At 72.2% G+C, this 115,343-nt stretch carries 104 protein-coding genes and 1 pseudogene (1 of these 105 running past the window's edge); 56 read left to right on the top strand and 49 right to left on the bottom strand.

The features are described 5' to 3' along the window. Positions 1-861: the 5' portion of a LacI family DNA-binding transcriptional regulator gene (locus tag B0E54_RS07510; protein ID WP_234582533.1), read on the bottom strand. 213 nt of this gene lie to the left of the window's left edge; only the first 861 of its 1,074 coding nucleotides appear in the window; its start codon is at positions 859-861; its stop codon lies beyond the left edge, outside the window. 93 nt (positions 862-954) lie between these two features. Here B0E54_RS07510 and B0E54_RS07505 point away from each other — a divergent pair, with 93 nt between their 5' ends. From B0E54_RS07505 to B0E54_RS07460, 10 genes are all read left to right on the top strand, one after another. Further along, positions 955-1,671 carry a cupin domain-containing protein gene (locus B0E54_RS07505; protein ID WP_234582532.1) on the top strand — a complete coding sequence of 239 codons (717 nt, stop codon included), beginning with the start codon at positions 955-957 and terminating at the stop codon, positions 1,669-1,671. A gap of 241 nt (positions 1,672-1,912) precedes the next feature. After that, positions 1,913-2,875 (top strand): ABC transporter permease, encoded by a 963-nt coding sequence (locus B0E54_RS07500; protein ID WP_234582531.1) that lies wholly within the window; start codon positions 1,913-1,915, stop codon positions 2,873-2,875. Between the two features lie 23 nt (positions 2,876-2,898). After that, entirely contained in the window at positions 2,899-3,903 is a 1,005-nt protein-coding gene (locus B0E54_RS07495) for an ABC transporter substrate-binding protein (RefSeq protein ID WP_234582530.1), read from the top strand. Positions 3,904-3,946: 43 nt separating this feature from the next. Further along, on the top strand, positions 3,947-4,702 hold the full coding sequence (locus B0E54_RS07490; RefSeq protein ID WP_255786628.1) for an ABC transporter ATP-binding protein: 756 nt from the start codon (positions 3,947-3,949) through the stop codon (positions 4,700-4,702). Between the two features lie 39 nt (positions 4,703-4,741). Then, entirely contained in the window at positions 4,742-5,893 is a 1,152-nt protein-coding gene (locus B0E54_RS07485; RefSeq protein WP_234582528.1) for a Gfo/Idh/MocA family protein, read from the top strand. Beyond that, entirely contained in the window at positions 5,890-7,044 is a 1,155-nt protein-coding gene (locus tag B0E54_RS07480; protein WP_234582527.1) for a dihydrodipicolinate synthase family protein, read from the top strand. The genes B0E54_RS07485 and B0E54_RS07480 overlap by 4 nt, the downstream gene beginning before the upstream one ends. Positions 7,045-7,160: 116 nt before the next feature. After that, entirely contained in the window at positions 7,161-7,964 is an 804-nt protein-coding gene (locus tag B0E54_RS07475; protein WP_234582526.1) for a sugar phosphate isomerase/epimerase, read from the top strand. Next, positions 7,957-9,162 carry a hypothetical protein gene (locus tag B0E54_RS07470; RefSeq protein ID WP_234582525.1) on the top strand — a complete coding sequence of 402 codons (1,206 nt, stop codon included), beginning with the start codon at positions 7,957-7,959 and terminating at the stop codon, positions 9,160-9,162. The genes B0E54_RS07475 and B0E54_RS07470 overlap by 8 nt, the downstream gene beginning before the upstream one ends. Before the next feature lie 56 nt (positions 9,163-9,218). After that, positions 9,219-10,163, top strand: coding sequence for an acyltransferase domain-containing protein (locus tag B0E54_RS07465; RefSeq protein ID WP_234582524.1), 945 nt, complete (start codon positions 9,219-9,221; stop codon positions 10,161-10,163). Between the two features lie 360 nt (positions 10,164-10,523). Then, on the top strand, positions 10,524-13,526 hold the full coding sequence (locus tag B0E54_RS07460) for a S8 family serine peptidase (RefSeq protein WP_234582523.1): 3,003 nt from the start codon (positions 10,524-10,526) through the stop codon (positions 13,524-13,526). 48 nt (positions 13,527-13,574) lie between these two features. On the opposite strand, the gene B0E54_RS07455 is transcribed toward B0E54_RS07460, so the two are convergent. The 4 genes from B0E54_RS07455 to B0E54_RS07440 all read right to left on the bottom strand — a co-directional run bounded on the left by B0E54_RS07455 (position 13,575) and on the right by B0E54_RS07440 (position 18,963). After that, entirely contained in the window at positions 13,575-14,330 is a 756-nt protein-coding gene (locus B0E54_RS07455) for a hypothetical protein (RefSeq protein ID WP_234582522.1), read from the bottom strand. Positions 14,331-14,385: 55 nt separating this feature from the next. Beyond that, a complete protein-coding gene (gene coaD, locus B0E54_RS07450) occupies positions 14,386-14,805 on the bottom strand; it encodes a pantetheine-phosphate adenylyltransferase (protein WP_234582521.1) in 420 nt (139 codons plus the stop codon). Then, on the bottom strand, positions 14,802-15,335 hold the full coding sequence (locus tag B0E54_RS07445; RefSeq protein WP_234582520.1) for a DUF6817 domain-containing protein: 534 nt from the start codon (positions 15,333-15,335) through the stop codon (positions 14,802-14,804). The genes coaD and B0E54_RS07445 overlap by 4 nt, the downstream gene beginning before the upstream one ends. A 163-nt stretch (positions 15,336-15,498) precedes the next feature. Next, positions 15,499-18,963 (bottom strand): ThuA domain-containing protein, encoded by a 3,465-nt coding sequence (locus B0E54_RS07440; protein ID WP_234582519.1) that lies wholly within the window; start codon positions 18,961-18,963, stop codon positions 15,499-15,501. A gap of 220 nt (positions 18,964-19,183) precedes the next feature. Here B0E54_RS07440 and B0E54_RS07435 point away from each other — a divergent pair, with 220 nt between their 5' ends. The 3 genes from B0E54_RS07435 to B0E54_RS07425 are packed head-to-tail and all read left to right on the top strand — an operon-like array spanning position 19,184 to position 20,840. Further along, positions 19,184-19,351, top strand: a complete 168-nt coding sequence (locus B0E54_RS07435; RefSeq protein ID WP_234582518.1) for a hypothetical protein — start codon at positions 19,184-19,186, stop codon at positions 19,349-19,351. Beyond that, complete coding sequence (locus tag B0E54_RS07430) at positions 19,348-20,442, top strand: hypothetical protein (protein ID WP_234582517.1); 1,095 nt, start codon at positions 19,348-19,350, stop codon at positions 20,440-20,442. The genes B0E54_RS07435 and B0E54_RS07430 overlap by 4 nt, the downstream gene beginning before the upstream one ends. Before the next feature lie 50 nt (positions 20,443-20,492). After that, positions 20,493-20,840, top strand: coding sequence for a DUF6193 family natural product biosynthesis protein (locus tag B0E54_RS07425; protein WP_234582516.1), 348 nt, complete (start codon positions 20,493-20,495; stop codon positions 20,838-20,840). A gap of 42 nt (positions 20,841-20,882) precedes the next feature. On the opposite strand, the gene B0E54_RS07420 is transcribed toward B0E54_RS07425, so the two are convergent. Beyond that, entirely contained in the window at positions 20,883-21,524 is a 642-nt protein-coding gene (locus tag B0E54_RS07420) for a hypothetical protein (protein WP_234582515.1), read from the bottom strand. Between the two features lie 170 nt (positions 21,525-21,694). On the opposite strand from B0E54_RS07420, the gene B0E54_RS07415 reads away from it, so the two are divergent. Beyond that, on the top strand, positions 21,695-22,042 hold the full coding sequence (locus B0E54_RS07415) for a hypothetical protein (protein WP_234582514.1): 348 nt from the start codon (positions 21,695-21,697) through the stop codon (positions 22,040-22,042). A gap of 30 nt (positions 22,043-22,072) precedes the next feature. On the opposite strand, the gene B0E54_RS07410 is transcribed toward B0E54_RS07415, so the two are convergent. Then, the gene (locus tag B0E54_RS07410; protein WP_234582513.1) at positions 22,073-22,993 is read right to left on the bottom strand and encodes a maleylpyruvate isomerase N-terminal domain-containing protein; all 921 of its coding nucleotides are present in this window, start codon (positions 22,991-22,993) and stop codon (positions 22,073-22,075) included. Then, on the bottom strand, positions 22,986-23,393 hold the full coding sequence (locus B0E54_RS07405) for a helix-turn-helix domain-containing protein (protein WP_234582512.1): 408 nt from the start codon (positions 23,391-23,393) through the stop codon (positions 22,986-22,988). The genes B0E54_RS07410 and B0E54_RS07405 overlap by 8 nt, the downstream gene beginning before the upstream one ends. A 71-nt stretch (positions 23,394-23,464) precedes the next feature. Here B0E54_RS07405 and B0E54_RS07400 point away from each other — a divergent pair, with 71 nt between their 5' ends. Both B0E54_RS07400 and B0E54_RS07395 read left to right on the top strand, forming a co-directional pair. Further along, on the top strand, positions 23,465-24,229 hold the full coding sequence (locus B0E54_RS07400) for a group II truncated hemoglobin (protein WP_234582511.1): 765 nt from the start codon (positions 23,465-23,467) through the stop codon (positions 24,227-24,229). Positions 24,230-24,256: 27 nt separating this feature from the next. Further along, entirely contained in the window at positions 24,257-24,739 is a 483-nt protein-coding gene (locus B0E54_RS07395) for a hypothetical protein (protein ID WP_234582510.1), read from the top strand. Positions 24,740-24,799: 60 nt separating this feature from the next. On the opposite strand, the gene B0E54_RS07390 is transcribed toward B0E54_RS07395, so the two are convergent. From B0E54_RS07390 to B0E54_RS07375, 4 genes are all read right to left on the bottom strand, one after another. Next, positions 24,800-25,333 carry a GNAT family N-acetyltransferase gene (locus B0E54_RS07390; protein WP_234582509.1) on the bottom strand — a complete coding sequence of 178 codons (534 nt, stop codon included), beginning with the start codon at positions 25,331-25,333 and terminating at the stop codon, positions 24,800-24,802. Between the two features lie 95 nt (positions 25,334-25,428). Further along, positions 25,429-26,679 (bottom strand): cellulose binding domain-containing protein, encoded by a 1,251-nt coding sequence (locus B0E54_RS07385; RefSeq protein ID WP_234582508.1) that lies wholly within the window; start codon positions 26,677-26,679, stop codon positions 25,429-25,431. Between the two features lie 194 nt (positions 26,680-26,873). Further along, positions 26,874-28,145 carry an RNA polymerase sigma factor gene (locus B0E54_RS07380; RefSeq protein ID WP_234582507.1) on the bottom strand — a complete coding sequence of 424 codons (1,272 nt, stop codon included), beginning with the start codon at positions 28,143-28,145 and terminating at the stop codon, positions 26,874-26,876. Then, the gene (locus B0E54_RS07375; protein ID WP_234582506.1) at positions 28,145-28,531 is read right to left on the bottom strand and encodes a YciI family protein; all 387 of its coding nucleotides are present in this window, start codon (positions 28,529-28,531) and stop codon (positions 28,145-28,147) included. Before B0E54_RS07375 ends, B0E54_RS07380 begins: the two co-directional genes overlap by 1 nt. 417 nt (positions 28,532-28,948) lie before the next feature. On the opposite strand from B0E54_RS07375, the gene B0E54_RS07370 reads away from it, so the two are divergent. Beyond that, positions 28,949-29,389, top strand: a complete 441-nt coding sequence (locus tag B0E54_RS07370; RefSeq protein ID WP_234582505.1) for a DUF5980 family protein — start codon at positions 28,949-28,951, stop codon at positions 29,387-29,389. Positions 29,390-29,432: 43 nt separating this feature from the next. Here B0E54_RS07370 and B0E54_RS07365 read toward each other — a convergent pair whose 3' ends face one another. Then, the gene (locus B0E54_RS07365) at positions 29,433-30,398 is read right to left on the bottom strand and encodes a LysR family transcriptional regulator (RefSeq protein WP_234582504.1); all 966 of its coding nucleotides are present in this window, start codon (positions 30,396-30,398) and stop codon (positions 29,433-29,435) included. A 123-nt stretch (positions 30,399-30,521) separates the two neighbouring features. Between B0E54_RS07365 and B0E54_RS07360 the strand changes: the two genes are divergently transcribed. From B0E54_RS07360 to B0E54_RS32610, 4 genes are all read left to right on the top strand, one after another. Next, the gene (locus B0E54_RS07360) at positions 30,522-31,769 is read left to right on the top strand and encodes an MFS transporter (RefSeq protein ID WP_234582503.1); all 1,248 of its coding nucleotides are present in this window, start codon (positions 30,522-30,524) and stop codon (positions 31,767-31,769) included. Between the two features lie 155 nt (positions 31,770-31,924). After that, positions 31,925-32,956, top strand: a complete 1,032-nt coding sequence (locus B0E54_RS07355) for a pectinesterase family protein (RefSeq protein WP_234582502.1) — start codon at positions 31,925-31,927, stop codon at positions 32,954-32,956. Next, positions 32,953-34,386, top strand: coding sequence for a cellulose binding domain-containing protein (locus B0E54_RS07350; RefSeq protein WP_234582501.1), 1,434 nt, complete (start codon positions 32,953-32,955; stop codon positions 34,384-34,386). Before B0E54_RS07355 ends, B0E54_RS07350 begins: the two co-directional genes overlap by 4 nt. Positions 34,387-34,421: 35 nt before the next feature. Continuing rightward, positions 34,422-35,657 carry a cellulose binding domain-containing protein gene (locus B0E54_RS32610; RefSeq protein ID WP_305076121.1) on the top strand — a complete coding sequence of 412 codons (1,236 nt, stop codon included), beginning with the start codon at positions 34,422-34,424 and terminating at the stop codon, positions 35,655-35,657. 80 nt (positions 35,658-35,737) lie between these two features. Here B0E54_RS32610 and B0E54_RS07330 read toward each other — a convergent pair whose 3' ends face one another. Next, the gene (locus tag B0E54_RS07330; protein ID WP_234582500.1) at positions 35,738-36,418 is read right to left on the bottom strand and encodes a hypothetical protein; all 681 of its coding nucleotides are present in this window, start codon (positions 36,416-36,418) and stop codon (positions 35,738-35,740) included. Positions 36,419-36,535: 117 nt separating this feature from the next. Here B0E54_RS07330 and B0E54_RS07325 point away from each other — a divergent pair, with 117 nt between their 5' ends. Further along, a complete protein-coding gene (locus B0E54_RS07325; RefSeq protein WP_234582499.1) occupies positions 36,536-36,946 on the top strand; it encodes a hypothetical protein in 411 nt (136 codons plus the stop codon). 51 nt (positions 36,947-36,997) lie between these two features. Here the strand turns inward: B0E54_RS07325 and B0E54_RS07320 are convergent, their stop codons facing one another. Beyond that, a complete protein-coding gene (locus tag B0E54_RS07320; RefSeq protein ID WP_234582498.1) occupies positions 36,998-37,951 on the bottom strand; it encodes a hypothetical protein in 954 nt (317 codons plus the stop codon). A gap of 259 nt (positions 37,952-38,210) precedes the next feature. Here B0E54_RS07320 and B0E54_RS07315 point away from each other — a divergent pair, with 259 nt between their 5' ends. Then, entirely contained in the window at positions 38,211-38,636 is a 426-nt protein-coding gene (locus B0E54_RS07315; RefSeq protein WP_234582497.1) for a hypothetical protein, read from the top strand. A gap of 31 nt (positions 38,637-38,667) precedes the next feature. Here B0E54_RS07315 and B0E54_RS07310 read toward each other — a convergent pair whose 3' ends face one another. Then, the gene (locus tag B0E54_RS07310) at positions 38,668-40,224 is read right to left on the bottom strand and encodes an NAD(P)/FAD-dependent oxidoreductase (protein WP_234582496.1); all 1,557 of its coding nucleotides are present in this window, start codon (positions 40,222-40,224) and stop codon (positions 38,668-38,670) included. Positions 40,225-40,393: 169 nt separating this feature from the next. Between B0E54_RS07310 and B0E54_RS07305 the strand changes: the two genes are divergently transcribed. From B0E54_RS07305 to B0E54_RS07290, 4 genes are all read left to right on the top strand, one after another. Then, positions 40,394-41,659, top strand: coding sequence for a hypothetical protein (locus tag B0E54_RS07305; protein ID WP_234582495.1), 1,266 nt, complete (start codon positions 40,394-40,396; stop codon positions 41,657-41,659). Between the two features lie 33 nt (positions 41,660-41,692). Continuing rightward, positions 41,693-42,133: an EVE domain-containing protein gene (locus tag B0E54_RS07300; RefSeq protein WP_234582494.1), complete on the top strand. Its 441-nt coding sequence runs from the start codon at positions 41,693-41,695 to the stop codon at positions 42,131-42,133. Positions 42,134-42,211: 78 nt separating this feature from the next. Further along, positions 42,212-42,784 carry a GNAT family N-acetyltransferase gene (locus tag B0E54_RS07295; protein WP_234582493.1) on the top strand — a complete coding sequence of 191 codons (573 nt, stop codon included), beginning with the start codon at positions 42,212-42,214 and terminating at the stop codon, positions 42,782-42,784. A 42-nt stretch (positions 42,785-42,826) separates the two neighbouring features. After that, positions 42,827-43,240 carry a type II toxin-antitoxin system Phd/YefM family antitoxin gene (locus B0E54_RS07290; protein WP_234582492.1) on the top strand — a complete coding sequence of 138 codons (414 nt, stop codon included), beginning with the start codon at positions 42,827-42,829 and terminating at the stop codon, positions 43,238-43,240. A 51-nt stretch (positions 43,241-43,291) separates the two neighbouring features. Here the strand turns inward: B0E54_RS07290 and B0E54_RS07285 are convergent, their stop codons facing one another. The 7 genes from B0E54_RS07285 to B0E54_RS07255 all read right to left on the bottom strand — a co-directional run bounded on the left by B0E54_RS07285 (position 43,292) and on the right by B0E54_RS07255 (position 49,854). Continuing rightward, entirely contained in the window at positions 43,292-44,422 is a 1,131-nt protein-coding gene (locus tag B0E54_RS07285) for an ABC transporter ATP-binding protein (protein WP_234582491.1), read from the bottom strand. An 8-nt stretch (positions 44,423-44,430) separates the two neighbouring features. Further along, positions 44,431-45,246 carry an ABC transporter permease gene (locus tag B0E54_RS07280; RefSeq protein WP_234582490.1) on the bottom strand — a complete coding sequence of 272 codons (816 nt, stop codon included), beginning with the start codon at positions 45,244-45,246 and terminating at the stop codon, positions 44,431-44,433. After that, positions 45,243-46,025, bottom strand: a complete 783-nt coding sequence (gene modA / locus B0E54_RS07275) for a molybdate ABC transporter substrate-binding protein (RefSeq protein WP_374109252.1) — start codon at positions 46,023-46,025, stop codon at positions 45,243-45,245. The genes B0E54_RS07280 and modA overlap by 4 nt, the downstream gene beginning before the upstream one ends. After that, positions 46,022-46,438, bottom strand: coding sequence for a molybdopterin-binding protein (locus B0E54_RS07270; RefSeq protein ID WP_234582489.1), 417 nt, complete (start codon positions 46,436-46,438; stop codon positions 46,022-46,024). Before B0E54_RS07270 ends, modA begins: the two co-directional genes overlap by 4 nt. A gap of 133 nt (positions 46,439-46,571) precedes the next feature. Beyond that, on the bottom strand, positions 46,572-46,964 hold the full coding sequence (locus tag B0E54_RS07265; RefSeq protein WP_234582488.1) for an SCO5389 family protein: 393 nt from the start codon (positions 46,962-46,964) through the stop codon (positions 46,572-46,574). A 117-nt stretch (positions 46,965-47,081) separates the two neighbouring features. After that, positions 47,082-47,573, bottom strand: coding sequence for an SsrA-binding protein SmpB (smpB, locus tag B0E54_RS07260; protein ID WP_234582487.1), 492 nt, complete (start codon positions 47,571-47,573; stop codon positions 47,082-47,084). A 25-nt stretch (positions 47,574-47,598) separates the two neighbouring features. Then, entirely contained in the window at positions 47,599-49,854 is a 2,256-nt protein-coding gene (locus B0E54_RS07255; protein ID WP_234582486.1) for a hypothetical protein, read from the bottom strand. 149 nt (positions 49,855-50,003) lie between these two features. Here B0E54_RS07255 and B0E54_RS07250 point away from each other — a divergent pair, with 149 nt between their 5' ends. From B0E54_RS07250 to B0E54_RS07240, 3 genes are all read left to right on the top strand, one after another. Further along, positions 50,004-51,662 (top strand): FAD-dependent oxidoreductase, encoded by a 1,659-nt coding sequence (locus B0E54_RS07250; RefSeq protein WP_234582485.1) that lies wholly within the window; start codon positions 50,004-50,006, stop codon positions 51,660-51,662. A gap of 55 nt (positions 51,663-51,717) precedes the next feature. After that, a complete protein-coding gene (locus tag B0E54_RS07245; RefSeq protein WP_234582484.1) occupies positions 51,718-53,157 on the top strand; it encodes an ATP-binding protein in 1,440 nt (479 codons plus the stop codon). Between the two features lie 107 nt (positions 53,158-53,264). Then, positions 53,265-55,202, top strand: coding sequence for an ABC transporter ATP-binding protein (locus B0E54_RS07240; protein WP_234582565.1), 1,938 nt, complete (start codon positions 53,265-53,267; stop codon positions 55,200-55,202). A 104-nt stretch (positions 55,203-55,306) separates the two neighbouring features. On the opposite strand, the gene B0E54_RS07235 is transcribed toward B0E54_RS07240, so the two are convergent. From B0E54_RS07235 to B0E54_RS07180, 12 genes are all read right to left on the bottom strand, one after another. Next, entirely contained in the window at positions 55,307-55,810 is a 504-nt protein-coding gene (locus B0E54_RS07235) for an NUDIX domain-containing protein (protein WP_234582483.1), read from the bottom strand. Between the two features lie 49 nt (positions 55,811-55,859). Then, positions 55,860-56,183: a hypothetical protein gene (locus B0E54_RS07230; RefSeq protein WP_234582482.1), complete on the bottom strand. Its 324-nt coding sequence runs from the start codon at positions 56,181-56,183 to the stop codon at positions 55,860-55,862. Continuing rightward, positions 56,176-58,362 (bottom strand): EAL domain-containing protein, encoded by a 2,187-nt coding sequence (locus B0E54_RS07225; RefSeq protein WP_234582481.1) that lies wholly within the window; start codon positions 58,360-58,362, stop codon positions 56,176-56,178. Before B0E54_RS07225 ends, B0E54_RS07230 begins: the two co-directional genes overlap by 8 nt. Before the next feature lie 189 nt (positions 58,363-58,551). Continuing rightward, on the bottom strand, positions 58,552-59,193 hold the full coding sequence (locus B0E54_RS07220) for an SRPBCC family protein (protein ID WP_234582480.1): 642 nt from the start codon (positions 59,191-59,193) through the stop codon (positions 58,552-58,554). Continuing rightward, positions 59,193-59,558: a helix-turn-helix transcriptional regulator gene (locus tag B0E54_RS07215; protein ID WP_234582479.1), complete on the bottom strand. Its 366-nt coding sequence runs from the start codon at positions 59,556-59,558 to the stop codon at positions 59,193-59,195. Before B0E54_RS07215 ends, B0E54_RS07220 begins: the two co-directional genes overlap by 1 nt. A gap of 28 nt (positions 59,559-59,586) precedes the next feature. Next, on the bottom strand, positions 59,587-61,677 hold the full coding sequence (locus tag B0E54_RS07210) for a xanthine dehydrogenase family protein molybdopterin-binding subunit (RefSeq protein WP_234582478.1): 2,091 nt from the start codon (positions 61,675-61,677) through the stop codon (positions 59,587-59,589). Continuing rightward, the gene (locus B0E54_RS07205) at positions 61,674-62,657 is read right to left on the bottom strand and encodes a xanthine dehydrogenase family protein subunit M (RefSeq protein ID WP_234582477.1); all 984 of its coding nucleotides are present in this window, start codon (positions 62,655-62,657) and stop codon (positions 61,674-61,676) included. The genes B0E54_RS07210 and B0E54_RS07205 overlap by 4 nt, the downstream gene beginning before the upstream one ends. After that, a complete protein-coding gene (locus tag B0E54_RS07200) occupies positions 62,654-63,151 on the bottom strand; it encodes a 2Fe-2S iron-sulfur cluster-binding protein (protein WP_234582564.1) in 498 nt (165 codons plus the stop codon). The genes B0E54_RS07205 and B0E54_RS07200 overlap by 4 nt, the downstream gene beginning before the upstream one ends. A gap of 159 nt (positions 63,152-63,310) precedes the next feature. Beyond that, complete coding sequence (locus tag B0E54_RS07195; RefSeq protein ID WP_234582476.1) at positions 63,311-64,687, bottom strand: GH1 family beta-glucosidase; 1,377 nt, start codon at positions 64,685-64,687, stop codon at positions 63,311-63,313. Between the two features lie 29 nt (positions 64,688-64,716). After that, the gene (locus B0E54_RS07190) at positions 64,717-65,556 is read right to left on the bottom strand and encodes a carbohydrate ABC transporter permease (protein ID WP_234582475.1); all 840 of its coding nucleotides are present in this window, start codon (positions 65,554-65,556) and stop codon (positions 64,717-64,719) included. After that, complete coding sequence (locus B0E54_RS07185; protein ID WP_234582474.1) at positions 65,549-66,541, bottom strand: carbohydrate ABC transporter permease; 993 nt, start codon at positions 66,539-66,541, stop codon at positions 65,549-65,551. The genes B0E54_RS07190 and B0E54_RS07185 overlap by 8 nt, the downstream gene beginning before the upstream one ends. Before the next feature lie 70 nt (positions 66,542-66,611). Next, complete coding sequence (locus tag B0E54_RS07180; RefSeq protein WP_234582473.1) at positions 66,612-67,910, bottom strand: sugar ABC transporter substrate-binding protein; 1,299 nt, start codon at positions 67,908-67,910, stop codon at positions 66,612-66,614. Between the two features lie 236 nt (positions 67,911-68,146). On the opposite strand from B0E54_RS07180, the gene B0E54_RS07175 reads away from it, so the two are divergent. Beyond that, entirely contained in the window at positions 68,147-69,349 is a 1,203-nt protein-coding gene (locus tag B0E54_RS07175) for an ROK family transcriptional regulator (RefSeq protein WP_234582472.1), read from the top strand. Between the two features lie 461 nt (positions 69,350-69,810). Further along, positions 69,811-72,450 carry a discoidin domain-containing protein gene (locus B0E54_RS07170; RefSeq protein ID WP_234582471.1) on the top strand — a complete coding sequence of 880 codons (2,640 nt, stop codon included), beginning with the start codon at positions 69,811-69,813 and terminating at the stop codon, positions 72,448-72,450. Here the strand turns inward: B0E54_RS07170 and B0E54_RS07165 are convergent. Further along, a complete protein-coding gene (locus tag B0E54_RS07165) occupies positions 72,441-73,883 on the bottom strand; it encodes an FAD-dependent oxidoreductase (protein WP_234582470.1) in 1,443 nt (480 codons plus the stop codon). The two genes, B0E54_RS07170 and B0E54_RS07165, sit on opposite strands and share 10 nt — an antisense overlap. Positions 73,884-74,017: 134 nt before the next feature. Here B0E54_RS07165 and B0E54_RS07160 point away from each other — a divergent pair, with 134 nt between their 5' ends. Together B0E54_RS07160 and fxsT are read left to right on the top strand one after the other, a co-directional pair. After that, positions 74,018-75,259, top strand: coding sequence for a TIR-like protein FxsC (locus tag B0E54_RS07160; protein WP_234582469.1), 1,242 nt, complete (start codon positions 74,018-74,020; stop codon positions 75,257-75,259). Positions 75,260-75,271: 12 nt separating this feature from the next. Continuing rightward, a pseudogene (gene fxsT, locus B0E54_RS07155) lies at positions 75,272-79,069 on the top strand (FxSxx-COOH system tetratricopeptide repeat protein); the annotation flags it as partial. 470 nt (positions 79,070-79,539) lie between these two features. Here the strand turns inward: fxsT and B0E54_RS32890 are convergent. After that, a complete protein-coding gene (locus tag B0E54_RS32890; RefSeq protein WP_374109253.1) occupies positions 79,540-80,505 on the bottom strand; it encodes an HEXXH motif-containing putative peptide modification protein in 966 nt (321 codons plus the stop codon). On the opposite strand from B0E54_RS32890, the gene B0E54_RS07150 reads away from it, so the two are divergent. After that, positions 80,423-80,629: a hypothetical protein gene (locus B0E54_RS07150; RefSeq protein WP_234582467.1), complete on the top strand. Its 207-nt coding sequence runs from the start codon at positions 80,423-80,425 to the stop codon at positions 80,627-80,629. The genes B0E54_RS32890 and B0E54_RS07150 overlap by 83 nt on opposite strands. Positions 80,630-81,230: 601 nt before the next feature. On the opposite strand, the gene B0E54_RS07145 is transcribed toward B0E54_RS07150, so the two are convergent. From B0E54_RS07145 to B0E54_RS07135, 3 genes are all read right to left on the bottom strand, one after another. Further along, on the bottom strand, positions 81,231-82,415 hold the full coding sequence (locus B0E54_RS07145; RefSeq protein ID WP_234582466.1) for an FxsB family cyclophane-forming radical SAM/SPASM peptide maturase: 1,185 nt from the start codon (positions 82,413-82,415) through the stop codon (positions 81,231-81,233). Positions 82,416-82,462: 47 nt separating this feature from the next. Further along, positions 82,463-82,654: an FxSxx-COOH cyclophane-containing RiPP peptide gene (gene fxsA / locus B0E54_RS07140; RefSeq protein WP_234582465.1), complete on the bottom strand. Its 192-nt coding sequence runs from the start codon at positions 82,652-82,654 to the stop codon at positions 82,463-82,465. Between the two features lie 187 nt (positions 82,655-82,841). Further along, entirely contained in the window at positions 82,842-83,177 is a 336-nt protein-coding gene (locus B0E54_RS07135) for a helix-turn-helix transcriptional regulator (protein ID WP_234582464.1), read from the bottom strand. A gap of 98 nt (positions 83,178-83,275) precedes the next feature. On the opposite strand from B0E54_RS07135, the gene B0E54_RS07130 reads away from it, so the two are divergent. Beyond that, positions 83,276-84,295, top strand: coding sequence for an NADPH:quinone reductase (locus B0E54_RS07130; RefSeq protein ID WP_234582463.1), 1,020 nt, complete (start codon positions 83,276-83,278; stop codon positions 84,293-84,295). A 205-nt stretch (positions 84,296-84,500) separates the two neighbouring features. Next, on the top strand, positions 84,501-85,634 hold the full coding sequence (locus B0E54_RS07125) for a glutamate--cysteine ligase (protein WP_234582462.1): 1,134 nt from the start codon (positions 84,501-84,503) through the stop codon (positions 85,632-85,634). Positions 85,635-85,667: 33 nt separating this feature from the next. Here B0E54_RS07125 and B0E54_RS07120 read toward each other — a convergent pair whose 3' ends face one another. Then, a complete protein-coding gene (locus B0E54_RS07120; RefSeq protein ID WP_234582461.1) occupies positions 85,668-87,452 on the bottom strand; it encodes an N-acetylglutaminylglutamine amidotransferase in 1,785 nt (594 codons plus the stop codon). 118 nt (positions 87,453-87,570) lie between these two features. After that, positions 87,571-87,999, bottom strand: coding sequence for a MarR family winged helix-turn-helix transcriptional regulator (locus B0E54_RS07115; RefSeq protein WP_234582460.1), 429 nt, complete (start codon positions 87,997-87,999; stop codon positions 87,571-87,573). 95 nt (positions 88,000-88,094) lie between these two features. Here B0E54_RS07115 and B0E54_RS07110 point away from each other — a divergent pair, with 95 nt between their 5' ends. The 4 genes from B0E54_RS07110 to B0E54_RS07095 all read left to right on the top strand — a co-directional run bounded on the left by B0E54_RS07110 (position 88,095) and on the right by B0E54_RS07095 (position 92,663). Next, the gene (locus B0E54_RS07110; RefSeq protein ID WP_234582563.1) at positions 88,095-89,873 is read left to right on the top strand and encodes an ABC transporter ATP-binding protein; all 1,779 of its coding nucleotides are present in this window, start codon (positions 88,095-88,097) and stop codon (positions 89,871-89,873) included. Between the two features lie 46 nt (positions 89,874-89,919). Beyond that, positions 89,920-90,471, top strand: coding sequence for a hypothetical protein (locus tag B0E54_RS07105; protein WP_234582459.1), 552 nt, complete (start codon positions 89,920-89,922; stop codon positions 90,469-90,471). Between the two features lie 93 nt (positions 90,472-90,564). After that, entirely contained in the window at positions 90,565-91,059 is a 495-nt protein-coding gene (locus tag B0E54_RS07100; RefSeq protein WP_234582458.1) for a hypothetical protein, read from the top strand. Between the two features lie 59 nt (positions 91,060-91,118). After that, positions 91,119-92,663, top strand: a complete 1,545-nt coding sequence (locus B0E54_RS07095; protein ID WP_234582457.1) for an NAD(P)-binding domain-containing protein — start codon at positions 91,119-91,121, stop codon at positions 92,661-92,663. Here the strand turns inward: B0E54_RS07095 and B0E54_RS07090 are convergent. The 4 genes from B0E54_RS07090 to B0E54_RS07075 all read right to left on the bottom strand — a co-directional run bounded on the left by B0E54_RS07090 (position 92,647) and on the right by B0E54_RS07075 (position 96,398). Next, positions 92,647-93,246: a nitroreductase family protein gene (locus B0E54_RS07090; RefSeq protein ID WP_234582562.1), complete on the bottom strand. Its 600-nt coding sequence runs from the start codon at positions 93,244-93,246 to the stop codon at positions 92,647-92,649. The two genes, B0E54_RS07095 and B0E54_RS07090, sit on opposite strands and share 17 nt — an antisense overlap. A 134-nt stretch (positions 93,247-93,380) precedes the next feature. After that, positions 93,381-94,532 (bottom strand): glutamate--cysteine ligase, encoded by a 1,152-nt coding sequence (locus B0E54_RS07085; protein ID WP_234582456.1) that lies wholly within the window; start codon positions 94,530-94,532, stop codon positions 93,381-93,383. Positions 94,533-94,579: 47 nt separating this feature from the next. Continuing rightward, positions 94,580-95,743, bottom strand: a complete 1,164-nt coding sequence (locus tag B0E54_RS07080; protein WP_234582455.1) for a M20/M25/M40 family metallo-hydrolase — start codon at positions 95,741-95,743, stop codon at positions 94,580-94,582. A 91-nt stretch (positions 95,744-95,834) separates the two neighbouring features. Further along, positions 95,835-96,398 carry a carboxymuconolactone decarboxylase family protein gene (locus B0E54_RS07075; RefSeq protein WP_234582454.1) on the bottom strand — a complete coding sequence of 188 codons (564 nt, stop codon included), beginning with the start codon at positions 96,396-96,398 and terminating at the stop codon, positions 95,835-95,837. Between the two features lie 286 nt (positions 96,399-96,684). Here B0E54_RS07075 and B0E54_RS07070 point away from each other — a divergent pair, with 286 nt between their 5' ends. After that, positions 96,685-97,647: a DUF559 domain-containing protein gene (locus tag B0E54_RS07070; RefSeq protein ID WP_234582453.1), complete on the top strand. Its 963-nt coding sequence runs from the start codon at positions 96,685-96,687 to the stop codon at positions 97,645-97,647. A gap of 55 nt (positions 97,648-97,702) precedes the next feature. Here B0E54_RS07070 and B0E54_RS07065 read toward each other — a convergent pair whose 3' ends face one another. From B0E54_RS07065 to B0E54_RS07055, 3 genes are all read right to left on the bottom strand, one after another. After that, on the bottom strand, positions 97,703-98,053 hold the full coding sequence (locus tag B0E54_RS07065; RefSeq protein WP_234582452.1) for a hypothetical protein: 351 nt from the start codon (positions 98,051-98,053) through the stop codon (positions 97,703-97,705). 178 nt (positions 98,054-98,231) lie between these two features. Beyond that, the gene (locus B0E54_RS07060; protein ID WP_234582451.1) at positions 98,232-98,735 is read right to left on the bottom strand and encodes a hypothetical protein; all 504 of its coding nucleotides are present in this window, start codon (positions 98,733-98,735) and stop codon (positions 98,232-98,234) included. A 130-nt stretch (positions 98,736-98,865) separates the two neighbouring features. Further along, positions 98,866-99,555: a hypothetical protein gene (locus B0E54_RS07055; protein ID WP_234582450.1), complete on the bottom strand. Its 690-nt coding sequence runs from the start codon at positions 99,553-99,555 to the stop codon at positions 98,866-98,868. A gap of 339 nt (positions 99,556-99,894) precedes the next feature. Between B0E54_RS07055 and B0E54_RS07050 the strand changes: the two genes are divergently transcribed. The 14 genes from B0E54_RS07050 to B0E54_RS06985 all read left to right on the top strand — a co-directional run. Then, positions 99,895-100,344 (top strand): ribonuclease domain-containing protein, encoded by a 450-nt coding sequence (locus B0E54_RS07050; protein ID WP_234582449.1) that lies wholly within the window; start codon positions 99,895-99,897, stop codon positions 100,342-100,344. 327 nt (positions 100,345-100,671) lie between these two features. Then, positions 100,672-101,613, top strand: coding sequence for a hypothetical protein (locus tag B0E54_RS07045; RefSeq protein WP_234582448.1), 942 nt, complete (start codon positions 100,672-100,674; stop codon positions 101,611-101,613). 37 nt (positions 101,614-101,650) lie between these two features. Continuing rightward, positions 101,651-102,820, top strand: a complete 1,170-nt coding sequence (locus B0E54_RS07040; protein WP_234582447.1) for a hypothetical protein — start codon at positions 101,651-101,653, stop codon at positions 102,818-102,820. Positions 102,821-102,836: 16 nt separating this feature from the next. Next, complete coding sequence (locus tag B0E54_RS07035) at positions 102,837-103,265, top strand: hypothetical protein (RefSeq protein ID WP_234582446.1); 429 nt, start codon at positions 102,837-102,839, stop codon at positions 103,263-103,265. Positions 103,266-103,293: 28 nt separating this feature from the next. Further along, positions 103,294-103,548: a hypothetical protein gene (locus B0E54_RS07030; protein ID WP_088989350.1), complete on the top strand. Its 255-nt coding sequence runs from the start codon at positions 103,294-103,296 to the stop codon at positions 103,546-103,548. Positions 103,549-103,550: 2 nt separating this feature from the next. Beyond that, entirely contained in the window at positions 103,551-106,754 is a 3,204-nt protein-coding gene (locus B0E54_RS07025; protein WP_234582445.1) for a hypothetical protein, read from the top strand. Further along, positions 106,751-108,235: a hypothetical protein gene (locus B0E54_RS07020; protein ID WP_234582444.1), complete on the top strand. Its 1,485-nt coding sequence runs from the start codon at positions 106,751-106,753 to the stop codon at positions 108,233-108,235. The genes B0E54_RS07025 and B0E54_RS07020 overlap by 4 nt, the downstream gene beginning before the upstream one ends. A gap of 2 nt (positions 108,236-108,237) precedes the next feature. Beyond that, complete coding sequence (locus tag B0E54_RS07015) at positions 108,238-108,738, top strand: hypothetical protein (RefSeq protein ID WP_053659787.1); 501 nt, start codon at positions 108,238-108,240, stop codon at positions 108,736-108,738. Beyond that, positions 108,738-109,388: a hypothetical protein gene (locus B0E54_RS07010; protein ID WP_234582443.1), complete on the top strand. Its 651-nt coding sequence runs from the start codon at positions 108,738-108,740 to the stop codon at positions 109,386-109,388. The genes B0E54_RS07015 and B0E54_RS07010 overlap by 1 nt, the downstream gene beginning before the upstream one ends. Then, positions 109,385-111,412, top strand: coding sequence for a hypothetical protein (locus B0E54_RS07005; RefSeq protein ID WP_234582442.1), 2,028 nt, complete (start codon positions 109,385-109,387; stop codon positions 111,410-111,412). The genes B0E54_RS07010 and B0E54_RS07005 overlap by 4 nt, the downstream gene beginning before the upstream one ends. A 10-nt stretch (positions 111,413-111,422) precedes the next feature. Then, entirely contained in the window at positions 111,423-111,746 is a 324-nt protein-coding gene (locus tag B0E54_RS07000) for a hypothetical protein (protein ID WP_234582441.1), read from the top strand. Between the two features lies 1 nt (position 111,747). Continuing rightward, positions 111,748-112,251: a hypothetical protein gene (locus tag B0E54_RS06995; RefSeq protein ID WP_234582440.1), complete on the top strand. Its 504-nt coding sequence runs from the start codon at positions 111,748-111,750 to the stop codon at positions 112,249-112,251. Then, positions 112,244-113,680: a baseplate J/gp47 family protein gene (locus tag B0E54_RS06990; RefSeq protein ID WP_234582439.1), complete on the top strand. Its 1,437-nt coding sequence runs from the start codon at positions 112,244-112,246 to the stop codon at positions 113,678-113,680. The genes B0E54_RS06995 and B0E54_RS06990 overlap by 8 nt, the downstream gene beginning before the upstream one ends. 11 nt (positions 113,681-113,691) lie before the next feature. Beyond that, positions 113,692-115,343, top strand: a 1,652-nt coding sequence (locus B0E54_RS06985) for a hypothetical protein (RefSeq protein WP_234582438.1), incomplete at its 3' end; no start/stop codon positions are given.

Below are 115,343 nucleotides of genomic sequence, written 5' to 3'. Positions count from 1 at the left end.
GTCCCGGGCGATCGGCATGTCGTCGAAGCCGACCACGGAGACCTGCCGCGGCACCGCCAGCGAGCGGGCCCGCAGGGTGGCCAGGGCGCCGATGGCCATCGAGTCGTTGAGGGCCACGATCGCGGTCAGCCCGGGGTCGGCGTCGAGCAGCCGGGCGGTGGCCTCGGCGCCGCCGTCGCGGTCGAACTCGGCGTACCGGATGCGATGCTCGGGCAGCTCGCGGCCCTGCTCGGCGAGGGCCTGCCGGAGCCCGGCCAGCCGATCCGTGGTGGTGGTGAGGATGCGGGGGCCGGCGACCACGCCGATCGCCCGGTGCCCCAGCTCGCACAGTTCGCGACCGGCGAGGTGACCACCGGCCCGGTTGTCCGGCATGACGGCGTCGCCGGAGTGCTCGTGGCGACCGATGACCGCGACCCGCCCGCCGGTCGCCTCGTACGCGGCGAGCTTCTCGTTGAGCTGCCGGGTGAACGCCTCGTCGTGGTAGCCGGAGCCGGCCAGGATCAGCGCCGCCACCTGGTGGCCGCGCAGCAGCTCCACGTACTCCAGTTCGCGGTCCGGGTCGCGGTAGCTGTTGCAGATCATCAGCAGCCGGCCCTGGTCGGTGGCGACCCGTTGCAGCCCTCGGGTGATCTCGGCGAAGTACGGGTCGGAGACGTCGTGCACGATCACGCCTACCGCGCTGCGGTGCGAGCGGGCCAGCAGTTGGGCGTGCGCGTTGGGCACGTACTGCAACTCGGCGACGGCGGCGAGCACCCGCTCGCGCAGCTCGTCGGTGACCGGTTTGCTGCTGCCGTTGATGACGCGGGAGGCGGTGGCGGGTGAGACGCCCGCGCGTCGCGCCACGTCGGACAGGGTCGCCATGGCCCGCCCCCTCGGTCTGTTGACGGCGTTTCGCCGCGCCGGCTAGCGTCACCGTACCGCAGAGAAAGCCCTTTCCCGCAGGGAGGCCCGGCCATGTCCGATCGCTTCGCGGCGCTTCCCGGCGGGATCGGCGTCTCCCGGCTGCGCGTCTACGACACGGGCGCCCCGGACGGCGTCGTCGGTGGCACCCCGCACGTGCACCTGTGCTGCACCGAGGGGTACGTGGTGACCGACGGCGAGGGCGCGGTGCAGACCCTGACCACTGCCGGGTTCCGGGAGACGCCGCTGCGGCCGGGGGTGGTGGTCTGGTTCGAGCCGGGCACCGTGCACCGCCTGGTGAACACCGGTGGGCTGAGCATCGTGGTGCTCATGCAGAACAGCGGCCTGCCCGAGGCCGGCGACGCGGTGCTGACCTTCCCACCCGAGGTGCTGGCCGACCCGGCGGCGTACGCGGCGGCGGCGGCGCTGCCCGACGGGGGAGCGCCGGGCGCGGACGTGCGTGCCGCGTACCGCCGGCGGGATCTGGCGGTGACCGGCTTCTCGGCGCTGCGATCCGGCGGGCCGGCGGCGCTGGCCGCGTTCCACGCCGCCGCGATCGCGCTGTGCCAGCCGAAGCTGGCGCGGTGGCGGCAGCGGTGGGAAGCCGGCGCCGGCCGTGCGGCCGCCGACACCGCCGTGCAGCTCGACGCCCTCGAGCGGGGGGATCCCGGGCACCTGGGCGACGCCGGGGTGTACGCGGTGGCCGAACCGGTCGAGCGGGGTCGGCTCGGCATGTGCGGCCTCCTCGACACCTACCCGGCCGGCGGCTGACGGCGCTCGGCGCGTCGTCCGTCCGGAGTGGATGGTCCCGATCCGCCGCTGTCCCGCTGACGGCGGGGCGTGCGCGGGCCGCCGGTGGCCCGGCGCGTGCGGGGCCGGCCTGATCGACGAATAGATCGAGGAAAGGCCTTGCCCGGCGTGAGGGGGCCGCCTACGCTCCAGGAAAGCGTTTGCCTGATCCGCCGACCGGCCCGCTCCACGAGTGCCGTGCCGGGCCCCGAGGAGGTTCCGCGTGACCGAGAACTCTTTGGACACGGCGGGCCGGTCGGCCGCCGCCGACCAGGTGAGCGGTGCGCGGGCAGCCGCCTCCGCGTCGGGAGAAGTCGGTGCGGCAGTCGTCGACGGTCCGTCCACTGTGGCGCAACCGCCGTCCGGTGGTGGCCGTGCACCACGCCCGACGCTCGGTCGGCGCGCGGCGGCCCTCGCCGACTCGCTGTGGCGACCGGCCCTGGTGCTGGTCGCCTTCTTCGTCGCCTGGTGGTTCGTCGCCGCCCGGGAGTACGTGCCGAACTACCTGGTGCCCACTCCCGGCCAGGTCTGGACCACGATGACCGACCAGTGGTCCGAGCTGGCCCGGCACACCATGGTCACGCTCTACGAGACGGTGCTCGGCTTCGTGCTGGCCGCCGCCCTGGGGCTGGCCACCGCTGTCGCCATCGCCTACTCGCGCACCCTGGACAAGGCGCTCTACCCGATCGTCCTGTTCGCACAGGTCATCCCGAAGATCGCCATCGCGCCGCTGCTCGTGGTCTGGTTCGGTCTCGGCCTCACCCCGAAGATCATCCTGGCCGTGCTCATCGCGTTCTTCCCGGTGGTCATCTCCGGGGTGGCCGGCCTGCGCTCCACCGACCCGGAACTGCTCGACCTCTCCGCCACCATGGGCGCCGGGCCGTGGCGCACCTTCCGCAAGATCCGCTTTCCGAACGCGTTGCCGCACCTGATGGCCGGCCTCAAGGTGGCCGTCACCCTCGCCGTGGTCGGCGCCGTGGTCGGCGAGTTCGTCGGGGCCAGCGAAGGGCTCGGCTACGTCCTGTTGCTGGCCAACGGCAACCTCGACGCCCCGCTGCTGTTCGCCGACCTGATCCTGATGTCCGCCATCGGCATCGTCCTGTTCGTCCTGGTCGAGATCGCCGAGGCACTGCTCATCCCGTGGCACGCCAGCCGCCGTGCCGGCGTGTCCCTCACCACCTCCTGACCGACCCCATCACGGAGGCACCGATGAAACGCACCGCCACCACCATCCTGGCCACCACCGCCCTGTTCCTCGCCGCCACCGGCTGCGGTGCCGACGACTCCACGGGCAAGACCGGCGCCGACGGAAAGAAGCAGGTCACCCTCACCCTCAACTGGGTGCCGTACGGCGAACACGCCCCCTTCTACTACGGCCTGCAGAAGGGCTACTACTCGGCCGAGGGCATCGACCTGAAGATCCTGCCCGGCAACGGCTCCGGCAACACGGTCAAGCAGGTCGCCCAGAAACAGACCGACTTCGGCTGGGCCGACAGCCCGGTGCTGCTCAAGTCCGTGGCCAGCGGGATGCCGGTGCGCAGCCTCGGCGCGTACCTGGAGAAGGGGCCCTCCTCGGTCGAGTTCTTCACCGAGGAGAACATCAAGACCCCGGCGGACCTGAAGGGCAAGACCGTCGGCGGCACGCCCGGCGACGCCCTCTACGCGACCTTCCCGGCCTGGCTGGAGAAGAACGGCGTCAACAAGAACGACGTCAAGGTGGTCAACGTCGACGCGGCCGGCAAGATCGCCGCGCTCGCCGAGGGCAAGGTCGACGCCATCATGGGCTTCTTCCACGACCAGGCCCCGACCATCGAGAGCAAGACCGGCAAGAAGGTCGACGTGCTGCTCTTCGCCGACTACGGGATGAACCTGCTCGGCACCGGCCTGATCGCCAACACGCAGACCCTGCAGAAGGACCCGGAGCTTGCCCGCAAGTTCGTCCGGGCCACCCAGAAGTCCTGGGCCGACGCCGCCCGCGACCCCGCCGGCGCGGTGAGCGCCATGGCGGCCCTCGCCGAGAACGAGCCCGCCCCCGAGGTGCTCACCAAACAGCTCACCCTCAACCTGCCGCTGCTCGGCGGGGACGGCCCGCCCGGAGTCAACACCGAGGCCCAGTGGTCCGAGACCATCGACCTGATGTCGCGCTACGCCGAGCTGAAGGACCCGGGGGCGCCCAACGCGTACTGGGACTCCTCGTACGCGGCGCAGGGGTGACCCGGTGAGCGCCGCGCCGGCAGCGACCGGCACCGCCATCGGAATGTCCGGGGTGACCGTCCGGTTCACCACCCGACGGTCGCAGACCACAGCCCTCGACGACGTGTCCCTCGACATCGAGCCGGGGGAGTTCGTCACCATCGTCGGCCCGTCCGGCTGCGGCAAGTCCACCCTGCTGAAGATCGTCGCCGGGCTGGTCAAGCCCACCAGCGGCGAGGTGTCGTTGCTGGAGCGCCCGGTACGCGGCCCGCAGAAGGAAATCGGCTTCGTCTTCCAGAAGGCCGCGCTGCTCGAGTGGCGCGGCGCGCGGGCCAACATCCTGCTCCAGGCCGAGATGCGCGGCATGGACCGGGCGCAGGCGGCCCGCCGCGCCGACGAGCTGATCGAGATGACCGGCCTGACCGGCTTCGAGAAGGCGCTACCGCACGAGCTGTCCGGCGGCATGCAGCAGCGGGTGGCGCTGTGCCGCGCGCTGCTGCACGCCCCGCCGGTGCTGCTCATGGACGAGCCGTTCGGCGCCCTGGACGCGCTGACCCGGGAGCAGATGAACGCCGAGCTGCACCGCATCTGGCGGGAGACCGGCACCACCGTCGTGCTGGTCACCCACTCCATCGCCGAGGCGGTCTTCCTCGGCACCCGGGTCGTGGTGATGAGCGCCCGGCCCGGCCGGATCATCCGCACCTTCGCGGTCGAACTGCCGGCGCACCGCGACTACGCGCAGGTGATGTCGGACCCCCGCTTCGACCGCCTCGCCACCGAACTACGCGGGTTGCTCGGCAGCGCGGCCGCCAACCACTGAACGCGGATCGGCACCACCCAGCACGACGGAAGGAACACCATGACCCGCAGGTCCATCGGCATCATCGTCAACGGCGTGACCGGACGGATGGGCTACCGCCAGCACCTCGTCCGGTCCCTGCTGGCCATCCGCCAGTCCGGCGGTGTGCCGGTGGCCGACGGCACGACCATCTGGCCGGAACCGGTCCTGGTCGGGCGCAACGAGACGAAGCTCCGCGAGCTCGCCGAACGGCACGGCCTCAGCGACTGGACCACCGACCTGACCTCGGCGCTGGCCCGGGACGACGTCGAGATCTACTTCGACGCCCAGGTCACCCAGCAGCGGGAGAAGGCGATCCGTCAGGCGATCGAGGCCGGCAAGCACATCTACACCGAGAAGCCCCTGGCCGAGGACACCGCCGGCGCGCTCGACCTGGCCCGGGCCGCCGCCGCGGCCGGCATCCGCACCGGCGTCGTGCAGGACAAGCTGTTCCTGCCCGGTCTGCGCAAGCTCAAGCGGCTCATCGACGGCCGCTTCTTCGGCCGGATCCTCTCGGTGCGGGGGGAGTTCGGCTACTGGGTCTTCGAGGGCGACTGGCAGCCGGCCCAGCGCCCGTCCTGGAACTACCGGGCCGAGGACGGCGGCGGGATCACGTCCGACATGTTCCCGCACTGGCACTACGTCCTGGAGGAGCTGTTCGGCCGGGTCAACGCGGTCTCCTGCGTGACAGCCACCCACGTGCCCGAGCGCGTCGACGAGGACGGCCGCACCTACGCGGCCACCGCCGACGACGCCGCGTACGCCATCTTCGAACTCGACGGCGGGATCATCGCGCAGATCAACTCGTCCTGGGGTGTACGGGTGTACCGCGACGAGCTGGTGGAGTTCCAGGTCGACGGCACCGAGGGCAGCGCCGTCGCCGGGTTGCGCAACTGTCGGGTGCAGCACCGGGCGGTCACTCCGAAGCCGGTGTGGAACCCGGACCTGCCGGTCACCGAGGACTTCCGCGCCCAGTGGAGCGAGGTGCCCGACAACGAGGAGTTCGACAACGGCTTCCGGGTGCAGTGGGAGGCGTTCCTGCGGCACGTCGTGGCCGGCGAGCCGTTCCAGTGGGACTTCCTGGCCGGCGCGCGCGGCGTACAGCTCGCCGAGCTGGGGCTGCGCGCGGCCCGCGAGGGGGTCCGCGTCCAGGTCCCGGAGCTGCGCGCGTGAGCGCCGCCGACGTGGTGCTGCCGGACGGGCGGCGACACCGGCTGGCCGGGGGGACCGGCTTCGCCCGCCCGGCCGCCCCGGCGACCGGCCGGATCGCGTACGCCGCCGCGCACGTGGTCGCCGACCCGGGCGCGGAGAACGTGCCGGGGGCCCCGGCGGCCGTGGACTGGGACACCACACTCGCGTTCCGGCGGCACCTGTGGTCGTACGGGCTGGGGGTCGCCGAGGCGATGGACACCGCCCAGCGGGGGATGGGCCTGGACTACCCGGCCACCCGGGAGCTGATCCGGCGCAGCGCCGCCGAGGCCCGTGCCGTGGGCGGCCGGATCGTCGCGGGTGTCGGCACCGACCAGCTGCCGTCCGGCCCGGCCACCCTGTCGGCGGTCGCCGCCGCGTACCGCGAACAGCTCGACGACGTCCGCGCGGCCGGCGCCAGGCCGGTGCTGATGTGCAGCCGGCACCTGGCCGCCGCCGCCCGTGGCCCCGAGGACTACCTCCGGGTGTACGACGAGCTGCTGACCGCCGCCGACGAGCCGGTGGTGCTGCACTGGCTGGGCCCGATGTTCGACCCGGCGTTGGCCGGCTACTGGGGATCCGCCGATCTGGACCTGGCCGCCGACACGGTCGTCGAGCTGATCAAGGCGCATCAGTCTTCAGTGGACGGCATCAAGGTATCGCTGCTGGACGCCGGCCGGGAGATCGCGTTGCGCCGCCGGCTACCGGCGGGCGTACGCCTCTACACCGGCGACGACTTCCACTACCCGGAGCTGATCCGGGGTGACGAGGTGGGCCACTCCGACGCGCTGCTCGGGGTGTTCGCGGCGATCGCGCCGGCCGCCGCCGCCGCGCTGGCGGCCCTCGACCGGGGCGACCTGGCGACGTACGACGAGATCTTCGCGCCGACCGTGCCGCTGGCCCGGCACCTGTTCGCGGCACCGACCTGGCACTACAAGACGGGGATCGTGTTCCTGGCCTGGCTGGCCGGCCACCAGGACCACTTCACCATGGTCGGCGGCGCGCAGTCCGGGCGGTCCCCGGCGCACCTGGCGACCCTGCTCACCCTGGCCGACGCGGCCGGGCTGCTGCCCGACGCCGACCTGGCCGCCGCCCGCGCGCGGGCGTTCTTCACCGTGGCGGGTGTCGTCCAGTGAACGCGAGGAGTGAGCCGGGTTTGCGAGCCCCGCAGTCGCGAACGAAGAACAGCCCAGTGAGCGCGAGGAGTGAGCCGGGTTTGCGAGCCCCGCAGTCGCGAACGAAGAACAGCCCAGTGAGCCTCACGCGCTTCTCGTTCAACCAGGCCACCGCCCAGCACTGGGCGCTGCCCGACGTGGTCGCCGGTTGCGTGGCGGCCGGCGTGCCGGGCATCGGGTTGTGGCGGGAGCCGGTGGCCGGGTACGGGCTGGCCCGCTCGGCGAAACTGGTCCGCGACGCCGGCCTCGTCGTCACGTCCCTGTGCCGGGGTGGCTTCTTCACCGCCGACGACTGGCGTACGGAGAACCTGCGGGCCATCGAGGAGGCCGCCGCGCTGGGCGCACCCGAGCTGGTGCTGGTCTCCGGCGGTCTGCCGTCCGGCAGTCGGGACATCGACGGCGCCCGCCGTCGGGTCGCCGACGCGATCGGCGAGTTGGCCCCGCACGCGGCCGCGGCCGGCGTCCGGTTGGCCATCGAGCCGCTGCACCCGATGTTCGCCGCCGACCGGTGCGTGATCGCCACCCTCGGCCAGGCGCTGGACATCGCCGAGCGGTTCGACCCGGCGGTGGTCGGCGTGGTCGTCGACGCGTATCACGTGTGGTGGGACGACACGGTGTACGCGCAGATCGCGCGGGCCGGCGCGCGGATCGCCGCGTTCCAGGTCTGCGACTGGGTGACCCCGCTGCCCGAGGGGGTGCTGCTCGGCCGGGCGCTGCCCGGCGACGGGTGCATCGAGTTGCGCCGGCTGCGCGAGGCGGTCGACGCGGCCGGCTACCGCGGGCCGATCGAGGTGGAGGTCTTCTCCGCCGAGGTGTGGGCGCGTCCCGGTGCACAGGTGCTGGACGAGGCGATCGCCGGTTACCTGCGCCACGTTGTCTGAGCGACTGTCCGACGGCGGGCCGGCCGGCGCGCGGACGCCGTCCCGGGACGAGCCACCCGGTCGGCGCTGGCCGTCGGCGGCCGGCGCCTGGCTGGGCATCGGCACCGCGCCGGCCACCCTGGTGCTCGGTGCGGCGATGGCCGCCCGGCACGGCGGCGCGGTGCCGGTGACCGGGCTGCTGGTCGGCGGGGCGCTGATGGCAGCGCTGCTCCGGGGGCAGGGCCGGATCGGCCTGCGCCGGCCGCTCGGTGACGGCGGGACGTTGACGGCGGTGCTGCCCGCGTACCTGGGCGACACGTCACGGCTGTTGTTGGCGGCAGTGCTGACCGTGTCGATGATCGGCTGGAACGGGTTCAACGTCGGGCTCGGCGGCGCGTCCCTCGCGGCGTTGGCGCACCTGCCGGGCTGGGCCGGGCCGGCGCTGCTGGAGGTGGCGGTCCTCGCCGTCTCCTGGGCGCCGGCCCGGTACGGCAACCGGGTCGCGGTGCTCACCACGCTCAGCGCGGTGGTGCTGGTCGGCTGGTGCCTGACCGTGCTGCCGCCGCCCGGTGCCCCGGTGCGTCTCGCCGCCGGTGGGCTGGCCGACGGTGCCGCGCTGATCGGCTACGCGGCGGTGTTCGCGTTGCGGGCGCCGGACTTCAGCGTGGGTCTCGCCCGGCGGCGGGACCTGGCCTGGTGCGTGGGGCTGCTGATCGGGCCGGCGTTGCTGGGTGTGCTCGCGGGTGCCGGCCTGTGGCTGCGTACCGGCTCGGCGGACGTGGTCGCGCTCCTCGCCGCCGGGTCGGGGCTGGCCGCGTACGCCAATCTGTTCGTCGCGGTGGCCGTCTTCGCGGCGGCGTTGACCACCACCTACTCCGGGGCGCTGGCGGTGCGCGGCCTGACGCCGCGGGTGCCGGCGCGGCCCGCGATGGTCGCCGTCGCGGTGCTCGGCGGGCTGCTGGCGGTGGCGCGCTTCGACCGTCTCGTGCTGCCCTGGTTGACGCTGCTGGCCGCCGCGCTGCCGGTGCTGGTGGTGCCGATGGCGACCGAGGCGGCGGCCCGCCGCCGCGGCCGGACCGCGCGGAGGGTGCCCGCCTGGTGCTGGATGCCGCCGGCGCTTGTCGCGGTCGCCTGCACGCTCGCCGGGATCGGCGTCGCCCCACTCCTCGGCCTGGGCTTCGCCGCACTGCTCACAGTGCTCTGGAGGCGTCTCGCGTGACGCTGGTGAGAAGATGCCGGCCGCGCGGGAACGCCAGCCGGCGGTAGAGTCGCCCGGTGGACGTGGACGACACCGCCGCCCGGCTCGGAGTGCCCGTCGAGGCGGTCGAGCGTGTGCACCGCCTCGCCGGCGATCGGCCGTCGGCCCCGCTGCCCGCCAAGGCCGACGCGCTCGCGATGCTCGACCGGCTCGCGGTCCGCCCGGACGACGCCGCCGAGATCATGGCCGGCTGGCCCGACCCCGACTCACCACTGTGGACTCCGGAGCTGCGCTGGCTCCTGGATCGCTCGATCGCCCTGGTCCGCGCCGATCTCGGCGGCTACGTCTGGCTGCCGCCGGGCCCGGAGCTGCCGCGCGAGCGGGGCCCGGCGTGGCAACACCTCTACGTGTACGCGTACCTCGCCCTCGTCGGTGTCGTTCGGGACTACCACCGCGACCACGGGGTTCCCGACGCCGTGTCCTGGGCGACCCTCGCGGACCTGGGTCGCAACCTCACCGTCGACCGGCGGATGCACCGCGAGGGTTGGCCGGTCATGCAGAGCTGGTTGACGCTGCACGTGCGTGGCGCCGTCTACGAGCTGGGCCGGTTGCAGCACCACCGTGGTGACGGCGCCATCGGCCTGCACATCCCCGACTCGGGGCCGCTGACCCCGCAAGCGGTCTCGGCGTCGCTCGACGAGGCCCGCGCCTTCTTCCCGCGCCACTTTCCCGACGAGCGTTACACGGCGTTCTCCTGCGGCTCGTGGCTGCTCGACCCGCAGCTGCGGGACTACCTTCCCGAGGATTCCAACATCGTCCGCTTCCAGCGACGATTCGAGCTGGAGCCCTACGAGGAGCCCGACGGGCTGGACGCCGACGTCGAGGTGCGGCGCTTCGTGTTCCGCACCCTGAGCACGCCGCTCGACCAACTGCCGCGCCGCACCGCCCTGCAACGGGCGATCGTCGACCACCTGACGGCCGGCCGTCACTGGCAGTGGCGTCAGGGCCGCTTCGCGATCTGAGCGGGCCGGTAGTTCCGGCTGGTGCCGTGGGTGCTTCTGGTGCGCCACGTTGTGCTGCCCGCGATCGTCATCGCGGGTGTCATCGCCGTGCTGTGGTTCGGGCCGCAGCAGGCGTGACCTGCGACCGGAAAACATGATCTAGGCACGGCTGACGCATCGTGATCTTATGTGCACCAGCGATCCGTAACACCGAGCAAACCCTCGATTAACCGTCGCGGGCTTAGGTGGGGGAGCGCTCCCATGAGCGGGTCGCGATCGATGAGGCAGCTCCACAAGGGAGCGATGGAAAGGAGTCTCGTGTCTTCACGCACGAGCGGGAACAGGCTGCGAAGGCTGGCGATACCGACGCTGGTCGTCGCGATGATCACCGGCACAACCGGTGTAGCGGGATCGGCGTCGGCGGCCCCGGGGGACCGGCCAGCCAGCAGCGGGCCGGGTTACTTCTCCACCGGATCCGACCGGCGCACCACCCTGACCGACGGGGCGGACCGTCGCCCCGGCAACAGTGAGACCAGCCCGAAGGCCGCCGTGGACGCGTCCGGCTCCGGCGTCTACATCGTCGAGCTGGCCGAGGCCCCGCTGACCACGTACGTCGGTGGGACCTCGGGGCTGGCGCGAACCCGCCCGACGCCGGGTGGCCGTCTGGACGTGACGTCCGCGCCGTCGCAGGCGTACCGCCGGCACCTCGACACGCAGCGGGCCGCCGTCGCCGCCGCGGCCGGTGTCCAGGTCAAGGCGGCCTACACCGCCGCCTTCAACGGCTTTTCGGCCAAGCTGACCGCTCAGCAGGCGACCGCGTTGCGGGCGGACAAGCGCGTTCGCGCCGTCACCGCCGCACGCGCGCTCGGCACCCGATCGACGTCGCCACTCGCGACCACCACGACGGCCGCCACCCCGACCGCCGCCTCCCCGGGTGGGGCCGAGCGGTCCGCGGCCGAGCGCACCACCACCAAGCCGGTCAAGCCCGGTCCCGCGACCGGCGCGGGCACGGTGATCGGCGTCCTGGACACCGGCATCTGGCCGGAGAGCGCCTCGTTCGCCAAGAAGATGCCCGCGCCCCCGACCTGGCACGGCACGTGCCAGACCGGCGTGGCCTTCGTGGCCGAGCACTGCAACGGCAAGATCGTGGGTGCCCGGTACTTCGCCGACACGTGGCTCGCGGGCGGCGGCTCGGTGCCCGAGGGTGAGCTGCTCTCTCCCCGCGACATGGAGGGGCACGGCACGCACACCGCCTCGACTGCCGCCGGTCTGCCGATCTCGGACGTCACCATCGACGGTCGGCGCTTCGGCCCGATCTCCGGGGTGGCGCCGGACGCACAGATCGCCGTCTACAAGGTGCTCTGGGCCGGGATGGGCTTCGACGCCGACATCATCGCCGGCATCGACGCGGCCGTCGCCGACGGCGTGCAGGTCCTGAACTTCTCGATCGGCTCGCAGCTCGGCGACTGGGAGGCCAACACCCCCATCGGTGTCGCCTTCCTCAACGCCACCCTCTCCGGGGTCTTCGTGGCGGCGTCGGCCGGAAACACCGGCATCGTGAGCGGCGCCATCAGCAACGCGGCACCCTGGGTGACCACTGTCGGCGCGGCGGTGACCAACCTCGACGAGGCGACGCTCAAGCTGGGCGACGGCACGAAGCTGGTCGGCGGCTCGCTGGACGCGCTGCCCGGTGGCGCCGCGCGGGCGATGGTCTTCGGCGACCAGGCCGGATCGCCGGAGCTGGGCGCCGTCTACTGCGAACCGGGCAGCCTGGACGCGGCCAAGATCAAGGGCAAGGTCGTCGCCTGCGCGCTGTCCGACACGTTCGCCTCCGCCGCCGAGGTCAAGACCAAGGGCGGGGCAGCGATGGTGCTGTTCGACCCGGTCGGCAACTACCGGGTCAACTCGATCTACAACTTCCCGGTGGTGTACCTGCCGACCGAGAAGCAGGCCGGCACGCTGTTCAACTACCTGATGCGTCACCCCACCGACGCGACGGTGTCCCTGCGCACCGGCGGTGACGGCTCCAGCGTTCCGGGCGTCCCCAGCGTCGCGGACTTCTCCTCCACCGGCCCCGACAAGGTGACCTTCGGCGTCTTCAAGCCGGACCTGGTCGCCCCGGGGTCGGACATCATCGCCGCCGTCTCACCGGCGGGCAACTTCGGGCGGGACTTCGACGCGTACTCGGGCACCTCGATGGCGTCGCCGTACGTGGCCGGCGCGGCGGCGGTCCTGCGTGCCACCCACCCGGACTGGACGCCGGGCCGGGTCGCCTCGGCGCTGCGGACCACCGCGACCGACACCGTCGGCACCACCAGCCCGCTGGACCAGGGCAGCGGCTTCATCAACCTGAACCGGGCCACCGACCCGGGCCTGGTCATCGAGCCGACCGCCGCGGAGCTGGTCGCCTTCAGCCAGACGGCCCAGCCCGACGGCAAGGAACTCAACCTGCCGGCCATCTCGCTACGCGAGTACGACGGCACCCACCCGGTGACCGTCACGCGCACGCTGACCAACGTGGGCAAGGCGCGCGAGACCTACCGGTCGTCGGTGTCCGGCCTGCCCGGCATGAAGGTAGCCGTCACCCCGGCGTCGGTGACGCTGGCGCCGGGCAAGTCCGCGACGGTGACCATCACGCTGCGCCGGGGCAACGCCCCCTGGGACCGGTACGTGACCGGGTCGATCACCTGGAAGGGCAAGGGGCACAGCGCCCGCATCCCGGTCGCCGCTCGCCCGTGGGGGATCAGCGCCCGGCCGTACGGTGACGACGGCGAGGAGTTCGGTCGGATGACCAGCGGCTCCTTCGGCTTCGTCCAGCCCGGCTTCACCGGGCCGCTCGCCGGTCGCAGCACCGGTTACACGCCGATGCTGCGCAAGACGTACTCAATGCCGGCCGGCGTCTACGGCGGCGTCTTCGACCCGAGTGCCTCCGGCGTGAAGGCTGTCGACTTCACCGTGCCGGCGAACACCGCGGGCATCATCGTCGAAGCCAACACCGAAGACCCGAACACCAACCTCGACCTGTACCTGTACAAGGGCGACACCCTGGTCTACAGCAGTGACAGGTACTGGACCAGCTTGGAGCAGGCGTACAAGTTCCTGCCCGAGCCGGGGCGCTACACCGCGTACGTGTTCGCGCAGGTGCCCGGTGGCCCGGTCGTCGACTTCGAACTGCGGCACGCCATCATCGGTCGTAACGCCAAGTATTCGCCCGCCACGCTCACGCTGCCGTCGACAACGGAGCGCGGTCAGAGCGTCAACTTCACGTTGAAGCCCAACGGGCCGCTGCCCGAGGGCGACTTCTGGGCGTACACCGAGTACAACACCAACGGCACGATCATCCCCGGCAATCTCGTCTCCACCCAGCAGAGTGCCTGGCAGTAGTTCCTGACGGAGCGTGGGGCGGTGCCGTCGGCGCCGCCCCACCTTCCGTCAGCGCTGCCAGGCGTCGATCGCCCGCACACCGTCGCGCACGGTCCGGTCCAGGATGGTCGGGTTGCCGCTGCTGCCCTCCCAGCCCTGGTCGTGGAACACGGTCACCGCCCCGTCGACCCGGGCCACGGCGATCTGGGCGGAGGACTCGCCCTCGCCGGTACGCTCGCCGCTCAGACTCGTGGTGGCCCACGTGCGGGTCACCAGCAACGCCTCGTCCCCGACGCCGGGCAACGCCTTGCTCGTGACCGTGACGGGGTTGCCGCCCTGGTCGTACGAGGGGCACGCCTGCACCGCGTCGCGCAGGCGTCGCAGGTAGTTCGAAGCGCCGTCACCCTCGAAGGTGAAGATGGTCTGGTGGATCATGCCCTGCGGCGTGTTGCTGTCGGCCTCGCCGGCCTTCTTGTAGGTCACAGTCATCGCCGCGCTCGCGGTGACCTGCCGGCCCCCGGTGCCGAACTCGTTGCCACACAGCGTCGGTAGGGCCTCGGTGACGGGCGTCGTGCGGCGGGGGGACTTTCGCAGCTCGGCGGGCAGCTCGACGAACGCCGACGTGGGGATGGTGACCGGCCCACTGGCGCTCGCGGATGGTTGCCCTGTCGGGCTCGGGGTGGCCGCCGCGCTCGTCGCCGACCCGGTCGACGACGCCGCGTCGGGCGTGTCCCCACCCGTCGTGCAGGCGGTGCTCAGCGCGACGGTGCCCAGCACCGGCAGGATCAGCGCCCGGGCGGTCGGCGACAGTACGTACCGGCTCATCTTTTCCCCTCACCTCTACCCCGAGCAGTTCCCCGCGCCGAGCCGGCGGAAACGGTCAGCGCCCCAGCGTGCGCACCGCTGTCGACGAGACGGCGGCCAGTTCGGGCTGCGCGGGCAGGAACACCGTAGGAACACCCAGCGCCTGGTTCATCGCGGCGAGTTGGTGCTCGTACCGGAGATCGGTGGTGTTGCGCACGCCTCGAACGATCACTCCCACGTCGTGCTGGTGGCAGTACGTGGTGGTCAACCCGTTCCAGGCCACAACGGTGACGGACGTCCACTCGACCGGCAGGACGGCCCGTACGGCGGCCGCCCGCCGCACCTCGTCGGTGCCCGGACGCTTGCTGCTGTTGACCGCGACGAGCACGACCACTTCGTCGAAGAGCTCGCGTGCCCGGTTCACCACGTTCACATGCCCGGGGGTGAAGGGATCGAAGGTGCCGGGGTAGACGGCTCGCACGCGTCCGGGTGTCATGCCCCCAGGACCCGCTGCGCGTCGTCGATGACCGGTGCGGAGGCCGCCGGCGCCCAGGAGGCGAACAGCGCCCGGAAGTAGGCGCCGTGCCGCTCGGCCACCGCGCGATCGTGCTCGATGACGTCCAGTTCGTTGACGATGCTCAGGTCGATGAGCGACCGACGGCGAGCCCCGCCCGTCGTTCTCACCTGACCGACAAACCTGTCGAACACCTGGCCGGTCGTGGCCAGCTCCGGCCAACTGCGTTCCCGGTCGCAGGCGCCGTACAGATAGACCAGTTCCTCGGCGTCCGCGCCGATCAGATCCCGCAGGACCGCACGATCGGCCCGGTCGAGCAGGGTGCGGTCGAACCCGTCGGTTCCGTAGACGGCGTGGGTGAGGCCCGCAACCTGTACGTCGCCGTCGCAGCCGAGCGCGGCGAGTCGTTCGCTGACGCGACAGAGGTGGGCGTACAGATTGCCGCCGGGATGTGCGATCTGCTCAGCGCCCCGGTCGCGGAGCCAGACCCGCACGTCGGTGTCGGTGCTCATGGCCCGACTGTAGGTACCGACTGCCGGAACCCGCTGCCCCCGGACGTGGGCAATAGGTCACAGCGCCTGGGTGGATGTCGCCAAGATATCTGCCGTCAGCGGCTCCGCGCGGCCGTCTCGGCGGTGGCGGACGGGGTGTGGCCCGTCCGCCACCGACCTGTGATCAGCTGACCGTGACGGTCAGGTTGAGCGAGCGGGTCTCCCCGCTGGTGTACGTGATCGTCACCCGGGCGGTGTAGGTGCCCTTGCGCGCGTAGCTGTGACTCGTCGACCGCATTGTCGCGCCGTGCGAGATGGCGCTGTTGTCGCCGAAGTCCCACGCGTAGTCGGTGATGCTCTGCCCGGACGGTGCGGTCGCGGTGGCGGTCAGCGTGGTGGTCAGCGGGGCGGTGCCGCTGGCCGGGTTGGCCGCGAGCGACAGCGTTCCGCCCGGTTCCTGTTTGACGCCGGCGCCGTTGAACCGCAGCCAGTCCAGCGACATCAGGTCCGGCGTGCCGCCGACCTGGGTGGCGTTGACGAACTTCGCGTACAGGACGGTGGTGCCGGCGGGTTTGTTGGTGAGCGTGACGGTCGGCGAGACCAGGTTGTCCCATCCGCCGGTCGAGCCGATGGTGGCCGAGCCGATCAGGGTGCCGGTGGGGGAGCCGGTGCGCAGCTCGATGACGCCGCCGAGCCCGCCGTTGGTCACCCCGAGCGTCACCGAGCCGATGTTGCGCAGGTCCACCGGCCCGTACGCCGCCCAGTCGTTGTGGTCGACGTCGCCGAGCCGCTTGCCGGCGCGGGCGGTGGTCCGGTCGTTCACCACGAGGCCGGACTGGCCGCTGACGTGCTCGGCCTCCTTGCTCTTGGGTTGCAGCTGCGCCCGGGTCGAGCCGGTCAGCGCCGGTACGCCGCCGGCCGCGCCGCCGTCGGTGTACTGCGCGGTCACGACGGTGTAGAGGTTCTGTCCCGGCCCGTGGCCGTCACCCGCGTCCGCCTCGGTGGCGAGCAGTCCCGAGCAGCCGGTGTAGACGTCCAGCGGGTGGGCGTGCGTGTCGTGGCCGAGCTGGGTCTGGACGGTCACCTTGGCGCAGTCGATGGTGGTGTCCTCCGGATCGGTGACCGTCACCGTGTACGGGATCTTGTCGCCGAAGTCGAAGAACCCGCCGTCGGGCACGGTGATGGTCACCGTGGGTCGGGTGTTGCCGACCACCACGTCGGTGACGGCGCTGGCGGTCAGGCCGTTGCCGGTGTTGCGGACGGTCAGCCGGGCGGTGAACCTCCCGGCCGCCGAGTAGGTGAAGCTCGGATTGGCGGCGGTGGAGTCGGTGGTGCCGTCGTTGGTGAAGTCCCAGGCATAGCTGAGCGCCGAGCCGTCACCGGTCGCCGTCCCGGCCGAGGAGAAGCTGACCGCGAGCGGCGTACGTCCGCTGTCCGGAGTGGCGGCGATCTTCGCGGTCGGCGGTCGGCCGTTGGCCACGTAGTCGATCCGGTAGATGCCGGCGCCGGCGTTGCTGCCGCCGCGACCGCTGCCGGTGCCCTCACCGAAGTCGATGACGTAGAGCGAGCCGTCCGGCCCGAACTCCGCCTCGAAGGGCTGGATCCAGCTCATGTTGTCGAAGATTCCGTTGATCGACTGGAGGTCGCCGACGGCGGTGGGACCGAAGCGCGAGGTGGTGAAGGTCTGCGCGGTCCGGTGGATCGAGAGCGTCTTGAACCACTTGCGGGTGAACTCGTAGGTGATCCACTTGCCGTCGAAGTACTCCGGGAACTTCGTGGTGCGGCTGTTGGCCGGGTCGTAGTCGTAGACCGGCCCGCTCATCGGGCCACCGCCCCCGGTGCCGACCTCCGGGAACTGGCTGGAGGCGGAGTACGCGTACCAGACCAGTGCCGGCTTCGCCGCCGGCAGGGCGGTCAGACCGGTGTTGTTGGGGGAGTTGTTCGTCGGTGCGGCGCAGGTGAACTTCGCCCCGGAGGTGCTGGTGGCGAAGTTGTAGTCGGTGAACGGGATGTTGTTGCCCACGCAGTACGGCCAGCCGTAGTTGCCGGCGGCGGTGATGCGGTTGAACTCGACTGTCCCCTCCGGACCGCGGTTGGGGTCGGCGGCGCGGGCGTCCGGGCCGTAGTCGCCGACCAGCACCGCGTTCGTCTGCGGCTCGATGGTGATCCGGAACGGGTTGCGCATGCCCATCGCGTAGATCTCCGGCCGGGTCTTCGCCGTGCCGGCCGGGAAGAGGTTGCCGCTCGGCACGGTGTACGTACCGTCGGCTTGCGGGGTGATGCGCAGGATCTTGCCGCGCAGGTCGTTGGTGTTGCCGGCGGTGCCCTGCGCGTCCCAGGCGGCCCGACCGGCCTGCTCGTCGATAGGGGTGTAACCGCTGGAGGCGAACGGGTCGGTGTTGTCACCGATCGCTGCGTACAGGCGACCGGCCGCGTCCATGGCCAGCGAGCCGCCCATGTGCGAGTTGGCGCGACCCACACCGCGGTACGTCGGAACGGTCAGCAGCCGCTTCTCGGAGGACAGCGCGACGCTGTTGTTCGCTACGGTGAACCGGGACAGGTTGAGCTGTTTGAGGGTCTTGTCCGACCAGAGCAGGTAGACCCAGCCGTTGCTGGCGAAGTTGCGGTCCAGGGTCATCCCGAGCAGCCCGTCGGACTGGTCGGTCATCGCCGAGGTGTAGGCGAAGTCGAGCAGCGTGGTGACCTGGAGCGTGTCCGAGTTGACCACCTTGAGCGCGCCGGTGCGCTGGATGTAGTAGACCTTCCGGTCCGGGGCGACGGCCAGCTCGAAGGGGTCGGCGAGGTTCTCGGTGACCAGGCCCACCCGCTCGAAGTTTCCGGTTCTGGTGGCGGAGCAGTCGCCGGCGACCGCGCCGGCGGCCCACTCGATGCCGTAGCGCAGATGCTCCAGGAACGCCGGCTCGCTGAACCGGGAGCTGGCGTGCCCGCCGGCGGTGAACCAGGACCGGCCGCCGTCGTAGCGCTGACACCAGGAGTACGCGTGGTCGACGCCCTCGTCCAGGCCGCTGATCCCGTCGCGCACCTTGATCTGCGCGAGGGTGTGCACGTTGCCGGTGGGGTTGGTCCGCCAGTTGTACCACTCCTCGCTCTGCTCCCACAGCTCCGGGAGGTTGCGGGTGGAGGGGTGGGCGCGGTCCAGCACCTTGACCCGACCCGGGTACGTGCCGCCGGTGGCCGAGAAGTCGGGGTGGTGGTCGAAGATGGTGCCGACCAGGCCCTCGTACCACGGCCAGTCGCGTTCGCTTGCCGAGGCGGCGTGCAGGCCGGCCCAGCCGCCGCCGTTGCGGATGAACGTCTGCAAAGCCGCGCGCTGGCTGGCGTTGAGCAGGTCACCCGAGGCGGGGGTGGAGTTGGTGTTGTTGAAGACCAGTGCGTCGAAGGTGGCGAGGTTGGCGTCGGTGAAGGCGGCCGCGTCGGTGGTGGCGACGACGTCGAAGTTGTGCGTGGCGCCGAGCTGCTGGATCGCGGCGACGCCGGCCGGGATCGAGTCGTGGTAGTAGTTGGTGATCTTCGAGAAGACCAGCACCCGGAAGCGCGGGGCGGCCTGGGCGGGCAGGGCGGTGGTGGTGCTCAGCACGGTGGCGATGGCGAGCAGGGCGAGGCAGATCGCGCGCAGGTGTTTGGGCATGGGGGCGCTCCCTGTCGGACGGTGAGGGTCGGAAAGCGCTTTCTCGCTGCCCGCATCACGGTACTGAGAGCCAACGATGACCGTCAATAGCCGTCGGGTAAGCGGTTTCCTGCGGTAGTGGCCGCGCCCGCGAACCCTGGTCGGGTCTCGGACAGATCACCCGCGTGCCGTCGGGTCGAGGGGACAGCGGGCGTCCGCCGGTCGATGGCAGGATCGGCCGATGCGCGTTCTCTTCGACGGCCCGGCGCCGGTCGCCTACGGGCAGATTTACGTGACGAGTCGTGAGCTGCCGGACATGAGCGGGGCGTTCGCCGGGCAGGCGAACGGCCTCTGCGGGGCCGGCCAGGCGGGCGCGCTGTTCCTGATGACCGGCACGCACACCGGATGACCGGCACGCACACCGGGCGGGTCCACTTCCGAGTCGAGGTGTACGACGGTGAGCCGTCGGCCGCGGCGCAGGAGTGGGAGGAGGTGGTGGAGGCGTCGTTTCTGCCCAGGGCCCCGGTGGTTGACCTGGTCCCCTGGGGCGACGGGTCACTCGCCCCGTTGCCGCTGACCCCCGAGGGGCAGGACGCCGGCCGGCTGCCGGTCTACCGCGTGCGGTACTGCGCCACGGGCATGGACGAGGGGCGGGACCCGTTCGGCGGGTTCGACCCCGACGAGCTGGACGAGGACGATTACACGTACATGGATCGGCGGCCGGACCGCTACCTGTTGTGCCTGTGGCCGGAGGGCTCGACGGGCGAGGGTTCCCGAGCCGCCGTGCCGCGCGCCGACGCGATCGTGCGCCAGACCAGCCGGGCCGCCGCGTACTGGCACGGCTGGGCGGCCGGGTTGCCACCCCCGCCGACCCTGTGGGAGCAGGTCGAGGCCGAGATGCTCAGGCGGTTGGAGCGGGAGCGCCGCGATCAGGAGTACCGAAGGCGGGATGAGCTGCGGCGCTGGGGCGGTCGTGCGCCAAGTGAACGGCTCCGGCAGGTGCGCGGCAACGTCCACGGCATCGCCTTGCTGGACCGCGACCTGGTCGACGGGGTGGCGGCGGCCGGCGCCGGCATTCAGCGCCAGATCGCGATCTGGGCCGCACGGCGGGCGTTCACCGTCGCCGGCATCGCGGACCTGGACTGGATGACACCGGCGTGGACGGCCCTGGATCGGGGCGAGCCGCTACCCGCCGAGTTCGCCGATCACACGGCACTGTGGACACGGATCCGGGGCGAGCCGCCCGTCATCTTCTCCACCGTCTCGCTGCGCCCGGCGGGTCACGGCCCGGCTGATTCGCTCGGCGCGGTTCTCGACGCCCCGGTGGACCCGGTCCCGATGGCGCTACCGGCACTGATGGCCGCTGGTGAGTCGGACCCGCTGCAGGCCGCGCTGGAGGCGCTGTGGGCGGCGGTCAGCACGTACGCCGCGCGGCGGGACGAGTTCCTGGCGGAGGTGCGGCAGGCCTTTCCGGTCGTCGACGAGCCAGAGCGGCGCTGACCCCGTCAGGTGTCCTGCTCAGCCTGGCCCGGCAGTGGGAGGATGGCTCGGTGAAGGAGAACATCGAAGCCGCCGAGACGTGGCGGGATCTCGTGCACGGCGCACCGAATTGGTGGTCCGGCGATCCGGTGGTGACCGCCGCCTACGAGCACCCGACGCTGCGAACGTTCTTCCCGCTTCCCACGCACGGAACGCTGAAGTTCTTCCGGACCGCCCGGCCACCGTACCCCGCTGTCCGCACCGACGACCTGCCCTTCATCGTGTGTGGCGGCCCTCCGTACCAGGTCTACACCCCGGGCTATGAACGGCTGCTCGGTGAGGCCACGACAGCGGCGGAGGCCGTGGAGCTTGTCGTCGCGAGCCTTCCCGGGTCGACGTCCCCTGACCCGAGGGACTGAACCCACACTCATCGCGGCGGCCGCACCGTCTCGCGGTGAGGGTCACAGGGTCCCGGACTCCGGCCAGTGGGACCAGTGTGTGTTGGGTGGTAGGTCTGGCGCGTACCGACTCGCGTCTCCCGTCGCCAGCACGTCGGCGAGCTGGCGGAAGGTCGTTGAGCGACTGGGAAGGGTGTCCTGGACAAGGTCCGGGTGGTGCCACCGGTCCAATCGCATGATCTCGGGGAGGTCGGCCGGGATCCGCCGCCGCAGTTCGACGTCGTCGGCCAGGAGCAGCTCCCGGTGTTCCGGAACGAGCCGGCGAAACACGTCGAAGAGTTCCTCGCCCGGCTCGGCTGCTACGGCGATCCGCCGGCCTCGTACCTCGATCGGGTTTCCGCAGTAGATCTCGGGCTCGTCGACATCCTCGATCTCGTCCCAGTTGTCGATCCGGCTGAGGAAGTCCTCGTTGCCAAAGCCCGGTTGTCCCGTGGTGAGGCAGTTGCCGAAGACGTGCAGGACGTCGATGAGGTTGCCAGCCCTGGGCGAATATCCCAACGTCTCCACGATGAGCGCCCACCGGTCCGCGTCGCGATAGGCGTGCAGCCGTGCGTCGACCGCAAAGTAGTAACCGTGGCCCAGGTCCGGGAACCGGAAGTCCTCGGCCGCGGCGTCGAGCTGGTCGAGAATCTCGCCCGAGCGCATGGTCGTGCAGTGTAGCCACGGGTTCACCGACACGATCACGCGCGAGTGTCTGCCGCGATGCGTGCCGAAGGGCGTCCCGGATGGATTACGACATCGATATATGTCAGTCTGAGTCTGGACCGAGTCAACTTTTGGTCCGCCCTCTGACCACCGTCCCGAAAGGACCACTCATGCGCGCATCCGCCCGCCGGACCACCGCGAGTCTCGCCGCCGTCCTGATCGCCGCATCGGCCGTGACGCTGCCGGGGTCGCCTGCGGTGGCTGGCGAACCGTTCCAGAGCCCGGACCAGGGCCTGGTCTTCTACTCGAGCTACCCGACCGAGGTGGCCGGCAGGCTGGCCACACCCGACGGCATCTGCCATCAGGTGCCGGCCGACGCGGCCTGGATGCTCACCTGGAGCGGTGGCTTCCGTTCGGTGCCCGGCTACCAGAGCACCGACTGCAGCGGCCCGGCAACCGAACTCAACAACTTCCACAGCTGGACAGAGGGCCGCTACCTCACCTACCGGGCCAGCTGACAGCCGAGCGGCCGTCGCGGCGTACAACGATCAGCCGGCGTCGTCGTTCGGCCTGTCCCGCAGTGGTCGGTCTGCCCTCTGCGTTTCCGCCGGCGCGAGCCGACCGTTGGGCATGTGCACGACCCGCAGGAACGCGGGCAGCCGCCACGGCCGTGGCCCGCCGATGACGACGTCGCGCCGCAGCACCGCCTGCGCGATGCTGATCCGGCCGAACATCATCAGGTTGAACCGGGCGGGCCGGAACGTCACGCGCGCGTCGAACGGGCCGTCGGGCGGCGCGATCCACACCCTGCGGTCGCCCAGCGTCAGCGTCGTGGTCGATGTGAACTCCGACCGGAACTGCACCGACACGTGGTGGCGAGGCATCGGCAGCTCGGTGTTGAGCAGCACGCCGTACGAGTCACGCAGCATGTCGAACATGAAGAGGTCCCAGTAGAGCGCGGCGTGTTCGTCCGGCATCGGCCACGGTCGGCGCAGCGCCCGCGCGACGTCCCAGCCGTGCACGAGCAGCTCGTTGGTGAGATGGGCGAACAGACCGCCGACCGTCACCCGCGCGTTGCCCAGCCAGCTCACCGTCGACAGTGGATCCGCGGTCGTGGCCAGGAGGTGGGCGACCGCGGTGTTCAACCGCGACAGCAGGACTTCCGGATCCCGCTCGGTGAAGTGGGCGAGTACGTGGCTGTTGACGTCGGCGACCGTGTCGACGTTCGTGACGGCGAGCATGTCCTCCAGGCCCGGCACCCGGATGGCGACCTCGGTGCCGTCCAGCCGGGACACGTACAGCGCCGCGATCGACACCACGTGCGCGACGGTGTCGGCGAGGGTCCAGTCGTCGGTGACCATGGCCGTGGGCGACGGCGCGGCGGCCACCAGCTCGGTGAACCGGTCGGCAGCCGAGCGCAGTGCCGTGTTGGCCACATCCCAGCGGCCCGGGCCTGCGGTTTCACTCACGTCGAGCAGTATCGGGCACTCGCTCCGACCGAACTTCTCCGAACGTGCGCTCATTCGCCACGGCAGCGGGTTCCTCGATGGCCGTGCCGGTACGTGCGGCCCGCGCGGCCCCCCAGTCGTAGAGGGCCTGCAGCACCGGTGCGAGGCTGAGCCCCTCCTCGGTGAGTCGGTACTCCACATGCGGGGGTGTGGTCTCCAGGTCGTGGCGCGCGACGAGCCCGTCGGCCTCCAGCTCGCGCAGCCGCTGGGTCAGCATCTTCTCGCTGACGTCGGGCATCCGGCGGCGCAGTTCGCCATAGCGGTGCACGCCCTCCTTGAGGTGGGCCAGGATCACCGGCCGCCACTTCCCGCCGATGACGTCGACGGCGAACTCCACCGGGCAGTGGTAACGCTTGGCCATCGTGGTCTCCTTCGGTACGCACCAAAAGGTGCGTACTTGATCATCGCCGCCGTGGGTGTTGCGCTGTAACCATGGTCATCGAGTACATCAGGTACCGCGTGCCGCCGGCGCGGCTGGAGGGTTTCGAGGCGGCGTACGAGCGGGCCGCCGGCGAGCTGAGGGCGGCGCCGGAGTGCGTGGACTACGAGTTGAGCCGCTGCCTGGACGACGCCAGCTGCCACGTGTTGCGCATCACCTGGACGTCGGTCGACGGGCACCTGAACGGGTTCCGGGGCGGTCCGGTGTTCGGGCGGTTCCTCGCCGCGGTCAGGCCGTACGTCGAGGACATCGACGAGATGCGGCACTACGGCCGAACCTCGGTCGCCGGCCACGGTGGCGCCGCGCCGCCGAGCCTGTACGAGTGGGCCGGCGGCACCGAGGCGTTCACGAAGCTCTGCGACGCCTTCTACCGCCTGGTCCGCTCCGACGACCTCCTCGCGCCGATGTTCGCCCACATGGACCCCGACCACGCCCGGTACGTGGCGCTCTGGCTCGCCGAGGTCTTCGGCGGGCCGGCCGCCTACACCACCCAGCGCGGCGGCTACCGCCACATGGTCGGCCAGCACCTGGGCCTGGCGATCAGCGAGGCGCAGCGTCGACGGTGGGTCAACCTCATGATGGACGCCGCCGACGAGGTCGCCCTTCCCGACGATCCGGAGTTCCGGGCCGCCTTCACGGGCTACCTTGAGTGGGGCACCCGGCTGGCCGTACGCAATTCCCAGCCCGACGCGAACCCGGTCCGGCAGGCACCCGTGCCACGCTGGGGCTGGGGCGTGGCCCCGCCGTATCGACGGTGACGCCCGCGGTGTGGCTATCGTTTCGGCATGGTCCACGACTCGTCACTCGCCGTCGGTGCCGCCTTCCTCGCGGACGGTCCGGCCGATGGCGTCGACCTCAGCCTGTTCGGACAGTTCACGGGTTCCTGGGCACTGGACTGCACCGAGTACGACCCCGACGGGTCCTCGTCCGTCCGGCGGGGCGAGTGGCACTTCGGGTACGCGTTGGGCGGCCGAGCGACCACCGACGTCTGGATCCTGCCCGGCGTCGAGCACGGCGTCAGCGTGCGCTTCCCCGATCCGACGGCAGGGCCGGGCATCTGGCGTTCGACGTGGGTCGGGCCGGGCCGGCATCGGACGCACACCTTCCGGGCCGCCCGCGTCGGCGAGCTGATCGTGCTCGACGGCGGTGATCTGCGGTGGACCTTCTCCGACATCGCCGCCGACGAGTTCCGCTGGCGCAACGAGGCGCGGCAGCCCGACGGCGCGTGGCGGGTGCAGCAGACGTTCCAGGTGTGGCGACAGGGCTGACCGTTCCCCGGCCACGCCCGCCGATGGCACGCCGGACCGCAGTTCGCCGCGACGATCCGGTCAGCCGGCGGTGGTGAAGGTGAGGAAGGTGTCGGGGGGCCGCGTTTCGGCGGCGGGACCGTCGTGGACCTCCCACGCGTCGCCGACGACCTGGTCCGCCACCCGCGACCAGAACGCTTCGACGCCGGGGTTGTACCGCTGGAAGCCGATGCTCCACCTGCCGGGGAACAGCGAGATGACCTGCACGGCGGCGGTACGGCCGACGCCGGTGCGGCGCAGCGCTCGGACAACGAAGAAGGTGGTGACGGACGTGCCGCCGTCCTCGGTCGGCGTGGTCATCACGAACCCCGCCGTACGGCCGGCCGCGGTGATCAGCCAGGCCCGGCGGTGCGGGTCGACGCCGGCGAGAAACCGGTCGAGTGGCCGGTCGTTGAATGTGCCGTCGTCGTTGGGCAGGTGACCGTACGCCTCGGACAGGTCATGGCGGTACAACTGACCCAGATTGCCGAGCACCGCCCGGTGCGACCGGTCGACAGGTGTCAGCGCGACGGGGTGTGCGGGCGGGCGGGGCGGCGTCGCGGCTTCCCAGGGCACCGCGGCAGTCTCGCATGCCGACCGGTGCGCCCTGACGGCGCGCGACAGCTCTGCGGGCCGGTGCCAGCGGCCCCGACCCGCAGAGCTGGCCCACGTCAGCTTCCGGCGCAGGTGGCGGTGGTGCCGCTGCCGTTGCCGGTGCCCTGGAACCCGAAACTGGCGCTCTGGCCCGCCGCCAGTCGTCCGTTGTAGCTCTGGTTGGCCACGGTGATGGTGCCGCTGGTACCGCTGGCGACGCCGTTCCACAGCGAGCTGACCGACGCTCCGCTCGGCAGGGTGAGGGTGACCCGCCAGCCGGTGAGCGCGGCGGTCCCCGCGGTGACGGTAACGGTGGCCACGAATCCGCCGTTCCACTGGTCCTGCACGGCGTAGACCGCGGTGCAGGCCGGGGTGCCGGTGGGCGGCGGCGTGGTCGGCGGGGGCGTCGTGGGCGGAGGTGTGGTGGGCGGAGGCGTGGTGGGTGGCGGCGTGGTGGGTGGCGGCGTGGTGGGTGGCGTGCCGCCGTCGAGCGTCAGGTTCTTCTGCTGGACGGTCCACTGGCTGCGGCACAGGCCGCAGTCGGGGCCGACGAAGTTGGCGCCGGCGGTGGTGTCGTCCTTCAGGCGCCACTTGAGGTAGAGCACCGCGACGCGGCCGAACTCGCCGCCGTTGGCCTGGTCGTAGGTGCCGCCATGACCGACGTTGAGGTTGCCCATGAAGGCGGGGAGCCCGGCGGGCAGCTTGCCCCAGTCGTCCATGGCGTTGGGGTAGGCGATGTCGCTGGGCCCGCCGATGAAGTAGGCGATCGGCTTGGTCAGCCGCCTGAGCTGGTAGTCGTCGGCGTCGTTCAGCAGTCCGCTGCTGAAGATGCCGGTCGTGGTGACGCGCGGGTCGGCCGAGACGGCGTACGCCTCCAGCCCTCCGCAGGAGAAGCCCGCGACGGCGACCTTGGTGGTGTCGAGCTTGTTGAAGTACTTGCTGCCCTGCCGGGAGTTCTCCGCGACGGCCCAGTCGATGGACTGGGTGAGCATCTGGGAGGTGGTCGAGCCCGATCCGTTCGGGGCGCCGTTGGCGATGGCGAGAAAGCCGTGGGAGGCGATCTCGCGCAGGAAGTTGCCCTGGGAGAGGCCATTGGCCGAGCACCCGCCGTTGCCCCAGACGAAGATGGGGAGGCGTTCGGACGGGAGCGTCTGGGGCCGGAAGATGGTGTGGTTGGCCAGGCCGGCCGAGGTCTCGTAGTCGGCGGGATAGGGCCCGGAACCGCCGACGGCGGCGTCGGCCGGCGTCGCGCCGAGCATCACGATCACCGAGGCGACCGGGACGATGACGCTCACCAGCCCCGCGTAGATCTTCGATCTCCTTCTCATGCACCCCTCCAACGGATGTCACGGTGGGCTCCCTGCGGCGGCGGTGGCGGCTGTTCGTTCGCGCTGCGACCACAGCGGTCAGCGCAGGCCACGGGCCAGGTCGAGGCGCGATCGCGTCGACCACCCGGCGGGGTCCCCACAGGCGATCCGATGGGAGCGGTACGCAGTTACTATCACCGTCGTAACGAAAAGTGTCAATCGATGGGGGCGCGCTGCGCCGGTCCTGGGTCCGCTGACTCCGACGCCTTGCGCAGCAGCACCGAGCGTTCCCGCTGGTTGGCGCACAGCCGTGCGGCCAGCTCCAGCTCGGCACGCGCTTCCGCCCGCCGTCCGAGTCGGGCCAGCAGCTCTCCGCGTACGGTCGGGACCAGGTGCGACCCGGGGAGCCGGTTCGCGGCGATCAGCTCGTCCACGATGGCCAGGGCCTGCGCCGGGCCCGAGGCCATGGCCACGGCGACGGCCCGGTTGAGGTCGACCACCGGTGAGGGGGCGACCCGGCCGAGCGCCTCGTAGAGCACGACGATCCGCCCCCAGTCGGTCGCCTCGACAGACGGCGCCGTCGCGTGGGCGGCGGCGATCGCGGCCTGCAACCCGTACGGGCCGAGCCCGCGGGCCGACGCCCTGGCCAGCGCGGCCAGCCCGCGACGGATCGCCGAGACGTTCCACAGCCGTCGGTCCTGGTCCGCCAGCAGGACCGGGGAGCCGTCCGGGCCGGTCCGGGCCGGGAAACGCGCGGCCGTCAGCTCGCACAACGCGAGCAGGCCGTGCACCTCCGGCTCGTCCGGTGCAAGCGCGGCCAGCGTACGGGCCAGCCGGATCGCCTCGTACGCGACGTCGGGGCGCAGCAACCGGTCGCCCGACGTGGCGGTTGAGCCCTCGGTGAAGATCACGTACAGGACGCTGAGCACGCCGCCGAGCCGTTCCCGGCGCTCGGCGGCCGGCGGCAGCTCGAACGGCACCCGGGTCGCCGCGATCGTCTTCTTGGCGCGGGTGATGCGGGCCTGCACGGTCGGCACGGAGACGAGGAACGCGCGGGCGATCTCCTCGCTGGACAGGCCGCCGACCACGCGCAGGGTCAGCGCCACCCGGGCCTCGGGGGAGAGCACCGGATGGCAGCTGACGAACATCAACGCCAGCACGTCGTCGTCGATCCGGTCGGGGTCGATGTCCTCGTCGACCATGAGGCCGGCCGCTGCGTCACCTGCCGAGTCGGCCGCCAGCAGGGCGTACCGTTCCTGGAGCGCATGTCGGCGACGGATCGCGTCGATGGCCCGCCGTCGGGCCGTGGCCATCAGCCAACCGCCCGGATTGGCCGGGGAGGCACGCCGCCACGACACGAGCGCCTCGGCCACCGCCTCCTGGGCGGCGTCCTCGGCCAGCCCGAAGTCGCCGGTGAACCGGGTCAGCGCGGCGACGATCCGCGCCGACTCGATCCGCCAGACGGCCTCGACGTCGGCCGTACCCATCAGAGGTGGCCGCTGCCCGCGCTGTCCGCCGGGACCTCGTCGGCCCCGGCGACCCGCCGGACCTCGATCTTGGATCCCCGCACCGCGGGGAACCTCCTGGCCCACTCCACCGCCTCCTCCTTCGAGGCGACATCGAGCAGGAAGTACCCCCCGAACAGTTCCTTGGTCTCGCCGTACGGCCCGTCCGTGACCACCGGGGCCTCGCCCGCGAAGTCGACCACGACGCCCCGGGCCGGATCGTCCAGCCCTTCGGCCGCGAGGAGGACGCCGGCCCTGACCATCTCCTCGATGAACGTGCGGGTCGCGACCATTGCCTCGTCGATCGAGGTCATCATGGCGGCGTTCGACTCGTCGGTGCCTCGCATGATCAGCATGTACGTCGACATCGCGTTCTCCTCATCCGGCGGGCCGTCCCTCGGCCCTCACCCCACACGTCGAACGGGCGGCCGGTGGATCGACGCGGCGCCGCAAGAATCTCGTCGCAGTCCACCTCGTGGCCTCGCGTCCCGTCCGTCGGACCAGCTCCGAGCGTCGACGGACACGGACGCTCGACAGATCACCCGCGCATTGTCACAGCTCCGCGAAGCGGCGACCTGCAACCGGATCGACAGGGCCGGCATCGACCGAGGGGCCGCCGGCTCGCGGTTGCTTGACAGGCAGACCACCCGGGGGGATTGTTGCATCGACAAACATCTTTCTTATCCGGCGTCGGGTCCAGCGTGTCGACGACCCACCGCCGCTCGGCGGTTGCCGGATCGTCGGTGTTTCCCACCGATGTCGGCCGCAGAGGACAGGAGTCGATGGTGAAGTTCTCCCGCACCGCCGCACGGATCGCCGCCGCCGCGCTGGCGGCAACGCTGCTGGCCCTTGTCGGCGGCACGCCCGGTTCGGCAGCGCCCGCCAGGACGACCACTGGCACCTCGTCGACCTGGACGCTCGTCGACCTGCCACAGCGGCTCTGCGCGACCCCCGACGACCCCCGCACCCTGTACTTCTTCGTCGTGGTCGACGGGACCTGGTCGGCGCAGCTCGCCGTCGGCTACACCGGCATGCCCGACGGCGTCGAGGTGTACAGCCCGCTGACCGTGCCGCCCGGCTCCGGGGACGGCCACCTCGTGCAGAGCCTGGCTGCGTTCCGCGTCAGTGGTGTCACGCCCGGCCGGTACGTCCCGCAACTCCGGGTCACGGACGGCGCCGTGGCGCAGAGCGCTCCGGTCGTCCTCGACATCCGCTCATCCTGCTAGGTCGGGTCCGGTCGGCCGGCGGGGTGGTGCCGGCTCCCGTCCGTCAGCTTCCGGGAATGCTGCCCGGCCCGCCGCCGGCCGGCTGCGCTGCCCAAGACGGGCGCCACGTCGTCGCCGGGGGTGGCGCCAGGCTCGCGACGTGGTCGATGACCGCCTGAAGCCCCGGGTGCGCGTTCACGCGCGGCAGGATGAGCGAGAGCGGGTACGCGAGCGTCGGGCGCGCGATCGGGATGCGGCGCAGGTCGTGGTTCGTCGGCCAGAGATACCTGTCGCGCGTGCCGACGAAGGTCGCCACGTCGGCGGAGTCCGCGAGGATGTCGAGCAGCACCTCGTCGCCGAAGTGCGGGCCGGCGGCGTCGATGCGCAGGTCGAACGCGGTGGCGAGCTGGTCGTAGAAGTCCGACCACTCGCTTTTCGGCGCGATGCCGGGGACCCAGATCCGGTGCCCGCGCAGCTGGGCCGGTGTCAGAGTGCGCGCGGAGGCGAGCGGGTGCCGCGGGCCGACGAGCAGTTCCAGGGGTGAGTCGAACGCGTGGATCATCCGCACGTCGCGCGGCAGCGTGGCCGGGTCGGTGACCGAGCGGAACGAGGCGTCGATGTCGCCCGCTTGGACGGCGGCGACGGCCGCGCGCGGGTCGTTGACCCGCAGGGTCACCACGTCGAGCTTGGTCTCCGGGTGGGACCGCCAGTAGTCGTGCAGCACGACTGCCTGCGCGGACCGCAGGCCGAGAACGTCGATCCGCAGGGCCCGCGAGCCCGGCCTGATCGCGGCGAGGGCGCGGTCCACCCCGGCCACGATGCCCCGGGCGTGCGGGAGGAACGCCTGGCCGTCGAGCGTCAGCTCGACCCCCCGGGGAGTACGCGTGAACAACCGCACGTCGAGGGCGCGCTCAAGGGCGGCGATCCGCTTCGACACGGCCTGCTGCGTCACGCCCAGCTCCTCGGCCGCGTGCTGCAACTGCCCGAACTCGGCCGCTCGGACGAACGACCGCACCGCCTCGGTATCCACCGGAACATCATCCACCCGCACAACAGATGGTTGTGACGCGCCCGGACGTCGGTTGTTTGCGCCGACGTCGGCGGCGCTGGTGTGCTGCCCGGACCCGAACGTCGGTTGTCACGAGGGGGGCGGATGCGCGCGCGGTTGGGGTCCAGTTTCGGTTGGCTGTGGTCGGCGTACGCCGTCAGCACGTACGGCACGTGGATCGCCTTCGGCGCGTTCCCGTTGATCGCGGTGCGCGTCCTGCACTCGCCGGCGTTCGCCGTGTCGATCCTGGCGGCGGTCGGACCGGCAGTCGCGGCGGTCGTGGCGTTCTCGCTCGGGCCGGGGGTCGAGCGCCGGGCGAAGCGTCAGGTGCTGGTCGCCATGGACCTGCTCCGGTTCGTGGCCATGGCGAGCGTCCCGCTCGCGTACGCCTTCGGTCTGCTGTCGTACGGCCAGTTGCTGGTCGTCTCGGTCCTCTCCGGGGCCGCGGGCATCGCCTTCGCCGCGGCGTCCGGGGCGTACCTCAAGCATCTCGTCCGGGGTGATCACCTGGTGGTGGCGAACGGACGGTTCGAGGCCACGAACTGGGCGGCGGTCGCGGTGGGTCCGCCCCTCGGTGGCGCGCTCGTCGGGCTGCTCGGGCCGGTCGTCACCGTCGCCGCCGACGCCGTCAGCTATCTGCTGTCGGCGCTCGCGGTCCTGCGCATCCGCGGCGGCGACGTCGCGTCGCCTCCGGACCGGGCCGGCCGGCTGCGCGGTGCCGATCTTCTGGTCGGCTGGCGGTTCATCCGGCACGACCGCGTCCTGCGAGGGCTGTTCCTCAACTCCATCCTGGTCGGTGGCCTCATCATGGCCACCGCCCCACTCCTGGCTGTCCTCCTGCTGGGTCAGTACCACCTGCCGGCCTGGCAGTATGGCCTCGCCTTCGGCGTCCCGGCGCTCGGCGGCCTGGTGGGCGCCCGCCTGTCGTCCCGCCTCGTGGCCCGCCACGGCCAGCACCGGGTCATGATCGTCTCCGGGTGGCTGCGCTCGGTCTTTCCCCTCGGTCTCGCGTTCGTCCAGCCGGGCATCCCCGGACTCGTCACCGTGATCGTCGTCGAGGGCCTGCTGATCACCTGCATGGGCGTCTTCAACCCGATCTACGCGACCGAGCGACTGCACCGCACCCCACTCGGCCACACCGCCCGCGTCCTCAGCACGTGGAGTGCTGCCAGCAGACTCGTCCAGGCGGCCCTGGTGGTGATCTGGGGAGTCCTCGCGACGCTCACCAGCCCTCTCGCGGCGATCACCATCTCCGGCGTTCTCCTGCTCGCGACCCCGCTCCTGCTGCCCAGGAGGACACCGTCGGTGGCCGCCGAACCCGCCGCGTCCGCGAGGGACGTTCGGGTCGGATGAACGGGTGGTTCACCCTCCGTGCCCGCCACCTTCATATTTCCAATCATCGATGTTAACGTTAACTTAACTCCGTCGTCCGCCGGTCGACATGATCTCCGGCGGAGGCCCGCTGAGATCGGAGAACGCTCATGACCACACCCGGCAGGGTTCTTCGCGTGCGCTCGGTGGCGGTGGTGACCGTGTGCGCTCTCGCGGCCGCGGTCTCGACGGCCTCCGCCGCGTCCGCCTCCGCCTCCATCACCGTGGCCGCCGACGGCAGCGGCAACTACACGACCGTGCAGGCGGCGATCGACAGTGTCGCGGCGAACAACAGCGTTCCGGTCACCATCACCATCAGACCCGGCACCTACCGGGGCGTGGTCACCATTCCCGCCAACAAGCCCTACCTCACCCTGGTCGGCGCGGGCAGCTCCGCCGCCCAGGTGGTGATCGTCGAGGGGCACGCATCCGGCCAGACCAAGCCCGGTGGCGGCACGTACGGCACGTCCGGCAGTGCCTCGGTCTTCGTCAACGCCAACGACACCACGATCAGCAATCTGACCATGTCGAACGACTTCAACGAGGCCGCCAACACCCTCGACGCCGAGCAGGCCGTCGCCGTCAACACCTCCGGCGACCGGGTGCAGTTCGACAACGTCCGCATCCTCGGCAACCAGGACACCCTCCTGGTCAACGCGCCAAGTGTCAGCTCGGTCCGGCGTCTCTACGTCCGTAACTCCTACGTGGAGGGTGACGTCGACTTCATCTTCGGGCGGGGCACCATGGTGTTCCAGAACGGCACCGTGCACTCGCTCACCCGGAACTCGTCGTCGAACAACGGCTACATCACCGCAGCGGCCACCGACATCAACAACAAGTTCGGCTTCCTGTTCTGGGGCACCACCCTGACCAGCAACGCTCCCGCCAGGACCGTCTATCTGGGCCGGCCCTGGCACCCCAGCGGCGACGTCAACGCCCGCGGTCAGGTCCTCTACCGGGGCGTCGCGATGGGCGCACACATCCGCACCGACCCCTGGACCGACATGTCCGGCTTCTCGTGGCGGACCGCCCGGTTCGCCGAGTACAGCAGCACCGGGGCCGGCGCCGGCATCAACGCCAACCGTCCCCAGATGAGCGCCTCCACCGCCACCCAGTACACGCCCACCGCCTACCTGGCGGGTAACGACGGCTGGAACCCCATCCGATGACGAAGATCCGTTCCCTGCGTACCGCGGCCCTCATCGCAGTCGCCGCCGGCGTGCTCGCCGCAGGTCTGCCGGCTCTCAACGCCGAGGCCGCGGTCGGTGACGGCACACCTGCCGACTCGAACATCAGCTTCGTCGGCCGGTGGAACAAGACGAACGCCTCGGCCTACGTGCCGTACTGGGCCGGCGCGTACCTGCGGGTCGGGTTCACCGGTAGGACCGTGAAGCTCCGGCAGCGCAACACCATCCAGCTGTGGGCCAGCATCGACGGTAGGGCGTTCACGTCGTTCACCGGCTCCGGCACGATCAACCTGACGCCGACCGCGCTGGCGGCCGGCAACCACACGTTGATCGTCAGTTACCGGCAGGTGGCCGGCTCCTACACCGGTGACGCGGTCTTCCAGGGGCTGATCCTGGAGTCGGGCGCGGCCACCTTCGCACCACCGGCCCGCCCCAAGCTTGTCGAGTTCGTCGGTGACTCGATCACCGCGGGCGCCACGAGCAGTCAGCTCGCCGTGACGGACTACGGCTTCAAGGTCGGTGAGAGGCTCGGCTACGACCACACCCAGATCGCGATCGGTGGCATGTGTCTGGCCGAGACGACCGACGGGTGCTGGGCGCAGGAGACCCGCTACTGGATGTCGTCCGGTGGCCAGGCCGGCACCGACCCGTGGGACTTCTCCCGCTACACGGCCGACGGCGTGGTGATCAACCTGGGGACCAACGACAAGAGCCATGGCGTGAGCGCCACGGCCTTCCAGGCGACGTACACGACCTTCCTCACGCGGATCCGGGCCCGGTTCCCGAACGCCAAGCTCTTCGCCATGCGGACGTTCATCGGTCGTTATGCCGCCGAGACGGAGGCGGCGGTGCGGGCACGCAACGCCGCTGGTGACGCCAACGTGTTCTACGTGGACACCACCGGCTGGCTGCCGTCCGGCGGTCTGAGCGACTCGGTGCACCCGAACGACGCGGGCCACCAGGCCATCACCGACCGGCTGGCCCCGATCCTCAGCGCACGACTGACCACAACCCCGGACCCCACGACTCCGGCCCCCACGAGCCCGGACCCCACGACTGCGCCGACCACAGCTGCGCCTACCGCACCCGCGGGCGGGGACTGCGCCCTCACCTACCGCAAGACCGGTGACTGGGGTACGGGTGCCCAGTTCGACGTGACGCTCAGCAACACCTCCACCGTGCCGGTCAACGGTTGGACGCTTACCTGGTCCCTGCCCGGCAGCCAGCGGATCACGCAGTCCTGGAATGCCACAGTCACCCAGTCCGGCAGTGCGGCCACCGCGGTGAACGCCGCCTGGAACGCGGTGATCCCGGCCGCCGGTTCGACGAGCTTCGGATTTGTCACCGACAGCCCGCTCGGCGGAGCGACCGGTTTCGCCCTCAACGGCTCCCCGTGCGCCGCCGCCACCTGACGGCGGGCATCTCCGATCGAGGCAGGAGTAACCCGATGAAGGTTGGCCGATCGCGTCTCGTGGTCCTGGCGGCAACGGTCCTGACCGTCGCGGCCGGCGGGCTCGGCATCGCCACCGCCCAGGCCGCCGCCCCGGCGTGCGGTGTCGCCTATCGGGTCACCAGCGAGTGGACCGGCGGATTCGGAGCCGATGTCGTCGTCACCAACCTCGGTGACGCGGTGACCAGTTGGACCCTGGGTTGGAGTCTCGCCCCCGGGCAGGGTGTGACGCAGGCGTGGAACGCCACAGTCACGGTCACCGGCACGGCGGCGACCGCGACCAACGTGAGCTACAACGGTGCCGTCGGTTCCGGCGCATCGGTCAACTTCGGCTTCACCGGCTCGTGGAGCGGCAGCAACCCGGTGCCGTCGTCGTTCTCGTTCAACGGCGTCACCTGCGCCGGCCCACCGGCCGCGACCCCCACCGCACCGACGCCGACGCCGACACAGACGCCGAGGCCAACGCCCTGCCCCGAGCCGAGCACACCGCAGGCGACCCCTTCCACGTCATCGCCACCCGCGCCGATCAGGGTGTGGATGGCCGGCGACTCCACGATGATGAATGCCAGTTCCTGTCCGATCGGCTGGGGCAGTCAGTTCGCGTCCTACCTCACCTCGAACGTCACCGTGCAGAACAGCGCCGTCGGCGGTCGCAGCATCCAGACGTGGCTGTACGAGGGCAACGTGACCTCCACCAAGAACTCGGCCGGCGAGTGCACGCTCAGCTCGACCGCCTACAGCGCGCGGTGGTCGGCGATGCTGGACACCGCCAACGGCTTCAAGACCGGTGACTATCTGATCGTCCAGTTCGGCATCAACGACGGCGACTCGGCCTGCCCGCGACACGTCGGCAGCAACCGCTTCAAGGAACTGCTCGGCGTCATGGCGACTGCCGCCAAAGCCAGAGGGGTGAAGCCGATCTTCGTCACCCCGGTCGCGGCGATCACGTGCAGCGGCGGCACCGCCGTCGGCAATCGCGGTTTCGTCACCGAGACGACTGCCGCGGCCGCGGCCAACGGCGTACCGGTCATCGACCTGCATGCCAGGAGCGTGGCGCTCTACAACACGCTCCGGCTGTGCCCGAACAACGGTGACTACTCGACGGGCGCGGTCGGCGCGTTCTTCTGCAACGACCACACCCACTTCGAGGCCGCCGGCGCCAGACAGATCGCCGGCCTGATCGCCACCGCCCTCCGGGCGCAGAACATCCCGCTCGCCGCCTACCTGAAGTGACGCCACACCTCCCGCAGCGCTAGCCGACGACGGGAGCCAGCCGACTCCAGGTAATCAATTCGTCAATTCGGGGCCTGACGTCACGCTGCCGCGCTCGGATATCCAATCGCGGCGATATCCTCGCGCAGCAGGTCAACTGTCATGTGCGGGTTCAGGGCCTGGACGACGGCGTCGGTGAGTGGACCGTACGTGACGACGTGCTCGACCACCCTCGGATCCACCTCGATCTCGTAGTAGTCCTCGGCGAACTCGACGTACCGGTCGACGATGTCGTCGAGCAGGATCTCGAGCAGGCCGGCGCCGTCCGGGTCGTTGTCGCCATGCGGTCCACGGAGCGGGGGGAACGTGATGCCTTCGCCGGCGTGCCAACGGTCATCACTGGAGAGCCGCCACAGCACAGCGGTGGCGACGAACAGGCCCTCTTCGTCGCCGAACGCCGGCTCCTCGATCAGCGGACGGAACGCGGCCGGGATGCCGTCGAGGAGCCCGGTCCACAGCTCGTGGTGCGGATCGCGGTGGGGACTCATCGCCGACTCGTGGTCGAACACGCGGATGAACGCGCCCGCAGTGGTGAACACGATCGTCCACTCATCGCCGCTACCGTTGTCCATCAGCGCCGCTTCGTCGTCACCCCACCCTTGGGTGTAGGCGTAGTAGGGCTCGCCACCGTCGATGATGCGCTCCAGCACGGCGAGTGCCTTGCAGCGGTCCCGCAGCACCTCGATCGGGGGCAGTGTGGCGGCGATGTCGTACACGGTCACCCGGTGAACCTACGCCCAGTCAACGCCGGCGCTCGTCGGTGGAGTCCGACGCCGCCGCCAACGGAGCGCGACGACTCGGGCAACGCGCCGCAGCGCCGGATGAGAGAGGATGCGCCGGTGCGTCACCAGCATCACGTCTTCCACAACCCGCCGCCATCAACACCGGACGAGGTACGCACCGCGCTCGACCGCGGCGACCTGTCGGCCGCGCTGGACGCCATGGTCGGCACCGCCCTGTGCGGCGACGGGGACTGGCGGGAGCTGCAGGAGCTGCACCTTCGGTTGCTCGAACACGACGATCGCCAGGTCAGTGCGCTCGCCGCGACGTGCCTGGGGCATCTGGCGAGGGTCCACCGTCAACTGGATGAGCGCCGGGTGGTCGCCGCGCTGCGCCGAGCCCGGGCGCTGCCCCACCTCGCCGGTACCGCCGGTAACGCGCTGGAGGACATCGAGGTCTTCCTCCACCCGCGGCGCGCACGGATGCGCGGACGGGTGTGGAGGGCGATCCGCCCCTGGACGTGGCTCTGAGTCGAACGCGGAAGCGCCACCACCGACCCGTGGTGGAACCCCATCGGGCCCTCAACTCTGCTGGTAGTTCACCGCCGCGAACCCGCACGGCTGGTGCAGGTGCAGGTAGTAGGCGCCCTCGCCGTATTCGTCCAGATCGGCGCCGGCGATCAGACCCACGTAGTCCATCGGTTCAGCGCAACCGGGGCAGTCGGCGTGCTCGGCGTCCTGGATCCACTCGGGCCGGCCGCCCAGTGTCGATCCACCCTGGTTCCAGGCGCTGACCTGGTACGGGCTCGCCAGGGCCTGACCGAGGACCGGGGTCAGCGTCGTAGGTTCCTCCGGTTCGTCGGCGTCCGGGAGGTAGCTCGGGCGGGCGTTGCCGGCCCACCAGGTGGTGTCACCGGCCGGAGTGACGTGGCTGTACAACGTCGTGTAGCAGGCGCAGAAGTGGCAGGTCTCGATCACCAACCGCCCGGACCACCCGGTGTGGGCCAGCGCCGCGGCGACGGCGGCATCGGTGGTGTCGAGGTCTGCGGCAACCCACAGCGGCGAGGCGCACCAGGGGCAGCCGGGCTGATCGGGGCCGGGCGCTGTTTCGCGCAGGACCCACCGGTACGCGGTGTCCCCGCACAGGTCCCGTCGCCGGCCGTCCGAGCCGACCGCCCAACCGCCCTCGTGGGCGTAGCTGAGCGTATCGACGTGCAGTTCGCCCGAACCCGCGGGAGGCTGCGCCGTCCAGCGACGCAGTGCACTCTCGGCGTACGGGTGAGCACTGTGCGCCAGGACCATGAGCAGGTGGTTGAGCCGATCGGGCGTGCGGCCGCTGTCGACCTGCTCGACGACCCGACGGACCACGTCGACGTCCGCAGCGCGGTACAACTTCGCCGGGTACAGCACATCGAGGTCGAGCAGGAGACCCAGGTGCGGGGTCAGCCTTCGGGGGTCGGTGTCCGCGATCGCGCACAACTCCTCGATCGCGTCGTCGTCCTCGGCGCCAGCACGTCTGATCAACTCCTCGATCACGACAGGATGGTAGCCACGCCGATCCGTACGCCATCCAACGGATCGATGTCCTGACCGGTGCGGACCACACGCGGTGACCGCGACGGCGCTCCACCGGGACCGAGTGGCGGTAAGGCAGACCGATCCAAGGGAAGTCTGCAGATCAGTGAATGGCCGATGATGAGCCACCGTCCACATCGGCTTCGTTCAGCGACGGTCCGACTGCTACCGTCCAGCACCGGAGTGACGATCATGGTGAATGCCGGGGGAGTTGACGTGGATGCGTAGGAAGCCGAGTACGCGGTTGGCGAGTGCCCTGGTCATGGTGCCGACGACAGTGGCCCTCGTGCTGGTCGGGACCGCCTCGGCGGCGTCGGCGGCCACGGGCACGCCGAGCGGTGCGCCGCCGGCGGCCAACGGTGTCGACGTGTGGTGCGTGTCGACGACCGGCGCCAAGGCGTGCTTCGCCGCGTACGGGGACCGGGTCTGGGTGAAGGACACCAAGGCGAACGGCGCGTCGGCCGCCGGCACGATCCAGGGACCGGACTGGAGTCGGCAGTGCATCAACAGCAGCGGAGCTGACGCCGGCTGGGTCATGTGCAACTTCGACGTGCCGGAGTACGACGAGGGCCTGCTGTGGGCCGTTAACAACCCGTTCATCGGCAACGAGAGCAGCACGAAGATCTACACCAGCGGCCCGATCTGACGCTGGAGTCCGCGTAACGGGCCCCGGTCCGTCAGACCAGGGGCGCCTGCGCGGATCGGCCGCCGTCGTCGGCTGCGCGGACGCCCTCGGGAGCGGCGATCGGGGCGGTGACGATCCGGCGCGGCAGCACCGGCGCGTCGCGGCCGGTGCCCCGCCGACCGTTTCCGGTCGACTGCTCGTGGTAGTCCTGCTCCACGTTGACCGACCAGACGTCGTGCGTGGCGCCGGTGGCGATGTTCTCGACGGTCAGCATCGCGGTGAGCATCGAGTGGTCCTGGTTGTTGTAGCGGTGCATGCCGTTGCGCCCCACCGGGTGCACGTTCGGCACGGCCTCGGCCAGCCAGGCCCGGATCACGTCCACGTTGTGCTGGTAGCGCTCGTCGTACACCGGGTAGGCCTTGGGCATCCGCACCACGTGCCCGGCCTCGACCACCCCCGGGCGGACCAACCCCAACCGTTCCAGCTCTGCGGTGGCCAGGGCCACGAGGTCGGCGTCCGGGGTACGCCACATCTCGTCGTCCTCGAACACGAAGTACTCCAGGCCCAGGCAGGTGCGCCCGTCCTTGACCAGGTAGGGCGACCACGAGCCGAAGTTCTGGATCCGGCCCACCCGCACCGCCGGGTCGTGTACGTAGATCCAGTTGTCCGGGAACGAGAACTCGGCCGGCACCACCAGGGCGACCGTCAGGAAGTCGCGGTAGCGCAGGTCGGCGGCGCAGGCCAGCACCTCCGGGGGCGCCGGCGGACGCAGCGCGGCGACCAGCTCCGAGATCGGCATCGACGAGATCACGTCGTCGGCCGGCTCGGTGCGCTGCCCGCCCGCGCCGTTGAGCGTCACGCTGATCGCCCGTCGTCGTTTCGGGTCGCGGTTCACGGCGGTCACCCAGGTGCCTGTCGACACCTCCCCGCCGCGCCGACGCACCTCCTCGGCGCAGCGCTCCCACATCATCCCCGGCCCGTACTTCGGGTACTGGAACTCCTCGATCAGGCTGGTCACGTCGGTGCGGCGGCGGCGGGGCAGCACCGCGTTGCGGATCGCCGTCGCCAGCGACAGGTTCTTGATCCGCTGCGCGGCCCAGTCGGCCTGCAACCGATCCGCCGGCATGCCCCAGACCTTCTCCGTGTACGTCTTGAAGAAGATCGAGTACAGCCGCCAGCCGAACCGCGCCGACACCCAGCCCTCGAAGTGCGACTGGTCCTTCGGCGGGCGCAGGCGGGCCCGGGCGTACGAGCCCAGGCAGCGCACCGCCTCCGGCAGCCCCAGGTTGCGCAGGGCGTTCGTCGCGCTCAGCGGGTAGTTGAACAGGGCCCCCCGGTAGAAGATCCGGCTCATCCGGGGTCGGGTCAGGAAGTCCTCGTCGGGCAGGATCTCGTGCCAGAACGCCTCCACCCGGGGCACCTTGGTGAAGAACCGGTGCCCGCCGATGTCGAAGCGCCACCCGTCGCGCTCCACGGTCCGGCTGATCCCGCCGACCACCTCGTCGGCCTCGAAGACCCGGACGGACCGCCCGTGTCGAAGCAACTCGTACGCCGCGGTGAGCCCCGCGGGCCCCGCGCCGATGACCACCGTGCCGTGCTGCTCGCTCATGCCGCCGTACTCCCTGCCGATGGTTGAGGCGCGGCGCGTACCCGTTATGCCCGGGATGTCACCTGCCGGTCGTGGTCGTTTCGCTCCGGCGGGGCGCATCGGGGCGTACAACGAAAGGGGCGGCACCCCCACGCGGCGGGTGGGTCGGCGGACCGGGGGAGCGGGGCGGATGCACCGGTGGCGAAACGGCCGGCGGCACGCAGCGATTCTGGCTGCCCGGCCCGCCGGGGTGGCGTGGGCGGCCCGGCTGGCCGGTACGGCCGGGGCGGGCGCGCGGCTGGCCCGGCGCGTGCCGGCGCCCTGGCCGTACCTCATCGGGCTCTTTCTCGGCGCGAAGCTGCTGCTGACCCTGCTCGGCCTGCTGGTCCTGCATGCCTGGGACGGCATCGGAGGTGCGCCGCCGCCGGACGAGGCGATGATGTGGGCGCAGCAGCGGGAGGTCTCCGGCCATCGGTGGATCTCCTTCTGGTTCGCCTGGGACGCGCTGCTCTACCTGCGGCTGAGCGAGCTGCCGCTGACCGGGCGGCCGTGGGGGGACTTCGGCTTCCCGCTGCTCTACCCCTTCCTCGCCCGGCCGGTCGGCGCGCTGCTCGGCGGCGACAACGCGCTGGCCCTGCTGCTGATCAGCAACGTCGCGTTCCTGGGGGCCCTGGTGTACGGCTACCGGCTGGCCGAGCTGCTGCTCGGCGACCCGGACGCGGCCCGTCGGTTCACCCGCTACCTGGTGCTGCTGCCGACGGCCTTTCTGTTCCAGGCCGCGCTGACCGAGTCGCTGTTCGTCTGCCTCGCGCTGGCCGCGTTCTACTACGCCGAGCGACGGCGGTGGCTGCTGGTCGGCGTGCTCGGCTACTTCCTGGCGATGAGCCGGTCCCTCGGGCTGCTCGTCGCGTTGCCGCTGGCGCTGGTGCTGCTGCGCCAGCACGACTGGCGGCTGGGCCCGCGCGCCCTGCTCGGATACCTGCGGATCGGCTGGCCGTTGCTGCTGCTGCCCGCCGGATGGTTCACCTTCATGGCGTTCTGCCGGTGGCGCGGCGGGGACTGGTTCGCCTACCAGCACGCCCAACGGGTCGGCTGGGGGATCACGATGCAGAACCCGGTGCCGGTGGTGGTGGACGCTCTGGCCGGCGAGCCGCGCGACGCCGGACGGGTCCTCTTCGCCCTGGTCGTGCTGGCCGTGCTGGTCGCCGGGTTCCGTCGCCGTGAGCTGCCGTATCTGGTCTACGGCGTGCTCATGATCCTGGTGCCGCTGTCGATGGGCCCGGCGGTCTACAAGAGCCTGCTGCGCTACCTGCTGGCCGTGTTCCCGGTGGCCCTGGTGCTGGCCCGCTGGGCCCGTTCCGCCGGTGTCGACGTGTGGCTGACGGCGGCCCTCGCCGTGGTGCAGGGTGCGCTGTTCGTGCTCTGGCTCACCTACTGGACCCACATGATCATCTGATTGGAGGGCCGCCGGCCGGGGCAGGATGAGGCGATGACCGAGCCACGGGTGCGCCTCGACGATCTCGGCGCCTGGCTGATCAAGGGCAACGCCGACACGGTCGACCTCACCGCCCGGTTCGCCCGCGAACCGCTGGTGACGAGCTGGTGCGTACGCCCCGGCTACCGGGCCCGGCTGATGCGCGCCGGGCAGCCGGTGGTCTTCTGGGCCAGCGGCAGCCGCGCCCGACTGCCGTACGGGGTGTGGGGCGTCGGGCGGGTCACCGGGGTGGCCGAGCCGGGGCCACCGGAGCGACAGTGGTCGGTGCCCCTGGACCTGCCCATCCTCCCCGAGCGCGAGCGGGTGCCCCGGCAGGCGTTGCGCGCCGACGATCGGCTCGCCGCCCTGGAGGTGTTCCGGCAGCCGCAGGCGGCCAACCCCTCGTACCTGACCGTGGCCCAGTTCGCCGCCCTGCGGACGTACCTGCCGGTCTGAGGCCCGGTCGGGGCGAGCCGGCGGACCTGTGCGAGCCTGCTACCCGTCGTCGTGCACCCAACTGTCCCGGGAGGCCCGGTGTTCGCCCTGCCGCTGACCGACGAGGTCGAACTGCGCCCGCTGGAGCCGTGGCGGGCCGAGGAGTTCCTCGCCCACCTGGACCGGGCCCGCGAGCACATCCGCCCCTGGGTATCGCCGACCTTCGTCGCCACCGACCTGCCGTCGGCCCGCGCGGTGCTGCAGCGCTACGCCGACCGCTGGGCCAGCGACAGCGGAGGCATCTGGGGACTGTGGCGGCACGGGACCCTGGTCGGCGGGGTCATGTTCGTGTCGTTCGACGTCACGCTTGGCGTCTGCGAGGTCGGCTGCTGGCTGGAGCCGGACGCGCAGGGGCGGGGTCTGATGGCCCCCGCGATCCACCGCATCGTCGACTGGGCGGTCCGCGAGCGCGGCATCCAGCGGGTCGAGTGGCGCACCGACGCGGCCAACACCCGCAGCATCGCCCTGGCCCGGCGCCTCGGCCTGCGCCACGACGGCACCCTGCGCCAGGTCCACCCGAGCCCACGCGGGCGCATCGACCTGGAAATCTGGTCGGTGCCGGCCGACGAGTGGCTGGCCCGGCCCACACCGGCGCCGCCCACCGTCCACTGACGACTGCGGATTTCTGTCGTACCCGGGCGGCACCATGCATTCATGGCCGTCCCCGCGCTCACCCCCGGATCCGACCCGCCGCGTTCCGTGCCGCTGCGTGAGGCGCGCACCCGGTTCAGCCAGCTCGTCGCGTTGGCCGAGCTGACCGACGCCGTCACCGTCGTCACCCGCGACGGCGACCCCCGCCCGATCGCCGCGATCGTTCCCGCAGCCGCCGCCCGCAGCGGCGCGCAGGCTCGCGCCGACGGCGACCGGCTCGCCGCGGTCACCGCCGGTTGGGCCCGCCGGCTCGACGAGCAGCACCGTCGCAGCAGCCAGCGGCACGCCGCCGAGCTGGGGGCGGTCCGCGCGGCGCTGGCCGAGGTGTGGGCCGAGCTGGACCGCCGCGTCGTCCCGGGCAGCGACCCGGCGCTGTCCCGGCTACGCGCCGCGCACGCCGACCTGCTCACCGACTGACCGCCGCTCGTCGCGGGCCGTCGCCGACCCCGGCAGCATGCAGCGCGGGTGTCAGGTCGTGGCCGGGTAGGCGTGGGTCTCGGTGGCCTTGACCGCGACCCAGACCCGCTGGCCGGGGATCAGCCGCAGGTACGCCGCGGCGGCCGGCGTGACGTCGGCGGCCACGCCGATCGGCCCGTCCACCTGCACGCGCACGTTGTCGCCGTGGCGCTGCACGCCCGCCACGGTGCCCGCCCAGGTGTTGCGGGGGCTGCCGTCGGGCCGGGCCGGGTGCAGGGCCACCGCCGCCGGGCGGAACGCGACGAACGCGTCCCCGTCGAGCCGGTCGGCCACGCTGAGGGTCAGCTCCGGCGTGACACGTACCGCGTGACCCTGTGCCCGGCCCCGGTAGAGGTTCAACCCGACCAGCCGGGCCACGTAGTCGGTGCGCGGGCGGGCGGTGACGCTCGGGCCGTCGCCCTCCTGCACCACGCGCCCACCCTCGACGATGACCAGGCGGTCGGCCAGCGCCAACGCGTCGAGCGGGTCGTGGGTGACCAGCACCGTGGCGCCCGGGTGCGCGGCCAGGTGGCGGTGCAGCTCCGCGCGGGTGTCCAGGCGGGTGCGGGCGTCCAGGGCGGCGAGCGGCTCGTCGAGCAGCAGCAGCGACGGCCCGACGGCCAGTGCGCGGGCCAGCGCCACCCGCTGCGCCTGCCCGCCGGAGAGCTGCCGGGGCCGGCGGTGCGCCTGGCCGGCCAGGCCCACCCGGTCGAGCCAGTCCCGGGCCGTGGCCCGCGCCGTCCGCCGGTCGACGCCGTGCCGGCGCGGCCCGAAGGCCACGTTGTCCAGCGCGTCGAGGTGCGGAAAGAGCAGGTAGTCCTGGAAGACCACGCCGATCGGGCGGCGTTCGGTGGGCACCCAGCCCCGGCTCGCCGGCCGATCCAGGTCGACGCCGCTGAGGGTGACGTGCCCGGCCGTGAGCGGGTGCAACCCGGCCAGCGCGCGCAACGCGGTGGTCTTGCCGGCGCCGTTCGGCCCGAGCAGCGCGACGACCTCGCCCGACGCGACCCGTAACGGCACGTCCAACCGGAAGGAGCCCCGGTCGACGACGAGCCGGGCGTCGAGCAGCGGCGCGGGCCCGGCCTCGTCGTCCCGCGGCGCGGGTCCGGCAGCGTCCAGCGGCGCGGTTCTGGTCTCGTCCATCGGCGCGGTCACGGGCTGGCCAGCCAGCGGTCCCGCAGCGCGGCCAGGATGCCCACCGAGACGATCAGCAGCACCAGACTGAGCACGATCGCGGACTCCAGGTCGGTCTCCAACGCCAGGTAGACGGCCAGCGGCATCGTCTGCGTACGCCCGGGATAGTTGCCGGCGAAGGTGATGGTGGCGCCGAACTCGCCGAGCGCCCGCGCCCAGCACAGCACCGCGCCGGCGGCCAGACCCGGTGCCACCAGGGGCAGCGTGACGTGGGTGAAGGTGGTCCACCGCCCGGCGCCGAGCGTCGCGGCCGCCTCCTCGTAGCGGTGGTCAGCGGCGCGCAGCGCACCCTCGACGGCGATGACGAGGAACGGCATGGCGACGAACGCCTCGGCCAGCACCACACCCGCGGTCGTGAACGGCAGGGTGACGCCGAACGTCGCGTCGAGCCAGCCGCCGAGCAGCCCGCGCCGGCCGAAGACCAGCAGCAGCGCCACGCCGCCGACGACCGGTGGCAGCACCAGTGGCACGGTGACCAGGGCGCGGACCAGCCGGCGGCCGGGAAACTCGACCCGGGCCAGCAGCCAGGCCAGCGGCACCCCGAGCAGCAGGCAGAGCCCGGTGGCCAGGGTCGCGGTCTGCACCGACAGTCGCAGCGCGGTCAGCGCCCCCGGCGCGGTGAGCCGTTGCGGCAGCGTCGTCCACGGCGCCCGGACCACCAGCCCGGCCAGCGGCAGGACGAGGAAGAGCAGGCCCAGCCCCGCCGGGATCAGCAGCGCCGCCGGCACCCGCCCCCGTCGGCGCGGCACGACACGGGCAAGGGCCTGACTCACGGCGCCTGGAACCCGGCCCCGGCGAGGACCGCCTGTGCCGGCGTCGAGCGGACGTACGCGACGAAGGCCCGCGCGCCGGCCGGATTCGGCGCGTCCTTCAGCGCGACGATCGGATAGTCGTTGACCGCCCGCGCCGACTCGGGAAACTCGACTCCGGTCACGTCGGCGCTCGCCGCGCGGGCGTCCGTGCGGTAGACCAGGGCCGCGTCGACCTCGCCGAGCTTCACCTTGGCGAGCGCCCCCTTGACGTCCTGCTCCAACGTGACCGGGGTCAACGCGACGCCGGCCGCGGTCAGGGCGGTTCGTGCCGCCGCGCCGCACGGCACCTGGTCGGCGCAGAGCGCCACCTTCACCCCCGGACGGGCCAGATCCGCCAGCCCGGTCACGCCCCGCGGATTGCCGCCGGGCACCGCGATCACCAACTGGTTGCGGGCGAAGACGCTCGGTGTGCCCTCGGCGTTACCGGCCTCGGTCACCGTCGCCATGTTCTTCTGCGCGGCCGAGGCGAAGACGTCCGCCGGGGCGCCCTGGTTGATCTGATTGGCCAGGGCGGAGCTGCCGGCGAGGTTGAGGGTGACGGTGACGCCCGGGTTGGCGGCCTCGAAGTCGCTGACGATCCGGGTGAACGACTCGGTCAGCGAGGCGGCGGCGAACACGGTCACCGTGCCGGTGACCCGGCCGTCGGCGTCGTCGCCCGCCGGGTCGTCGCCTCCGCCGCAGCCGGTCAGTGCCAGTACGGCGATCGCCGTCAGCGTCGCCAGCACGCTCCGGCCGCTCACCCGCCGACCCTCGCCCGGGTGGGCGTGGCCCGCTCCACCACCACTGTCGTCGACTTGATCACCGCGACGGCCATCGACCCGACCTGGAGGTCGAGATCGTCCACCGCCTCCCGGCTCATCAGCGACACGACCCGGAACGGGCCGGCCTGGATGTCCACCTGAGCCATCACCGTGTCCTTGCGGACGTCGACGACGATGCCGCGCAGCCGGTTGCGGGCGGAGGAGAACTCCGCTCCCGCGTCTGGGTCGGCGGCGTGCGAGCGGGCGAACGCCGCGAGGTCGACGCCGTCGATGACGCGGTGGCCGTGCTCGTCGCGCCCGGCGGGCAACCGCCCGGCGTCCACCCAGCGGCGGATCGTGTCGGCGCTGACGCCGAGCAGGTCGGCGGCCTCGCCGATGCGGAACATCGTCACCGGGCCACCCTAGCCCCCGCAGATGCGGGCAGGAAGCCGGCACTGCGCTCGTTTCTGCGTACGAGAGGGGGCTTCTCGTGCCGCACCTGCGGCGGGACGGGCCGGTCCGGGCCCGTCCCACCGCGGGCGGGGGTCAGCAGTTGCGTAGTCCGGGGGACTGGTTCAGCAGTTGGCCGCGGGTCGACACGAAGCGGCGGTAGCGCTCCCCGTCGACGGCCGACGGTCGGAACGCGGCGACGCGGTGGCAGTTCTGAAAGGCCAGCCGGACACCGAAGTGTCGCTCCAAGCCGGCGCGGATGGCGTCGCTCGCGAGTGCCCGCAACAGCTGACCCCGATCCTCGTCGGTGGGTGGCGGGACGGTGTTGTCGGCCAGGTCGGCGTCGCGGGCGTCGAGGTCGGCCACCACCCGGCTGACGGTGGCCCAGGCGTACGGCAGGGAGTCGCGGACGCAGGCGATGAACTCCTCGTCGTCGACGGGGCCGCGCTCGGCGGCGTGCAGCAGGGCTGGCGGGACAGTGAGCGACATGATTCTCCTCCGCATTCGGAAACGACTACCGTTTTCATTAACGGCGTTGAAGTGAGCACACCACGCCCTGCCGACGTCGTCAACGGTGGCGCGGCGTGCCGCGCGGAGACATGCCGATCAGGGGCGGCGGGGGTGGCCCTTCAGGTGCCGGCCCAGCTCCCTGGCGATCTCGCGGTTGGCGTCCCGCTCGGCGAGGGTCTGGCGCTTGTCGTACGCGCGCTTGCCCTTGGCCAGGGCCAGCTCGACCTTGGCCCAGCCGTTGTCGAAGTACATCGACAACGGCACCAGCGTCACCCCGCCCTCGCGAACCTTCTCCAAAATCCGGCTGATCTCGGAGCGGTGCAGCAGCAGCTTGCGGTTGCGGCGCGGCGCGTGGTTGGTCCACGTGCCGTAGCTGTACTCGGCGATGTGCAGCCCGTACAGCACGATCTCGCCGTCGCGTTCGTGGGCGAACGCGTCGACAAGCGACGCCCGCCCCTCGCGCAGCGACTTCACCTCGGTGCCGACCAGCACGATGCCCGCCTCGTACGTGCGCAGCACGGTGTACTCGTGCCGGGCCTTCTTGTTCGAGGCGATCAGTCGACGCTCGGGCTGCTTGGACGGGCTCACCCGGCGACGATATCCGGCCGCCGCCTCAGTCCGTCGTCCGGCGCTGTGCGCGCAGCCGCCCGGCCAGGTCCCGCACCGCCTGCGTGAACTCCTCCTGTGACTCGCACGGCCAGTGGCCCAGGATCGGCGGCGGCACGCTGTCGCTGGGCGGCGGCATCACGCCCTGCGGGTCGGTCAACCGGCGGTCCACCGCCGTCTCCGGCCCGGTGAGCGTTCCGGTGTCCCCGGGCCGGTGCGGAGCGAACATCCACCCGCCGATCGGGTCGGTGTCGCGCCACAGGTTCACCCAGCGCCAGCCGACGCGCTCGCCGATCTCCCGCAGCGACGACTCGTCGACGTAGGCGGGGAACAGGCGCGAGTACAGCCGGCTCAGCGGCGACCCGTAGGTGAGCAGGGCGACCCGGTCGGTGACCCGCGGCGGCAGTTGCAGCAGCGTGGCCGCGAGCAGCACCGAGCCGTGGCTGTGCCCCGCCAGCAGCACCCCCGCGCCCTGGTCCACGAGGTAGGTGATCCGCTTGGTCAGCTCCGGCACGGCCCGCTCGGCGTAGCAGGGTGGAGCGAAGGGGTGCGCCCCCCGGGGCCAGAAGGTGCCCAGGTCCCACAGAACGCCCACGTACCGGCGGAACCCGGCCGTCCGGTACGCGAAGATGCCGCCGATCACGAGCCCGACCAGGATCGCGGCGATCGTGTAGCTGCCCGCCCCGATGAGGAAGTTGACGAAGCTGTCGGGCACACCGACGTACTGCTCGAACACGTCCCCGGGGTAGATCTGGAGCAGGCCGAGGAAACTGGTGGCCAGTCCTAGCGCGGCGGAGCCGGCGTAGACGACGGTGAGGGGCTCCAGCCGTTCGGTGAACCGGGCCCGCGCCACCGCCTGCTCGACCCGGCGCAGCCGCGCCCCCGCCTCCGGCGGTGCGTCCGGGAAGTCGGCGGCCACGATCGCCCGCGCGGCCCGCCACCGGCTGGGACGGGTCGCCACGGTTGCCACCACGCCCACCAGCAGCGCGGCCAGCACTGCCAGGAAAAACCCGAAGATCGCCCACTTGTACGCCAGTGGCGGGCTGAAGGCTTCCGGCGCGGTGGGCCCGCCGCCGCGGTCCAACACGTCGGCAACCCGGTAGACCAACTCGGCGGAGAACGCCACCGCGAGCCCGGCGGCGATCGTGACGAACACCGGAGAGCCCAGCGCGCGCAGCCGGGAAAGCCGCTTCCCGTCGGCGCGTCGCCTACTGCCGCGCACCCAGATCACCACCGCCGCGAGGATCACCAGCAGGACGGTCTGGCTGACGAACAACCAGGCCACGGTGGCGCTGTAGCCGGGCAGCATCCTGCTCTGCGGCCACGGCTCGCGGCTGGTCAGGGTGTACGCGATCACCAGGATCGTCAGGCCGCAGGCGATCGTGCGCAGCCCGCGCGTGGCCGCCTCCAGCCGGGGCACCGGGCTGGGGCGGTCCATGCCCCGCACCCTCGTCAGCATCACCACGCAGGTGAGCAGAACGGCCCCGGTCGCCACCGCCAGCGTTGCCCGCACCAACGACTCGTTCTCGCTGTCCCAGGCGGCGAGCAGGCTGCCGTCCAGCGTCGCGAACGCGGCCGCGACGTGCACCGAGCGCAGCCGTCCCACCACCGGGGTCCCGTCCCACTGGCCGACCGCGCTCAACTGCTGGACGGAGGTCTCCTGGGTCGCCCCGGTGCGAAAGGCGTCGAACGAGTGGCTCGGGCGCGCGCCGAGCCACCACACGATCCCGATCGCGGCGACCGGTGCCAGGGCGGACACACCCAGCCGTACCCCGGGCGGACGCCCGCCGAGCCAGGACAGCCAGTTCCGTCCGGCCGTGCAGGCCGGCGTGCCCATGCAGCGCCAGGCGATGAGGTCCACCGCCATCCCGACGATGGAGAGCACGTAGAGCATCGTCAGGGTGAGCGCGAGCACCCGACACAGCGCGACGATCACGTGTTTCCCCGGCAGGCTCTCCGGGCGCATCCAGAGCGCCACGTTGCAGAGCATGAACGGCAACAGGAACACCAGCGACAGCGTCCGTACGGCCGTACCGGACGGCAGGTCGCTCCAGCGGTACGCCTCCAGCGTCACCCCGTCCGTACCGGTCGAGTCCGGGTAGCCCGGTCGGGGGCGGAAGAACCCGCCGCTGCGGTCCCCGGCGACCTGGTGCACGTACGGCCGGTTGAGGACCTGGTCGGCGCCCGCCCCGGAGACGCCGTGCACCCGCAGCTCCACGACTCGACCCGACGTCGTCGGTTCGGTCGGCGACGCGTCCGTCATCAGCCCCCCGGAGGTGTGCGACCGCCGGCGGGTCGGCGGTCGCACACCGCCCGCGGCGGTGCCGCTTACCCGTCCCGGACCTTCTCACGCCTGCGTCGGTGCCCACGCGGTGGTGCGACCGGGCCCTGCGGGGTGGTTCTATTGGCGCCATGGCAAACCCGGTGATCCTGACCGTCGACGACGATCCCGCGGTGTCCCGCGCCGTGGCCCGGGACATCCGGCGCCGCTACGGCGACCGTTACCGGGTGCTGCGGGCCGCCTCCGGGCCGGAGGCGCTGGACGCGCTGCGGGAGGTCAAGCTGCGCGGCGAGCAGGTGGCGCTGCTGCTGGCCGACCACCGGATGCCGGAGATGACAGGCGTCGAGTTCCTCGAAGCCGCGATGGACATCTTCCCCGCCGCGCGCCGGGTGCTGCTCACCGCGTACGCCGACACCGACGCGGCGATCGAGGCGATCAACGTGGTCGACCTGGACCACTACCTGCTCAAGCCGTGGCACCCGCCGGAGGAGAAGCTGTACCCGGTGGTCGACGGCCTGCTGGAGGCGTGGTCGGTCACCCCGGACGCGACGAGCGTCGAGATCCGGGTCGTCGGGCACCGCTGGTCGGCGCCGTCGTTCAAGGTCCGCGACTTCCTGGCCCGCAACCTCGTGCCGTACCGCTGGTTGTTGTCCGACGACCCGGAGGGCGCCCGCCTGCTCGACGCGGCCGGGGCCACCGAGGCGGACGTACCCCTGGTGGTGACCGCCGAGGGCAAGGCCCTGGTGGCCCCCAACGAGACCGAGCTGGCCGCGCTGGCCGGGTTGACAGTGGTGCCGGCGTCCGACTTCTACGACCTGGTGGTGATCGGCGGCGGTCCGGCGGGCCTGGGCTCGGCCGTGTACGGCGCGTCGGAGGGGCTGCGCACCGTGCTCGTGGAGCGGCGGGCGACCGGCGGGCAGGCCGGGCAGAGCAGCCGGATCGAGAACTACCTGGGTTTCCCGGACGGCGTCTCCGGCGCGCAGTTGACCGACCGGGCCCGACGGCAGGCGGTGAAGTTCGGCGCCGAGCTGCTCAGCGCCCGGGAGGTGGTCGGCCTGAGCGAGGCCGGCGGGGCCCGGCTGCTGCGTTTCGGCGACGGCAGCGAGATCGCCGCGCACACGGTGGTGCTGGCCACCGGGGTCTCCTACCGGGTGCTCGACGCGCCCGGCCTGGCCGACTTCACCGGCCGGGGGGTGTTCTACGGTGCCGCCGCCACCGAGGCGCCCAGCTGTGTCGACCAGGACGTCTACATCGTGGGTGGGGCCAACTCGGCCGGCCAGGCCGCCGTGCACTTCTCCCGGTACGCCGCCCGCGTCCACCTGCTGATCCGCGGCGCGGACCTCACGGCGTCGATGTCGCGGTACCTGATCGACCAGCTGGAACGCATCGACCGGATCACCGTGCACCCGCACACGGCGGTCGTCGGCGCAGGCGGGCAGGGCCACCTGCAACAGCTCAACCTCTGCGACACCCGCACCGGGCAGGCCCGCACGGTCGACACCTCCTGGCTGTTCATCTTCATCGGCGCCGAGCCCCGCACGGACTGGCTCGACGGCGTGCTCGTCCGCGACGGGCGTGGCTTCATCGTCACCGGCCCGGACCTGTTGAGCGGTGGCCGGCGCCCGGCCGGGTGGTCGCTGTCGCGCGACCCGTACCACCTGGAGACCAGCGTGCCGGGGGTGTTCGCCGCCGGAGACGTCCGTGCCGAGTCGGTCAAGCGGGTCGCCTCGGCCGTCGGCGAGGGCGCGATGGCCGTCTCGCTCGTGCACCGTTACCTGGAGGCCCAGTGAGCGCGAGGAGTGAGCCGGTTCTGCGAGCCCCGCAGTCGCGAACGAAGGAGACCCGATGACCATCCCGTCGGAGCGGGCGACGCCCGCGCAGCTGCGTGCCCTGTTCCTGTTCGAGGCGCTCGACGACGAACAGCTCGACTGGCTGGTCGAGCACGGCCGGGTGGAGCAGCGGGCCGGCGGCACCCTCGTGTACGGCGAGGGGGAGGCCGCCACCTGCTTCTTCGTGCTGCTGCGCGGCGCGGTGGCGTTGAGCCGTCAGGTCCGTGGCGACGACGTCGAGGTCAGCCGGACCGACCAGCCCGGGGTGTACGGCGGCGCCACCCAGGCGTACCTGGGTGACCAGGTCGAGCAGACCTACCGCAACAGTCTGCGGGCGGTGGTCGACTCGGACTTCTTCGTGCTGCCGGCGGAGGACTTCGCGTACGCCCTGCGGTCCTGGTTCCCGATGCCGATGCACCTGCTGGAGGGGCTGTTCTTCGGCATGCGGGACAGCCAGACCATCGTCGGCGAGCGGGAGCGGCTGCTGGCGCTCGGCTCGCTCTCGGCGGGGCTGACCCACGAGCTGAACAATCCGGCCGCGGCGGCGGTGCGGGCCACGTCGGTGCTGCGCGACCGGGTCGCGGGGATGCGGCACAAGCTCGCGATGATCGCCGACGGTCGGCTCGACGGCCGGGCGCTGCACGGGCTTGTCGCGTTGCAGGAGGAGGCGGTGGCCCGGGTGGCGACCGCGCCGAAGTTGAGCCCGGTGGCCACCGCCGACGCCGAGGACGTCCTCACCGACTGGCTGGAGGAGCACGGGGTGGGCGGCGCCTGGGACCTGGCGCCCATCCTGGTCGGCGGGGGTCTCGACGCGGCCTGGCTCGCTCAGGTGAAGGCGGCCGTCGGCCCGGCGGACCTGGAGGCCGCGGTGCGGTGGCTGTCCTACACCGTCGACACCGAGCTGCTGATGCGGGAGATCGGCGACGCGGTGACCCGGATCTCGGGTCTGGTGGGCGCCGCCAAGCAGTACTCCCAGTTGGACCGCGCCCCGCACCGGGTGGTGGACGTGCACGACCTGCTCGACGCCACGCTTGTCATGTTCAAGGGCAAGGTCCCCGCCGAGGTCAAGCTCGTCCGGGAGTACGACAGGTCGCTCCCGCCGATCCCGGCGTACGCGGCCGAGCTGAACCAGGTGTGGACGAACCTGATCGACAACGCGTTGGGCGCGATGGGGGAGAAGGGCGTGCTGACCGTCCGCACCGGCCGGGTCGGCGAGCTGCTGGCGGTGGAGATCACGGACACCGGTCCCGGTATCCCGCCCGAGGTGCGTCCGCGCATCTTCGAGCCGTTCTTCACCACCAAGCCGGTCGGCGCCGGCACGGGTCTGGGGCTGGACATCTCGTACCGGATCGTGGTCAAGAAGCACCACGGCGACATCCGCGTGGAGACCGAGCCCGGGAACACCACGTTCCGGGTGCTGCTGCCGATCACCGAGGACGTCGCGCCGACTGTGTGAAACACCCGTACGACGCGCCGACTACCTAAAGACATCAGGCGGTCGCTGGCAGTAGTCTCGGGCGGCGTTCGTGCTTCCCGCCCCCCCGAGGAGCGTCCGTGGACTCGATGGCCCGCCCGCGCACCGCGCCCCACGACGACGACCAGCCGATCGACCCGCCCACTGACGGCTCCATGCTTCCCGAGCTGGAGGACGCCGCCTGGATGCACCACGCGAACACGTTCGCGCACACCAGTTTCTGGGCGGTGGCCCGCCGCCTGCCGAGGTTGGTGCGGGAGGCGGTGGCGCTGGCCTGGGCCACCAACCGCATGGACGCGGTCGCCTCCATCGGCCTGAACGTCGCCGCCGGCGTGATGACCACCTTCGGCCTGCTCGCCACGACAAGCGTGCTGCGGGAACTCTTCGCCGCCGGTCCCACCCCGGACCGGGTGCGCTCCGCCCTGCCGGCGCTGATCGTGGCCGCGGCGGCGGTCTCGGCGCGCGGCGGCCTGACGATCGCGGCCGGTTGGGCCCAGGCGCGACTCACCCCGCAGATCAACTACCAGGTGGAGCTGCGGCTGTTCGAGGCCACCACAGCCGTGGATCTGGCCGCGTTCGACGACGCCGGGTTCGCCGAGGAGATGGACCGGGTCCGCGACCGGGGGATGGGCGAGGCGGCGTGGATCGTCGACCACACCGTCAACCTGGTCACCGGCGTCGTCGGGATGCTCGCCACCGCCGTGGCGGTCACCGTCATCCAGCCGCTGCTGCTGCCGTGCCTGCTGCTCGCGGCCGTGCCCCAGGCGATCACGGCGGTGCGGATGGCCCGCCGGGAGTACCTGGCGATGCTGGCCCGGATCACCCGCCGCCGGCGGATGTGGATGCTCGCCCACCTGATGGCCAACCGGCACACCGCCGCCGAGGTGCGCGCCTACCAGATGCGCGACTTCCTGCTCGCCGAGTACCGCGCTGTGATGGCCGTCGAGACCCGCGCCCAACTGCGGCTGGTGCGCTCGCAGGCCGGCACCCGCGTGGCCGGCGCCAGCGTGGCGGGGCTGGCCACCTTCGGGGTGTACGCCGTGCTCGGCGGCCTGCTGCTGGCCGGCATGGTCGCCCTCGCCGCCGCGGCCACCGCCCTGCTCGCCCTGCAGTCCGCCCGGACCAGCCTGGGGGTCGCGGTCGTCGCCACCAACTCGCTGTACGAGGACGCCCTCTACTACCAGGACTACCGGGATTTTCTGACCCGGGCGCAGGGCCGGGTGCCCGTCGGCGGCGACCAGGTGGTCGACGGCGTCGAGACGATCGACCTGCACGAGGTGAGCCTGCGCTACCCCGACACCGACACGCCCGCGGTGGACCGGGTCAGCCTGACGATCCGACGCGGTGAGGTGATCGCGCTGGTCGGCGAGAACGGCTCCGGCAAGACCACCCTGGCCAAGTTGATCGCCGGGCTCTACCAGCCGACCGGCGGGACGATCCGCTGGGACGACGTCGACGCCGCCGAACTGGATCCGCGGGCGCTCGGCGCGCAGGTGGCCGTGATGACGCAGGAGTACTGGAAGTTCCCGTTCACCGCGGGGCAGAACATCCGCGTGGGCCGGCACGACCGTACGCCCGACCAACCCGGCCCCGACGTGCAGGAGGCCGCCGCGGCGGCCGCCGCCCACGACATGATCGTCGGTCTGCCGCACGGCTACGACACCCTGCTGGACCGGGAGTTCAAGAACGGTCACGAGCTGTCCGGCGGGCAGTGGCAGCGGCTCGTCGCCGCCCGTGGGCTCTACCGCGACGCCGCCCTGCTGATCTGCGACGAGCCGTCGGCGGCCCTGGACGCCCGCGCGGAACATGCCCTGTTCCAGCACCTGCGCCGTCGGCCCGACCGGGCGGTCGTCCTGATCACGCATCGGCTGGCCAACGTCCGGCACGCCGACCGGATCTTCGTCATGGACCGGGGTCGCCTCGTCCAGCAGGGCAACCACGACGAGCTGATGACGGCCGGCGGCCTCTACCGCGAGCTGTTCGAGTTGCAGGCCAGCGGCTACCGCGCCGGCGCCACAAACCACTGACCGTCCGTCCCGCCCGACACCACCTGCGTCGATCTTGCACTTTCGGTCGCCGAGATGAACCGAGATGCCCCTTGTGTCGCGACAGAAAGTGCAAGATCGCGGGGTCAGGGGGTGAGAAAATCCTTGAGGACCCGCGTGTGGGTGGAGAACGCCAGCTCGACCGGGTCGGTGAGCACCAGCCACTCGGTGGCCTCCTCCGTGGGCGCCGATGGCGGCAGGTCCTCGACGGCCCGCTCGGGCAGCACTCCGAAGACCATCATGGTGCCGCCCGCCGGGGCGCCGTGCACGGCGAAGAGTCGGGCGTCCTCGGCCGCCGCGACCAGCCCGGTCTCCTCCCGCAGCTCACGCACGAGCGCGTCGGACCACTCCTCGCCGTACTCGATGAAGCCGCCGGGCAGCGCGAGCAGCCCGCGGGCCGGTTCGATGTCCCGGCGCACGACCACCACGCCGAGGCCGTCGGCGGTGCGGACCGGGAGCACCGCTACCGCGACGGGCAGCGGGTTGCGCCAGACGGTCTCGCCGCAGACCGCGCAGACCCGCGGCCAGCCGGCCGCCGCCGGGTAGGCGGCGCCGCAGTAGGAGCAGTGCGAGTACGGCGGACCGGTCATGTCGCAGCACGTTACCCGCGCCCGATCTGATCGACGCGCCGCCCGAGGTTCAGTCGTGGTGGTCGAGCAGCGGGCGCAGTTGGTCGAGCAGCTGCGCCCGGCTCACGTTGCGGGGCAGCTCGATGGTGAGGTCCAGGCCCGGGCCTCGCGCGGTGAGCGTCACCGTCGGGCGGGGATCGCGCAGCCGCCAACCTCGGATGGCGGAGACCAGCGCCTCGGCCTGCGGTTGCAGGGTGGCCAGCGTGGCCAGGTTCGCCAGGACGCTGATTCCCTCGATGGCCAGGGTCAGGGCGCCCGCGTCCCGAACGCCCTCGTGCGGCAGGCGCAGCTCGGCGACAACCTCGGGCGGCAACAACAGTCGAACGCTAGTCATCCTCACCTCTCGCCATCGCGGCGATCCGCTCCCGGACGCTCTGCCCGAGCGGACGCAACGACGTCGACGCGGTCTCCCCGCAGATGAAGCCCTGTACGTGCCGGATCCGCAGGTCGTAGATCTGCTTGAGGGTCACCGGCGCCTGCTCGTCGAACCCCTCCACGATGACGGCGCGGGGGTTCGGCGCGTGGCCGAGGTCGCTGGCGTAGCGGGCGACCCGGGTCACCAGGTCCAGTTCCTCGACGGCCAGCGGGTGGTGCAGGACGGCCCGGTCCACTTTGATCTGGGTCAACGGAAGCTCCGCCATCCGGGCGAGCGAGGAGTAACCGACCCCGAAGTCGTCCACCGCGAAGCTGATTTCCAGGTCACGCGCCAGGCTGGTCAGTCGACGGTGGAAGTACGTCAGTGGCTCCTGCGGCCACACCTCGCCGGGAGCGGGCCGGATCGGGTCCTGCTCGGAGATCTCCAGCGTGACGGTGCGCGGATCGAGGTTGGCTTCCATGATCGCCGTGCGCACCTGGGTGATGTACGCGTCGCTGAGCAGGGAGCGCACCGCGACGTTGACCGAGATCGGCTTGGTGACGTCGAAGACGGACGCGACGTCGGCCTCGGCGTACGAGTCGATCGCCTTGGCCAGCAGCAGCGCGTCGCGTTCGATGACGAAGCGGTCGCCCCAGGCGTACGCCATCTGAAGGGCCGCTACCGGCGCGCGTACGTCGGTCTCCAGCCGCCTCGCCAGTGCCTCGTAGCTGTGGATGCCCACCCCGGCGGGCCGCCGGTCCAACGACATCACCGGCTGGAACACCATGATCAGCGACTCGATCAGCTTCTGGTACAGGCTGAAGGCGTGCGAGTACAGATCCACCGGCAGCCGGCCGTAGGCCGAGCGCAGGGCGGTGAGCACCTGCATCTCGGCGTGCACCGGATCGTCGCGGACATCGGAGTTCCAGATGGCCCGCAGCATGGTGGCCAACGGCTCGCCCATGTCCAGCGCGGCGAGGGCGGGATCGACCACCGCGAGGGTGAGGTTGCGGCTGTTCTCCTGGGACAGGGGGACGCAGAGGATCCGTCGGCCGGCGTCGTCGGCCACCACGTGCCCGGGGGAGGAGGTGCGGACCAGGGTCGTGTCCGCGGCGCTCAGTTCGAGCAGTGGCCGCAGCTCCTCCTTGTTGAACCGGGCCGTGGAGGTGACCTGGCCGATACCCGTGGGGCCGGATTCCACCACCGCCACCGAGTCCGCCTCCAGGGCGTACCGGATCACCTCGACCCGTTCGGCGTGCCCCGCCTGCTGGGCGGAACGCGGTGGACGAGACTGCGAGCGGAATACCCGTCCGAGCAGCTGCGTGATCGAGCTGGACAGGTCGTCGAGCGGGTTCTTGCAGGGCCGGATCGTGCCGGAGTTGACCGGGGCCGTCAATGACTGCCGCTCGTGTCGGGACACCGGCGGCTGGGTGAGCACAGTGGTCGGACCCCACATGTGGACGAGCTGCCCGGGCGCGGGGTGGATGCCCTGCTCGGCGACGAAGGTGGCCATCTGGGCGAAGGAGACCCGGCCGCCGGGGTCGGCGGCCTCGCCGCGCAACGCCCGCAGCAGCTGGTGGGTGAGCACGCCCTGCCGGTGTTCCTCGCTCTCCCGGGCAGCGGCGCCACTCGGGCACGCCAGCAGGGCGCTGTGCCTGTCGACCTGGGTGCGGTACGTCTGCATCGCCTCGGTGTGCCGCAGCTCCGAGTCCAGGTAGACGCCCGCGTGGCAGCAGTCGAGGATCAGGAACGAGGTGCCGGCGAACGCCTCGAAGACGTCCCGCTTGAGGAACGCCATTCGCAGTCCGTTGTCCGGCTCGCGGCGCAGCCCGTCGGCCTCCAGGTCGGCAGTCACCAGATACGCGTCGGACTGCGTGCCCCATTCCGGCACGAGGGCGTGGCCGGCGAAGTAGACCAGCAGCACGTCGGAGGGGCGCGACTCCAGCACCCGCTCGCGCAGCCGGGCCTTGATCTCGCGCCAGCTGGCGCCCTCGCCGATGAACAGGTCGACGTCGCCGTCGTCGAACGTGCCGATCCGCTCGTCCAGCAGCACCGCCCGCACCGCCCGCGCATCGTCCTCGGCGTAGCGCAGGCTGGGCAGGTTGACGTCATACCCGCAAGCGTTGGCTCCGATCAGGATCGCCCACCGTCGGCTCATCACGGCACCCCCAGGTGATCCAGTGGGCAATTACGTTGCGACAGCACGGCAACGCTTTGCGTGACCCTACCGGATCTAGGACAGGGCGCTGATCCAACCGATGAGTCGGATTCACGTCAGGCTCGAATCCGAGCCGGGTGCGCCGGACGACGGCGGCGGCAGGTCGGCGGCCGCCGTCGTCGGCGTCGCTCAGGCCTGGGGGGCGCCCGTGTAGAAGGCGGTGGTGCGCTCGGCGGCGGCCTTGGCCTCGTCGGCGTCGGTGCCGGCGGCGATGCTCGCCTCGCACCACAGCTGGCTGCTCAGCTCCATGGCGCGTCGTCCCTCGGCGGAGGCGACCCACTCGGCGCTGTCCTCCGGCCGGACGCCGCTGCCGTCGCCGGAGAGGTAGGTGGCGAGACCGAGCAGGCCCAGGTCCCAGCCGACGCCGACGGCGCCCGGCCCGAACTGTGCCCACCGGTCCTGGTCGACGTGCGCGATGTGGTCCAGGTCGAGGCGGGCCTGTTCGTCGCCGACCGGCGTGACCCGCACCTCGATCCAGCTCACCTCGCCGCCCATCTCCCAGGTGGCGGTGAAGCGGTGCGGAGGCTCGCAGCTCTCGACGGTGCCGTGGGCGTTGCCCTCGAGCTGGTACGTGCCGTGCAGTCGCAGGTCGCCGCTGATCGGCAGGAACCAGCGGGGGATGCGCTCGGCGTTGGTGCAGGCGTCCCACAGGTCCTCGGCCGTCGCCTGGTAGGTCTGGCTGATCGTGGTCACCCGGGCCTCGCCCGCGGCCAGGGTGCGGCTGCCGACCTGCCGCTGGACGGCGTTGATCTGCTCGGTCGCGTCGAACATCAGGTGTTCCTCTCCTCGGGTGGGTCGGCGGGCCCGCGCAGGCGACGGTCGCGTCGGCCCCGGGCCAGCTCGGTGGCGAGTGCCGCCAGGGGTGGCGTCCAGAACCGGCGGAAGTGCTCCAACCAGCCGTCGACCTCGCGCAACGGGCGTGGGTCGACCGCGTACAGCCGCCGGGCGCCCTCGGGCCGCACGGTGGCGAAGCCGTTGTCCCGCAACACCTTGAGGTGCTGTGACACGGCGGGCTGGGAGATGCCGAACTCGTCGCGGATGACCGCGCTGACCGCGCCCGCGGTCTGCTCGCCGTCGGCGAGCAGTTCCAGGATGCGGCGCCGGACCGGGTCGCCCAGCACGTCGAAGGCGTGCACGGCGACAGTTATATCACCACCGGCTTATTTAAGCCAAGCCTGAAACTCCGATGAGCTTGTCCAACCGGATCGGCAGGTCCCGGATGCGGACGCCGGTGGCGTGGTGGACGGCGCTGGCGACCGCCGCCGCGGTGCCGACGATGCCGATCTCGCCGATGCCCTTCACCCCGGCCGGGTTCAGCTCGTCGTCCCGCTCATCCAGCCAGTACGCCTCGACGGCCTCGACGTCCGCGCAGCCGGTGATGTGGTACGTGGCCAGGTCGTGGTTGACCCAGTCGCCGTAGCGCTCGTCGAGCAGGCCCTCCTCGTGCAGCGCCATCGACAGCCCCATCGTCATGCCGCCGATCAGCTGACTGCGCGCCGTCGTCGGGTTCACCACCCGACCGGCGGCGAACACCCCGAGCAGCCGGTTCACCCGCACCTCGCCGGTGTCCGCGTCCACCCGTACCTCGACGAACTGCGCCCCGTACGCGTACCGGGGTCGGGTGGGCTGCCCGCCCACCTCGTCGGTGGTGTCCGCCTCGGCGCTGACCTCGGTGTCCGGCGACGCGCCCTCGCGCAGCTTCCCGCGCAACGCCTCGCAGGCCCGGATCACGGCCCAGCTCCACGAGGCCGTGCCCATCGAGCCCCCGGCCAGCGGGGCCACCGGCAGGTCACTGTCGCCGATGCGGATCTCGACCCGCTCGGGCGGCACCCCCAGCGCGTCGGCGGCCACCTGCCAGAGCGCCGTCCGGGCGCCCGTGCCGATGTCGGTGGCGTCGATCCGTACCAGAAAGGTGCCGTCGGGTCGGGCGGTGGCCGCCGCCGACGACGGTCGAGCCCGGGCCGGGTAGCTCGATCCGGCCACGCCGGTGCCGATCAGCCACCGCCCGTCGCGCCGGGCCCGGGGCGTGGGATCCCGGCCGGTCCAACCGAACCGCTGCGCCCCCTCGCGCAGGCAGGCCACCAGGTTGCGGCTGGTGAACGGCTCGCCCTGGTCGGGGTCGACCTGGGCGTCGTTGCGGATCCGCAGCTCCACCGGGTCGACCCCCACGGCGATCGCCAGCTCGTCCATCGCCGACTCCAGGGCGTACGCGCCGGGGCACTCACCGGGAGCGCGCATCCAGAACGGCGTGGGCACGTCGAGGCGGACCAGGCGGTGGGTGGTGCGTCGGTGCGGGGCCGCGTACATGCTGCGGGTGTAGACGGCGGTCTGTTCGGCGAACTCCCGGATGGTCGAGGTCTGACTGATCGCGTCGTGGCAGATGGCGGTGAGCCGTCCGTGCGCATCGGCGGCGAGGCGGACCCGCTGGATGGTCGGGGTGCGGTAGCCGATCGGCCCGAACAGCTGCTGGCGGGTCAGCGCGAGCTTGACCGGGCGGTCCACGTGCCGGGCGGCGAGCGCGGCGAGCACCACCGCAGCCTTGGTGTACCCCTTGCTGCCGAAGCCGCCGCCGACGTGCTCGGTGATGACCCGCACGGACTCCTGGGGCAGCTCGAACAGCTCGGCCAGCGTGGCCTGTACGGCCACGGGGCCCTGGTTGGAGTCGTGCACCACCAGCCGCCCGTCGTGCCACTGCGCCGTCGTGGCGTGCGGCTCCATCGGGTTGTTGTGGTAGGCCGGGGTCCGGTAGGTGACGTCCACCCGCACCGGCGCGGCCGCGTACCCGGCGTCGAAGTCGCCCTCGGCGGTGTCCGTCGGGTAACTGGGGTTGACGTGCTCCGGCTTGTACAGGCCCGGGTGGTCGGCGGCGAGCACAGTGCTGTGCGGGCCGGCGTCGTAGTCGATCCGGACCAGCCGGGCGCCCTCGCGGGCGGCCTCCAGGCTGGTGGCGACCACCACCGCCACGAACTGCCCCCGGTAGTGCGCCGCGGGCTCCTGCAACAGCCACAGCTCCCGTTCCGGACCCTGGGCCAGCCGGGGCGCGTTGCCGTGGTGCAGTACGGCGAGCACGCCGGGCGACGCCAGCGCCTCGTCGGTGTCGACGCGGGTGATGCGACCCCGGACCACCGCCGCCGGCACCGCCCAGCCGTACGTGACGCCGTCCACCGGGTACTCGACCGCGTACCGGGCCGTGCCGGTGACCTTCTCCCGGCCCTCCAGCCGGGGATGCGCCCGACCGACCGCGCCGGTGCTCACGAGGCCGCCAGCTCGCTGAGCACCCGCACCGTGATGGCCCGGGTCAGTGGCAGCTTGAAGCCGTTGTGCCGGAGTGGCCGGGCCTCGGCCAACTCGGCGTCGGCGGCCCGCGCGGCCAGCTCCGGGCTGAACAGCCGACCGCGCAGCTCCTCCTCGGCCCGGTACGCCCGCCACGGCCGGTGCGCCACCGCGCCGTACGCCAGGCGGACGTCGCGGACCACGTCGCCGTCGAGGTCGAGCACCGCGGCCACCGAGCCGGCGGCGAAGGCGAACGACGCCCGGTCGCGCACCTTGAGGTACGCCGAGCGGCGCGCGGCCGGCAGCGGCGGTAGCCGGACGGCGGTGATCAGCGCGCCCCGGGCCAGGGTGGTCTCCCGTTCCGGGTGCGCGCCGGGGGAGCGGTACAGCGCGGCGAGCGGGACGTCGCGGGGGCCGTCGGACTCGTGCACCTCCACCACGGCGTCCAGCGCGGCGAGGGCGACCGCCAGGTCCGACGGGTGGGTGGCCACGCACTGTTCGGACCAGTCCAGCACGGCCAGGTCGCGGTTCTGCCCGTGCAGGGCGGCGCAGCCGCTGCCCGGGTCGCGCTTGTTGCACGCCTTGCCGGTGTCCTGGAAGTAGACGCAGCGGGTGTGCTGCAACAGGTTGCCGCCGGTCGTGGCCAGGTTGCGCAGTTGACCGGACGCCGCGGCGAGCAGAGCGCGGGCCAGCACCGGGTAGTCGCGGCGAACCGCGGGGTGGGCGGCGAGGTCGCTGTTGCGCACTGTCGCGCCGATGCGCAGCCCGCCGTCGGGCAGCTCCTCGACCGTGTCCAGCGGCAGTCGGGTCACGTCCACCAGCAGCTCGGGCCGCTGCACCCCGAGCTTCATGAGGTCCACCAGGTTGGTCCCGCCGCCCAGGTACGCCGCGTGCGGCTCGCCGGCCAGCACGGCGACGGCGTCGGCCACGTCGGCCGGCCGGTGGTAGCGGAACGGCCTCACGGCGCGGTCGCCGTCTCGCGGATGGCCGCGACGATGTGCGGGTACGCGGCGCAGCGGCAGAGGTTGCCGGCCATCCGCTCGCGGATCTCGGCGTCGGTCAGCTCGGGCGGTGAGTCGAGGTCGTCGGTGACCGCGCTGGGCCAGCCCCGGGCGACCTCGTCGAGCATGCCCCGGGCCGAGCAGAGCTGCCCGGGGGTGCAGTAGCCGCACTGGAACGCGTCGTGCGCGACGAACGCGGCCTGCAACGGGGACAGGTCGTCCGGACCGGCGAGCCCCTCGACTGTCACCACCGACCGGCCGTCCACCGTGACCGTGAAGACGAGGCAGCTCTTGGCCCGGCGGCCGTCCAGCAGCACCGTGCAGGAGCCGCACTGGCCGTGGTCGCAGCCCTTCTTCGCCCCGGTCAGGCCCAGGTGCTCGCGCAGCGCGTCGAGCAGGGTGGTGCGGTTGTCCAGCGTCAGCTCACGGCGGTCGCCGTTGACCTCGAACGCCACCCGGGACGAGTGACGCTCGTCCGTCGTCGTCTCGTTCTCCGGTCCGTCCCGCACCGGCCCAGACTAGCGGCAGTGACACATAAGCGGGCGAATTACGCACAGAGCCCACCGTGGTGCGGTCCCGGGCGCCGCCGGCCGCGGCGCCCGGGACCCGCGGCCTCAGGCCACCGGCGCGGCGGCGTCGGTGGCGCGGGCGAGGTGGCGGTGGGCGCGGATCAGCTCGGCGTAGCGCAGGCCGCTCGCCTTCACCGTCCGCCGCTGCGTGGCGTAGTCGACGTGCACCAGCCCGAAGCGCTTGTCGTAGCCGTACGCCCACTCGAAGTTGTCCAGCAGCGACCACACGAAGTAGCCGTCCAGCGGCACCCCCCGGGCCACCGCCGACGCGCACGCCGCCAGGTGCTGCTCCAGGTGGTCGGTGCGCTCCTTGTCCTCAACGGTGCCGTCGGCGGTGACCTCGTCCGGCCACGCCGAGCCGCTCTCGGTGACGATGATCCGGCCCGGCCGGTACTCCTCGTGCACGTCGACGAGCAGCCGCTCCAGGCCCGCCGGGTACATCTCCCAGCCCATGGCCGTCTCCACCGAACCGGGCACCGGCACCTGCTTCGCGTACGGCGCCGGGCCGGTCGGATCGTCGACGACCAGTTGACGGAAGTAGTAGTTCACACCGAGGAAGTCGGTGGGCGTGGCGATCACCGCCAGGTCGTCACCGCGTACCGGCGGCTCGACCCCGTACGTGGCGATCATGTCGGCGGGGTAACCGCGACCGTGGATCGGGTCGAGCCACCAGCGGTTGACGTGCCCGTCGGCCCGCCGGGCCGCCGCGACGTCCTCGGGTCGGTCGGTCGCCGGCTCGATCGGACTGAGGTTGAGCACCAGACCGACCGACGCCGCGCGGGCGGCGTTGGCCCGGATCGCCTGGGTGGCCAGGCCGTGCCCGAGCAGCGCGTGGTGCGAGGCGTGCACGGCGCGGGTGAGGTCCCGCTCGCCGGGAGCCATCGTCCCGTCCAGGTGCCCGATCCAGCACACGCAGAGCGGCTCGTTGACCGTGTTCCAGTCGGCCACCCGGTCACCGAGGCGGGCGGCGACAACCGCCGCGTAGTCGGCGAATGCCTCGGCCGTGGCGCGTTCCGGCCAACCGCCGCGGTCCTGGAGAACCTGCGGCAGGTCCCAGTGGTAGAGCGTGACGAACGGCCGGATCCCGTCGGCGAGCAGCGTGTCCACGAGCCGGTCGTAGAAGTCCAGCCCGGCGGGGTTGACCCGCCCGACGCCGTCGGGCATCACCCGGGGCCAGGCCACCGAGAACCGGTACGCGTCCACGCCGAGCCGGCGCAGCAACGCGAGATCCTCCGGCCACCTGTGGTAGTGGTCGCAGGCCACCGCTCCGGTGTCGCCGTTGTCGACGTTGCCGGGGACGGCCGAGAAGGTGTCCCAGATGGACGGCGCCCGGCCGTCGACGTCGACGGCCCCCTCGATCTGGTACGCCGCCGTGGCGACGCCCCAGAGGAAGTCGGGTGGCAGCTTGGACAGGTCGGGCACGGGAAGGCTCTCCTCTGGGATGGGGTGACTCACTTGACGGCGCCGGCGGTGAGGCCGGCGACGAAATACCGCTGCAGGGCCAGGAACCCGGCGACGACCGGGATGCTGACCACCAGCGAGGCGGCCATGATCTGGTTCCAGTAGACGTTGAACTGGGTGGAGTAGCCCTGCAGGCCCACGGCCAGGGTGCGGCTGCCCTCGTCGGTCATCACGGAGGCGAACAGCACCTCACCCCAGGCGGTCATGAACGCGTACACGGTCACCGCGACCACGCCGGGCACGGCGGCCGGCAGGATGACCCGGAACAGGATGCGCAGCGGCCCGGCCCCGTCGACCTGCGCCGCCTCGTCCAGCCCGCGCGGGATCGAGTCGAAGTAGCCGACCAGCATCCAGATCGAGAACGGCAGCGAGAAGGTCAGGTACGTGATGATCAGGCCGGTGCGGCTGGCGTACAGCTCGATGCCCGTGGCGTTGCCCAGGTTGACGTAGATGAGGAACAGCGGCAGCAGGAACAGGATGCCGGGGAACATCTGCGTGGACAGCACAGTCACCGAGAAGACGCCCCGGCCGCGGAAGCGGTACCGGCTGACGGCGAACGCCGCGAAGATCGCCACGGCCACCGAGCAGACCGCCGCGACGCTCGACACCACCAGGCTGTTGACCAGGTAGCGGGCCAGCGGCACGGTGCTCCACATGTCGACGAACGGTTGCAGGGTGGGCCGGCTGGGCAACCAGGTGAACCCGTTCTGCACGTCCCGCAGTGGCTTGGCCGCCGAGGTGACCATCACGTAGAGCGGAATGACGACGAAGAGGGTGAGCAGGGTCAGCACGATGCGCCGGCCCCAGCGCTCACCTGCGGTCTCACGCATGGTCGTCCCTCCGGCGGTTGGTGATCAGCAGGTACGCGGCCGAGACGACCAGCAGGAACAGCAGCAGCGCCACCGACATCGCCGAGCCCGACCCGAAGTCCCAGGTCTTGAAGGAGCTGCGGTAGATGTGGATGGAGATCAGGTCGGCCTGTTCGGGCGCGGAGCCGCCGAAGAGGACGTACGGGGTGTTGAAGTCGTTGAACGTCCACAGGAACAGCACCAGCAGCAGCACCAGGTTCACCGGCCGCAGCATGGGCAGGGTGACCGAGCGCAGCCGGCGCCAGAACCCCGCGCCGTCGATCGCGGCGGCCTCGTACAGCTCGCCCGGCACGTTCTGCAGGCCGGCCATCAGGCACAGGAACGCGAACGGCCAGTTGCGCCAGACCGACACCACCAGCAGCGACCAGAAGCTGTTGTCGCCGATCAGCCAGAACGGGCGCTCGTTGAGCAGCCCGAGCTGGTCGACGAGCACGTGGTTGACCAGGCCGGTGTCGCGCTGCAGCAGGAAGCTCCAGGTGATCACGGCGGTGTAGACCGGCAGGGCGTACGGGGTGAGGAACAGCGCCCGCAGGATGGCCCGCCCGCGAAACGGCTTCTGGAGCACGACGGCCGCCGCGATGCCGAGCAGCCAGGCGAACCCGACCGAGAGCACGCTGTAGATCAGGGTCACCCAGAACGAGTGCAGCAGCTCCTTGCCGGCGGCGGAGTTCAGATCGAGCGTGGCCCGGTAGTTCTCCAGCCCGACGAAGGGCGCGGTGGACCAGTCCCGGATGTGGAACTGGGTCAGCTCCAGCAGGCTCATCCAGACCCCGACCACCATCGGGATCACGTGGACGGCGAGTTCCAGCACGATGGCCGGGGCGAGCAGCAGGTACGGCAGGAGGGAACGGCGCGGGCCGCGCGGCCGGCGGGCGGCCCCCCGGGCGGGTGACCCGGCCCGGGGTACGCGCCGGTCGGCGTCCGGCGCGGTGGTGCTGGTTGCCATCGGGGTCCTCTCGGAGGCGGTGGCCGTGGTCGGGCTCGTCGCCCGACCACGGCCACCGGCGCTGCGTGGGTCAGCGCATCTTCTGCTGCGCGTCGGTCAGCTTCGCCTTCACCGATGCCTCGGTGACCGGCTTGCCGCTCGCCGCGTCGGCGAACAGCTCCTTCATCGCGGTGCCGACCAGGGTCTCGAAGGTGCTCTCGTCGGGCACCTGCGGCAGCGGGGCGGCGGTGGTGACGAGCGTCTCCTGGATGCTCTTCTGCTCCGGGGCGCTGAACGCCGGGTCGGAGGCGGCGGTCTTGACCGCCGGCAGCGACCCGTACGTCTTGTTGAGGATCGTCTGCTCCTCGTCGCTGGTCATGAACTTGACGAAGCTCAGCGCGCCGTCCTTGTTCTTGGTGTGCTTGAAGACCGCCATGTTGATGCCGGCGACCATGCTGTTGACCTTCTTGCCGCCGGCCGGCGGGCTGGCCAGGAACGGCACCGGGGCCACCCCGTACGCGTCGGCGGGCATGTTCTGCGTCTTGAGGTTCGAGCCGGCGGACTGCCAGAGCAGCATGGCGGCCTTGCCGTTGGCGAAGTCGGAGACCGACTGGTTCTGCGCGTACTCGGCGTTGCTCGGGTTGGTGATCTTGTCGGCGGCCATGAAGTCGATGTAGCGCTTGATGGCCGAGACGTTCTGCGGGGTGTCGAAGGTCGGCTTGCCGGCCGAGTCGAACCACTCGCCGCCGTACTGCTGGCTGAAGGTGAACGCGTGGTGCGCGTTCTCCGACGGGTTGGCGCCCTCGATCGCCAGGCCCCACTTGCCGCCCTTGGTGAGCTTCTTGCCGTACTCGGAGACCTGCTCCCAGGTGGTCGGCGGGGCGGTGATGCCGGCGTCGGCGAACGCCTTCTTGTTGTAGTACAGGCTGTACGCCATGCTGTAGAGCGGCACGGCGGCCGGCGGCTTGCCGGGGGCGCCGGCGGCGGCGAGCGCGGCGGGCACGATCCGGTCCTTGCCGCCCACGGCCTGCAGGGTGGCGTCGTCGAACTCGACGAGCGCGCCGGTGGCCTGCAACGACGCCGACCAGGTGTTGCCGATGTTCACCACGTCCGGGCCCTTGCCCGAGGCGGCGGCGGCGAGCAGCCGGTTGAGCAGGTCCGACCAGGGGACGACCTCGAGGTTGACCTTGATGCCGGACTGCTTCTCGAACTTGTCCAGCTCCGGCTGGAGGGTGGTCTTGTCGACCTCCAGGCTGGCGCCCTGGTTGCTGGCCCAGTAGGTGAGGGTCTTGGGTGATGCGGCGGAGTCGTCGCCGGAGCCGCCGCAGGCGGTCAGCGATGCGGCGGCCAGTACGGCGGCGGTGAATATCCCGAGGTGTCGTCTCGACACGGTCAGCCCTTCCGGTGCGTGGTGGGGGTCCGCCGACCGCCGTCGTCGATAGGGGTGCGGCGACGGTTGCCGGCTGCGGACGGGGTTTCTCCGGATGCGCCGTCGGGGGTCCGTCGGCGTTTCCCGGAGTTACATCACGGCTTAATGAATGTCGTCATTAAAGTTGCTGGCAGGTGGGTCGTCAAGCACGGTGCGGTTACAGTCGCCACCAACGGCCGACGGGAACGAGGTGACGAGTGGAGCTGGCGCGTGCCACCAACCGGAGCGTCCGGCTGCGCAACCGGTCCGCCCTGCTGACGAAGCTCTTCCTCGACGCTCCGCTCACCCGGCAGGACCTGGTGCGCAGCACCGGGCTGAGCCAGCCGGCGGTGAGCAACGTGGTGGCCGACCTGATCGACGAGGGCATCGTCGCCGAGGCCGGCGCCGCCGAGTCCGACGGCGGCCGTCCCAGCATGCTGCTGCGCGTCGCCCCCCGGTACGCCTTCGTGATCGGCGTGGACGTCGGCGAGACCCGGGTCCGGGTGGAGCTGTTCGACTTCGCGATGACCCTGCTCGCCAGCATCGAGTACCCGCTCGACCCGGCGCGCACCGAGCCCGACGTGGTGGCCGGGCACGTGCTGGCTGGCATCGAGGTGGTCACCGGCAAGGCCCGGGTGGCCACCGCCGACGTGCTCGGCGTCGGGATCGGCGTCTCCGGCGTCGTCGAGCAGGGCGTCGAGGCCGTCGTGCACGCCCAGGCTCTCGGCTGGGACCGGGTGCCGCTGGAGCGGCTCATCGGCGCCGGCACCGACCTGCCGCTGCACATCGACAACGGCGCGAAGACCCTCGGCCAGGCCGAGATGTGGTTCGGGGCCGGGCGCGGCGCCCGGCACGCCGTCTTCGCCCTGGTCGGCTCCGGCGTGGGCGCGGCAGTGGTGACCAACGGTGCCACCTACCGGGGAGCGTCCAGCAGCGCGGGGGAGTGGGGGCACACCACCCTGGTGTACGGCGGCCGGGCCTGCCGGTGCGGCGCGCGCGGCTGCCTGGAGGCGTACGTGGGGGCGGAGGCGATCATCGACCGCTACCGAGAGGCGCGTCGGGGTCGCGCCGTGCCGGGCGAGGACGAGGAGTCGCAGCTCGCCGCGCTGGTCAGCGCCGCCGATTCGTCGGCCACCGCCCGCCGGGTGCTGAACGACACCGCCGGCTACCTCGGCGCGGGGGTGGCCAACCTGATCAACCTCTTCAACCCGGAGCGGGTCGTCCTTGGCGGCTGGGCGGCGATGGCGCTGGGCGACCTGCTGTCGGCCGTGCGCGAGGCCGCCGGTCGGCAGGCGCTGCGTCAGCCGTACGAGCAGGCGTCGATCGAGCTGTGCCGGCTCGGCGTGGACGCGGTGGCGCTGGGCGCGGCGACCCTCCCGATCGCCCGCTTCCTCACCGAAGGCGGCGTCCGCCACGCCTGACCGCCCAACCCGCCCCTTCCTCGCCCGCCCCTTCCTCGCCGGGCCCTTCAGTGCCCCTCCCTCCGCGCCGGGCCCTTCCGCGCCGGGCCCTTCCGCGCCGGGCCCTTCCGCGCCGGTGATCAAGAGGTTTGCGTCATCCGGGGCGCGATTTTTGACCCGAACCTCTTGATCACCGGGAGCGGCCACCGGGAGCGGCCACCGGGAGTTACCGGGAGTGGTCGGGGCGGGGTTGCGGGGGGCGGGACGGTGGGCGGGGGTGGGAATTACACAAAACCTGATCCTCGGGATAAATAACGAAGTTATAGATCGATGTCTTGACGCCGTCGCAATCTCGCCGCAACACTCCTACGAGAGCGCTCTCCTCCCCGCGGCGTCGCATCGGCGGCTCCACCCACGGCACCACGGGCGAACACCGATCCCCACCCTCTGGCGTCCGTAACGCCCTATCGACAGGCGATGTCATGACATCTCGTGCTACATCCGTACGCCCGCGTCCCCGGCGGCGGACCGTTCGGCACCTCCTCACCGGTGTCGTCGTGGCCCTGGTGGCGGCCCTGACCCCGGCCGTGGCCAGCACCGGCGCGCAGGCCGCGCCCACCCTGCTGTCGCAGGGACGCCCGGCGACTGCCTCGTCCACCGAGAACGCCGGCACCCCCGCGTCGGCAGCTGTCGACGGCAACACCGGCACCCGCTGGGCCAGCGCCTTCAGCGACCCCCAGTGGCTCCAGGTCGACCTGGGCGCGCGGGCCACCATCAGCCAGGTCAACCTGCTCTGGGAGGGCGCCTACGGCCGCGCCTTCCAGCTCCAGACCTCGGACGACGCCGCCACCTGGACCACGATCTACTCGACCACCACCGGCGCGGGCGGCACCCAGAACCTGACCGTCACCGGCGCCGGCCGGTACGTGCGGATGTACGGCACCGCCCGGGGCACCGGCTACGGCTACTCGCTCTGGGAGTTCCAGGTCTACGGCGAGACCGGCGGTGACACGTCCACCTGCGGCAGCGCCAACGTGGCGCAGGGCAGCCCGGTGACCGCCTCGTCCACGGAGAACGCCGGCACCCCGGCGTCCGCCGCCGTCGACGGCAACACCGGCACCCGTTGGGCCAGCGCCGCCAGCGACCCGCAGTGGCTGCGCGTCGACCTCGGCAGCACCCGCACGATCTGCCGGGTGACGCTCACCTGGGAGGCCGCGTACGCCCGGGCCTTCCAGCTCCAGACCTCCGCGGACGGGTCCACCTGGACCACCATCTACTCGACCACGACGGCCACCGGTGGCACGCAGAGCCTGACCGTCACCGGCAGCGGTCGCTACCTGCGGGTGTACGGCACGGCCCGGGGCACCGCCTACGGCTACTCGCTCTGGGAGCTGGCGGTGAACACGACCGGCGGCGGCACCACCGAACCCCCGGTCGGCACCACCGACCCGTACAACCCCAACCTCGGGCCGAACACGTACGTCTTCGACCCGGGCACGCCGACGTCGACGATCCAGAGTCGACTGAACACCCTCTTCACCCAGCAGGAGACCAACCAGTTCGGCCCGCAGCGCTACGCCGTGCTGTTCAAGCCGGGCACCTACACCGCCGACGTCAACCTCGGCTTCTTCACCCAGGTCGCCGGGCTCGGCATGAGCCCCGACGACGTCAACCTCAACGGCCACGTCCGCACCGAGGCGTTCTGGATGGGCGGCAACGCCACCCAGAACTTCTGGCGGGCCGCGGAGAACCTCTCGGTCACCCTGCCCGCCGGGCAGACCGTGGAGCGCTGGGCGGTGTCGCAGGCCGCGCCGTACCGGCGGATGCACCTGCGCGGCGCGCAGAACCAGATCCAGCTCTGGAACGGCGGCGACGGCTGGTCCAGCGGCGGCCTGCTGGCCGACACCCGCATCGACGGCCTGGTCGTCTCCGGCTCGCAGCAGCAGTGGTACTCCCGCAACAGCGAGTTCGGCAACGGCTGGACCGGCTCGGTGTGGAACATGGTCTTCCAGGGCGTCAACGGCGCACCGGCGCCGAGCTTCCCCAACCCGTCGCACACCGTCATCGCGCAGACCCCGCAGGTGCGGGAGAAGCCGTTCCTGTACGTCGACGGCTCCGGTGAGTACCGGGTCTTCGTGCCCGCGCTGCGGACCAACTCGACCGGCACCAGCTGGTACAACAAGACCCCGGCCGGCTCGTCGATCTCGCTGTCGCAGTTCTTCGTCGTGCAGCCCGGCACCAGCGCGGCCACCATCAACGCCGCCCTCGCCCAGGGCCGGCACCTGCTGTTCACCCCGGGCGTGCACCACGTGACCGAGCCGATCCAGGTCAACCGGGCCGACACGGTCGTGCTCGGTCTCGGCCTGGCCACCATCCAGGCCGACAACGGCAGCGTGGGCATGCGGGTGGCCGATGTGGACGGCGTCAAGGTCGCCGGCCTGATGTTCGAGGCCGGTACGACCAACTCGCCGGTGCTCATGGAGGTCGGGCCGTCCGGCTCGGCGGCGAGCCACGCCAGCAACCCGACCTCGCTGCACGACGTGTTCTTCCGCATCGGCGGCCCGCACGTCGGCAAGGCCACCAACACGCTGACCGTCAACAGCGACAACGTGATCGGTGACCACATGTGGCTGTGGCGGGCCGACCACGCCGCCAGCGGCGTACCGACCGGGTGGACGTTGAACACCGCCGACACCGGGCTGACCGTCAACGGCGACAACGTCACCATGTACGGCCTCTTCGTCGAGCACTACCAGAAGTACCAGACCGTCTGGAACGGCAACGGCGGCCGGACGTACTTCTACCAGAACGAGCTGCCGTACGACGTGCCCAACCAGGCGGCCTGGATGAACGGTTCGACCCGGGGCTACGCCGCGTACAAGGTCGCCGATTCGGTAACCAGCCACGGGGCGTGGGGGCTCGGAAGTTACAGCTACTTCAACGTCAACCCCGCGGTGGTCGAGGAGCACTCCTTCGAGGTGCCCGTCAACCCGAACGTGCGATTCACCAACATGGTCACCGTCTCGCTCGGTGGCGTCGGCACCATCAACCGGGTGATCAACAACGCCGGTGGCACCGCGAACGCGGCCAACCAGACGGTGTACCTGACCACCTACCCCTGACCGGGGCGCCCGCGCCGGCCCGCTCGCACGAGCGATCGGGCCGGCGCGGGTGGCACCCAGGGCCGAGCCGGCCCGGTCCCGCCGAAGACCGGGCCGGCCACGGTCCTGCCTCGGTACGCCAGCACCTCGGCCGCCGCGCGCTCACCGGCGCGTACCGCCCCCTCCAGGTAGCCGGCCCAGCGGGTCGCCGTCTCGGTGCCCGCCCAGTGCACCCGCCCGACCGGCGCGCGCAGCCGCGGCCCGTACGTGCGCCACGCCCCCGGAGTCAGCACGCCGCCGAAGCAGCCCCGCGTCCACTCGTCGGCCGACCAGTCGTACTCCACCAGCGCCACCGGATCCGCCGCGCCCGGCCCGACCACGGCGGCGAACGCGTCCAGCACGCACTCGCGCCGTCGCGCCGGGGACATCTCCCGCAGCGCGGCGGCGTCGCCGGCATAGCTGAACCCGGTCAGCACTCCGCGCGGCGAGGTCGGGGTGGAGTTGTCCACCGTCTCGGTGAGCGGTCCGGCGCTGCTGGTGGACACGCCGGAGCGCCCGTCGGCACGCCAGAACGGCTCGGCGTACACGGCGTGCACCTTCCACGCCGACCCCATCGGCATCCGCTGCGTCAGGCCGTCGCGCACCGCCGGCAGCGGCGGGTCGTACCGGATCCGCCCGGCCAGCGCCGGCGCCAGCGCGACCACCACGGCGTCGCCGTCGACGCGCCCGTCGTCGGTGCACACCGTCACCCCGTCGGCGTCCTGCCGGATCGTGCGCACCGCGACGCCCAGCCGCAGCGTCTCCGGCGGCAACCCGGCCGCCATCCGCTCGGCCAACGCCGGTGGGCCGCCCACGATCCGGTCCTGCTGCGCGCCGCCGGCCATGCCCAGCAGTGGCCCGGTGCCGCCCGCGCTGCGCAGGTAGAACAGCAGGTGCAGCAGGGACACCTCGTCCGCGCCGGTGGCCAGCAACCCGCCGGCCAGCAGCCGCCCCAGGTAGTCGGCCGTGTCGGCGTCCCCGGCCGCGGCGCGCAGCCAACCGCCGAGCGTCGTCGCGTCCCACCGCGCGGCCTCCGGCGCCCGCCACGGCTCGGCCGGGTCCAGGACGGAGGCGTACTCGTCGAGCAGCCCGAGCACCCGGGCCACCTGCGCCGGCGGATCGGGTCGCCGTTCGCCGGCCCACAGCACTGTGGACGCGCCGACCGCCGCCGAGGCGAAGGTGACCAGGCCGTGCTCGGCGACCAGCGCGTACATCCGGTCCTGGGTCGGGCCGATCCACTGGGCGCCCAGGTCGAGTTGCGTGCCGTCGGGCAGCCACCGGGTCAGCACCCGCCCGCCGACGCGGTCCCGGGCCTCCAGCACCCGCACGCGCGCCCCGGCCCGGTGCAGCGCCGCAGCGGCGGCGAGACCGGAGAAGCCGGCGCCGACCACGACCACCCGGATGCCCTCGGACACGGCCACGGTCTACCCCAAAGCGTCGGGCATATGACTCTGCGCGGGCCAGCGGCGATGATCGCGGCCCGGGTGAGGTGGCATCGACGGTCCTATACTGTGCCTACCGGTCGTGGAACCCGTGAGCGGAGGCGGGCGTGCCACTCTTTTTCCTGAGTTACGCCCAGGAGGACAACCGCAACAGCCAGATCCACGAGTTCTTCGTCGATCTCAGTGAGGCCGTCGCCGGGCTGGCCGCCCTGCACTGGGACGAGGCAGGGTTCATCGACGGGCACATCCCACTCGGCAGCACCTGGCCGGACACCCTGTCCGACGCGTTGTCCACCAGCGCCTGCCTCATCGCGCTCACCTCGCCCCGGTACGTCGTCAGCGACTACTGCGGCCGGGAGTTCCAGGTCTTCGTCGACCGGATCGACGAGCACGAGCGGCAGTTCCGCGTCCGTCCACCCGCGATCGTGCCGGTGCAGTGGCTCCCGTGCGACCGGCTGCCCAAGGCGGTCGCCGGCTTCCAGTACCGCAACTTCCACACCGGCACCGCCTACGCCCAGGACGGCCTGCTCACCCTCAAGCAGCGCAAACGGCACGAGGACGACTACAAGGACTTCGTCGACGCCCTCGCCCGGCACATCGTGCAGACCGCCCGCGACCACACCCTGCACCGGCCGGCGCAGCGTCCCGTGCTGTCCAAGGTGACAAGTGCCTTCGACCGGCCGACGCGGCCGCAGGCGCACCACGGCCCGAGCGTGTCGACGACTGTGCAGCGGGCCACCAGCGCCCGGCACGTGCACATCGTGCTGGTCGCCGGCAGCTCCGCCGAGCTGGCCGGCAGCCGGCCCGGCGCCGAGGAGCGCTACGGCGCGGTCTCGCGGGACTGGCGGCCGTACCGACCCGAGCTCGAGGTGCCGATCGGCAGCTGGGCCGGGGCCATCGCCACCACCAAGAGCTACGGCTGGACGGTGGAGGACGCCGAGGAGCTGGCGGCGGTCCGGGAGTGGGCGCGGGCGCACAACCAGATCGTCGTGCTGGTGGTCGACGTCTGGTCGGCCGACCTGCCGCGCTACCAGGTCAGCCTGATCGGCTACGACCGGGACGTGGACTCGCCACGGGCGCCGGTGCTGGTGCCGTGGACGGCCGCCGACGACGCGGCCGCCGGCGGCAACCGCAAGATGTGGGACACCCTGGCCCGGGTGCTCCCGCATCACGTGCTGCACAACACCCGCGACGTGTGGCGCACCGAGATCGCGACCTCCGCACGCTTCCAGGAGGAACTGGAGGACGTGCTGGTGGTCGAGCAGGGCCGGATCTACCGCACGGGCACGGTCTACCAGGAGCCGCCCACCGACGGCTCCGGTCTGCGCCCGATCCTCGAAGGTCCCTAGGGGAGGCACGCCATGGCGGTGAACGAGACGGCACGCGGCCAGATCGTGACCTTCTACTCGTACAAGGGCGGCACCGGCCGCACGATGGCGCTGGCCAACGTGGCCTGGATCCTGGCCAGCCAGGGGTTGCAGGTGCTGGTCGTCGACTGGGACCTGGAGTCTCCGGGCCTGCACCGCTACTTCCACCCGTTCCTGCGCGACAAGGAGTTACGCGCCACCCCCGGCGTCATCGAGATGATCTGGGATTACTCGATCGCCACGATGCAGCGCAACCGTGACGAGGACTCCCAGGAACTCCTCACCGGTCACGCCAAGATCCAACGCCGTGCGGTCTCGCTGAACTGGGACTTCAGCCACGGCGGCGTGATCGACTTCGTGGCCGCCGGGCAGCAGGACTCGGCGTACTCGCGGCTGGTGAGCACCTTCGACTGGGCCAACTTCTACGAGCGCCAGGGCGGCGCGTCGTTCATCGACGCGGTCCGGGCGCAGATGCGCACCGAGTACGACGTGGTGCTGATCGACAGCCGCACCGGTCTCAGCGACGTCGCCGGCATCTGTACCGTCCAACTGCCCGACCTGGTCGTCAACTGCTTCACCATGTCCACCCAGAGCATCCGCGGCGCGGCGGCGGTGGCCCGGTCCATCCGCAGCCAGCGCCCGGACGACCCGCCGCTGCTGCTGCCGGTGCCGATGCGTGTGGAGGACGCCGAGCTGCGCAAGCTGGAGACCGGCCGGGACCTGGTCCGCGCCGAGTTCGCCCCGTTCCTGGACCACCTCTCCGACGCGGCGGCCGCCCGCTACTGGAACACCATCGAGGTGCCGTACCGCACCTTCTACGCGTACGAGGAGATCCTCGCCGCGTTCGGCGACCGGCCCGAGCAGGTCGGCACCCTGCTGGCCGCGTACGAGCAGCTCGCCTCGGTGATCACCGACGGGAGGATCACCCAGCTGCACCCGATCGGCGAGTCGGACCGTCGCCGCTCGCTGGCCGAGTTCGAACGGAGCCGGCTCACCGCCGAGCAGGCTGTGCTGCTCAGCTACGCCTCCGCCGACCGGCTCTGGGCCGAGTGGATCACCGACCAGTTGGAGGACGCCGGGTTGCGGGTGGACCGGCGCGCGCTGGACGTGCCGCTGCTCGCCGGCGGACGGGCCGAGTTCGACCGGGCGGTCAGCGGTGCCAGCCGGGTGCTGGCCGTGCTCACGCGGCACTACGCGAGCACCCCCCTCGCGGGTGAGGTGTGGAAGAGCGCCACCGGTCGCGACCAGCTCGGCGGCGGGGGAGTGCTGGTGCCGCTGCGGGTCGACGAGTCGCGGCTGACCGCCCCGTACAGCGAGCACAGCCCGGTCGACCTCACCGACAGCGACCCGTCCACGGCACGGACCCGGCTGCTGGAGGCGGCGGGAACGGCGACGGTCACGGCCGGCGGCCGCGCGGTCGGCCGGTTCCCCGGCCCGTTCCCGGCGATCTCCAACGTCCGCCAGCACGGCACGCCGTTCGTCGGCCGCGCCGCGCAGTTGGAGGCGCTGCGCGACCGCCTCACCACCTCGCCGGATTCGGCCACCCAGGTCGTGCACGGCCTCGGCGGCGTCGGCAAGACACAGCTCGCCGCCGAGTACGCGCTGCGCTTCGGCCGCGACTACGACCTGGTCTGGTGGATCCCGGCGGACAGCGAGGACCGGATCCGCGGCGGTCTGGCCGACCTCGGCCAGGCGATGGGGCTGGGCACGGGCGGCGGCGCCGAGGCGGCCCGCCGGGTGCTCGACACGCTGCGCCGCGCCGGGCCCGACCGGCGCTGGCTGATCGTCCTGGACAACGCCGACAAGCCCACCCGCGCCACCCGGGCGCTGCTGCCGCAGGGGCCCGGCCACGTCCTGCTCACGACCCGCGACCAGAGCTGGAGCGAGTATGCCACCGCTACCGAGCTGACCGTGTTCGACCGCGCCGAGAGCGTCCAACTGCTGCGCGACCGGGTCCGCGGGCTCACCGACGCCGAGGCCGCGCAGGTAGCCGAGAAGCTGGGCGACCTGCCGCTCGCCGTCGAGCAGGGCGCAGCGTACCTGCGGGCCAGCGCCATGCAGGTCGAAAAGTACCTTAGTTCGCTGGACACCCCCGGCCTGCTGCGCATCCTCGACGGCCGGCAGTCCGCCGGCTACTCCAAGGCGCTCGCCGCGACCTGGCTGTTCACCCTCGGCCAGTTGCGCGAGGAGAAACCGGCGGCGGCCCGGCTGCTGGAGCTGTGCTCGTTCTACGCGCCGGAGCCGATCCCGGTCGCGATGCTCACCGGCGACCGCTTCGCCAGCTTCATGGCCCCGATCGACCCGACGCTCACCGACCCGATCCTGCAGGGTCTGGTCACCGCCGAACTGGGCCGCTACGGCCTGGCCCAGGTCGACGCGGAGAACAACTCGGTGCGGATCCACCGGCTGGTGCAGCTCGTCATCCAGGACCAGTTGGACGACCCCGACCAGGCCCGCCGGGAGGCGCAACTGCTGCTCGCCGCCGCCAGCCCGCGCGACCCCGACAAGCCGGTCAACTGGCCGCGGTACGCCGAGCTGTGGCCGCACGTACGCCCCAGCGGCCTGCACCTGTCCACGATGGACGAGGCCCGGCAGCTGGTCGTGGACATCGTGCGCTACCTCTACCGCAGGGGTGACTACGACACCAGCCGCGCGCTGGCCGAGGAGTCGCTGTCCGCGTGGCGCGACACCGACGAGGACGACCCCACCACGCTGCGGATGCGCTTCCACCTGGCGAACGTCCTACGCGCGCAGAGCCACTTCGACCGGGCGTACGAGATCGACCGGGACGTCTACGACCGGCAGCGGCGGATCTTCGGCGAGGAGCACCTCTACACCCTGATGACGGCCCGCAGCCTCGGTGCGGACCTGCGCGCCCAGGGCCTGTACCACGAGGCCGAGGCACAGGACCGGCGCACCCTGGAGCTGAGCGTACGCAGCTTCGGCGACGACAGCGGTCGTACGCTGACCGCGGAGAACAACCTCGCCGTGTCGCTGCGCCTGGTCGGCGACTTCCGCGGCGCCGCCGCACTCGACCAGCACATCCACGAGCGGCGGCGGGACCGCTTCGGTGAGGAGGACCCCTCCACCCTCGCCTCGGCCAGCAACTACGGCCGCGGCCTGCGCGACACCGGCGAGCTGTGGCGGTCGCACAGTGTCCTGCAACGCACCTACGCCACTCAGCAGAAGGTGATCGGCGCGGACCATCCGGAGACCCTGCGGACGGCGAAGGAGTTGGCGCTGACCCTGCGGCAGCTCGGGCGCTTCGCCGACGCGCACCGGCTGATCGAACGCACCGTGGTCCGCTACCAGCGCACCCTCGGCGGTGAGCACGCCGACACGCTCTCCGCCGAGATGGCCCTGGCCACCACCTGGTCGGCGGTGGGCGACAACCAGACCGCCCTGCGGGTGGCACGCCGCCTGCGCGACGGCTACAACGAGGTGCTTGGCGAGTCGCACGCCATCACCCTGGCCTGCCTGAACAACCTCGGCGTGCTGCTGCGCAAGCAGGGCGACCACACCCAGGCCCGCGAACTGTCCCAGCGGGTCCGTGACCAGTTGCTGACCAACCTCGGCGAGCGGCACCCGCACACCCTGCTGGCCACCCTCAACCTGGCCAACGACCTGTTCGCCCTCGGCGACGGCGACAACGCGTTGCTGCTGGACACCACCGCGTACGTGGAGCTGACCCGGGCGCTGGGCGCCGAGCACCCGGACACGCTCTCGGCCTCGGTCAACCTGGCGCTGAGCCGGCAGGCCACCGAGAGCGAGGCGGACGCCGGCCGGGCCCTCTACGACGAGGCGTTCGGCCAGTTGGTGCAGCTCTTCGGCGGTGACAACCCCCCGCCCCGCCGTCCCGTCCCGCCGTCCCGCCGTCCCGCCGTCCCGTCCCGCCGTCCCGCCGTCCCGCCGTCTCGCGCTGCCGTCCTGTGCCGCCGTCCCGCGCCGTACCGGGGCCGCCGTCCTGTGCCGCCGATCGCCGCGCCGTCCCGCGCGGCCCCGCCTCGACGGCGTCGCGGTCCCGCCTCGGACATCTCTCGTGCGTCCTTTGCTCTGCTTCACTCCACGCAACACCGCTCGGCCGCGAGTGTTGCGCCCGTTGAAGCAGAGCAAAGGACGCAACTGCCCCTGCCCCCTGGCCTCGCGGCGGGCCGGGGCAGGGCAAGGCAGGCCGGGCGGGCCGGGGCGGGGCGGGGCAGGGCAAGGCAGGCCGGGCCGGAGCGGAGCGGGGCGGGGCGGAGTTACTGTTCGCAACCGACCGCTCAGGCGGACTGCGCCAGCCAGGTCGCGAGCGCGAGCGGGTCGGCGTCGGGGAGCGTGTGGCTCAGCGCCCGCACCAGCTCGGGCCGGCTGGTCAGCACCCCGGCCGCGACCGGCTGCCCGGTGTGGTGGGCGGTCAGGGCCAACCCCACCCAGGCGTCGACGTCCCCGCAGTCGGCGGCGACACGTCGCCGGTACCCGGCCAACGCGTCCTCGGCGTTGCCCGCCGCGTACGCCTGGTCGCTCGGGCTCGACCCCGGCGGCCCGCCGGAGCCCAGGAGCCGATGGCGGACGGCGCCCTCGGGACCGCTGCCCATGGTGAGGGCGGGACGCGGCGCGGCCGGGACGACCGTCGACGCCTGGCGACAGGCCTCCGGCGGCACGCCCTGTCGCCACGCGTGCGCCAAGCGGGCGACCTGGTCCGGGTCGGGGAGCAGGTTGGCCAGGCCCCAGCGCACCGCGCTGGCGTCCGCCACGTCCCGCACGGCCGCCTCGACCGCGCCGTCGACCGGGTCACGCCAGCCGCGCAGGGTGCTCGCCATGTCGGCCACGAAGGACCGGCCGGCCGGAGTCAGCTCGGCCGCGTCGGCGAGCTGCCGGACCGCGCGGATGGTCTGCTCCCGCCAGTACGCGTACTCGAGCGCGGCGGAGGTGCCCTCGTGCCGCCGGCAACGCCACACCTCGGCCACCCCCAGGTGCGCGTACGCGCCTTGCAGCAGCGCACCGACCGGGCGTGGGTCCAGTCGCCAGGGCGCCCGGTAGCGGGCCGGCCCACCCGGGCGGTGCAGCGGGACCAGATCGGCGAGCGCGCCGAGTTTGGTGTGCTGTAACTCGTGCACGAGCAACAGCGCCAGGGTCCGCGCGTCGGCGGGCACCGAGAGCGCGATGGCACCGAGCGCGTCCCTGCTGGTGGCGCTCACCGGGTTGCCCGAGGGCGGCGGTCGCAGCGGCACGAGTGTGCGCAGCAGCCCGGCCAGTGCGTCGGCGTGCGCCGGAAGATGGGCCCGCAGCCACCGCCCGGCCTCGGCGGTGAGCCGGGCCAGCCGGTCGGCCGACACGTCGTCCAGCCGGGGCGTCGACGGCCGGTGGTAGCAGTCGCGCCACGGGTCCTGGTCGTCGACCAGCACCTCGACCGCGTCGAACGGTGTGGTCCGGCGTATCGGCAGCCAGCCGATTGCGCCGCCGCCCGCGTCGAGCAGCCGGCCACCGCCCGCCTCGATCCGTACGCCCTCGTCCGCGCCGCTGCCGATCCGCACCGTGCCCGCCTCGCCGGTGAGCCGTACCGGGCTGTCGAAGGGCAGGCCGGTCGCCGCGCCGACGGTGGGCAGGGACAGGACACCGTCGCCCGGGCGGGGCAGTGTCAGCGTGAACGTCAGGCCGGCGCGCGTCGCCGCGGCAGCCGCGAGGGCGGCCAGGTAGGCGGGGCCGGCGGCGCCGTCGAGCGCGGCGCGGGCCCATCCGGTCACCGGTGGGTGGGTCAGCACCGCGGCGACAGTTGCCGGGTGGGCGTGCTCGGCGCGGGTGAGCAGCTCCAGACTCTGCCGGACCAGTGGCTCGCCACGGCAGGCGCGGGCGGCGGCGACGGTCAGCAGCCGACGGCGACCGAGCTGCCCGCCCCGCAACACCGCGATGGTGGAGGCGTCGCCGTGGCCCTGGGCCAGTCCGGCGAGCTGCGCCGCCGACAGGGGGCCCGTCACGGGCGTGCCACAGGCGTCGGCGCGCTCGCCCCGGCGACGCGGCGGCGCAGCGCGTCCAGGTCGGCGGTCACCACCGTCCGCACGTGCTGGATCAGCCGCAGCAGGTCGGCACAGTAGACGGACGGGTGGGTGAAGCCGGCGCCGTCGCGGAAGCGGTGCGCGTACAGGCCGCCGCCGCAGACGTCGACGACCGGGCAGGCCCGGCAGGCCGCCGCGAGCGCCGCGGTCCCGATGGGACGCCCGGCCAGCGACGGGTGGCGCAACGCCTCGTCGAAGCTGTGCCGAAAGACGTCGAAGCCGGTCCGCATCGCCGACGCGGTGGTCGTCTTGAGCGTGTCGGTGCCCTCGATCGTGCCGTCGGTCTCGATCGTCATGACGTCCGGCTCGGCGGCGCCCAGCGCCTGGGTGCCGCTGTGTCCGCCCAGCAGCAGCGCGATCAGTGACTCGAACAGTCGGATGCCGGTACGCCGGGGGGTCTCGGCGTACCAGCTGTCGAAAATGGCGATCAGCCAGTCCGCGTACGGGGTGGCGGGGTCGTCGGGGTGGCGCCCGGGTGGGGGAGTGCTCCAGTTGCCGTGCGGCAGCAGCAGATCCAGTCGGGGCGGGTCGAACTCCCGCAGGCCCTCGTAGACGGCGATCGGGTCGTTGGCCAGGTCGACGGTGCACAGCAGACCTGCGTAGCGGGCCCGGTGTTCGGGTCGGGCCAGCAGGCGCAGCGCGGCGGCCACCTCGGCGAAGCTGCCCCGGCCGTCGGCGTGGCGGCGGTGGCGGTCGTTGGCGACGCGGTCGCCGTCCACGCTCACCCCGACGTCGATGCCGTGCGTGTGGCACAGGTCGAGCGTCGCCTCGTCGAGCAGGAGCCCGTTGGTCTGCATCGCCACGTCGAGTGCGACGCCGCAGGGCATCGCGGCGCGCAGCGTGCGTACCGTCCGGTCGAGCACGGCGGGGCCGGCGAGCAGCGGCTCCCCGCCGTGCAGCACCACCCGGACCCGGTCGGTGCCGTGCCGGGCCACGTGGGCGGCGAGCCGGTCGGCGACCCGGCTCACGGTGCCGGGTGCCATCACCCGTGGCCGGTCCCGCCAGCCCTGGTCGGCGTGGCGGTAGACGTAGCAGTAGTCGCAGGCCAGGTTGCACCGGGAGTGGACCTTCAGCACCACCTGACGGATGCGGGGCGCGGCCACGGCAGGGCGGTGTCCGGTGGCCGACGGCGGGGCGTCGGCCGGCACGGTCAGAAGCTCGACTCGAACGCCGACACGTCGCCGGGCCGGCCCGGCTCACCCTCGGCGGCGAGCGTGCCCAGCACGTGGGCCAGGACGCCGTCACCGGCGCCGGCCAGCAGGTCCGCCAGAGGGACGTCGCCGAGCTGCACCAGAGCGGCGCCGACAGTGCCTCCGATGGGTGGCTGGTCGTGGTCAGCCACCGTGGACCGTCCTTCGGTCGAAGACCGGCACCTGAGTCACCGCTGCGCTCACTCCGCCTTTCTACACCATCGCACCCGACCCCGGACGGCACGACACCGCAGCCCGTACGCGCTGGCCACCGTGCCGTTACCTGGCGTACGACCGGGGTCGCGCGGCGGGCCTGTCGGAACCCGTTCGCGACGCGGGTTACCGCGCGGCGGCACGGGCGGGGTCGGGATCGCGGAGCATGGCCAACAGCCCGGGAAACCGTTGTTCCACCTCGTCGTGGCGGAGCGTGACCAGCCGGCGGATGCCGTCGACGCGGGTGCGGATCAGGCCGGCGTGGCGCAGCACCTTGATGTGGTGCGACAACGTCGACTTGCCGATGGTGACGCCGGTGTCCCGCAGGGCGTCGCTGCCGCACGTCCAGTCCCCGGCGGCGTCGAGGGCGCGCACGAGCGTGAGCCGTACCGGGTCGGCGAGCGCGCTGAGCACGACGTCGATCGTCACGGTCTCGATGGCGGGTTCGATCACCTCGGTCACGGGACGAAGCCTAGCCAGCTGTTGCGGAAAGTACGACTCTCATCGTACTGTTCGATCTGGCTCGAACAGTACGACGCAGATCGAACATTGGATGGACCTTGAAGGCGATCATCTACCGCGACAACGGCGGCCCCGACGTCCTGCACCTCGTCGAGCGTGACCGGCCCACGCCCGCACCCGGCGACGTCCGCGTCCGGGTCGCCGTGTCCGGGGTCAACCCGACCGACTGGCAGGCCCGCTCCGGCGTCGCCCACCGCAAGCTGTTCCCCGAGATCACCCCGCACCTCGACGGGGCAGGTGTCATCGACGCCGTCGGTGACGGGGTCGACCCGGGCCGCATCGGTCAGCGGGTGTGGCTGTTCATGGCCGCCGCCGGGCGACCCACCGGCACCGCCGCCGAGTTCACCGTCGTACCCGCCGATCAGGCGGTGCCGCTGCCCGACGAGGCCGGGTTCGACGTCGGCGCCTCGCTCGGCGTGCCCGCGCTCACCGCTCACCGTGCGCTGACCGTCGCCGAGGGCGGGCCACGCCGTCTGCACCCCGGCGCGCTCGACGGCACGGTGGTGCTCGCCGCCGGCGGGGCCGGCGCGGTCGGCCACGCGGTGATCCAACTCGCCCGCTGGGCGGGTGCCACCGTGATCAGCACGGTCAGTGGCCCGGAGAAGGCCAGGCTGGCCACCGCCGCCGGAGCCCACCACACGGTCAACTACCGCGAGGGCGACCCGGCCGCCGCCATCCGCGCCGTCGCCCCCGACGGCGTCGACATCGTCGCCGAGGTGGCGCTGGGCGCCAACCTCGCTCTGGACCTGGCCGTGCTGCGCGCCCGCGGCACGATCGCGACGTACGCCAACCAGGGCGGGCGGCCCGTCGAGCTCAACGTCGGGCAGAACATGGTGCTCAACACGCGCCTGCAGTTCCTGGTGCTCTACACCGCCGGCCCCCAGGCGCGCGCCGCAGCCGTCGAGGACGTCGCCGCCGCGGTGCGGGACGGCGCAATGCCGGTCGGCGCGCGGCACGGCCTGCCACTGCACCGCTTCCCGCTGCACCACACCGCCGACGCGCACCGGGCGGTGCAGGACGGCGCGGTCGGCAAGGTGCTGGTCGACGTCGCACCCTGACGGTCGACCGCCCACCGCGGCACGACGCGACTCCGGACTTGCCGGACGGCCACCGCTACGGCGGACACAGCACCCGAAACCGGACGGCCGGGGCGGCGCTGCCACCGGGGCCGAGCGCGCGTTTGCCGCCCGCCCGGGCCGGGAAACCGAGCCGCCCGTCGGCCGGGGTGTCCACCCGTGGCCGCAGCAGCGGATGGAGGCGGCCATGGCGTACCGTCCGACGACCGTCGACACCGTGCCCGACCTCGGCACCCTCACCCTCGGCGTCGAGGAGGAGTTCCTGCTGCTCGACCCGGACAGCGGCCGGAACCTGCCGGTGGCCGACCAGGTGCTGGCCGCGCTGCGCGGCCCGGCCCGCGACCAGAGCCGCCAGGAGTTCCGGCACAGCATGGTGGAGATGGTCACCCCGGTCTGCGCCGATCTCACCGAGCTGCGCACCCACCTGGTGACGCTGCGCCGCTCCGCCGTCGAGGCCGCCGCAGCGGCCGGGGCCCGGCTCGTGGCGGTCGGCGCCACCCCGGTGGCCGAGCCGCACCGGACGGTGCCCGACCGGCCGCGCTACCACGCGATGTCCCGGCGGTACGGGCCGGTGGCGCACGACCCGGCGGTCTGCGGCTGTCACGTGCACGTCGGGCTCCCGGACCGGGAGCTGGCCGTGCAGGTCTGCAACCACCTGCGGGTGTGGCTGCCGGTGGTGCAGGCCATCACCACCAACTCGCCGCTGCACGACGGGTACGACACCGGCCACGCCAGCTGGCGGTCGATGCAGTTGGAGCGCTGGCCCAGCATCGGGCCGACGCCGTACTTCGACTCGGTCGCCGACTACGACCGCACCGTCGACGAGCTGATCGCCGCCGGCATCATGCTGGACGCGGCGATGGTCTACTGGTACGCCCGGCCGTCGTCGGCGTACCCGACGGTGGAGGTCCGTGTCGGTGACGTCTGTCCGACGGTGGACGACGCAGTGCTGGTCGCCGCCCTGGTCCGCAGCCTGGTCGCGACACTTGCCGACGACGTACGCGCCGGTGCGCTCGCCCCACCCGTGCGCGACTGTCTCGTCGCCGCGGCGCACTGGCGGGCGGCCCACGACGGCCTGGACGGCGAGCTGATCGACCTCCGCGCCGGCGGCACCCGACCAGCCTGGGACCTGGTGGACGAGCTGATGGCGGCGATCGCCCCGGCGCTGCTGCGTCACGGCGATCTCGGCTACGTGCTGGCCCAACTGGCCCGGCTGCGCCGCGACGGTACCGGCGCGACCCGACAGCGACGGGTGCTGGAGCACACCGGGGATCTGCTCGCGGTCATCGACGACCTCGCCGCGCACACCGCCGCCGGCTGACGAGCGGCCCGCGTCTCGCGGGTGCGGCGCGGTTCACCGGATGTCGTGGGTCTGCAACCACAGTTCCAGCAGACCGAGCTGCCACAGCTTGTTGCTGCCCGCGGCGGCCTCGGCGCGGTCCGGCTCGGCGAGCAGCCGCGCCACGTACTCGGGGCGGAACAGGCCCCGCTCGCGCGCGACCGGGGCCTGCAACGCCTCGGCGACCAGCTCGCGCACCGGCCCGTCCACGTTGCGCAGCGCCGGCACCGGGAAGTAGCCCTTCGGCCGGTCGATCACCTCGGCCGGCAGCACCTCCCGGGCGACCTCCTTGAGCACCCCCTTGCCGCCCTGGGCCACCTTGTGCTCCGGTGGGCAGTGCGCGGCGAGGGTGACCAGGTCCTGATCCAGGAACGGCGTACGCACCTCCAGCCCCCAGGCCATGGACATGCTGTCCACCCGCTTCACCGGGTCGTCGGGGAGCATCAGGTGGGTGTCCAGGCGCAGGACGGCGTCCAGCGCGGTCTGCGCCCCGGGCGCGGCGAGGTGGCCGGTGAGCAGGTCGCGACTGGCGTCGTGTTCCAGCGCGTACGCCGGGCCGACGATGGCGCGCAGCTCGTCGTGGTCACGGTCGAAGAAGGCGGCGGCGAACGTCTCGGCGGCGCCGTGACGGGGCGCCTCGGTCAACGGCTGGTGGTAGCCGTAGCCGGCGAACACCTCGTCGGCGCCCTGCCCGGACTGCGCCACCTTCACGTGCCGCGCCACCTGCTCCGACAGCAGGTGGAAGGCGACCACGTCGTGGCTGCCCATCGGCTCGGTCATGGCCAGCACGGCGCGTCGTACGGCGGGCGCCAGGTCATCGTCGGCGAGCCGGATCCGATGGTGGTCGGTGTCGTACGCGCGGGCCACCAGGTCGGAGTAGTGGAACTCGTCGCCGGACTCGTCGCCCCGGCTGTCGAAGCCGATGCTGAACGTGCGCAGGTGCTCCTGGCCTGCCTCGGCGAGCAGCGCCACGATGAGGCTGGAGTCCAGGCCGCCGGAGAGCAGCACCCCGACCGGGACGTCGGCGACCAGCCGCCGACGTACCGCCGCGCGCAGCGCGTCGCCGATCGCGGCCCGCCAGTCGGCGGCGTCCATCCCCGCGTCGGCCGGCTCCCGTACGTAGTCGGGCTGCCAGTACACCTGCTCCCGGCTGCGCCCGTCGGCCTCGATCACCCGCACGGTGGCGGGCGGCAGCTTGCGCACACCGCGCAGCACGGTGCGCGGCGCGGGCACGATGGAGTGCCAGGACAGATAGTGGTGCAGCGCCACCGGATCGATGCCCGTGTCGACGTCGCCGGCGGCCAGCAGCGCGGGCAGGGTGGAGGCGAACCGCAGCCGTCCCGGTGCCTCGGCGAGGTAGAGCGGTTTGATGCCGAGCCGGTCGCGAGCCAGGATCAGCCGCCGCCGTGGCCTGTCGACCAGCCCGATCGCGAACATGCCGACCAGGTGGTCGACGAAACGTTCACCCCAGTGGGCGTACGCCACCAGGATCACCTCGGTGTCGCTGGTGGAGTGGAAGGAGTACCCGGCGTTGCGCAGCTCCTCGCGCAGCTGCGGGTAGTTGTAGATGCACCCGTTGAAGACCAGTGCCAGGCCCAGGTCGTCGCGCACCATCGGTTGACCACCGGCATCGGACAGGTCGATGATGGTCAGCCGCCGGTGCCCGAGGAGCACCCAGTCGTCGGCGTACAGGCCCTCGTCGTCCGGGCCGCGCGAGCGCATCGCCTCGGTCATCCGGGTGACCGCCGCCGCGTCGGGCGACCGGCCGTCGAAGCGCGCCTCCCCGCTGATCCCGCACATCAGGCGGGGTGGTGGTGGTTCAGGGCAGACATGAGCGCCTCCTGTCACGTCTCCCCGGCTGGTGGTGGCGGGGGTCCGGCGAACGAACGGGGCGGCTGCCTACCCGCGCGCGGGGCGGTTATGCGCGCAGCGTGCGCAGGATGCGGGCCAGTTCGGCGCGATCGCTGTCGGGGAGGTGCCCGAAGAAGCGATCGGCCTCGGCGCGGCGGGCGGCCCGGATGGCGGCGCTGACGCGGGTGCCCTCGTCGGTGAGCGCGACCAGGGTCGCCCGGCGGTCGGCCGGGTCGGGTCGGCGCTCGACGAGCCCTCGGGCCTGCAGATCGTCGACGACCTCGGTGGCCGAGCGGGGCGCGATGTGCAGGTGCTCGGCGAGTGTGCCGGGGCGTACCTCGCCGTGCCGGCCGAGCACCCCGAGCGCCCGGGACTGGCTGGGGGTGACGTCCCACGGCGCCAACGACTCCCGGGTCTGTCGGCGCAGACGGGACGCGACCGCCCAGAACGTCTCGGCGAGGCTCTCGTCGCCGCTGTCGGTGGTGTCCTCGGTCACCGGAATACGGTAGCAGCCGATACTGTTGTTCCCTCATGTTGAGGTAACCTCAGCATATCCCGACTGGAAGGCAGTGCCCCTTGGAACGCACCCCCATGGGCCGCGACCGCGGCCACCGCACCGTCAGCGCCGAGGAGAAGACGCAGGCCCGCCAGGTGTCCCTGCGCCGCATCGGCCGCCTGTTCACCCCCCACCGGCCCGCGCTGGCCATCGTCACCGCGATCATCGTGCTCTCCTCAATCGTCGCGATGGCCAGCCCGTTCCTGCTGCGAGAAGTGATCGACAGTGCCCTTCCGCAGGGCGACGTGACCCTGCTGGTCTGGCTGGTCCTCGGCATGGTCGCCGTGGCCGCCGTGACCGCCGCCCTCGGCGTCGTCCAGACCTGGATCTCCACCCAGGTCGGGCAGCGGGTCATGCACCGGCTGCGCACCGACGTGTTCAGCCACCTCCAGCGGCAGTCACTCGGCTTCTTCACCCGCACCCGCACCGGCGAGGTGCAGTCCCGCATCACCAACGACATCGGCGGCATGCAGTCCGTGGTCACCTCCACCGCCACCGCCGTCGCCGCCAACCTCACCACAGTGGTCGCCACCGCCGTCGCCATGGTCGCGCTCTCCTGGCAGCTCTCCCTGGTCTCGCTCGTGGTCCTCCCGCCGGCCGTCTGGCTGACCCGCCGGGTCGCCCGGATGCGCCGCGAGATCACCGACCAGCGCCAGCGTGAACTCGCCGACCTCAACGTCACAGTCGAGGAGGGGCTGTCGATCAGCGGCGTACAACTCTCCAAGACCCTCGGCACCGGCCCCGCCCTGATCGACAGGTTCACCGCCTCATCGGCCCGCCTCGTCGACCTGGAGCTGCGCAGCGAGCTGGCCGGCCGCTGGCGGATGGCCTCGATGAGCATCATCTTCGCCGCCGTGCCGGCGGTCATCTACCTCGCCGCCGGCCTGCCCGGCACCGCCGGCACGCTGAGCATCGGCACCCTGGTCGCCTTCACCGCCCTGCAGGGCGGCCTGTTCCGCCCCCTGATGGGCCTGCTCAACGTGGGCGTGTCGCTGACCGCCTCGCTGGCGCTGTTCGCCCGGATCTTCGAATACCTCGACCTGCCGGTCGACGTGGCCGACCCCACCGAGCCGGTCCGCCTCGACCCCGCCCGGGTCCGCGGACACCTGCGCCTGGACGACGTCACCTTCGGCTACCCCGGCAGCGACACCGCAGCCCTCGCCGGCATCACCCTCGACGTGCCGGCCGGCACCAGCCTCGCCCTCGTCGGCGAGACCGGCTCCGGCAAGAGCACCCTCGCCGGACTGGTCAGCCGCCTGCACGACCCCACCGCAGGCCGGATCACCATCGACGGCATCGATCTGCGCGACCTGCGCCTGACCGACCTGGCCGCGATCGTCGGCGTCGTCAGCCAGGAGACGTACCTGCTGCACACCACCGTCCGGGAGAACCTGCGCTACGCCCGGCCGGACGCCACCGACGCCGAGATCGAGGCCGCCGCCCGTGCCGCCCAGATCCACGACCTCATCGCCGGCCTGCCCGACGGGTACGACACGATGGTCGGCTCCCGCGGGCACCGGTTCTCCGGCGGCGAGAAGCAACGACTCGCCATCGCCCGTACGCTGCTGCGCGACCCGCGCATCCTGGTCCTCGACGAGGCCACCAGCGCACTGGACACCGAGACCGAACGCGCCGTGCAGCGAGCGTTCGACGTGCTCGCGCAGGGGCGTACGACAATCACCATCGCCCACCGCCTGTCCACGATCCACGACGCCGACCAGATCGCCGTACTCGACCACGGCAGGATCGTCGAGACCGGCGACCACAACAGCCTGCTCGACCGCAACGGCCGCTACGCCACACTCGCCGCCTGAGAACGGCGAATACAACACCACGGTGGCGGGATGACAGGCTCAGCATATGGAGAGCGTTCTGACGCAGCTGCCCGCCCTGCTCGGCGTACTGGTCGGCACCATTGGCACGATGGTCGCCACCACGGTGACGGAGCGTGCCCGATGGCGACGCAGCCAGAACGTCCGCTGGGACGAGCGGCGGTTGGACGCGTACGCCGATTTCACCCGCGCGGTGAAGGAGATCCACCTGGTCTCCCTGGGGATGCTGAGCGGTCACCGCCCCGGCTCCCGTACGCCCACGTTGGACCGCGAGGACGGGCTGGCCCGGCTGGCCGAGGCGGACGTGCGTCATACCCTGACCTGGGAGGCGGTCCTGCTGCTCGGTGACGCGACGACCGTACGTGCGGCCTCCACCTGGCGGCGTGCCGTGCGGAACCTGGAGCAGGCGGCGCGGAGTCTGCCGACCCCACCGGACAACCTGGCCGCCATGGTCGGGCAGGCCGACGAAGCCCGCGACGACTTCTACCAGGCCGCCCGCGACGGCCTCGGCGTAGGCGGCGGGACCGTGGAGCAGTTTCGGCGTCCAGTCGAGGGACGGATCCCGACGGCACGGCACTGAGCAGTGTGGAAGCCGAACTCGTTGCCACGCGAGCCGTAGGTGGCGTGGGACATCTCGGAACACGCCGCCTACGCGGGCGGCCTCGCTACACGCGTGGCCGATTTGCGGCAGCGTTTTCCCGACGCGCTCGTGACGTGCGACGTTGCCGGCACGTTCTCCGGGCCCGAGCTCATCTGCTGGAACGCGCACCCGCGCGAGACCTGGGTGTGGGTGTTCGAGGCGGATGATTCTGCGGGGGCACGGCGGGCTTCGGCTCGGCTGGAGCAGCTCCTCACGGCTCCGCACGAGCTGACCGCTGTCGTGGGCAAGCCGGTGGTGGCCGGCCCGAACGACGTCTTCGAGAAGGACTCCGTCACCGCGTCCAGCTACATCGACGTGGACCGGCGGATCGAGGTCCGGAACGGGCCCGGAGACGGCATCCAGCTGTTCCGGGCGTTCGACATCGAGGGTTTCGACGACACCGCGCAACGGGTCGCGATCAACCTGGCGCTCGGTGCCGCCTACAAGGCGGATCGCGACTCCCGAAGGGCGTTGGGTTTCCGGCGCGACGGTCTGTCCACGCACTCGCGTGGTGACGAACGGCATTGACACGGATCGCTTCGCATCCCATGGTCGATGGATTCATCCCTCCGTCGAAGGGCCGCAGGATGCTCAGCAGTGAACACCGGTACGTCATCGTCGGGGCGGGGCCTGCCGGCCTTCAACTGAGCTACTACCTCCAGCAGCACGGCGCCGACTACCTGACGCTGGAGAGCGGCGACGAGCCCGGCGGTTTCTTCCGGCGGTTTCCGCGCCACCGGCGGCTCATCTCGCTGAACAAGGTGCACACCGACAGCGCCGATCCGGAGATCCGCCTGCGCTGGGACTGGAACTCGCTGCTCAACGACTCCCCGGACCTGCTGTTCCCGCGCTTCAGCGAGGAGTACCTGCCGGCCGCCGACGACCTGGTGCGGTACCTCGCCGAGTTCCAGCGGGTCCACGCGCTCAACATCCGTTTCGGCACGACCGTGGAGCGGATCACGCGCAGCGGCGACGGCTTCGTCGTGGGCACGGACCAGGGCGAGGTGCGCGCGCGCTGCCTGGTCGTCGCGACCGGCTGGGGCCGGCCCTTCGTGCCGGCCATCAAGGGCATCGAACATGCCATCGGGTACGAGGACATGGACGTCGATCCCTCGGCGTACGACGGTCAGCGGGTCCTGATCATCGGTAAGGGCAATTCGGCTTTCGAGACCGCGTCGGCCATCCTCGGCCGCGCGTCGATGGTGCACCTCGCCAGCCGGCAGCCCTTGCGACTGGCGTGGAACACCAAGCATCCCGGGGACGTACGTGGCCAGTACGGCGCGATCCTCGACAGCTACCAGTTCAAGACGCTGCACTCGGTGCTGGACTGCACCATCGACGAGATCCGGCCCGTCGACGGGCGGTTTCGGGTGTCCATCACGTACACCCACGCGGAGGGGGAGACCGCCGAACTGGATTACCACACGGTGCTGCGGTGCACCGGGTTCCGGATGGACACGACGATGTTCGACGAGACGTCCCGACCCGACCTGGTGCGTGACGGCCGCATGCCCGGCCTTCGCCCCGACTGGCAGTCCAGCAACATCGACGACCTGTACTTCGCCGGCACGATCGCCCAGGCGCGGGACGCGAAGCACGCGTCGTCACCGTTCATCGACGGCTTCCGGTACAACCTGCGGACGTTCACCCGGATCCTGCGGGAGCGCTACGAGGGCGTGCCGCTGTCGTACGCGACGACGCCGGCCGATCCCGTGTCGCTGACGAAGCTGATGCTCGACCGCGTCAACTGGTCGTCGGCGTTGTGGACCCAGTTCGAGTACCTGTGCGACGTCTTCGTCCGCGACGACGCGACCGGCGACATCCACCACTACGAGGACCTGCCGGAGGACTACGCCGTGGAGCGCTTCGCGGCGGCCACCCAGTGGTACACGCTCGCGTTGCGGTGGGGCCGGGACGACTACGGCGACGTCTTCGCCATCGACCGGCACCCGACGCCCGACCGGGCCCGGGAGAGCGCCTTCATCCATCCGGTGATCCGGCGTTACCGCGGCTCGGAACTCGTCCACGAACAGCACCTGCTGGAGGATCTGCTGGCCGAGTGGCGGCGCCCGGACCGGCACGTCGAGCCGTTGGTCGAGTTCCTGACCGGGGACCTCACCAGCGGATCATGATCTCGTCGAGGGGTTTGCGGGCCAGATCGGGGACGTGGGCGTCCGCCGTGGGATAACCCACGGGCATCACGACGTACGGGCGCTCCTCCGCGGGTCGCTCGCACACCTCGTTGAGGAACCGCATCGGGCTGGGCGTGTGGGTCAGCGTGACCAGGCCGGCGTGGTGCAGCGCGGTGATCAGCAGGCCTACCGCGATGCCGACGGACTCCTTGACGTAGTACGGCTTCGGGCTGTGCGGCCCCTGATGCACCTCGAACACGACGATGACGGCCGGTGCGGTCTCCAGGAACGGTTTGCGCCAGTCGGTGCCGAGCCCGGCGATCGCACCCAGCCACTCCGGCGAGGCACGGCGGTCGTAGAACGCCCGTTCCTCGGCCTCGGCGGCCTCGCGCAGCCGGCGTTTGCGGGCCGGGTCGGTCAGGACGACGAACCGCCACGGCTGCACGTTGGCGCCGCTGGGCGCGGTCGACGCCGCCCGGATCGCGGCCTCGACGACGCCGTCGGGCAGGGGGTCGCTGGCGAAGTCCCGCACCGACCGGCGCTGCGCCATCCGCTGTGCGAACGCCTCCGCCTCGCGCACCATCTCGGCCGCCGGTCGGCGGTGGTGCTGGATGGGCACCCTGGGTATCAGGTCGGTGTCGTTCACCTGTGGCCTCCGTGCTGACGTGTGCCGGCCTTCCGGTTCGTCCAGCATCTCGGAGCCGACGCCGCCTGTCGTTACGCAGGCGTGCCCTCTTCACGGGCGGGCACGTCGGGGGCGGTCCGGCTGACGAGCTCGTCGACCACGTCGGTCAGACGGCCGCGCACCGCCCGGGCGGCACGCTGACGGGTCGCGCCGTCGCCGTCCGCGGCGAGCCACTTCAGCCAGCCCTGCACCCGTTCGCGGTCACCGGCCGCGTCCAACGCCGGCCGGGCGCGCTCGACGAGCCGCTCGGCGAGGGCGGACGCGGGCAGCAGCCGGCCCGTGCCGACGTCGACGCCGTGGCCGCCCATCCCGTCGCGGGCGGCCCGCCAGTACGCGAGCCGCAGCAGCTCGGGAACCAGCCGCGGCCCCTCGTCGCCCTCATCGACGGCCTCCCCGGCGACGACGACCAGGGCCCGCACCAGGGCGGCGAGCGCCGCGGACTCGGCGGCGGTCACGGGGACGTCGGCCACCCGTACCTCGAGCGTGGGGTGGTGTGCGGACAGGCGCAGATCCCAGAAGATCGTGCCGTGGTCGACCAGCGCGCCGGCGTCGAGGAGCATGTCCACGTGGTCGTCGTACTGCCGCGCGGAGGTCAGGTACGGCGGCGGGCCGGCCACCGGCCAGCGCCTCCACGTGATGCTGCGCCAACTCGCGTAGCCGGTGTCGCGTTCCGCCCAGTAGGGCGAGTTGGCGGTAAGGGCGATGAGCACCGGCAGGTGCGCGCGCAGGTGGTTGCCGATCAGCACGGCCCGGTCCCGGTCGGGCTGCTGCACGTGGACGTGCACCGCGCAGATCGCCAGCTCGTCGTGCAGCCCACGGAAGGTGGCGGTGCCCCGATCCTGCCGTGGCCCCTCGGTCAGCGGCGGCGGCACGGCACCGCCCAGCACCGGCGAGCCGCTGGCGATCACCCGCAGACCCGCCGAACGGGCCGCGGTCTGTACGGCGGCCCGGCCCTCGACGAGCTGCGCGGCGAGATCGTCGACGCTCTGGCACGGGTCGGTGCGGGTTTCGAGCTGGAGCTTGGTGATCTCACCGCCCACCCGGGCACCGAGCGTCGGGCGCGCGCCGTCGACGACGGTGGCCGCCTCCGGTACGACCTCGCCCCGGTCGGCGTCGACGACGAGGAATTCCTCCTCGACGCCGAGCGGGGGAATGAACGATTCCGAGTGCTGTCCCGTAGGCATGCCGAAGCCGACCCCTCGCTGCCGGTCACGCACCGGCGAGAAGCACGTTACGGGATGTCGTCGATGAGTCGCACCCTGCCATCCTCCATCGTGGACAGCGCGTCGACGAGTCCGGCGAGCAGCGCCGTCCGTTCGGGCATCCGGTCGAGGCAGACGTACTCGTCGGCGGCGTGCGCCCCGCCGCCGACCGCGCCCAGGCCGTCGAGGGTCGGTACGCCCAGCGCGGCGGTGAAGTTGCCGTCGGACGCGCCGGCCGCGTACGCGCCGGTGAGACGCGGGATGCCCAGCCGGCGGGCGATCGACTGGGCCACCTCCAGCAGTGGCCGCGCGAGCTCCGGGGCCATCGGGTAGCGGTTGATTCCACCCTGCACGGCCAGCGTCGCCTCGGGCAGGAACGGGACGAGCCCGCGGATGGCGTGATCGACGCGTTCCAACTCGTCCCTCGTCCAGGCCCGGACGTCGACGGCCAGGCTGGCGCGCTCGGGCACCGTGTTCGTCGTGGTGCCGGCCGAGAGCAGGGTAGGTGTGACGGACGTGCCGCCGCTGTCGGCCGCGCCGAGCGTGCCCAGGGTGAGCACCTGGTGGGCGACCTCGACCGTCGCGTTGACACCGCGCTGGGGTTCGACGCCGGCGTGGGCCGCCCGACCGGAGACGGTGAGGCGGTAGACCGAGCCACCCTTGCGGGCCACCTTCAGGTGCCCGTCCGGGGTGGCCGCCTCGCAGACGAGGACCGCGCCCGAGCGCCGCGCCTCGCGTTCGATCAGCTGCCGCGACGAGCCGGACCCGCTCTCCTCGTCGCAGGTCAGCAGCACGCCTACCGACGAGGTGTCCTCGATCAGGCTCAGGGCCGTGAACATCTGCACGATGCCGGCCTTCATGTCGCACACGCCGGGCCCCGTCGCCACGTCCCCGCGGACGGTGAAGGGCCGGGACCGGATCGTGCCCACCGGGAAGACGGTGTCGAAGTGGCCGAGCAGCAGCACGTGCTGATCGACGGCCGGCCACAGCAGGTGTGGCAGGCCGTCGATCACGACCCGCTGGGCGGGCCGGCCGAGCACGTCCTTTCCCCAGTCGGCGAGCAGGTCGGCGCAGGACTCCAGCTCCGGCAGTGAGCCCGGCGCCGACTCGCAGGCGACGAGTGTGCTCAGCCGGTCGACCATGTCGGCTCGGAGCCGGTGGGCGGCGTCGAGCAGGAAGCGGGGACGGTCCATCGATCCCTCCTACCGCACGGCCGACGGGCTTCATCAGGCGTGCCCATCGACGATCGCAGGGGGATCGGGGTGCGGTCACCCGTGGTTGTGCTCAGACCGCCGGTGTCGCGGCCGCCGACCCGTAGCCGACGTCGACGATCCGGTGTGCCATCTGCGCGTACGCCTCCTGGCCCTCGGGTGCGAACGTGCCGAGCCCGTCGACGTACCTGTTGAACATGCAGAACGCGGCGGCGATCAGGACGGTGTCGTGGATCTCCAGGTCGGTGGCGCCCTCGGCGCGGGCGTCGGCGACCAGCTCGCTGGTGACGTCGCGGCCGCTGATCTGCACCGCGCCGGCGATGCGCAGCAGCGCCCGCAGCTTGGCCGAGATGGGGGCGCTGTCGAGGTCCGCGCGTACCTGGTCGACGAGGGTCATGCCCTCATCGAGCTGCGCGGCCGCGAACGCCGAGTGCGACGCGCAGCAGAAGGTGCACTCGTTGCGCCCCGAGACGTACGCGGCGATCAGCTCGCGCTCGCCGGGCGGGAGCGTGTGCGGGGCGCGCAGCAGCACCTCGGCCAACTCGTTGAGCGGCTTCGCCGTTTCCGGACGGTACCGCATCGGGCCGGTGACGCCGGGAAACTCCTTCTCGTCGATCCCGAGATCGATGTGCGCCATGGTGATCCGCCCTCCAACCGTGAACCGCGGCCCGACCGGGAGGACACCTCAGCCGGCGTACGACTGCCCGAGCGGGGCGGCGTGACAGGCGCCGCGCAGCCACGATCTCATCCCGTCCGACGTACGTCTTTCTTCATTCATGCTCTCTTCCACGCCGCAACGCGGCCCCGACCACCGCCTACCACAATCGGATGCGACGTGGGTTGTCGTCCACAAGTGTTGTCGCTGTCCACAGGGGCCTCCGAGCGAACACCTGTCGGCGGCAGGTCGGGGCAGGGTCGGTGCCGTGGATCCGAGGCTGTGCGAACTGCTCGTGCGTGGCGGCGGGCTCCTCGTTCGTCGGGACGTGACGCGTGTGGCGCCGGCGTGGACGATCCAGACCGCCTGGCGCGCGGGGCGGATAGTGCGACTGCGGCCGGGGGTCTACGTGGACGCCGCGCTGATCCGGGACCGCACGTCCGACCTGCCGCCTCTGGCCCGGGTCGAGCCCGAAGTGGCCCGCCGGGCGGCACTCGCGTACGTCAATGGGCGTGGCGCGCTCAGTCGACTGACCGCGCTCGACGCGTGGGGCCTGCGCCGGCAACCACCCGGTGAGCCGGTGCATCTCGACCTGCCCACCGGGTCGGGCCTGCGTGGTCGACCGCATCTCGTGGTACGCCACCGCATCGGGTTCGCGGTCGAGCCGCCGCAGGTGGTGGTACGGGGCGGGATGCCTGTGACGCGACTCGACAGGACCCTTGTGGACTGTTGGTCGCTGCTGCCACCGGTCGACCGGCCTGGGCCGCTCATCAGGGCGGTCAATGACCGACTCACCACGCCACAGCGGCTCGTCGTCGCCCTGGCCGACGTGCCCCGGATGACCGATCGCGCCGCGCTGCGCGGGCTGCTGGATCGGCTCGCCGCAGGTTGCCGAAGCGCACTGGAGATCTGGGGTCACGACCACGTCTTCACCGGTCCGGACATGCCGGCGTTCACCCGGCAGGCGCGGGTGCGGGTCGGAGCCCGGACCATCTATCTCGACATGTTCGCCGAGGTGGAGCGCGTCAACGTCGAACTGGACGGTGCCACCACCCATGGCGATCCGGCCGAACGCGAGATCGATCTCCGCCGCGATGCCCTGCTGGCCACCGTCGGGATACTCGTCGTCCGCTTCAGCCACCGTCGCCTTGTGACGAGTCCAGACCAGGTCCGCGAGGAGACCCGCGCGATCCTCGCCGCCCGCCGTCATCTCTCCATGATCAGGCGATGAGAAGTAGGTCTCAGAAGCTCTCCGGACCTACTTCTCGTCACTTGATCATGGGGGGCTAGGTGGTGGCGAAGGCGAGGGCTCCGCAGCCGATCACCAGTACGAGCACCGTCACCAGGACGATGCTCAGGATGGCGCCTGGGCGCTGGATCAGCGGCTTGCCGGGGTCGAGGGGTGCCGGCAGTGACGCCGCGACGCCCGGCGTCGGCTGGGGCGGGGCGAGCCGCAGGATGCGGCGCAGCCGGAAGCGGTCGACGCCGAGGAAGATCGGAATGCCGATGACACCGACTCCCCACCAGCCGGCGAGCAGGGTCTTGTTCGTGTAATGACGGAACATCGCGAGACCGCAGTTGCGACACATCCACCCGCGCTGCGAGGAGACGACGTACAGGATGACGATGCTCGTCATCGACTGGAAGGACACGTGGGCGGCCGGGTGGCTGCCGCAGAACTGGCATTCCCCGTCGGCGGGTGGGCGAAGGGCAGGCGGTGGTACGGGCGCGGGCGTTGTCGTCACGGGTCGCTCCGGCTGGCGAGAGGGCTGGCGGTGAAAGAGCTGGCGGGTGCAGGAGTTGCTGCGGGCGCCGTCAGCTGGCCGGTGCGGGGTAGCGGTCGCCGCCGTACTGGCGCAGGGCCGCCGCGACCTGGTCGCGCGACTGCCTGGTGCTCTTCAGGTCGGCGATGCGGTAGCCGCGCAGGCCGGTCAGCTCGACGTCGGGCGCCAGCGCGCGCTCGGTCTGGTCGCCGACCCAGACGGTCAGGATGCTCGGCTTCTCCAGCTTGCCGGCGTTGGGCCTCTTCTCGATCGCCACCCGGCTCACGTCCGACCAGGCGAAGTCCACCGTCGCCTCGCCCCTGGTCCAGGTGATGCCCTGCGCACCGATGCGGACGGCGAACGCCTGGCGGCTCTCCCGCACCGCGCCCAGCCCGCCGATCAGGGCGAGCAGCGCCATCACGTAGCCGACCCAGCTGCCGAAGGTGAACTCCCGGCCCATCGCCGCCAGGATCTCCGGCGAGAACACCAGGACGACCGCCAGCACGAGCAGTGCGGGGCCCTTGGCGTACGGCTTCCAGTTCCGTTCGAGTTCCATCGTGTGTTCCTCCCCCGTGCCTTCCCCGAGCGGAAGGACGGGAGGATGCTAGCCAGCCGGGCCGGCGTTGGCGATCATGGCAGAACGCGCGGATCAGGAACAATCGGCACGAAGGTCGATGCCAACCCGATCAAGATTTGGTAGCGCGGAGATGAAGAAGTTCGCCGATCCACCGCGCGGCCTCCCGCTGGGCGGCGAGCAGGTGCTGGCGGGCGTCGACCACCTCCTGGTCGGCGTCCGCGTCGAGGTGGTCGCCCAGGAGCGTCGTCCACCGTCGGCTCAGCTCCTCGGCGTACGTCGCCCGGCGCAACTGCTCGTCGAACTGGTACTCCAGTTTCACCATCCGGTCGACGTGCGGCCGCAGCGCCGGCATGATCCGCTCGTCGAGCCGGACGGCGGCGTCCGGTCGGCAGGTGATGACGACGTCACCGCGCTGGTAGCGCCACTCGGGCTCGTCGGCGAGCGCCCGCTGCAACGCCACCTCCAGGTCGGCTGCCCGGTGCGGCGGCAGGTCCCGGGCGGCGTCGGCGGCGAGCCGGGTCAGCCGTTGGACGGCGTTCGGTTGGAAGTACTGCACGTACCAGCTCAACACCTCGGCGCGCAGGCTGGCCGGTGAGGACCAGGCGAACGTGGCCCGGACGTAGAACGAGTAGACGTATCCCCGCGCGGGGACCGCGATCGGCCGGGGCGCGTCGCGCTGTTCGATGAGCGGCCCCGGTGGGGACGGTCCGGCCCCCGCGCCGACGGGCGCCTCGTCCTGGAGTGCCGCCACCAGCCGATCCCACGTCCGTGCCCACCACCGCCAACCCCGGACACTCACGTCTCGGACGATGGTCAGCCCACGTACGCCCCGCCGACGCCACAGGTCCGCGGGCCTCGGCCTCTCCTCGGGAGCGTCCGTCATGGCACCCCTTCACGGTCACCGATCCGCCTGCCACGCTAACAACCAATGACCGATATGCCCGTAGCCGCGCCGATGGCCCCGGTTGGGTCGGCACTGGTCTGGGCGGGGTGCGCCCGCGGGGTCATCGTCCGGGGTTCACCGATCATTGTGGAGCAGTTGAGGTGCGCGGGCTGTCGCTGACGGCCCGCACGGGCGAGACTGAGTCCGGTCCGCCAATCACGCGGATCGATGGATCGGATGGTCTGGAGGCAGCCTGTGTCCACCCTCGTGTCCCCGCTGGCCACGCTCGGCGCGATCCGCCGGCGTACCACCACCCTCGCCCTGCTCCTCACCATGATCGCCGCCGCGCTGGTCGGCCCGTCCGTGGTGGCCCCCCGGTTGACCGACTCCGCGTCGGCGGCGGTCTACAGCTCCTGCACCGTCAGCCGCTGCGCGGACGCGCGCACCGCCCGCTCCGGCTGGTCCGCCAAGGGCTTCCCGACCAGCCGCGGCTGGTACTCCTGGAGTGGCGGGCTGTCCAACTTCGCCGGCGGCCGCTTCTACAACAACGAGGGTCAACTGCCCGCCAACGCCACCTACTACGAGTACGACGTGTACCCGCGTACCCAGGGCGCCGCCCGCGACGCGTACCGCATCGTGGTGAACCGCAGCAGCGGCGTCACCTGGTTCTCGCCCAACCACTACACCGACTTCTACCGGCTCTGACCGACCCGAGGGCCGGCCGGTCGCGGTCGGCCCTCGAGGCGTCGCCCCGGCCGGATCGGCGCGGTCGGTGACGGCCCGCTCGCACGAGTGACCGGGGCCGGACAGCGCCGTGCGCCGGGGTCGCGCCTCCCGCCGGGACCACGCCAGCCCGAGGACGCCCTGGGCGCAAACAGCCGGCCCCGACTGTGCGGGTGCTCAGTTCCCGACAGTCCGGGCCGCGTCCGGGCGCGGTGACGGTGGTGGTGACGCTCGCGTGACGGCCCCTTCGCGATCCTCGTGCCCAGCCGGGCGGCGTGCCCTGGCCGGGGCAGCGGGGAGGCCGGTGCGGTGGACTTCGTCGACGGGGTGCTGGTGCGGTTGGCCGATCCGGGCACCCGCGCCGCCGTCTTCGACGACGCGTCGCTGGCCCACCTGGTCGAGGCCGCGTACGACACCGAGGCGATGCCTGTCGCGCCCCCGTACGCGGCGGTCTTCGACGAGCTGACCCTCGGCTTCGCCGCCGCGCCCGCGACGCTGGCCGAGGGGGAGTGGCTGGGCTCCGGCGGCACCACCCGTACCGAGCTGCGCGTCCGGCTGCACGGCCTCGGCGGGTCGGCGCTGCGTATCGACGCGCTCTGGCGGGGCAGCCTGGTGGTGCGCACGAGCCTGGCCCGGGACCGGGTCGAGGACCTCGACGTGGCGGTGCCGGCCTTCGACGTCGACCCGCAGATCATCGCCGACCTCGGCGCGTTGCCGACCGACCCGGCGCTGTTGGAGACCGAGCGGCGCACCCGACTGGTGGCCCGGCTGCGCGCCGGCCTGCACCAGCCGGCCGCGTTCACCGACGCGCACCTGGACCGGCTGCTCGCCGGCGTCGGCGCCGCGAACGCGGGCGACCTGGTGGCGCGGATGCGCGGGCAGACCGCCGGCGCCACGGTGCGGCTGCGCTACGCGGCGCCACCGGCCACGCCGCCCACCCCCCGTCCACTGCCGTTCGCCGCCGCCGTGCTGATCCGCGACCGAGGCTTCTCCCTCGCCGACCTGCTCGTCGAGACGCGGCTGGTCCGGGCCCGCGCCGAGGAGTTGGGCCTGGACGTGCCCGCACCCGACGACGTCCGGCGGCGGCACCGGGTGGTCGCCGTCTGGGTGGTCCCCATCGAGACGTTCGACGACGACGGTTGGCCCGGCGGTGACGCCGGCACCGCCGCGCAGAAGCGGGCCACCCGGTTCGCCCGCGCCGGCCAGTGGCTCGCCCGCAGCGGCATCGGACTGGCCGCCGTGCCGACCTGAGAACCCAGACCAGCAGCAACTTCGTCCGGGAGGACCCGTGGCACCGACAGCAGCATTCCCGTTCATCGAGGTCCGGATCGTGCCGCCACCGGCGCCGCTGGCCCAGCGCTCGCCGGGCGTCATCGCCGTGGTGGGCAAGGCGCCGTCCACGGCCGACGGCGGCTCCGCAGCGGCGAACACGCCGGTCCGGATCGAGACCCTGGACGACGCGGTCACCAACTTCGCCCGCCGGCAGGCCGGCAACGTGGTCCGCAACGCCCTCTACAACTCGCTGGAACTGGCGTTCCTGCAGGACCCACGGCCGGCGAAGGTGTACGGGGTCAAGGTTGCCGGCGACGACTACGCCGCCGCGCTCGGTGGTCTGGAGGCCGCCGACGACGTGACAATGGTGTCGCTGGCCAACGAGTCGACAGTCGGCAACCCGGCCGGAGCCGGAGCGCCCACCGGGTTGCAGGCGCTCAAGGCGCACGTCGAGACGATGTCGGCCGCCGGCCAGCGGCGGATCGGCTTCGCCATGGTCAACCCGGCGACCGAGAAGAGCCCCGGCTACGTCGCCGACATCACCACCGCGGCGAACCCGCTCAAGAGCAGCACCAGCCGGATGGTGATGATCGCCGCCCGGGGCGCCGACGGTGATGCCGCCACCGCCGCGATGGCGGCCGTGGCCGGCCTGCCGGTGCACCACAGCATCGTGCTGAAGAAGATCCGTGGGGTGGCCATCCCGGTTGCCAAGCAGTACAGCCCGGCCGAGATCAAGGGCCTCTCCGAGGCCAACCTCACCCCGATCATCGACCCGACGCTGATCACCGGCGAGAGCCTGCACTTCGCCGACGGGCGGCTGTTCACCACAGACGCGAGCCTGCTGCACGTCGATCTGGTCCGCACCCTCGATGCGATCGAGTTCATGCTCCGCGCCGGTCTCATCGGCCTGGTCGGCGACGCCCGCATCACCAAGCCGGGCATGACCCTGCTCAAGACCCAGGTGGACGGCATCCTCGGCCCGCTCAAGCGGCAGGCGGTGATCGACGACTACCGCGTCGAGATCCCGGTGCTCGACATCCTCACCATCCCCGAGGTGGCCCGTACCGCCACCGACACCTCGATCGTCACCGCCGCCCGGGCCGACCGCACCGTCGACCTGGTCGTCACCGTCACGTACGGCCCGGCCGTGAGCCGCCTGCTGGTCACGCTCGTGGCCAAGTTCTGACCGGAGGAACCAGACCATGGAGTGGAAGACCCGCCTCGCGGTGCAGTACACCAAGGGCACCGAGACGGTGTTGATCAGCCCGATCGACTCGTTCAGCCCGTCCTTCTCGCTCAACGTCGAGGCGCTGCACTCGTGCGAAGTGACCCACATGGGCGTCATCCACGCGCCGGTGTCGATGAACTTCACGATGACCGTCAAGGCGATCGGGGACGTGGCCGGCCGGCTCACCAAGCTGGCGCTCGACGGCGAGCTGTTCGACATCGCCCTGCTGGAGCACACCGGCGACGACTGGGCGTTCTCGTCCTTCGTGCTGCGGGACTGCCTGATCACCAGCGCGACACCCACCACCGCCACCATCTCCGGCGCCCCGGCGGCGACCTTCAGCGGCTTCAGCCTGGCCGCCTCGGTCGACCCGAAGACCGGCGACCCGTCCGTCCTGCCGTAACCCACCGACGAGGAACCGGAGGTAGCAGATGGCGACCGGAGCTGGCCGCGCCGCCCGGGTCACCCGTACCGGGCTGGCCCTGGTGCACGCGGGTGAGCTGGTGCTGCCGGCGGCCGGCAGCGAGGCGGAGGCCGAGCAGGTGGCCGAGGACGACCGCGCGGTCATCGCGTACCACTTCCCGGTGGAGATCGAGGTGGTCGCGGCCGGCGGCGCCCTCGACGCCGACGCGCTCGCCGACCTCGCGCTGGCCCGCCTCGCCGAGCACCTGGACGGGCGGTTCTGACGGTGGCCATCTCCGTGCACGTGCCGGTGCGGATCCGGCTGGACGCCCGGTCGGTGACCGAGCGGCCGGCGGTCGTGACCGACGCGCTCGCCGCGGCCCTGGCCCGCGCCCTGGAACGCTCCCGGCAGGAGGTGGTCGCGCCGCGCGGCGGCTATCTGGAGGTACGCGCCGCGGCGCCGGACTTCCGGTGGACCGGCGCGGCAGCCGAGCGGGTGTCCCCGGACGATCGGCGGGCCTTCGAGGCCCGGCTGCGCCGGCGCATCGACGAGGTGGTCGGCGCGGCGCGGCTGGACCCGGGGCTGCCCGCCGGGGTGGCCGCACCGCTGAGCCGACCGGCTACCGAGCTGTTCGACCCGCAGCGGATGCGGCACCTCCTCGCGGTCTACCGGGTGCCGTCCTACGACGACGGTGGTGACGCGGCCGAGGTGCCGGTGGACGGCGACGAGTCGCCCCCGGTGACCTACCAGTGGCTGCTGCGACCAGCCACCTACCTGGCCGATCACTTCGCCGAGCTGGCCCGCGAGGCGGTACGCCAGCACGGTGGCCTGCCGTCGGGCACCCCGCAGGGAGTGATCGCACGCGTGGTCGGCTCGGACGGCCGCCCAGTCTGGGCGATCATGGTGACCACCACGCCACTGTCGGTCCTGACCTTCGAGCGGTTCGGCGAGACGGTGTTCCGGGCCACCCCGCAGCCGCACTTCGAGGTGGAGGAGCGGGTGCCCAGCCCGCAGCCCGGAACGGTGCAGCGACGGCCGGTCGCCGACCGGAGCGCCCTGGTCGCCATGGTGGACGAGGAGCTGAGCGCCGACATCCGGCAGCGGCTGCGAACCGCCTCGCCGCGCGGCGAGACCACCAGCGTCGAGGAGTACCAGGCGCAGATCGAGCGGGCCGTCGACGCGGAGGTGACCCGGCGGGTCGACGCGATCCTCGCCTCGGTGGGCGGGGCGACGCCGACGTGCCTGGTGGTGGTCAGCATCGGCGGGGTGTCGCTGCTGCTGGTCGGCACCGAGGAGACCGACGCCACCCTGCACTGGACCGGTACGGCAAACCTGCTGCCGATCACCGTCGAGCAGCACCCGGCGGCCCCGCCGGACCCGAACGCGCCACCCGGCGGCGGCACCAGCACGGGCACCGGCACGGGTACCGGCACGGGCACGGGTACCGGCACGGGCACTGGCACCGGCACCGGCACTGGGTCGGGCGGTCCCGGCGGCCCGGGTGCGGGCGGTGGCGCCGGCGGCACCGGGGACGGCAGCGGCAGTGGCCGGCGGGGCGGGTTCGTCTTCGACCCGAGCAGCCCGAGCGCGCCGGCCGGCGCCGAGGGCAGCCGGTTCCCCGTCGTCGGCGGCGGGCACTCGACGATGCCCGCGTGTGCGTCGTTCAACGGGGAGCCGGAGCTGGCCGCCCTCGGGCCGGACGGCGACGAGCTGCGTCGGTTGATGGACGACATCGCGTTCCGGCTGCAGATGGGTGAGCCGTGCCGCTACCCGGCGAACTTCTGTCTCCAGGCCGCCGCCGTGCTGCGCGGCCGGGCCGCGGCGATCAGCCTGCTCGTCGGAGCGGCCGAACGCGAGGCGTTCACCCGACCCGTCCCCGAGGGCTCCGGCCGCCTCGGTCCGCTGGACTTCCGGCCGGTCGCCTCGCCGGCCGTGCAGTTCCTGCGCCACCTGGCCGGCGTGGTGCCCCGCCTGGACCACCTCGCCCAACTGGTCATGCGCCGTTACAGCCAGCCCGAGCACTTCGCCCGCGTCCAGGGCGGCTGGATCGACACGTCCGCCTCCTGGAACCTGCACTTCGTCCAGGCGCTCAGCCCGGCCGTCAAGGCAGCGGTGGGGCAGCTGTTCATCGTCGGCAGCCAGGCCATGCTCGTGCAACTGCTGCTCAGCTCGCAGAGCGGCATCAACGCGCGGATCGCCAACTTCGACAGGTACGCGCCGATCTTCGAGCGGTTGATCGTCTCCCAGCTCACCGACTACGCCGAACTGCAGGGGCTGCGCGAGCGGCTGCGCCGGCACGAGGCGGCCCGGTGGACGGCCCAGCACACCGACGCCGGCGGTGGCGTCCTCGCCACGGTGAGCATGGCCAACCCGTCCACCGCCTGGTACGGCGCGGCCCGCGCCATCTCCACCGCGTTCCTGGCCACCGAGGCCGCCCTGACCAGCCCCGGCGCGGCCGGTGAGATCGTCGAACGCGACGGCGTCACGCGCATCCGCGACTCCCACGCGGTGCTGTGGACCCTCGCCGAGATCGAACAGGCGCTGGTCATTCAGCGCGGCGAGGCCGAGGGCGTCGACCCGCTGGTCAAGCAGATCACCGACCTGCCCGACGTGCTGGCCCGCTTCGCCGCAAACCGGTCGGCAATCCGCGACGAGTTGTGGCGGGTGCTGCAGGACATGCGGCGCAACAACACCGAGATGCTGGGCCGGGCCCGCACCGACGCGCACTTCGCCTTCCGGTCCAGCCGGATCAGCGAGCACATCCCGTCGGCCACCATCGCCGGCGGACGGTTCGCGTTGCAGGGCATCCACCTGGTCACGCACCAGCAGCTCGGCGAGTTCTTCGGCGGCAACCTCTACTACGCCACGGGCGTCGACAGCCTGTTCAGCACGGAGCTGGGCCGGGAGGCGCTGAGCGCGTTCGCCATCATGGTGGGGATCATCGCGCTGTCGCTGCTCTGCCCGCCGCTGGGCTTCGTGGTCGGGGTGGCCGTCGCCGCCGTCGACGTGGCGCACGCCCACCAGCGGTCCCGCCTCTACTCCTCCATGCTCGACCCGGAGCTGGTGCTCACCCGCACCGAGGTCGAGGTCGAGCTGTTCGCCGCGTACCTCGGGCTGGCCCTGTCGCTGATCCCGGAGGCCGGCACCATCGGCGGCGCGGCCGTGCGCGGCGGCCGGGTCGCGCTGCGTTTCGGCGTCCGCGCGGGGCTGCGCGCAGCCCGGGGGTACGTGGTGCGCCGGGTCACCCGGCAGATCGTCGAAGCCGCGTCCCGTGACCTGCTCCAGGGGTTCCTCACCGAGATCCTGCTCAACGAGGTGCTGGAACGGGTCGTGCAGAAGCTGATGGAGCCGATCCTCGCGTACGTGGAACGCGAGGCGATGCTCAGCGGCGCGGTCGGCGGCCCGGAGGGCGCCCGCTTCATCCTCATGGTGCTCGACTCGCAGCACGCCGCCACGTCCGGCCCGCGCGTGCCTGTGGTGCGGCCGTGACCGGGCCCCGCCGGTTCCGCGCCGGCCGGTTCCTCGACGCCGCCGCCGTGCACGCCGCCGCCGACGCGAACCCCCGGCTGCGCCGGTTCATCCGCACCGTCGCCGAGCACAGCGAGGCCGGCGAGGTGCGGTCGCGACGGCTGCTGGAGCACCTCGTCCGGCGCATGATCGACGACGTCTCCGACCTGTACCTGAACAACGCGCTCAACAGGCTGGAACGCATCGCCGTGCTGCGCGACAACATCGCCGCGATCCTCGACCACGTGCTGGAGGGTGGCACCCTGCCCGAGGGGGAGCGGGTGGCCACCCTCGGTGAGTACTTCGACCGGCTCAACACCGAGATGCGCGAGCTGAGCCGCCCGCGCGACGGCATCGTCGGAGACGCGCCGCTGCGCCTGGCCGACGACTCCGCCGCGTACGCCGACTCGCTGCTGCGTGAGTTCGACTCGGCCGGCGGCAGCGGCGCGGCCGGTCGGCACGTCGAGCCGGCCGCGATCGTCGCCGACGCGTTCCAGGCGATGCCGGCGGACCGGCAGGCCGCGCTGCGCCGGGCCGCCGCCCTGGAGCCGGCAGCGCTGTGGCACGCGGTGGCAGCCGAGTCCGGGGCGGGCAAGCGGGCCGCCGTCGCCGACCTGGAGACGCGCCTCGGCGGGCGGCTCACCCCCGACGAGCTGTCCCGGCTGCGCACGGCCGTCGACGACCTCGGCAAGGCCCGCTCGCGCGGCCTGCAGGTGAGCGAGGCGCGACTGGCCGAAGCCCTGGGCCGCATCGCCGACCCGGACCTGCGGGCCGTGGTGGCCGGCGGCGACGTGTGGCTCACCCAGCAGCTCGCCCTGCACAACCCGGAGGCCCTGGCCACCCTGTGGCAGCGGTTCCGGGACCGGGGCGGACGCGCCGACGACGGCCCCGGCTTCCGCGCCTACCTGCGCCACGACATGGTCACCTACGGCCGGGGTGTGCTCGGCGAGTACAGCGCCGCGTTCTCCCTGAGCAGCATCGAGCTGTTCCTGAAAGGACCGGACGCCAACGTCAAGGTCGCCGGCGCCGACCTGGTCGGCATCGGCCACGACGGTTGGGTATGGCTGATCGACGACAAGTCGCACCGGGCCGCCAGCGTCGGCGGGGTCAGCGCGCTCACCGACAACCTGGTCACGAACCTGCGCCGCGACGCCGCCGACTTCCGTGACGCCATCGCGCGGCTGCAACGCGACGACCCGGGCTTCACCCCGGACCCGCGCATCCTCGACGCGATCTCCCGGATGGAGGACGCCGCCGCCGAGATCGACCGGATCAACCGACGTGGCTCCGCGTCCACCCGGCCCGCCCGCATCAGCGCCGCGCTGGCGGAGCGCCGGCTGCGGCTGCGGGTCACCAGCGCCGCGGGCGAGGTCCGCGAGATCACCCAGGCGCTGCGCGACCTGGGCCTGGCCGTCGAACCCACCGGTACGCCGGTGCCGCTGCCACCCACCGGAGGGCGTTGAGCATGGCCATCACCAGCAGTTTCATGCGCTACGGCACGGTTCCGTCGGCGATCATCAGCGACGGGGTGCTGCCGATCCCACTCTGGGCGGTCACCGCGATCTCCCTCGCTCAGACCTACCACCTGCCGCCGATCGGCTCGACGGCGCACAAGGCCATCGTGGCCACCCACGACGACACCATCACGCTGACCGGCGTGCTGGTCGGCGCGGAACGCTACGCCTGGAAGTTCGCCCTGGAGACGATGGCCGAGGCGAGCAAGCGCGGCACCGCCCTCGCGGCGTACTCCGGGGGGAAGTTCGGCGGGCTCATCCTCGTCACGTCGATGACCATCCGCACCGACATGCAGGTGCAGTCGCTGACCTTCAACGCCTCGGCCGCCCGCCGCGACGTCCTGGACACCACCATCACCCTCGTCCACGTGCCCCGTCCCAGCCTGCTCGGCAAGCTGCTCGACGTGGCCAGCATCGGAGTCGGCGCGCTCGCCGACGGGTTGGGCAACTGATGCCACAGTTCCCGATCGACCGCTACCTGCTGCCGGAGACGCCCATCGAGGTGCCCGACGGATTCACCGAGGTCCGGCAGAGCCTCACCGCCGGCCTGCCGCACCGCGTCGAGCTGGGCGCCGGTGTGCACGCGGTGCTGATCCTGCCCACCGGGCTGGCCCGGCAGTGGCTGACCACCGACCCCCTCGCGGTGGTGAGCACCTCCGCCGACGACCTGACGCCCCGACCCGCGCCGCCCGCCACGCCCCGGGCATCGGCACTGGTCGGCCGGGTGCCGCTGCGCCTGGTCGTCCGCCAGGGCACCCGGATCCTCGGCTCGGTGCCGCTCGCCGCGGGCCTGCGCCGGGTCTGCCCCGACGCCGGCACACCCGTCGACTCCGCCGGGCCCGCCCCGGTCGCCGTCGAGGTGGTCGTGCTCGCCTGGCTGCTGCACGCCGGCACGGTACGCGGCTCCGGCGACTACGGCTCCACGCTGACGGTGGCCTGGCGGCCCGCCGACCGGGCGGTCGACACCTTCGGGCCGCCGCCCATCAACGAGTTCGTCTGGCGTCGCCGCCCACCCGCGCAGCGCGTCGAGTCCGAGCTGGGCCCCGGCAGGCTGCGCTACCGCTACCTGCTCGACAAGAAGATGCGGAGGGTGCTGCGGTGACGCTCACGCCGTTCCAGACCGGCCAGGTGCGCCAGGGCGCGGTCGGCAACGACGCCGGCTGGACCATCACGTTCCACCGGGAGACGTCGACCGGGCTCAGCCCCGACGTCGCGCTCACCCTGTCCAGCGCCGACTACTACGCGGCCATCGACGCCGCGCTGCCCGACGGGCTGGGCCCCGGCGCGTACACGATCACCGTGCAGGGGCTGATCGACGAGCACTTCGCCGCGCTGCGCACCGCCGAGGGGCAGCCGCCGCTGGTGGCGAAACTGCACCTGTACTGGCGCGACGCCAACACCTCCGTCGGCGCGTTCTTCACCAACCTGGTCGGCGTCAACGCCGGCCCCACCCCGGCCGAGCTGACCCAGGCGCTGGTCGCCGTGCTGCGGGTGACCAAGGTGCGCCGGCTTACCGGGGAGCGGACGTACGACACCGAGCTGACCCTCGTCGAGCAGGCGTACGCCCGGCTCGGGCAGCGCGTCGCCGAACGGTTCGAGGCGGCCACCTTCACCGCCGCCATCCAGGCCATCGGCGAGCGGACCCGGGTCGACGTGACCGGGTGGGGCGCCAACCCCGACGGCACGATGACCACCGGCGCCACCGAGGCGGCCGGCGACGAGCGGGTCGCCTTCGGGGCGGGGCTGCTCTACCGCGCCGCGCTGGAACGCATCGGCGGCGCGTTGCAGCAGTCGCTCAACGCGTACGGGCGGGGGATGCTGCTGATCCGCGACGGCACCGTGCACGTCGGGAAGCGGCCGATCCCGTACCCGCAGGGGGAGCCGAAGCCGCTGACCCTCGCCACCGGCCTGCTGGAGTGCACCGAGAACGGCACCCAGGACACCGACCCGTACGCGGCCACCGAGGCCGGCGGCACGGCCGCGCCGCGGCGCAGGGCGTGGACGTTGACCCTCAAGGGCCGCCCCGACCTGAAGCCCGGCGACCTGGTGCGCTTCGATCCGCCGGCGACCGACGAGGCCACCACGCTGGGCAGCGTCGGCGCGGCGCTGCTGGGCTCGTTCGCCGCGCCGTTCGCCCCGTCGACGGGGGAGCTGGGCGCGGGGGCGAAGGTGCTCTACCTCAGCGCGGCCCGGCACACCCTCTCGCGTACCGCCGGGTTCGTCACTGTCGTGCAGGGCGTCGAGGTCACCTCGGGCGCCCAGGCGTGGGACACCTGGAGCGACGCGTCAGGTGTGGCCGCCGCCGAGCCGGCCGGCCCGGCGTCGTCGCCAGGTGTGGCCGCCGCCGAGGCGGTGCGCCGCGCGGCCCGGGCCGCCCGGGGCGAGACGCGCGGTCTGGAGATCGGCGAGGTGCGCGCCGCCGCCACCAACGCCAGCGGCGCGGTCGAGCCGCCCGCGCAGACCGAGACGGTGTGGGAGGGCCTGGTCCGCCCGGACGGCCGGCCCAACGCCGCCCGCCGCCTGCCGGTACGCCGGGAGCAGCCCGCGCCGCTGCCCGGGGTGACCTACCTGACCCCGTTCGCGTGGGGTGGCTGCGGGCTCATCCTGCCCCGCTACCCGGGCACCCGGGTGGCGCTGGCCTACCGCAACGGCGCCCCCGACGACCCGGTCGAGGTGGGCGCGCTCTGGCCCACCGGGCACGCCCCGGTGTCGCAGCCGGGGGACTGGTGGCTGTCGCTGCCGGTCGGGGTGGCCACGAACAGCCGCTCGTCGATCGGCGACACGGTGGTGCCCGCCGACCACGACGGCAAGGTCACGCACGACCTCACCGACGGCGACGGCAACCGGGTCATCGAGCTGGGCGAGCTGACCGTGCGGGTGGGCCGCGCCCAGTTGCAGGGGCGCGGGCAGCGCCCGGCCCGCGCCGACGAGGCCGACAGCATCACCATCGAGCACGCCGCCGGCGGCTCGTCGATCGTCATGAAGCAGGACGGCTCGATCACCATCACCGCCACCCGGATCGACCTGGACGCCGGCGACGGCGCGGTGAACATCAGCGGCGGCACGGTGAGCATCGCCGCCGACGACGTCGACGTCCAGGTCGACAACGCGATGAACGTCCATTGAGGAGAGCGAGATGGCATTCGTGCTCACCACGTCGAGCGACGTGCACTGCCCCAACCAGGGCAAGGTCTCCCCGACCGGGCAGAGCAAGCTCACTGTCGACCACGTCGCGGTGACCCGGCCGGACGGGATCAGCGGAAAGTCGGTGGCCGGGTGCACCATCACCACCAGCAACTCCACCAAGCAGTGCGCCACGGTGACCACGGCTACCGGCGCCGCCGGCAAGCTCAAGGTCGGCGGGGCCGGGGTGGCACTGGACACCCTCAGCGGCGCCACCGACGGCTCCAGCCCCGGCCTGTCGGCCAGCGCCGGGCAGAGCAAGCTGAAGGCGGTCTGAGATGGACCGCACCGAACGCGAACGGCAGGCCGCCCAACGCCGCTACCTCGGCTGGGGCCTCGCCTTCGAACCCACAATGCCCGGCGTCGACCTGGCCCGCGACATCGTCTTCGACGACGGCCCGAACGGCCGGGCGCTGGCCCTCGTCGAAGGAACCGGCAACGTGGCGCAGAGCCTCGCGGTGGCGCTGACCACGCTGCGCGGGTCGAACGTCTTCGACGCCACCTTCGGCTTCGACGGGCTCAACGCCCTCGCCGAGCAGATCGAGCCGAACCTCATCCGCGAGCAGGTCCGCATCGGCATCATCACGCTGCTTGACCGCGACCCCCGCGTCCGCAAGATCGTCGACGTGAACCTCGACGACGGTCGACTCGGCGCGGGCCGTGCCGACGACGCGTCGGCCGCCGCGCTGCGCGCCTCACGCACCCTGCAGGTGCAGGTCCAGTTCGAAACCATCACCGACGACCGGCTCTCGGTGCGCCTCGGGGAGCTGCCCAGTGTCTGACCCGACCCTCCCGGCCGAGCTGGCCGACGTCCTCGCCGTCGACGCCGCCGCGCTGCGGGCCACCGGCTCGACCGGCTTCGGCATCGTCGAGACCGGCTTCGTGCCCAAGTCCTTCGCCCGGCTGCTCGCCGAGAAGCTGGCCACCGCCCGACTGCTCTTCGGCGAGGACGTCGACCTGACCAGCGGCGCGGTGCTGCGCAAGGTCCTCGAACTGGCCGCCCTGGAGGACGCTCGACTGTGGGCGGCGCTCGGCGCGGTCTACGACAACTCCTTCGTCGTGTCGGCGACCGCCGACGCGCTGACCCGACTCGGCGAGGAACTCGGCATCGCCCGGCCGTACCTGCCGGCGCGGGGCACGGTGAAACTGAAGCTGAAGGCGGCGCTGCCCACCGGCCACACCCCGCTCACGCTGCCCCGGGGCGCCCGGCTGTCCACAGCCGGCGGGCACCATGTGGCCCTCGACGAGACAGTGGTGCTCTCCGCCGCCGTCGGCGAGCGCGAACCGGCCGTCGCCGCCTTCTATCCCGGCCCGGCGCACAACCTCGACCCGACGCAGGCCAACCAGAAGATCGACCGCTGGAACCGGGCCGACACCCTGCTTGCCGATCTCGACGACGCCGAGCAGGCCGCCGGCAAGGAGCTGGTCGAGATCACCCACACCGTCGCGCTGACCGGGGGTGAACAGCAGGTCTCCGACGCCCGCTACCGGCAACTGCTGCTGGCCGCGCCCCGCTCGATCTGGACGGCCGAGGCGATCGGCCTGGCCGTGGCCACCGTGCCCGGCGTACGTCAGGTGCAGGTCTTCGACGGCCGGGGCGGGCTGGACCTCAACCAGTCGATCTTCGGCAACTTCAACTTCATCGAGCGGGTCTTCAGCACCGAACGCGATCTGGGCAACCCGTACTACGTCACGGTGCTCGTCGCGCCCACCGCCGCCGCGATCTGGGACGGGCCGGACGGGCTGCACGCCGCCGTCGAGTCGGTCATCGAGGACCTGCGCCCGGTGGGCATCTTCGCCTCGGTGGACCGGGCCGACGAGGTCGGCATCGGCGTCGAGGCGGACCTGGTGATCCGCGGCCTGCCGCTGCCCACCGGCTCGAAGGAGACGGTGAACGCGTCCACCGCCGCCACCGAGCTACGCGCCCGGCTGCACGCGCGGCTGCGCCGCTACGTCGACGAGCTGCCCTTCGGCGAGCCGGTCCGGGCCGCCGAGGTGATCTGGACGCTGATGAACGAGCCGGGCGTCGCCGACGTACGCGGCCTGCGCCTCGTGCGCTTCCCGGCCGACTCGGCGGTGGTGGTGACCGGCAGCGCGCCCACCGGCGACGGCGTGCAGCGGCTGCCGGTCGGCGACAACGCGGTGCTCGCCGCCAACCAGGTGCCCGTCTACGTCGACCGGGACGATCCCCGGCCGTTCCGGATCGTCTGAGCGGGGGCGCGATGACCGACATCCGGGTGCCTGTCGACGGCGCCGACCCGTCCGTCGAACGCAACCTCGTCGACCAGTTGGAGGGCCCCTATCCGGGAACCGTCCGCCGGGTCGTCGTGCCGATCGCGACCACCGGGGCCGCCGCGGTGGACTGGACCAGCCGACACCCTCTGCTCACCGTCGTGCTGCGCGGCGACCTCGTCGAGGAGACCGTCCGGGTGACGGTCACCGTCGACCCGGGCGGCGCGGACGAGCGGGTGCTGCCGCCGGTGGTCTTCGCGCCGTGGTCCGCTGCGGGAGCGTCGGTGCCGGCGTACGCGCCGGACACCGCCGACGAGCCACTTGTCGCGCCGTTCACCGTCGCCGTGACGGCCGAGCGGGCCGTCGACGGTGCGGCCGCCACGGCGCTCACCGGTGCGGCGCTCACCGCAGTGGTCGAGCTGGCCGTCGTCGAGGGCAACCTGGGCCGGCTGCTCTACCTGGTGTCGTACGAGAAGCACCGGCTGCGCCGCGCGGCGCGGGAGGTGCACGCGTACCGGACCCTCGCGCACGCCCGCCGCGACGCGCTGGACCGGATCGGCGCGGACGTCGGGGTGGCCCGGTTCGTCGACGAGCTGGTGCACGAGCCGACCAGCGGCGACGTGTACGCCCGCCGCCTGGCCCCGCCGGCCCGCGAGCCGGACGCCGCGTACGCCCACCGGTTGGGGCTCTACCGGCGGTTCCTGCTGCCCACTCCGGGTGCGATCCGCCGGCTGCTCAACGGCCCCGGCGCGGACACCGACCCGAACGCGGGGCTCTTCGCCGACCTGCCCGGCGGCGCCCGCTTCACGCTGCGCGAGGACGACGACCGGTTCGCGGTGGCGATCCGGCTGGTCGCCGCCGGTGACCCGCAGCACCGCACGAACTTCCTCGCCCAACTGCGCCGCGACCGCCTCGTGCTGCCCGCCAACACCCCGCCGAACAACACCACGCACGCCGCCCGGGCGCTGCCGTCCGGCCGGCTGGCCGAGGTCACGGCGCTGCGCGCCAGCCTGCGGCAGTCGTACGCCTTCGACAGCGGGCACGCCATCGCGCCGCCGCTGGCCGCCGCGCTGGACCGGGCCGGGCGGGTCTGCCGGGCGCTCGGCTCGACGATCGTGTGGCAGGTGACCCGGGCCCAGGACGACACCGGTGGCAGCCGCTACGAGCTGGGTCTCGGCGTGGACGTGAGCTGGCCGACCCCCGCGCAGGCCACCGACCTGCGCAACCGGGTGCTGGACACCGGCCGCGCGGTCACCGGCGACCGGACCGCCGAGGCCCTGATCGCCGCGGCCCGCGCCGCCGGCGTGCCCACGGTCGGGGCCGACGGCGAGGTGGCCTGGCTGTGGCGCGTGTGCGGGGTGCAGACCACGCACCGGATCAGCACCACCAGGATGTACCTGTCGCACCTGCCCACCCGTGGGCTGGCCGTGACCGCGCCGACGACCGCCACGGTCGGTGCCGACGTGGCCGTCGAGGCGCAGTTCCACGCGCCCGGCGACCCGGGTGGCAACGCGCTGCTGCTGGCCGGCCTGACCGCCGCCGCGACGGCCTGGACGGGCGCGGGGGAGCCGGCGTGGACGCCGATGACCGACGCGGCGGCCCGGACCCGGTGGGCGGGCGTACCGACCCGGCCGGCCGGGCA

Source organism: Micromonospora sp. MH99 (assembly GCF_021442385.1).
GTDB lineage: Bacteria > Actinomycetota > Actinomycetes > Mycobacteriales > Micromonosporaceae > Micromonospora.
Note: the sequence above shows the minus strand (reverse complement) of the source record. Positions and strands in the feature narration are given on the sequence as shown.

Excerpts from the sequence above, each read along its gene's own strand:
- B0E54_RS07380 (WP_234582507.1), bottom strand. The coding sequence starts at position 28,145 with ATGGGTACGGCCGACGTCGAGGCCGTCTGGCGGATCGAGTCGGCGCGG.
- B0E54_RS07505 (WP_234582532.1), top strand. The coding sequence starts at position 955 with ATGTCCGATCGCTTCGCGGCGCTTCCCGGCGGGATCGGCGTCTCCCGG.
- B0E54_RS07415 (WP_234582514.1), top strand. The coding sequence starts at position 21,695 with ATGCGCGCATCCGCCCGCCGGACCACCGCGAGTCTCGCCGCCGTCCTG.
- B0E54_RS07315 (WP_234582497.1), top strand. The coding sequence starts at position 38,211 with ATGCGTAGGAAGCCGAGTACGCGGTTGGCGAGTGCCCTGGTCATGGTG.
- B0E54_RS07495 (WP_234582530.1), top strand. The coding sequence starts at position 2,899 with ATGAAACGCACCGCCACCACCATCCTGGCCACCACCGCCCTGTTCCTC.
- B0E54_RS07290 (WP_234582492.1), top strand. The coding sequence starts at position 42,827 with ATGGCCGTCCCCGCGCTCACCCCCGGATCCGACCCGCCGCGTTCCGTG.
- B0E54_RS07220 (WP_234582480.1), bottom strand. The coding sequence starts at position 59,193 with ATGTTCGACGCGACCGAGCAGATCAACGCCGTCCAGCGGCAGGTCGGC.
- B0E54_RS07300 (WP_234582494.1), top strand. The coding sequence starts at position 41,693 with ATGACCGAGCCACGGGTGCGCCTCGACGATCTCGGCGCCTGGCTGATC.
- B0E54_RS06995 (WP_234582440.1), top strand. The coding sequence starts at position 111,748 with ATGGACCGCACCGAACGCGAACGGCAGGCCGCCCAACGCCGCTACCTC.
- B0E54_RS07245 (WP_234582484.1), top strand. The coding sequence starts at position 51,718 with ATGACCATCCCGTCGGAGCGGGCGACGCCCGCGCAGCTGCGTGCCCTG.
- B0E54_RS07435 (WP_234582518.1), top strand. The coding sequence starts at position 19,184 with ATGCGCGTTCTCTTCGACGGCCCGGCGCCGGTCGCCTACGGGCAGATT.
- B0E54_RS07405 (WP_234582512.1), bottom strand. The coding sequence starts at position 23,393 with ATGGCCAAGCGTTACCACTGCCCGGTGGAGTTCGCCGTCGACGTCATC.
- B0E54_RS07190 (WP_234582475.1), bottom strand. The coding sequence starts at position 65,556 with ATGCGTGAGACCGCAGGTGAGCGCTGGGGCCGGCGCATCGTGCTGACC.
- B0E54_RS07110 (WP_234582563.1), top strand. The coding sequence starts at position 88,095 with ATGGGCCGCGACCGCGGCCACCGCACCGTCAGCGCCGAGGAGAAGACG.
- B0E54_RS07490 (WP_255786628.1), top strand. The coding sequence starts at position 3,947 with ATGTCCGGGGTGACCGTCCGGTTCACCACCCGACGGTCGCAGACCACA.
- B0E54_RS07385 (WP_234582508.1), bottom strand. The coding sequence starts at position 26,679 with ATGAGAAGGAGATCGAAGATCTACGCGGGGCTGGTGAGCGTCATCGTC.
- B0E54_RS07350 (WP_234582501.1), top strand. The coding sequence starts at position 32,953 with ATGACGAAGATCCGTTCCCTGCGTACCGCGGCCCTCATCGCAGTCGCC.
- B0E54_RS07440 (WP_234582519.1), bottom strand. The coding sequence starts at position 18,963 with ATGCCCAAACACCTGCGCGCGATCTGCCTCGCCCTGCTCGCCATCGCC.
- B0E54_RS07400 (WP_234582511.1), top strand. The coding sequence starts at position 23,465 with ATGGTCATCGAGTACATCAGGTACCGCGTGCCGCCGGCGCGGCTGGAG.
- B0E54_RS07090 (WP_234582562.1), bottom strand. The coding sequence starts at position 93,246 with ATGGTGCGCGAGGCGGAGGCGTTCGCACAGCGGATGGCGCAGCGCCGG.
- B0E54_RS07285 (WP_234582491.1), bottom strand. The coding sequence starts at position 44,422 with ATGGACGAGACCAGAACCGCGCCGCTGGACGCTGCCGGACCCGCGCCG.
- B0E54_RS07075 (WP_234582454.1), bottom strand. The coding sequence starts at position 96,398 with ATGGCGCACATCGATCTCGGGATCGACGAGAAGGAGTTTCCCGGCGTC.
- B0E54_RS07085 (WP_234582456.1), bottom strand. The coding sequence starts at position 94,532 with ATGCCTACGGGACAGCACTCGGAATCGTTCATTCCCCCGCTCGGCGTC.
- B0E54_RS07395 (WP_234582510.1), top strand. The coding sequence starts at position 24,257 with ATGGTCCACGACTCGTCACTCGCCGTCGGTGCCGCCTTCCTCGCGGAC.
- B0E54_RS07150 (WP_234582467.1), top strand. The coding sequence starts at position 80,423 with ATGGCACCGAGCGCGTCCCTGCTGGTGGCGCTCACCGGGTTGCCCGAG.
- B0E54_RS07125 (WP_234582462.1), top strand. The coding sequence starts at position 84,501 with ATGGCGTACCGTCCGACGACCGTCGACACCGTGCCCGACCTCGGCACC.
- B0E54_RS07225 (WP_234582481.1), bottom strand. The coding sequence starts at position 58,362 with ATGAGCCGACGGTGGGCGATCCTGATCGGAGCCAACGCTTGCGGGTAT.
- B0E54_RS07170 (WP_234582471.1), top strand. The coding sequence starts at position 69,811 with ATGACATCTCGTGCTACATCCGTACGCCCGCGTCCCCGGCGGCGGACC.
- B0E54_RS07360 (WP_234582503.1), top strand. The coding sequence starts at position 30,522 with ATGCGCGCGCGGTTGGGGTCCAGTTTCGGTTGGCTGTGGTCGGCGTAC.
- B0E54_RS32610 (WP_305076121.1), top strand. The coding sequence starts at position 34,422 with ATGAAGGTTGGCCGATCGCGTCTCGTGGTCCTGGCGGCAACGGTCCTG.
- B0E54_RS07265 (WP_234582488.1), bottom strand. The coding sequence starts at position 46,964 with ATGTCGCTCACTGTCCCGCCAGCCCTGCTGCACGCCGCCGAGCGCGGC.
- B0E54_RS07230 (WP_234582482.1), bottom strand. The coding sequence starts at position 56,183 with ATGACTAGCGTTCGACTGTTGTTGCCGCCCGAGGTTGTCGCCGAGCTG.
- B0E54_RS07080 (WP_234582455.1), bottom strand. The coding sequence starts at position 95,743 with ATGGACCGTCCCCGCTTCCTGCTCGACGCCGCCCACCGGCTCCGAGCC.
- B0E54_RS07185 (WP_234582474.1), bottom strand. The coding sequence starts at position 66,541 with ATGGCAACCAGCACCACCGCGCCGGACGCCGACCGGCGCGTACCCCGG.
- B0E54_RS07240 (WP_234582565.1), top strand. The coding sequence starts at position 53,265 with ATGGCCCGCCCGCGCACCGCGCCCCACGACGACGACCAGCCGATCGAC.
- B0E54_RS07065 (WP_234582452.1), bottom strand. The coding sequence starts at position 98,053 with ATGACGAGCATCGTCATCCTGTACGTCGTCTCCTCGCAGCGCGGGTGG.
- B0E54_RS07105 (WP_234582459.1), top strand. The coding sequence starts at position 89,920 with ATGGAGAGCGTTCTGACGCAGCTGCCCGCCCTGCTCGGCGTACTGGTC.
- B0E54_RS07420 (WP_234582515.1), bottom strand. The coding sequence starts at position 21,524 with ATGCGCTCGGGCGAGATTCTCGACCAGCTCGACGCCGCGGCCGAGGAC.
- B0E54_RS07485 (WP_234582528.1), top strand. The coding sequence starts at position 4,742 with ATGACCCGCAGGTCCATCGGCATCATCGTCAACGGCGTGACCGGACGG.
- B0E54_RS07460 (WP_234582523.1), top strand. The coding sequence starts at position 10,524 with ATGATCACCGGCACAACCGGTGTAGCGGGATCGGCGTCGGCGGCCCCG.
- B0E54_RS07030 (WP_088989350.1), top strand. The coding sequence starts at position 103,294 with ATGGCGACCGGAGCTGGCCGCGCCGCCCGGGTCACCCGTACCGGGCTG.
- B0E54_RS07010 (WP_234582443.1), top strand. The coding sequence starts at position 108,738 with ATGCCACAGTTCCCGATCGACCGCTACCTGCTGCCGGAGACGCCCATC.
- B0E54_RS07255 (WP_234582486.1), bottom strand. The coding sequence starts at position 49,854 with ATGACGGACGCGTCGCCGACCGAACCGACGACGTCGGGTCGAGTCGTG.
- B0E54_RS07000 (WP_234582441.1), top strand. The coding sequence starts at position 111,423 with ATGGCATTCGTGCTCACCACGTCGAGCGACGTGCACTGCCCCAACCAG.
- coaD (WP_234582521.1), bottom strand. The coding sequence starts at position 14,805 with ATGACACCCGGACGCGTGCGAGCCGTCTACCCCGGCACCTTCGATCCC.
- B0E54_RS07095 (WP_234582457.1), top strand. The coding sequence starts at position 91,119 with ATGCTCAGCAGTGAACACCGGTACGTCATCGTCGGGGCGGGGCCTGCC.
- B0E54_RS07310 (WP_234582496.1), bottom strand. The coding sequence starts at position 40,224 with ATGAGCGAGCAGCACGGCACGGTGGTCATCGGCGCGGGGCCCGCGGGG.
- B0E54_RS07120 (WP_234582461.1), bottom strand. The coding sequence starts at position 87,452 with ATGTGCGGGATCAGCGGGGAGGCGCGCTTCGACGGCCGGTCGCCCGAC.
- B0E54_RS07455 (WP_234582522.1), bottom strand. The coding sequence starts at position 14,330 with ATGAGCCGGTACGTACTGTCGCCGACCGCCCGGGCGCTGATCCTGCCG.
- B0E54_RS07375 (WP_234582506.1), bottom strand. The coding sequence starts at position 28,531 with ATGTCGACGTACATGCTGATCATGCGAGGCACCGACGAGTCGAACGCC.
- B0E54_RS07235 (WP_234582483.1), bottom strand. The coding sequence starts at position 55,810 with ATGACCGGTCCGCCGTACTCGCACTGCTCCTACTGCGGCGCCGCCTAC.
- B0E54_RS07060 (WP_234582451.1), bottom strand. The coding sequence starts at position 98,735 with ATGGAACTCGAACGGAACTGGAAGCCGTACGCCAAGGGCCCCGCACTG.
- B0E54_RS07250 (WP_234582485.1), top strand. The coding sequence starts at position 50,004 with ATGGCAAACCCGGTGATCCTGACCGTCGACGACGATCCCGCGGTGTCC.
- B0E54_RS07305 (WP_234582495.1), top strand. The coding sequence starts at position 40,394 with ATGCACCGGTGGCGAAACGGCCGGCGGCACGCAGCGATTCTGGCTGCC.
- B0E54_RS07430 (WP_234582517.1), top strand. The coding sequence starts at position 19,348 with ATGACCGGCACGCACACCGGGCGGGTCCACTTCCGAGTCGAGGTGTAC.
- B0E54_RS07445 (WP_234582520.1), bottom strand. The coding sequence starts at position 15,335 with ATGAGCACCGACACCGACGTGCGGGTCTGGCTCCGCGACCGGGGCGCT.
- B0E54_RS07035 (WP_234582446.1), top strand. The coding sequence starts at position 102,837 with ATGGAGTGGAAGACCCGCCTCGCGGTGCAGTACACCAAGGGCACCGAG.
- B0E54_RS07015 (WP_053659787.1), top strand. The coding sequence starts at position 108,238 with ATGGCCATCACCAGCAGTTTCATGCGCTACGGCACGGTTCCGTCGGCG.